At 71.7% G+C, this 112,923-nt stretch carries 107 protein-coding genes, 4 tRNA genes, 1 pseudogene and 1 riboswitch (2 of these 113 cut by a window edge); of the genes and pseudogenes, 28 read left to right on the top strand and 84 right to left on the bottom strand.

Going from position 1 to position 112,923, the window contains the following annotated elements:
• The 11 genes from NX794_RS17270 to NX794_RS17220 all read right to left on the bottom strand — a co-directional run.
• Nucleotides 1-3,549, bottom strand: the 5' portion of a protein-coding gene (locus NX794_RS17270; protein ID WP_258779448.1) for a DNA-directed RNA polymerase subunit beta'. Its footprint begins 351 nt before the window's first position; only the first 3,549 of its 3,900 coding nucleotides appear in the window; its start codon is at nt 3,547-3,549; the stop codon falls past the left edge of the window.
• A 102-nt stretch (nt 3,550-3,651) separates the two neighbouring features.
• On the bottom strand, nt 3,652-7,137 hold the full coding sequence (gene rpoB, locus NX794_RS17265; RefSeq protein WP_258779447.1) for a DNA-directed RNA polymerase subunit beta: 3,486 nt from the start codon (nt 7,135-7,137) through the stop codon (nt 3,652-3,654).
• Between the two features lie 564 nt (nt 7,138-7,701).
• Nucleotides 7,702-8,091: a 50S ribosomal protein L7/L12 gene (gene rplL / locus NX794_RS17260; protein ID WP_258779446.1), complete on the bottom strand. Its 390-nt coding sequence runs from the start codon at nt 8,089-8,091 to the stop codon at nt 7,702-7,704.
• Between the two features lie 116 nt (nt 8,092-8,207).
• Nucleotides 8,208-8,738 carry a 50S ribosomal protein L10 gene (gene rplJ, locus NX794_RS17255; RefSeq protein ID WP_258779445.1) on the bottom strand — a complete coding sequence of 177 codons (531 nt, stop codon included), beginning with the start codon at nt 8,736-8,738 and terminating at the stop codon, nt 8,208-8,210.
• Nucleotides 8,739-9,045: 307 nt separating this feature from the next.
• Nucleotides 9,046-9,954, bottom strand: a complete 909-nt coding sequence (locus tag NX794_RS17250) for an SCO4651 family lipoprotein (protein WP_258779444.1) — start codon at nt 9,952-9,954, stop codon at nt 9,046-9,048.
• A 161-nt stretch (nt 9,955-10,115) separates the two neighbouring features.
• Nucleotides 10,116-10,841, bottom strand: a complete 726-nt coding sequence (gene rplA / locus NX794_RS17245; protein ID WP_258779443.1) for a 50S ribosomal protein L1 — start codon at nt 10,839-10,841, stop codon at nt 10,116-10,118.
• A gap of 98 nt (nt 10,842-10,939) precedes the next feature.
• Nucleotides 10,940-11,374, bottom strand: a complete 435-nt coding sequence (gene rplK / locus NX794_RS17240) for a 50S ribosomal protein L11 (protein ID WP_055622551.1) — start codon at nt 11,372-11,374, stop codon at nt 10,940-10,942.
• Between the two features lie 133 nt (nt 11,375-11,507).
• Nucleotides 11,508-11,687 carry a hypothetical protein gene (locus NX794_RS17235; RefSeq protein ID WP_258779442.1) on the bottom strand — a complete coding sequence of 60 codons (180 nt, stop codon included), beginning with the start codon at nt 11,685-11,687 and terminating at the stop codon, nt 11,508-11,510.
• Nucleotides 11,688-11,971: 284 nt separating this feature from the next.
• The gene (nusG, locus tag NX794_RS17230) at nt 11,972-12,862 is read right to left on the bottom strand and encodes a transcription termination/antitermination protein NusG (protein WP_258779441.1); all 891 of its coding nucleotides are present in this window, start codon (nt 12,860-12,862) and stop codon (nt 11,972-11,974) included.
• A gap of 80 nt (nt 12,863-12,942) precedes the next feature.
• A complete protein-coding gene (gene secE, locus NX794_RS17225) occupies nt 12,943-13,224 on the bottom strand; it encodes a preprotein translocase subunit SecE (RefSeq protein WP_258779440.1) in 282 nt (93 codons plus the stop codon).
• 106 nt (nt 13,225-13,330) lie between these two features.
• A tRNA-Trp gene (locus NX794_RS17220) sits at nt 13,331-13,403 on the bottom strand.
• A 259-nt stretch (nt 13,404-13,662) separates the two neighbouring features.
• On the opposite strand from NX794_RS17220, the gene NX794_RS17215 reads away from it, so the two are divergent.
• Both NX794_RS17215 and NX794_RS17210 read left to right on the top strand, forming a co-directional pair.
• Nucleotides 13,663-14,889: a pyridoxal phosphate-dependent aminotransferase gene (locus NX794_RS17215; protein WP_258779439.1), complete on the top strand. Its 1,227-nt coding sequence runs from the start codon at nt 13,663-13,665 to the stop codon at nt 14,887-14,889.
• 125 nt (nt 14,890-15,014) lie between these two features.
• Complete coding sequence (locus tag NX794_RS17210; RefSeq protein ID WP_258779438.1) at nt 15,015-16,055, top strand: adenosine deaminase; 1,041 nt, start codon at nt 15,015-15,017, stop codon at nt 16,053-16,055.
• 19 nt (nt 16,056-16,074) lie between these two features.
• Here the strand turns inward: NX794_RS17210 and NX794_RS17205 are convergent, their stop codons facing one another.
• The 6 genes from NX794_RS17205 to NX794_RS17180 form a co-directional block, all read right to left on the bottom strand.
• Nucleotides 16,075-17,130 carry a UDP-N-acetylmuramate dehydrogenase gene (locus tag NX794_RS17205; RefSeq protein ID WP_258779437.1) on the bottom strand — a complete coding sequence of 352 codons (1,056 nt, stop codon included), beginning with the start codon at nt 17,128-17,130 and terminating at the stop codon, nt 16,075-16,077.
• A 127-nt stretch (nt 17,131-17,257) separates the two neighbouring features.
• A complete protein-coding gene (locus tag NX794_RS17200) occupies nt 17,258-17,686 on the bottom strand; it encodes a MaoC family dehydratase (RefSeq protein ID WP_258779436.1) in 429 nt (142 codons plus the stop codon).
• A 7-nt stretch (nt 17,687-17,693) separates the two neighbouring features.
• Complete coding sequence (locus NX794_RS17195; protein ID WP_258779435.1) at nt 17,694-18,146, bottom strand: MaoC family dehydratase N-terminal domain-containing protein; 453 nt, start codon at nt 18,144-18,146, stop codon at nt 17,694-17,696.
• Between the two features lie 138 nt (nt 18,147-18,284).
• Nucleotides 18,285-18,449, bottom strand: a complete 165-nt coding sequence (gene rpmG / locus NX794_RS17190) for a 50S ribosomal protein L33 (RefSeq protein WP_003948671.1) — start codon at nt 18,447-18,449, stop codon at nt 18,285-18,287.
• Between the two features lie 90 nt (nt 18,450-18,539).
• A tRNA-Met gene (locus tag NX794_RS17185) sits at nt 18,540-18,612 on the bottom strand.
• A 46-nt stretch (nt 18,613-18,658) separates the two neighbouring features.
• Nucleotides 18,659-18,731 (bottom strand) — tRNA-Thr (locus NX794_RS17180).
• Between the two features lie 309 nt (nt 18,732-19,040).
• On the opposite strand from NX794_RS17180, the gene NX794_RS17175 reads away from it, so the two are divergent.
• Nucleotides 19,041-20,306 (top strand): amidohydrolase family protein, encoded by a 1,266-nt coding sequence (locus NX794_RS17175; protein WP_258779434.1) that lies wholly within the window; start codon nt 19,041-19,043, stop codon nt 20,304-20,306.
• 104 nt (nt 20,307-20,410) lie between these two features.
• Entirely contained in the window at nt 20,411-21,067 is a 657-nt protein-coding gene (locus NX794_RS17170; RefSeq protein WP_258779433.1) for an SDR family oxidoreductase, read from the top strand.
• 36 nt (nt 21,068-21,103) lie between these two features.
• On the opposite strand, the gene NX794_RS17165 is transcribed toward NX794_RS17170, so the two are convergent.
• Together NX794_RS17165 and NX794_RS17160 are read right to left on the bottom strand one after the other, a co-directional pair.
• Nucleotides 21,104-21,316, bottom strand: a complete 213-nt coding sequence (locus tag NX794_RS17165) for a hypothetical protein (RefSeq protein WP_258779432.1) — start codon at nt 21,314-21,316, stop codon at nt 21,104-21,106.
• A gap of 41 nt (nt 21,317-21,357) precedes the next feature.
• Nucleotides 21,358-21,582, bottom strand: a complete 225-nt coding sequence (locus tag NX794_RS17160; RefSeq protein ID WP_258779431.1) for a hypothetical protein — start codon at nt 21,580-21,582, stop codon at nt 21,358-21,360.
• Nucleotides 21,583-21,907: 325 nt separating this feature from the next.
• Here NX794_RS17160 and NX794_RS17155 point away from each other — a divergent pair, with 325 nt between their 5' ends.
• Nucleotides 21,908-22,642 carry a dienelactone hydrolase family protein gene (locus tag NX794_RS17155; protein WP_258779430.1) on the top strand — a complete coding sequence of 245 codons (735 nt, stop codon included), beginning with the start codon at nt 21,908-21,910 and terminating at the stop codon, nt 22,640-22,642.
• A gap of 174 nt (nt 22,643-22,816) precedes the next feature.
• On the opposite strand, the gene NX794_RS17150 is transcribed toward NX794_RS17155, so the two are convergent.
• The 3 genes from NX794_RS17150 to NX794_RS17140 all read right to left on the bottom strand — a co-directional run bounded on the left by NX794_RS17150 (nt 22,817) and on the right by NX794_RS17140 (nt 24,910).
• Entirely contained in the window at nt 22,817-23,632 is an 816-nt protein-coding gene (locus NX794_RS17150) for a helix-turn-helix domain-containing protein (RefSeq protein ID WP_258779429.1), read from the bottom strand.
• A 10-nt stretch (nt 23,633-23,642) separates the two neighbouring features.
• Nucleotides 23,643-24,680, bottom strand: a complete 1,038-nt coding sequence (locus NX794_RS17145; protein WP_258779428.1) for an SDR family oxidoreductase — start codon at nt 24,678-24,680, stop codon at nt 23,643-23,645.
• Between the two features lie 148 nt (nt 24,681-24,828).
• A tRNA-Tyr gene (locus tag NX794_RS17140) sits at nt 24,829-24,910 on the bottom strand.
• 223 nt (nt 24,911-25,133) lie between these two features.
• Between NX794_RS17140 and NX794_RS17135 the strand changes: the two genes are divergently transcribed.
• The gene (locus NX794_RS17135; protein WP_258779427.1) at nt 25,134-25,622 is read left to right on the top strand and encodes a YajQ family cyclic di-GMP-binding protein; all 489 of its coding nucleotides are present in this window, start codon (nt 25,134-25,136) and stop codon (nt 25,620-25,622) included.
• A 74-nt stretch (nt 25,623-25,696) separates the two neighbouring features.
• On the opposite strand, the gene NX794_RS17130 is transcribed toward NX794_RS17135, so the two are convergent.
• From NX794_RS17130 to NX794_RS17070, 13 genes are all read right to left on the bottom strand, one after another.
• Nucleotides 25,697-25,963, bottom strand: coding sequence for a GlsB/YeaQ/YmgE family stress response membrane protein (locus NX794_RS17130; RefSeq protein ID WP_258779426.1), 267 nt, complete (start codon nt 25,961-25,963; stop codon nt 25,697-25,699).
• 140 nt (nt 25,964-26,103) lie between these two features.
• A complete protein-coding gene (locus NX794_RS17125; RefSeq protein WP_258779425.1) occupies nt 26,104-26,496 on the bottom strand; it encodes a YccF domain-containing protein in 393 nt (130 codons plus the stop codon).
• The gene (htpX, locus tag NX794_RS17120) at nt 26,493-27,356 is read right to left on the bottom strand and encodes a zinc metalloprotease HtpX (protein ID WP_258779424.1); all 864 of its coding nucleotides are present in this window, start codon (nt 27,354-27,356) and stop codon (nt 26,493-26,495) included. Before htpX ends, NX794_RS17125 begins: the two co-directional genes overlap by 4 nt.
• Before the next feature lie 201 nt (nt 27,357-27,557).
• A complete protein-coding gene (locus NX794_RS17115) occupies nt 27,558-29,075 on the bottom strand; it encodes an NADH-quinone oxidoreductase subunit N (RefSeq protein ID WP_258779423.1) in 1,518 nt (505 codons plus the stop codon).
• Nucleotides 29,072-30,646 (bottom strand): complex I subunit 4 family protein, encoded by a 1,575-nt coding sequence (locus NX794_RS17110; protein ID WP_258779422.1) that lies wholly within the window; start codon nt 30,644-30,646, stop codon nt 29,072-29,074. The genes NX794_RS17115 and NX794_RS17110 overlap by 4 nt, the downstream gene beginning before the upstream one ends.
• 6 nt (nt 30,647-30,652) lie before the next feature.
• Entirely contained in the window at nt 30,653-32,647 is a 1,995-nt protein-coding gene (locus NX794_RS17105) for an NADH-quinone oxidoreductase subunit 5 family protein (protein ID WP_258779421.1), read from the bottom strand.
• Nucleotides 32,644-33,027 carry an NADH-quinone oxidoreductase subunit NuoK gene (gene nuoK / locus NX794_RS17100; protein WP_258779420.1) on the bottom strand — a complete coding sequence of 128 codons (384 nt, stop codon included), beginning with the start codon at nt 33,025-33,027 and terminating at the stop codon, nt 32,644-32,646. Before nuoK (NX794_RS17100) ends, NX794_RS17105 begins: the two co-directional genes overlap by 4 nt.
• Nucleotides 33,027-33,728: an NADH-quinone oxidoreductase subunit J family protein gene (locus NX794_RS17095; protein WP_258779497.1), complete on the bottom strand. Its 702-nt coding sequence runs from the start codon at nt 33,726-33,728 to the stop codon at nt 33,027-33,029. The genes nuoK (NX794_RS17100) and NX794_RS17095 overlap by 1 nt, the downstream gene beginning before the upstream one ends.
• Before the next feature lie 14 nt (nt 33,729-33,742).
• Entirely contained in the window at nt 33,743-34,297 is a 555-nt protein-coding gene (locus NX794_RS17090; protein ID WP_258779419.1) for a NuoI/complex I 23 kDa subunit family protein, read from the bottom strand.
• Nucleotides 34,297-35,265, bottom strand: coding sequence for a complex I subunit 1/NuoH family protein (locus tag NX794_RS17085; protein ID WP_258779418.1), 969 nt, complete (start codon nt 35,263-35,265; stop codon nt 34,297-34,299). Before NX794_RS17085 ends, NX794_RS17090 begins: the two co-directional genes overlap by 1 nt.
• On the bottom strand, nt 35,262-36,530 hold the full coding sequence (locus NX794_RS17080; protein ID WP_258779417.1) for an NADH-quinone oxidoreductase subunit C: 1,269 nt from the start codon (nt 36,528-36,530) through the stop codon (nt 35,262-35,264). Before NX794_RS17080 ends, NX794_RS17085 begins: the two co-directional genes overlap by 4 nt.
• Nucleotides 36,527-37,156: an NADH-quinone oxidoreductase subunit B gene (locus tag NX794_RS17075; RefSeq protein WP_258779416.1), complete on the bottom strand. Its 630-nt coding sequence runs from the start codon at nt 37,154-37,156 to the stop codon at nt 36,527-36,529. The genes NX794_RS17080 and NX794_RS17075 overlap by 4 nt, the downstream gene beginning before the upstream one ends.
• Entirely contained in the window at nt 37,147-37,566 is a 420-nt protein-coding gene (locus NX794_RS17070; protein ID WP_258779415.1) for an NADH-quinone oxidoreductase subunit A, read from the bottom strand. The genes NX794_RS17075 and NX794_RS17070 overlap by 10 nt, the downstream gene beginning before the upstream one ends.
• A 263-nt stretch (nt 37,567-37,829) precedes the next feature.
• On the opposite strand from NX794_RS17070, the gene NX794_RS17065 reads away from it, so the two are divergent.
• The 5 genes from NX794_RS17065 to NX794_RS17045 all read left to right on the top strand — a co-directional run bounded on the left by NX794_RS17065 (nt 37,830) and on the right by NX794_RS17045 (nt 44,736).
• Nucleotides 37,830-39,071, top strand: a complete 1,242-nt coding sequence (locus NX794_RS17065) for a sensor histidine kinase (protein WP_258779414.1) — start codon at nt 37,830-37,832, stop codon at nt 39,069-39,071.
• Between the two features lie 157 nt (nt 39,072-39,228).
• Complete coding sequence (locus tag NX794_RS17060; RefSeq protein WP_258779413.1) at nt 39,229-40,566, top strand: sensor histidine kinase; 1,338 nt, start codon at nt 39,229-39,231, stop codon at nt 40,564-40,566.
• A gap of 159 nt (nt 40,567-40,725) precedes the next feature.
• Nucleotides 40,726-41,385 (top strand): LuxR C-terminal-related transcriptional regulator, encoded by a 660-nt coding sequence (locus tag NX794_RS17055; protein ID WP_309506001.1) that lies wholly within the window; start codon nt 40,726-40,728, stop codon nt 41,383-41,385.
• Nucleotides 41,386-41,750: 365 nt separating this feature from the next.
• The gene (locus tag NX794_RS17050) at nt 41,751-43,679 is read left to right on the top strand and encodes a 2-oxoacid:acceptor oxidoreductase subunit alpha (protein WP_258779412.1); all 1,929 of its coding nucleotides are present in this window, start codon (nt 41,751-41,753) and stop codon (nt 43,677-43,679) included.
• Nucleotides 43,672-44,736: a 2-oxoacid:ferredoxin oxidoreductase subunit beta gene (locus NX794_RS17045; protein ID WP_258779411.1), complete on the top strand. Its 1,065-nt coding sequence runs from the start codon at nt 43,672-43,674 to the stop codon at nt 44,734-44,736. The genes NX794_RS17050 and NX794_RS17045 overlap by 8 nt, the downstream gene beginning before the upstream one ends.
• A 13-nt stretch (nt 44,737-44,749) precedes the next feature.
• Here NX794_RS17045 and NX794_RS17040 read toward each other — a convergent pair whose 3' ends face one another.
• On the bottom strand, nt 44,750-45,160 hold the full coding sequence (locus NX794_RS17040) for a winged helix-turn-helix transcriptional regulator (protein WP_258779410.1): 411 nt from the start codon (nt 45,158-45,160) through the stop codon (nt 44,750-44,752).
• 103 nt (nt 45,161-45,263) lie between these two features.
• Here NX794_RS17040 and NX794_RS17035 point away from each other — a divergent pair, with 103 nt between their 5' ends.
• The 3 genes from NX794_RS17035 to NX794_RS17025 all read left to right on the top strand — a co-directional run bounded on the left by NX794_RS17035 (nt 45,264) and on the right by NX794_RS17025 (nt 47,816).
• On the top strand, nt 45,264-46,118 hold the full coding sequence (locus NX794_RS17035; protein WP_258779409.1) for an SDR family oxidoreductase: 855 nt from the start codon (nt 45,264-45,266) through the stop codon (nt 46,116-46,118).
• Between the two features lie 183 nt (nt 46,119-46,301).
• Nucleotides 46,302-47,288 (top strand): EamA family transporter RarD, encoded by a 987-nt coding sequence (gene rarD, locus NX794_RS17030; RefSeq protein ID WP_258779408.1) that lies wholly within the window; start codon nt 46,302-46,304, stop codon nt 47,286-47,288.
• 51 nt (nt 47,289-47,339) lie between these two features.
• Nucleotides 47,340-47,816, top strand: coding sequence for a VOC family protein (locus NX794_RS17025; RefSeq protein ID WP_258779407.1), 477 nt, complete (start codon nt 47,340-47,342; stop codon nt 47,814-47,816).
• A gap of 21 nt (nt 47,817-47,837) precedes the next feature.
• Here NX794_RS17025 and NX794_RS17020 read toward each other — a convergent pair whose 3' ends face one another.
• Both NX794_RS17020 and NX794_RS17015 read right to left on the bottom strand, forming a co-directional pair.
• Nucleotides 47,838-48,875 (bottom strand): hypothetical protein, encoded by a 1,038-nt coding sequence (locus NX794_RS17020; RefSeq protein WP_258779406.1) that lies wholly within the window; start codon nt 48,873-48,875, stop codon nt 47,838-47,840.
• 9 nt (nt 48,876-48,884) lie between these two features.
• Nucleotides 48,885-49,046: a hypothetical protein gene (locus NX794_RS17015; protein WP_258779405.1), complete on the bottom strand. Its 162-nt coding sequence runs from the start codon at nt 49,044-49,046 to the stop codon at nt 48,885-48,887.
• 50 nt (nt 49,047-49,096) lie between these two features.
• On the opposite strand from NX794_RS17015, the gene NX794_RS17010 reads away from it, so the two are divergent.
• The gene (locus tag NX794_RS17010) at nt 49,097-49,684 is read left to right on the top strand and encodes a flavodoxin family protein (RefSeq protein WP_258779404.1); all 588 of its coding nucleotides are present in this window, start codon (nt 49,097-49,099) and stop codon (nt 49,682-49,684) included.
• A 19-nt stretch (nt 49,685-49,703) separates the two neighbouring features.
• Here NX794_RS17010 and NX794_RS17005 read toward each other — a convergent pair whose 3' ends face one another.
• From NX794_RS17005 to NX794_RS16990, 4 genes are all read right to left on the bottom strand, one after another.
• Complete coding sequence (locus NX794_RS17005) at nt 49,704-50,585, bottom strand: ABC transporter permease (protein WP_258779403.1); 882 nt, start codon at nt 50,583-50,585, stop codon at nt 49,704-49,706.
• Nucleotides 50,572-51,558 carry an ABC transporter ATP-binding protein gene (locus NX794_RS17000; RefSeq protein WP_258779402.1) on the bottom strand — a complete coding sequence of 329 codons (987 nt, stop codon included), beginning with the start codon at nt 51,556-51,558 and terminating at the stop codon, nt 50,572-50,574. The genes NX794_RS17005 and NX794_RS17000 overlap by 14 nt, the downstream gene beginning before the upstream one ends.
• A gap of 79 nt (nt 51,559-51,637) precedes the next feature.
• The gene (locus NX794_RS16995; protein ID WP_258779401.1) at nt 51,638-52,846 is read right to left on the bottom strand and encodes a LolA family protein; all 1,209 of its coding nucleotides are present in this window, start codon (nt 52,844-52,846) and stop codon (nt 51,638-51,640) included.
• A 225-nt stretch (nt 52,847-53,071) separates the two neighbouring features.
• On the bottom strand, nt 53,072-54,082 hold the full coding sequence (locus NX794_RS16990; RefSeq protein WP_258779400.1) for a polyprenyl synthetase family protein: 1,011 nt from the start codon (nt 54,080-54,082) through the stop codon (nt 53,072-53,074).
• Between the two features lie 463 nt (nt 54,083-54,545).
• A riboswitch (cyclic di-AMP (ydaO/yuaA leader) is annotated at nt 54,546-54,717 on the top strand.
• A 3-nt stretch (nt 54,718-54,720) separates the two neighbouring features.
• Here NX794_RS16990 and NX794_RS16985 point away from each other — a divergent pair.
• Nucleotides 54,721-55,209 (top strand): transglycosylase SLT domain-containing protein, encoded by a 489-nt coding sequence (locus NX794_RS16985; RefSeq protein ID WP_258779399.1) that lies wholly within the window; start codon nt 54,721-54,723, stop codon nt 55,207-55,209.
• A 134-nt stretch (nt 55,210-55,343) separates the two neighbouring features.
• Here the strand turns inward: NX794_RS16985 and NX794_RS16980 are convergent, their stop codons facing one another.
• The 3 genes from NX794_RS16980 to NX794_RS16970 all read right to left on the bottom strand — a co-directional run bounded on the left by NX794_RS16980 (nt 55,344) and on the right by NX794_RS16970 (nt 58,764).
• Nucleotides 55,344-56,156: an HAD family hydrolase gene (locus NX794_RS16980; RefSeq protein WP_258779398.1), complete on the bottom strand. Its 813-nt coding sequence runs from the start codon at nt 56,154-56,156 to the stop codon at nt 55,344-55,346.
• 115 nt (nt 56,157-56,271) lie between these two features.
• Nucleotides 56,272-57,471, bottom strand: coding sequence for an NAD(P)-binding domain-containing protein (locus NX794_RS16975; protein WP_258779397.1), 1,200 nt, complete (start codon nt 57,469-57,471; stop codon nt 56,272-56,274).
• A gap of 48 nt (nt 57,472-57,519) precedes the next feature.
• Nucleotides 57,520-58,764, bottom strand: coding sequence for a carboxylate--amine ligase (locus NX794_RS16970; protein ID WP_428985920.1), 1,245 nt, complete (start codon nt 58,762-58,764; stop codon nt 57,520-57,522).
• A 301-nt stretch (nt 58,765-59,065) separates the two neighbouring features.
• Between NX794_RS16970 and fahA the strand changes: the two genes are divergently transcribed.
• Together fahA and NX794_RS16960 are read left to right on the top strand one after the other, a co-directional pair.
• Nucleotides 59,066-60,283: a fumarylacetoacetase gene (gene fahA, locus NX794_RS16965; protein WP_258779395.1), complete on the top strand. Its 1,218-nt coding sequence runs from the start codon at nt 59,066-59,068 to the stop codon at nt 60,281-60,283.
• A gap of 348 nt (nt 60,284-60,631) precedes the next feature.
• The gene (locus NX794_RS16960) at nt 60,632-61,570 is read left to right on the top strand and encodes a M56 family metallopeptidase (protein WP_258779394.1); all 939 of its coding nucleotides are present in this window, start codon (nt 60,632-60,634) and stop codon (nt 61,568-61,570) included.
• An 81-nt stretch (nt 61,571-61,651) separates the two neighbouring features.
• Here NX794_RS16960 and recQ read toward each other — a convergent pair whose 3' ends face one another.
• The 15 genes from recQ to NX794_RS16885 form a co-directional block, all read right to left on the bottom strand.
• Nucleotides 61,652-63,646: a DNA helicase RecQ gene (recQ, locus tag NX794_RS16955; RefSeq protein ID WP_258779393.1), complete on the bottom strand. Its 1,995-nt coding sequence runs from the start codon at nt 63,644-63,646 to the stop codon at nt 61,652-61,654.
• 193 nt (nt 63,647-63,839) lie between these two features.
• Nucleotides 63,840-65,489: an NADH-quinone oxidoreductase subunit NuoN gene (gene nuoN / locus NX794_RS16950; RefSeq protein WP_258779392.1), complete on the bottom strand. Its 1,650-nt coding sequence runs from the start codon at nt 65,487-65,489 to the stop codon at nt 63,840-63,842.
• Nucleotides 65,486-67,057: an NADH-quinone oxidoreductase subunit M gene (locus tag NX794_RS16945; protein ID WP_258779391.1), complete on the bottom strand. Its 1,572-nt coding sequence runs from the start codon at nt 67,055-67,057 to the stop codon at nt 65,486-65,488. The genes nuoN and NX794_RS16945 overlap by 4 nt, the downstream gene beginning before the upstream one ends.
• 5 nt (nt 67,058-67,062) lie before the next feature.
• Nucleotides 67,063-69,009 (bottom strand): NADH-quinone oxidoreductase subunit L, encoded by a 1,947-nt coding sequence (gene nuoL, locus NX794_RS16940; RefSeq protein ID WP_258779390.1) that lies wholly within the window; start codon nt 69,007-69,009, stop codon nt 67,063-67,065.
• A 15-nt stretch (nt 69,010-69,024) separates the two neighbouring features.
• Nucleotides 69,025-69,324 (bottom strand): NADH-quinone oxidoreductase subunit NuoK, encoded by a 300-nt coding sequence (gene nuoK / locus NX794_RS16935; RefSeq protein WP_121787439.1) that lies wholly within the window; start codon nt 69,322-69,324, stop codon nt 69,025-69,027.
• Nucleotides 69,321-70,166: an NADH-quinone oxidoreductase subunit J gene (locus tag NX794_RS16930; protein WP_258779389.1), complete on the bottom strand. Its 846-nt coding sequence runs from the start codon at nt 70,164-70,166 to the stop codon at nt 69,321-69,323. The genes nuoK (NX794_RS16935) and NX794_RS16930 overlap by 4 nt, the downstream gene beginning before the upstream one ends.
• Nucleotides 70,163-70,804, bottom strand: coding sequence for an NADH-quinone oxidoreductase subunit NuoI (gene nuoI, locus NX794_RS16925; protein WP_258779388.1), 642 nt, complete (start codon nt 70,802-70,804; stop codon nt 70,163-70,165). Before nuoI ends, NX794_RS16930 begins: the two co-directional genes overlap by 4 nt.
• On the bottom strand, nt 70,797-72,161 hold the full coding sequence (gene nuoH, locus NX794_RS16920) for an NADH-quinone oxidoreductase subunit NuoH (RefSeq protein WP_258779387.1): 1,365 nt from the start codon (nt 72,159-72,161) through the stop codon (nt 70,797-70,799). The genes nuoI and nuoH overlap by 8 nt, the downstream gene beginning before the upstream one ends.
• A complete protein-coding gene (locus NX794_RS16915) occupies nt 72,158-74,662 on the bottom strand; it encodes an NADH-quinone oxidoreductase subunit G (protein ID WP_258779386.1) in 2,505 nt (834 codons plus the stop codon). The genes nuoH and NX794_RS16915 overlap by 4 nt, the downstream gene beginning before the upstream one ends.
• Nucleotides 74,659-76,005, bottom strand: a complete 1,347-nt coding sequence (gene nuoF, locus NX794_RS16910) for an NADH-quinone oxidoreductase subunit NuoF (protein WP_428985919.1) — start codon at nt 76,003-76,005, stop codon at nt 74,659-74,661. The genes NX794_RS16915 and nuoF overlap by 4 nt, the downstream gene beginning before the upstream one ends.
• Complete coding sequence (gene nuoE, locus NX794_RS16905) at nt 76,005-76,874, bottom strand: NADH-quinone oxidoreductase subunit NuoE (protein WP_258779384.1); 870 nt, start codon at nt 76,872-76,874, stop codon at nt 76,005-76,007. Before nuoE ends, nuoF begins: the two co-directional genes overlap by 1 nt.
• The gene (locus tag NX794_RS16900) at nt 76,871-78,193 is read right to left on the bottom strand and encodes an NADH-quinone oxidoreductase subunit D (RefSeq protein WP_258779383.1); all 1,323 of its coding nucleotides are present in this window, start codon (nt 78,191-78,193) and stop codon (nt 76,871-76,873) included. The genes nuoE and NX794_RS16900 overlap by 4 nt, the downstream gene beginning before the upstream one ends.
• Nucleotides 78,190-78,975, bottom strand: coding sequence for an NADH-quinone oxidoreductase subunit C (locus tag NX794_RS16895; protein ID WP_258779382.1), 786 nt, complete (start codon nt 78,973-78,975; stop codon nt 78,190-78,192). Before NX794_RS16895 ends, NX794_RS16900 begins: the two co-directional genes overlap by 4 nt.
• Nucleotides 78,972-79,526: a NuoB/complex I 20 kDa subunit family protein gene (locus NX794_RS16890; protein WP_031077121.1), complete on the bottom strand. Its 555-nt coding sequence runs from the start codon at nt 79,524-79,526 to the stop codon at nt 78,972-78,974. The genes NX794_RS16895 and NX794_RS16890 overlap by 4 nt, the downstream gene beginning before the upstream one ends.
• 15 nt (nt 79,527-79,541) lie before the next feature.
• Nucleotides 79,542-79,901, bottom strand: coding sequence for an NADH-quinone oxidoreductase subunit A (locus NX794_RS16885; protein WP_003992243.1), 360 nt, complete (start codon nt 79,899-79,901; stop codon nt 79,542-79,544).
• A gap of 743 nt (nt 79,902-80,644) precedes the next feature.
• On the opposite strand from NX794_RS16885, the gene NX794_RS16880 reads away from it, so the two are divergent.
• Together NX794_RS16880 and NX794_RS36065 are read left to right on the top strand one after the other, a co-directional pair.
• Nucleotides 80,645-81,472, top strand: coding sequence for a C40 family peptidase (locus NX794_RS16880; protein ID WP_258779381.1), 828 nt, complete (start codon nt 80,645-80,647; stop codon nt 81,470-81,472).
• 93 nt (nt 81,473-81,565) lie between these two features.
• Nucleotides 81,566-81,796, top strand: a pseudogene (locus NX794_RS36065) (peptide deformylase); the annotation flags it as partial.
• 32 nt (nt 81,797-81,828) lie between these two features.
• Here NX794_RS36065 and NX794_RS16870 read toward each other — a convergent pair.
• Entirely contained in the window at nt 81,829-83,163 is a 1,335-nt protein-coding gene (locus tag NX794_RS16870; protein WP_258779380.1) for a geranylgeranyl reductase family protein, read from the bottom strand.
• Between the two features lie 47 nt (nt 83,164-83,210).
• Between NX794_RS16870 and NX794_RS16865 the strand changes: the two genes are divergently transcribed.
• Nucleotides 83,211-83,729 carry a GNAT family N-acetyltransferase gene (locus NX794_RS16865; RefSeq protein WP_258779379.1) on the top strand — a complete coding sequence of 173 codons (519 nt, stop codon included), beginning with the start codon at nt 83,211-83,213 and terminating at the stop codon, nt 83,727-83,729.
• 110 nt (nt 83,730-83,839) lie between these two features.
• Complete coding sequence (locus NX794_RS16860; protein ID WP_258779378.1) at nt 83,840-84,148, top strand: PASTA domain-containing protein; 309 nt, start codon at nt 83,840-83,842, stop codon at nt 84,146-84,148.
• A gap of 15 nt (nt 84,149-84,163) precedes the next feature.
• On the opposite strand, the gene NX794_RS16855 is transcribed toward NX794_RS16860, so the two are convergent.
• From NX794_RS16855 to NX794_RS16830, 6 genes are all read right to left on the bottom strand, one after another.
• Nucleotides 84,164-84,859 (bottom strand): demethylmenaquinone methyltransferase, encoded by a 696-nt coding sequence (locus NX794_RS16855; protein ID WP_258779377.1) that lies wholly within the window; start codon nt 84,857-84,859, stop codon nt 84,164-84,166.
• Nucleotides 84,860-84,905: 46 nt separating this feature from the next.
• Complete coding sequence (locus tag NX794_RS16850; RefSeq protein WP_258779376.1) at nt 84,906-85,511, bottom strand: imidazolonepropionase-like domain-containing protein; 606 nt, start codon at nt 85,509-85,511, stop codon at nt 84,906-84,908.
• Nucleotides 85,512-85,518: 7 nt separating this feature from the next.
• Complete coding sequence (mqnC, locus tag NX794_RS16845; protein WP_258779375.1) at nt 85,519-86,718, bottom strand: cyclic dehypoxanthinyl futalosine synthase; 1,200 nt, start codon at nt 86,716-86,718, stop codon at nt 85,519-85,521.
• A gap of 94 nt (nt 86,719-86,812) precedes the next feature.
• A complete protein-coding gene (locus NX794_RS16840) occupies nt 86,813-87,559 on the bottom strand; it encodes a prepilin peptidase (RefSeq protein WP_258779495.1) in 747 nt (248 codons plus the stop codon).
• Nucleotides 87,559-89,202, bottom strand: coding sequence for a serine/threonine-protein kinase (locus tag NX794_RS16835; RefSeq protein WP_258779374.1), 1,644 nt, complete (start codon nt 89,200-89,202; stop codon nt 87,559-87,561). The genes NX794_RS16840 and NX794_RS16835 overlap by 1 nt, the downstream gene beginning before the upstream one ends.
• 83 nt (nt 89,203-89,285) lie before the next feature.
• Complete coding sequence (locus tag NX794_RS16830; RefSeq protein WP_258779373.1) at nt 89,286-90,134, bottom strand: menaquinone biosynthetic enzyme MqnA/MqnD family protein; 849 nt, start codon at nt 90,132-90,134, stop codon at nt 89,286-89,288.
• A 285-nt stretch (nt 90,135-90,419) separates the two neighbouring features.
• Here NX794_RS16830 and NX794_RS16825 point away from each other — a divergent pair, with 285 nt between their 5' ends.
• Nucleotides 90,420-90,623 (top strand): cold-shock protein, encoded by a 204-nt coding sequence (locus NX794_RS16825; protein ID WP_073499902.1) that lies wholly within the window; start codon nt 90,420-90,422, stop codon nt 90,621-90,623.
• 91 nt (nt 90,624-90,714) lie between these two features.
• Here the strand turns inward: NX794_RS16825 and NX794_RS16820 are convergent, their stop codons facing one another.
• The 3 genes from NX794_RS16820 to NX794_RS16810 form a co-directional block, all read right to left on the bottom strand.
• Nucleotides 90,715-91,626: a LysR family transcriptional regulator gene (locus tag NX794_RS16820; protein WP_258779372.1), complete on the bottom strand. Its 912-nt coding sequence runs from the start codon at nt 91,624-91,626 to the stop codon at nt 90,715-90,717.
• A 211-nt stretch (nt 91,627-91,837) separates the two neighbouring features.
• Nucleotides 91,838-93,763 carry an AMP-dependent synthetase/ligase gene (locus NX794_RS16815; RefSeq protein WP_258779371.1) on the bottom strand — a complete coding sequence of 642 codons (1,926 nt, stop codon included), beginning with the start codon at nt 93,761-93,763 and terminating at the stop codon, nt 91,838-91,840.
• Between the two features lie 145 nt (nt 93,764-93,908).
• Nucleotides 93,909-95,195, bottom strand: coding sequence for an acetyl-CoA C-acetyltransferase (locus NX794_RS16810; protein WP_258779370.1), 1,287 nt, complete (start codon nt 95,193-95,195; stop codon nt 93,909-93,911).
• A 131-nt stretch (nt 95,196-95,326) separates the two neighbouring features.
• Between NX794_RS16810 and NX794_RS16805 the strand changes: the two genes are divergently transcribed.
• Nucleotides 95,327-96,631, top strand: a complete 1,305-nt coding sequence (locus tag NX794_RS16805) for a 3-oxoacyl-ACP reductase (protein ID WP_258779369.1) — start codon at nt 95,327-95,329, stop codon at nt 96,629-96,631.
• Entirely contained in the window at nt 96,631-97,482 is an 852-nt protein-coding gene (locus tag NX794_RS16800; RefSeq protein ID WP_258779368.1) for a MaoC family dehydratase, read from the top strand. The genes NX794_RS16805 and NX794_RS16800 overlap by 1 nt, the downstream gene beginning before the upstream one ends.
• 159 nt (nt 97,483-97,641) lie before the next feature.
• Here the strand turns inward: NX794_RS16800 and NX794_RS16795 are convergent, their stop codons facing one another.
• From NX794_RS16795 to NX794_RS16750, 10 genes are all read right to left on the bottom strand, one after another.
• Nucleotides 97,642-98,292: a TetR/AcrR family transcriptional regulator gene (locus tag NX794_RS16795; protein WP_258779367.1), complete on the bottom strand. Its 651-nt coding sequence runs from the start codon at nt 98,290-98,292 to the stop codon at nt 97,642-97,644.
• A gap of 48 nt (nt 98,293-98,340) precedes the next feature.
• A complete protein-coding gene (locus tag NX794_RS16790; RefSeq protein WP_258779366.1) occupies nt 98,341-98,643 on the bottom strand; it encodes a DUF4229 domain-containing protein in 303 nt (100 codons plus the stop codon).
• A 103-nt stretch (nt 98,644-98,746) separates the two neighbouring features.
• On the bottom strand, nt 98,747-99,271 hold the full coding sequence (locus tag NX794_RS16785; protein WP_258779365.1) for a GNAT family N-acetyltransferase: 525 nt from the start codon (nt 99,269-99,271) through the stop codon (nt 98,747-98,749).
• Between the two features lie 16 nt (nt 99,272-99,287).
• A complete protein-coding gene (locus NX794_RS16780) occupies nt 99,288-99,938 on the bottom strand; it encodes a UdgX family uracil-DNA binding protein (RefSeq protein WP_258779364.1) in 651 nt (216 codons plus the stop codon).
• A 71-nt stretch (nt 99,939-100,009) separates the two neighbouring features.
• A complete protein-coding gene (gene mqnE / locus NX794_RS16775) occupies nt 100,010-101,173 on the bottom strand; it encodes an aminofutalosine synthase MqnE (protein ID WP_258779363.1) in 1,164 nt (387 codons plus the stop codon).
• A 38-nt stretch (nt 101,174-101,211) separates the two neighbouring features.
• Entirely contained in the window at nt 101,212-101,667 is a 456-nt protein-coding gene (locus NX794_RS16770) for an Lrp/AsnC family transcriptional regulator (RefSeq protein ID WP_143628098.1), read from the bottom strand.
• Between the two features lie 69 nt (nt 101,668-101,736).
• The gene (locus NX794_RS16765) at nt 101,737-102,387 is read right to left on the bottom strand and encodes a UbiX family flavin prenyltransferase (protein WP_258779362.1); all 651 of its coding nucleotides are present in this window, start codon (nt 102,385-102,387) and stop codon (nt 101,737-101,739) included.
• Between the two features lie 55 nt (nt 102,388-102,442).
• Nucleotides 102,443-103,015 carry a Uma2 family endonuclease gene (locus NX794_RS16760; protein WP_258779361.1) on the bottom strand — a complete coding sequence of 191 codons (573 nt, stop codon included), beginning with the start codon at nt 103,013-103,015 and terminating at the stop codon, nt 102,443-102,445.
• Nucleotides 103,016-103,061: 46 nt separating this feature from the next.
• Nucleotides 103,062-103,967 (bottom strand): menaquinone biosynthesis prenyltransferase MqnP, encoded by a 906-nt coding sequence (gene mqnP / locus NX794_RS16755; protein WP_258779360.1) that lies wholly within the window; start codon nt 103,965-103,967, stop codon nt 103,062-103,064.
• Nucleotides 103,964-105,421 carry a menaquinone biosynthesis decarboxylase gene (locus NX794_RS16750; RefSeq protein ID WP_258779359.1) on the bottom strand — a complete coding sequence of 486 codons (1,458 nt, stop codon included), beginning with the start codon at nt 105,419-105,421 and terminating at the stop codon, nt 103,964-103,966. The genes mqnP and NX794_RS16750 overlap by 4 nt, the downstream gene beginning before the upstream one ends.
• 634 nt (nt 105,422-106,055) lie before the next feature.
• On the opposite strand from NX794_RS16750, the gene NX794_RS16745 reads away from it, so the two are divergent.
• Together NX794_RS16745 and NX794_RS16740 are read left to right on the top strand one after the other, a co-directional pair.
• Nucleotides 106,056-106,337, top strand: coding sequence for a PLD nuclease N-terminal domain-containing protein (locus NX794_RS16745; RefSeq protein WP_258779358.1), 282 nt, complete (start codon nt 106,056-106,058; stop codon nt 106,335-106,337).
• A gap of 3 nt (nt 106,338-106,340) precedes the next feature.
• A complete protein-coding gene (locus NX794_RS16740) occupies nt 106,341-107,222 on the top strand; it encodes a LysR family transcriptional regulator (RefSeq protein WP_258779357.1) in 882 nt (293 codons plus the stop codon).
• Here the strand turns inward: NX794_RS16740 and NX794_RS16735 are convergent.
• A complete protein-coding gene (locus NX794_RS16735) occupies nt 107,119-108,066 on the bottom strand; it encodes a DMT family transporter (protein WP_258779356.1) in 948 nt (315 codons plus the stop codon). The genes NX794_RS16740 and NX794_RS16735 overlap by 104 nt on opposite strands.
• 273 nt (nt 108,067-108,339) lie before the next feature.
• On the opposite strand from NX794_RS16735, the gene NX794_RS16730 reads away from it, so the two are divergent.
• On the top strand, nt 108,340-109,746 hold the full coding sequence (locus NX794_RS16730) for a condensation domain-containing protein (RefSeq protein WP_258779355.1): 1,407 nt from the start codon (nt 108,340-108,342) through the stop codon (nt 109,744-109,746).
• An 11-nt stretch (nt 109,747-109,757) separates the two neighbouring features.
• Here the strand turns inward: NX794_RS16730 and NX794_RS16725 are convergent, their stop codons facing one another.
• The 3 genes in view from NX794_RS16725 to resB are tightly spaced (at most 25 nt apart) and all read right to left on the bottom strand, a layout consistent with a single transcriptional unit that may run on beyond the window.
• Nucleotides 109,758-110,252, bottom strand: coding sequence for an SRPBCC family protein (locus NX794_RS16725; RefSeq protein ID WP_258779354.1), 495 nt, complete (start codon nt 110,250-110,252; stop codon nt 109,758-109,760).
• Between the two features lie 25 nt (nt 110,253-110,277).
• The gene (ccsB, locus tag NX794_RS16720; RefSeq protein ID WP_258779353.1) at nt 110,278-111,360 is read right to left on the bottom strand and encodes a c-type cytochrome biogenesis protein CcsB; all 1,083 of its coding nucleotides are present in this window, start codon (nt 111,358-111,360) and stop codon (nt 110,278-110,280) included.
• Nucleotides 111,357-112,923: the 3' portion of a cytochrome c biogenesis protein ResB gene (gene resB, locus NX794_RS16715; protein WP_258779352.1), read on the bottom strand. Its footprint extends 134 nt past the window's final position; 1,567 of the gene's 1,701 nt are visible here — the last part of the coding sequence; the start codon falls outside the window, past its right edge — the gene reads right to left on this strand; the stop codon is at nt 111,357-111,359. Before resB ends, ccsB begins: the two co-directional genes overlap by 4 nt.

The following is a 112,923-nucleotide window of genomic DNA, read 5'->3' as shown; positions in this document are numbered from 1 at the left end:
GGGGTGACCGCCCTCCTGGACCACCCGACGGTTCTCCTGCTCGAACTTCGAGCGCTCGACCAGCTCGCCGGGCAGCAGCTCGGCGTCGCCCGACTCGATGATCGTCACACGGCGCAGCATCTGCCGGATGATGATCTCGATGTGCTTGTCGTGGATCGACACACCCTGCGAGTTGTAGACCTTCTGGACCTCGCCGACCAGGTGGACCTGGACGGCACGCTGGCCCAGGATGCGCAGCACGTCGTGCGGGTTGGTGGCACCCACGGTGAGCTGCTGGCCCACCTCGACGTGCTCGCCCTCGCGGACCAGGACCTTGGCGCGCTTCGAGATCGGGAACGCCGTCTCGTCGCTGCCGTCGTCCGGGGTGACGACCAGCTTCTTGGTCTTCTCGGTCTCCTCGATCCGGACGCGGCCGGAGGCCTCGGAGATCGGGGCGACACCCTTCGGGGTACGGGCCTCGAAGAGCTCGACGACACGCGGCAGACCCTGGGTGATGTCGTCACCGGCCACACCACCGGTGTGGAAGGTACGCATCGTCAGCTGGGTGCCGGGCTCACCGATGGACTGGGCGGCGATGATGCCGACCGCCTCACCGATGTCGACCAGCTTGCCGGTGGCCAGCGAACGGCCGTAGCACATCGCGCAGGTGCCGACGTGCGACTCGCAGGTCAGGATCGAGCGGGTCTTGACCTCCTCGATGCCGTGGTGCACGAGCTGGTCGATGAGCACGTCGCCCAGGTCCACGTTGGCCGGCGCGATCACCTTGCCGTCGATGACGACGTCCTCGGCGAGCATGCGGGCGTAGACGCTGGTCTCGACGTCGTCCGCCTTGCGCAGCACACCGTCGGCGCCGCGGCTCGCGATCCGCAGCTTCAGACCGCGCTCGGTGCCGCAGTCCTCCTCGCGGATGATGACGTCCTGCGAGACGTCCACCAGACGACGGGTCAGGTAACCCGAGTCGGCGGTACGCAGGGCGGTGTCCGCCAGACCCTTACGGGCACCGTGCGTGGAGATGAAGTACTCCAGCACGGACAGGCCCTCACGGAAGGACGCCTTGATCGGACGCGGGATGGTCTCGTTCTTCGCGTTCGACACCAGACCACGCATACCGGCGATCTGCCGCATCTGCATCATGTTTCCTCGGGCACCCGAGTCAACCATCATGAAGATGGGGTTCGTCTTGGGGAAGTTCTCGTTCATCGCCTCGGCGACCTCGTTGGTCGCCTTGGTCCAGATCGCGATGAGCTCCTGCGTGCGCTCTTCCTTGGTGATCAGACCGCGCTCGTACTGCTTCTGGACCTTCTCGTCCTGCGCCTCGTACCCGCGGACGATCTCCTTCTTCGCCTCGGGGACGACGACGTCGGAGATGGCCACGGTGACACCGGAACGGGTCGCCCAGTAGAAGCCGGACGCCTTCAGGTTGTCGAGCGTCGCCGCCACGATGACCTTGGGGTAGCGCTCGGCCAGGTCGTTGACGATCTCGGAGAGCTGCTTCTTGCCCACCGAGTAGTCGACGAACGGGTAGTCCTCGGGCAGCAGCTCGTTGAAGAGCGCGCGGCCCAGGGTGGTGCGCAGGCGGAACGAGTCACCCTGCTGCCACTCGGGCTCACCCTCCTCGCGGGCCGGCGGCATCCAGCCGCGCGGCGGGATGGTGCCCACCGGGAAGCGGATGTCGATCTGCGACTGCAGCGCCAGCTCGCCGGCGTCGAACGCCATGATCGCCTCGGCCGTGGAGCCGAACGCGCGGCCCTCGCCCTTGGTGTCACGCAGCTCGCCGTCGGTGGTGAGGAAGAACAGACCGAGGACCATGTCCTGGGTCGGCATCGTCACCGGGCGGCCGTCGGCCGGCTTGAGGATGTTGTTCGAGGACAGCATCAGGATGCGGGCCTCGGCCTGCGCCTCCGCGGACAGCGGCAGGTGCACGGCCATCTGGTCACCGTCGAAGTCCGCGTTGAACGCGGTGCAGACGAGCGGGTGGATCTGGATGGCCTTGCCCTCGACCAGCTGCGGCTCGAAGGCCTGGATGCCGAGGCGGTGCAGGGTGGGCGCACGGTTCAGCAGCACCGGGTGCTCGGCGATGACCTCTTCGAGGACGTCGTACACCACGGTGCGGCCGCGCTCGACCATGCGCTTGGCCGACTTGATGTTCTGCGCGTGGTTCAGGTCGACCAGGCGCTTCATCACGAACGGCTTGAACAGCTCCAGGGCCATCGCCTTGGGCAGACCGCACTGGTGCAGCTTGAGCTGCGGGCCGACGACGATGACGGAACGCGCCGAGTAGTCGACTCGCTTGCCGAGCAGGTTCTGGCGGAAACGGCCCTGCTTGCCCTTCAGCATGTCGCTGAGGGACTTCAGCGGACGGTTGCCGGGGCCCGTGACCGGGCGGCCGCGGCGGCCGTTGTCGAAGAGGGCGTCGACCGCCTCCTGGAGCATGCGCTTCTCGTTGTTCACGATGATCTCGGGCGCGCCGAGGTCGAGAAGCCGCTTCAGGCGGTTGTTGCGGTTGATGACACGGCGGTACAGGTCGTTCAGGTCGGAGGTCGCGAAGCGGCCACCGTCCAGCTGCACCATCGGACGCAGGTCCGGCGGGATGACCGGGACGCAGTCCAGGACCATGCCCTTGGGGCTGTTGGACGTCTGCAGGAACGCGGAGACGACCTTGAGCCGCTTCAGGGCGCGGGTCTTCTTCTGGCCCTTGCCGGTGCGGATGATCTCGCGGAGGCGCTCGGCCTCCTCGTCGAGGTCGAAGGACTCCAGGCGCTTCTGCAGCGCCGCGGCACCCATCGAGCCGTCGAAGTACGTGCCGAAGCGGTCCCGCAGCTCGCGGTAGAGCAGCTCGTCGCCCTCCAGGTCCTGGACCTTGAGGTTCTTGAACCGGTTCCACACCTCGTCGAGACGGTCGATCTCGCGCTGCGCGCGGTCGCGCAGCTGCTTCATCTCGCGCTCGGCACCCTCGCGCACCTTGCGGCGCACGTCGGCCTTGGCGCCCTCGGCCTCCAGCTCGGCCAGGTCGGTCTCAAGCTTCTTGGCGCGGCCTTCGAGGTCGGCGTCGCGACGGTTCTCGATCTGCTGGCGCTCGACCGAGACGTGCGCCTCCAGGGAGGGCAGGTCGCGGGTACGGCGCTCCTCGTCGACGTACGTGATCATGTACGCCGCGAAGTAGATGACCTTCTCCAGGTCCTTCGGGGCGAGGTCCAGCAGGTAGCCCAGCCGGGACGGGACGCCCTTGAAGTACCAGATGTGGGTGACGGGGGCGGCCAGCTCGATGTGGCCCATCCGCTCACGGCGCACCTTGGCGCGCGTGACCTCGACGCCACAGCGCTCGCAGATGATGCCCTTGAAGCGGACGCGCTTGTACTTGCCGCAGTAGCACTCCCAGTCCCGGGTCGGACCGAAGATCTTCTCGCAGAAGAGCCCGTCCTTTTCCGGCTTGAGGGTGCGGTAGTTGATGGTCTCGGGCTTCTTGACCTCGCCGTGGCTCCACTGACGGATGTCGTCAGCGGTGGCCAGGCCGATCCGGAGCTCGTCGAAGAAGTTGACGTCGAGCACTATGCGTCAATCCCTCTCAGGGTCGAAAGTCTGTGGTCTGAAACGGGGGCCTGGGGGTCGGCGGGGGCCACGCGCGGTGGCGCGGCCCCTGCCGGACTCCCGTCAGACCTCTTCGACGCTGCTCGGCTCGCGCCGGGACAGGTCGATGCCGAGCTCCTCCGCAGCGCGGAAGACGTCCTCGTCGGTGTCGCGCATCTCGATGGACATACCGTCGCTGGACAGCACCTCCACGTTCAGGCAGAGCGACTGCATCTCCTTGATGAGCACCTTGAAGGACTCGGGGATGCCGGGCTCGGGGATGTTCTCGCCCTTGACGATGGCCTCGTAGACCTTCACGCGGCCGGTGACGTCGTCGGACTTGATGGTCAGCAGCTCCTGGAGGGCGTACGCGGCGCCGTAGGCCTCCAGGGCCCACACCTCCATCTCGCCGAAGCGCTGGCCGCCGAACTGCGCCTTACCACCCAGCGGCTGCTGGGTGATCATGGAGTACGGACCGGTCGAGCGGGCGTGCAGCTTGTCGTCGACCAGGTGGTGCAGCTTCAGGATGTACATGTAGCCGACCGAGATCGGGTCCGGGAACGGCTCACCGCTGCGGCCGTCGAACAGCCGCGCCTTGCCGGACGGGAGGACCAGGCGGTCGCCGTCGCGGTTCGGGATGGTGTGCTGCAGCAGACCCGCCAGCTCGTCCTCGCGGGCACCGTCGAAGACCGGGGTCGCGACGTTGGTGCGCGGGGCGACCTGGTCGGCGCCGATGGCCTGGAGGCGCTGGGCCCACTCGTCCGCGAGGCCGGAGACGTCCCAGCCGCGGCTGGCGAGCCAGCCGAGGTGGATCTCCAGGACCTGTCCCGGGTTCATTCGGGACGGCACACCCAGCGGGTTCAGGATGATGTCGACCGGGGTGCCGTCCTCCAGGAACGGCATGTCCTCGATCGGCAGGATCTTGGAGATGACACCCTTGTTGCCGTGCCGGCCGGCGAGCTTGTCACCGTCGGTGATCTTGCGCTTCTGCGCGACGTAGACGCGGACCAGCTGGTTCACGCCCGGCGGCAGCTCGTCGCCCTCCTCGCGGTCGAAGACGCGGACGCCGATGACCTTGCCGATCTCGCCGTGCGGGACCTTCAGCGAGGTGTCACGGACCTCACGGGCCTTCTCACCGAAGATGGCGCGCAGCAGGCGCTCCTCCGGGGTCAGCTCGGTCTCGCCCTTGGGCGTGACCTTGCCGACCAGGATGTCGCCGGCGACGACGTCGGCACCGATGCGGATGATGCCGCGCTCGTCGAGGTCGGCGAGGACCTCCTCGGAGACGTTCGGGATGTCCCGGGTGATCTCCTCGGGGCCGAGCTTGGTGTCACGGGCGTCGACCTCGTGCTCCTCGATGTGGATCGAGGAGAGGACGTCGTCCTGCACGAGGCGCTGCGACAGGATGATCGCGTCCTCGTAGTTGTGACCCTCCCACGGCATGAACGCCACGAGCAGGTTCTTGCCGAGGGCCATCTCGCCGTTCTGGGTGGCCGGGCCGTCGGCGAGGACCTGGCCCTCGACGAGGCGGTCGCCCTCGTTGACGATGACCTTCTGGTTGACCGAGGTGCCCTGGTTGGACCGGGAGAACTTGGCCAGGCGGTACGTGATGTACGTGCCGTCGTCGTTGGCGGTGGTGATGTAGTCCGCGGAGACCTCCTGGACCACACCGTCCTTCTCGGCCTTGACCACGTCGCCGGCGTCGGCCGCGGAGCGGTACTCCATGCCGGTGCCGACGAGCGGCGACTCGGACTTGATGAGCGGCACGGCCTGCCGCATCATGTTCGCGCCCATGAGGGCACGGTTGGCGTCGTCGTGCTCCAGGAAGGGGATCATGGCGGTCGCGACCGACACCATCTGGCGCGGCGAGACGTCCATGTAGTCCACGTCGTCCGGCGCGACGTAGTCGACCTCGCCGCCGCGGCGGCGGACCAGGACGCGGGCCTCCTCGAACCGCATGTCGTCGTTGAGCGGCGCGTTGGCCTGCGCGATGACGAAGCGGTCCTCCTCGTCGGCGGTCAGGTAGTCGACCTCGTCGGAGACCTGGCCGTCGATGACCTTGCGGTACGGCGTCTCGATGAAACCGAACGCGTTGACCCGGCCGTAGGAGGCGAGCGAGCCGATCAGACCGATGTTCGGGCCTTCGGGCGTCTCGATCGGGCACATGCGGCCGTAGTGCGAGGGGTGGACGTCACGGACCTCGAAGCCGGCCCGCTCACGGGAGAGACCACCCGGGCCGAGGGCGTTCAGACGACGCTTGTGCGTCAGCCCCGACAGCGGGTTGTTCTGGTCCATGAACTGGGACAGCTGGCTGGTGCCGAAGAACTCCTTGATGGAGGCGACGACCGGCCGGATGTTGATCAGCGTCTGCGGCGTGATCGCCTCGACGTCCTGGGTGGTCATGCGCTCGCGCACGACGCGCTCCATACGGGCGAGACCCGTACGGACCTGGTTCTGGATCAGCTCGCCGACGCTGCGGATGCGGCGGTTGCCGAAGTGGTCGATGTCGTCGGTCTCGACGATGATGTTGCGGCCCGACTCGCCGACCGTCTCGGTCTCACCGGCGTGCAGCTTCACCAGGTACTTGATGGTGGCGATGATGTCGTCGGTGGTGAGCACGCCGGCGTCCAGCGGCTCGTCCGCGCCGAGCTTCTTGTTCACCTTGTAGCGGCCGACCTTGGCGAGGTCGTAGCGCTTGGAGTTGAAGTAGAGGTTCTCCAGCAGCGTCTGCGCGGCCTCACGCGTGGGGGGCTCGCCCGGACGCAGCTTGCGGTAGATGTCGAGCAGCGCGTCGTCCTGGCCCTGGGTGTGGTCCTTCTCCAGGGTGGCGCGCATCGACTCGTACTCGCCGAACTCCTCAAGGATCTGCTCGGTGGTCCAGCCGAGCGCCTTCAGGAGGACGGTGACCGACTGCTTGCGCTTGCGGTCGATGCGCACACCGACCATGTCGCGCTTGTCGATTTCCATCTCCAGCCAGGCACCCCGGGACGGGATGATCTTGGCGGAGAAGATGTCCTTGTCGGACGTCTTGTCGATGGAGGAGTCGAAGTAGACACCGGGGGAACGGACCAGCTGCGACACCACGACACGCTCGGTGCCGTTGATGACGAAGGTGCCCTTGTTCGTCATGAGCGGGAAGTCGCCCATGAAGACCGTCTGGGACTTGATCTCACCGGTCTCGTTGTTGGTGAACTCGGCGGTGACGAAGAGCGGGGCGGCGTACGTGAAGTCGCGCTCCTTGCACTCGTCGATCGAGTTCTTCGGCGGCTCGAAGCGGTGGTCCCGGAACGTCAGCGACATCGACCCGGAGAAGTCCTCGATCGGGGAGATCTCCTCGAAGATCTCCTCCAGACCGGACTTGGTGGGGACGTCCTGACCGTTCTCCAGAGCCTCCTCGACCCGAGTCTGCCAAGCGGTGTTGCCGAGCAGCCAGTCAAAGCTCTCGGTCTGCAGCGCGAGCAGGTTCGGAACCTCAAGAGGCTCCTTGATCTTTGCAAAGGAGATGCGCAGCGGGGCGGTGCTGGCGCCGTTGTTCGTATTCGCGGTCGAGGCATTGCGCGAGGCGGCCAAGAGGGGGTCCTTCCGAGGGCTCGGACTCACTACGCGCGTGCCGGCCCCTCTCCCACACAGAGACGGAAACCCCAGGTCAGAGGAGTTTTGTCATCGGTGCTCGGGTGAGGGCAGACCCCTGGTGACGGGCAGGGGACAGCTAACAGGCAGCGCAAAGGGTCAGTGTAGCCACTTGGCACACTGATGTCCAGCTCGGGTTTTTCGCGACCCTCGTTGTGCTCACCGCTCTTGTCAACGCCCTCGGCATGCTGCCCTCAACGCACGTTGATACTGCCCTCTTCGTCGCCGATCCATGCCTCGGATTCGGATCCTTGTGACGACGCGTCCTGAGAATTGCGCGCTGCGTGCGGTTCGTCAAGGCCTCTCAGTCCAAACGAGTCCGGCCGGAGACACGACGAAGATCACCATACCCCCCGCCGTCGCGAGTGCAAGGCAACCGAGGTCGTCCTCCGAAGACGCCGAAGAGCGACCACCCGGTTGGATGATCGCTCTTCGGTGCGTCCGCGTTACAGCCCCGAGGAGCCGTTCTCAGCGCGCGTTCGAGCCCTGGGGGCCCGAGAGGTGTTACTTGACCTCGACGGAGGCGCCGGCGCCCTTGAGGGACTCGGCGGCCTTCTCCGCGGCTTCCTTGCTGACCTTCTCGAGGACCGGCTTCGGGGTGCCGTCGACGAGGTCCTTGGCCTCCTTCAGACCCAGCGAGGTCAGCTCACGCACGACCTTGATGACCTGGATCTTCTTGTCGCCGGCGCCGGTGAGGATGACGTCGAACTCGTCCTTCTCCTCCTCGGCCTCGGCGGCGGCGCCACCAGCGGCACCACCGGCGACGACGACCGGCGCGGCAGCGGCGGCGGTGACGTCGAACTTGTCCTCGAAGGCCTTCACGAACTCGGAGAGCTCGATGAGGGTCATCTCCTCGAACTGGGCAAGCAGCTCGTCCTGGGTGAGCTTCGCCATGATGGCGGTCCTTCCACTCAATCGGCAGGTGCCGGATGTACTGGATAAGGCGGGCGTACGTCGGCCCGCTGCGACCCTCGCCGCGTCAGGCGGCCAGGATCAGAAAGCGAGCCGAATTACTCGGCACCGCCCTGCTCGGCCTGCTTGGCGCGGAGCGCGTCCACGGTGCGGACGAGCTTCGACGGCAGCGCCTGGAAGACGGAGGCAGCCTGGGACTGCTTCGCCTTGAAGGCACCGGCCAGCTTGCTGAGCAGAACCTCGCGGGACTCGAGGTCCGCAAGCTTCTTGATCTCGTCGGCGGACAGCGCCTTGCCGTCAAGGACACCGCCCTTGATGACGAGATTCGGGTTGTCCTTGGCGAAGTCACGGAGACCCTTCGCCGACTCCACCGGGTCACCGGTGACGAAGGCGACAGCCGTCGGACCAGCGAAGAGCTGGTCGTCCAGCGTGATCCCGGCCTCGTTGGCCGCAATCTTGGTCAGCGTGTTCTTCACCACGGCGTACTGGGCGTTCTCACCGAGCGACCGGCGCAGCGTCTTGAGCTGCGCCACGGTGAGACCGCGGTACTCGGTCAGCACGGCGGCGTTGGAGCTGCGGAACTTGTCCGTCAGCTCGGCAACCGCGGCAGCCTTCTCGGGCGTCGCCATAGAGCCTCGGCCTCCTTCCGGGTGATTCTGACCGCGCGGACCCGAAGGAGGACTGGGCAAAACGAAACGCCCCGGCGCAGGCGCTCGGGGCGGACTCGACCGGCCGCACACGCGCTCGGCGCGTGCACTCCGGGAGTTCTTCCACTGACACCTGCGCGGGTCGCCCACTTTTCAGCGGATCCTTCGGCCACCGCGCCCTCGTACTAGCGCGCGGCAACGACCAGCGGTCTTTGGCTTCGATGGAAGAGTACGGGACCGGGGCGGCCCCGAGCAAATCGGGCCGTCCCGGTCCTTCGGGGGGAGGCAGTCAGGAGCTGATGCCGCCCGTGGTGCCCGCCACGGTGCCGCCGCCGGACTTGAGCAGATCGGTGAAGTCCCTGGTGTCGGAGGCCGGCGGCGCCTCGACTCCGACCTTGACGCCGTAGTCGCTGTAGTACGTGGTGTTGGTCATGGCGCCGTTGGCCGTGGCCGCCTTCTCGGTCTTCTTGACGAGCAGGTTCTCGTCGTCGATCCAGATGTCGACGGTGTCGGTGGTGACGCCGGCCTGGCTGAGCTGCTTCTTCAGGGCGTCCAGCTGTGCGGCGCTGAGGTTGCTGCTCCTGCCCGCGAGTCCGGCCACGTCCACCCGGCCCGAGTAGTGCGTGGTGCGGGTGCCGGAGACGGTCTCCTGGCCGACCTTCCTGACGTCGCCGGAGGCCAGCAGCATCCGCACCGCCTGGGTGGGGGTGGAGTTCTGGAGCTGGTCCTTCATGTACGCCCCGGAGGCGCCGCCGAGCTTGGCGAGGTCGTCGTAGGAGTACTTCAGCCAGTGCTTGCCGCCGGACTGCCGGGCGTAGGCGTCGCTCATGTGCGCGTAGTAGGCGTCCTGGAGATAGCGGGCCTCCATCGACGCGGAGCCGGCCTTGCGCATCGCCTCGGCCAGCTGGCCGCCCGTGTAGGTGACCGTGAGGGTGCCCTTGAGGCCGTCGCTCCAGGCGAGGGTGCCGTCGGCCTTCAGCGCCATGAGGTCGCCCAGGGTCGTGGTGGAGCGCACCTTGGCCGAATCGGCCTTGCCGGTGGACTTCTCCACGGAACGCAGCGCGGCGATGGGGCTGACGTGGATCGCGCCCCCGCCGGCCGCCTTGTCACCGCCCGAGGAGCCGCAGGCGGCCACACCCGTCAGTGCGGCGGCCACCGCGATCGACAGCCCGGTCCGGCGCACGGTCGTGTTCTTCATCCAGTCCCCCTGTTTCAAGTCCCGTCGCCCGCACCGTAGCCCAGGCCCCTGACAGTCATACGAAGATCGCATGAAGAAAGGACGGGCCCCGCACCCGAAAGGTTGCGGGACCCGTCCTTCGATACGCGTACCTGACGCGGCTACCGGAGTGAGCGGAAGGCTCAGACGGCGGCCGGGTCCTCCTCGGTGAGGAGGTTGCGGGTGCGGTTCGGGTCGACCGGGATGCCGGGGCCGATCGTGGTGGTGATGGCGGCCTTCTTGATGTACCGGCCCTTGGCGGCGGACGGCTTCAGACGGAGGATCTCCTCCAGCGCGGCGCCGTAGTTCTCCACCAGCTTGCTGTCGTCGAACGACGTCTTGCCGATGATGAAGTGCAGGTTCGAGTGCTTGTCGACGCGGAACTCGATCTTGCCGCCCTTGATCTCGGTGACGGCCTTGGCGGTGTCGGGGGTGACGGTGCCGGTCTTCGGGTTCGGCATCAGACCACGCGGGCCGAGCACGCGGCCGAGGCGGCCGACCTTGCCCATGAGGTCCGGGGTGGCGACGACGGCGTCGAAGTCCAGACGGCCCTTCGACACCTCGTCGATCAGCTCGTCGGCGCCGACGATGTCGGCGCCCGCGGCACGCGCGGCCTCGGCACGGTCACCGGTCGCGAAGACCAGGACCCGGGCGGTCTTGCCGGTGCCGTGCGGGAGGTTCACGGTGCCACGGACCATCTGGTCGGCCTTGCGCGGGTCGACACCCAGACGGAAGGCGACCTCGACGGTGCCGTCGAACTTGGACGTGGAGGTCTCCTTGGCGAGACGGACGGCCTCGAGCGGGGCGTACAGCTTCTCCCGGTCGACCTTGGCGTCCGCAGCGCGGAGAGCCTTGCTGCGCTTGCTCACAACTTGCTCCTGTGTGTTCTGAAAGGAGTCGTGGTGTACGGGCCGAGCAGGCCCTGCCACGTGCGGCCGACTGGGGCCGCATGACTGCTGGGGGAGGGTCAGCCCTCGACCGTGACGCCCATGGAACGCGCGGTGCCGGCGATGATCTTCGAGGCCGCGTCCAGGTCGTTGGCGTTGAGGTCGGGCAGCTTGGTCTGGGCGATCTCGCGGACCTGCGCCTCGGTGATCTTGGCAACCTTGGTCTTGTGCGGCTCGCCGGAGCCCTTCTCGATGCCCGCGGCCTTGAGGATCATCTTGGCGGCCGGCGGCGTCTTGGTGATGAAGGTGAAGGAACGGTCCTCGTAGACCGTGATCTCCACCGGGATGACCCAACCGCGCTGCGACTCGGTCGCGGCGTTGTAGGCCTTGCAGAACTCCATGATGTTCACGCCGTGCTGGCCCAGCGCGGGGCCGACCGGCGGGGCCGGGTTGGCGGCGCCGGCCTGGATCTGGAGCTTGATGAGCCCCGTGACCTTCTTCTTCTTGGGAGGCATGCTCTCTCCGGGTCCTTACTGAGAGGTTGATTGCCATCCGTGCCTCGGACCTGCGCCCATCGGGGCAAGATCACACAGATGGCATACCGCACCACGATAGCCGGTGCCCCCTCCAGACCGGAAATCGCCCTGGTCACCCGGTCTGCGCGGACCCCTCCGGACGCCGGTCGCGCAGCACCCGTACGGCCCCGGCGGACAGCGCGAGCAGGGTCGCGGCGCCCGGTACGGCGAGCAGCGCGGCGACGGTCCCCCGCCCGGTCTCCTCAGCGAGCGCGACCCGCCCCGGCTCCCCGGGCGCGTGCCGTACGGCCACCGTGTCGCCCTCGGCGTGGCCGTGCGCGCGCGTGCCCGGCGGCAGTTCGACGGTCAGCCGCTCCCCCGCGACCGGGAAGGTGACCCGGCACCCGCCCAGGACACAGGTCCCGGCATGGAAGGTGGCCTCGGCCGGCTCGGCGCCCCGCAGTCCGGCGCGCAGCCAGGCGGCGGGGACGAAGACGGCGTACGCCAGCAGCAGCGCGGCCCCGAGGGCGAGGAGGCGGACACGGCGAAGGCGCCCCGGACCGGTGTGTACCGGCGGGGCGCCCTCGAAGGCCGTGCTCAGTTCTTCTGGATCTGGTCGAAGGACAGCTCGACCGGGGTCTCGCGGCCGAAGATCTCCACCAGGCCCTTGACCTTCTTGGAGTCGGCGTTGATCTCGTTGATGGTCGCCTGGAGGGTGGCGAAGGGGCCGTCGGTGACGGTGACCGAGTCGCCGACCTCGAAGTCCAGCACCTGGACCTCGACCTTGCGCTGCGGGGCGGGCTTGCCCTCGGCCTCGGCGGCCTCGCGGGCGGCCTTCTCCTCGGCCTCCGGGGCGAGCATCTTGACGATCTCGTCCAGGGTCAGCGGGTACGGGTCGTAGGCGTTGCCGACGAAGCCGGTGACACCCGGGGTGTTGCGGACGACGCCCCAGGACTCGTTGGTCAGGTCCATGCGGACCAGGACGTAACCCGGCAGCTTGTTCTGCTTGATCGTCTTGCGGTCGCCGTTCTTGATCTGGACGACCTCTTCCTGCGGCACCTCGGCCTGGAAGATGTAGTCCTCGACGTTCAGCGAGACGGCGCGCTGCTCCAGGTTGGTCTTCACGCGGTTCTCGTAACCGGCGTAGGTGTGGATGACGTACCACTCGCCGGGCAGGGTGCGCAGTTCCTCGCGCAGGGCGGCGACGGGGTCGACCGGCTCGGCCGGCTCCTCCTCGGCGGCCTCGGCCGCGTCCTCGTCCTCTGCGCTCTCGTCGGCGTCGGCGCTCTCATCGGCGTCGGCGTCGGTGCTCTCGTCGTCCTCGACGTGCAGCGCGGCCTCCTCGGCCGGCTCGCCCGCCTCGGCCTCGGCAGCCTCGAACTCGTCCTGCTCGTCCGCGCCCTCGACGATGTCGAGCTCGTCGTCGGCCGTCTCGGCAGCCTGCCCGCGGGGCTCGATGGCGTCGTCGTTCAGGTTCGGGTCAGACACGATGGCTGCTTCTTCCTGGATACATAGGGGTGGAACATGCGAAAACGGGCGCCGGTACCACGGCGCCCTTCGCTCTCGGCTCAGCCGAAGACGTACTTGGCCGCGTGGTTGAGCCCATAGTCAATCACGGTCACCAGGGCGATCATGATGGCGACGAAGAAGATCACCACGGTCGTGTACGACGTCAGCTGATTGCGCGACGGCCAGACGACCTTGCGCAGCTCCGCGATGATCTGGCGGTAGAAGGTGGCCAGGCGCTTCAGCGGGCCCTTCTTGGCGCGCTTGCCGCCCTTGCGGGCCTTCTTCTCCGGCACCTCGTCCTGGGCATCAGGCGTGTCGATGGAGCCCACGGCGTCCGTCATAATCCTCACCTGATCCCGGGTCGTGGCCGTGCCGCGCCCGGTTTCTGAGCCGCACGGCGGTGCATTGCTGTACGTACATGCGCACACATCCTGGCGGTGTGTGTAGCAGGGCCGGAGGGACTTGAACCCCCAACCGCCGGTTTTGGAGACCGGTGCTCTACCAATTGAGCTACGACCCTTTGTGTGCCCCCCAACGTACCGCATCCGACCGGATGCTCGGTGTGCACCGGTCACGGCGGCTGCTGAAGGCCAACGAGGTGAGAGTGTACGTGGTCCGGGGCCCGGCGTCGAACAGAAAGAGCCCGTCCGGGGCGGCCCGGTCGAAGATCGTCCTGGCCGGGGACCGGATTCGGACCCGTGTTCACGCCTCGACCCGTTGCTGTTCAGTCTGTGAAACCCGTGTGCCGGGGGCGTTTCCGGTCTGGAACCATGGGCTCCATGAGCGCTGCAACCCCACCCACCGAGCGCCGGGTCTCCGCCCGAGTCGGCGCGATCTCCGAGTCCGCCACCCTCGCCGTGGACGCCAAGGCCAAGGCCCTGAAGGCCGCCGGGCGTCCGGTGATCGGCTTCGGCGCCGGTGAGCCCGACTTCCCGACCCCGGACTACATCGTCGAGGCGGCCGTCGAGGCCTGCAAGAACCCCAAGTACCACCGCTACACGCCGGCCGGCGGTCTGCCCGAGCTGAAGGCCGCGATCGCCGCCAAGACGCTGCGCGACTCCGGCTGGGAGCCGGACGTCTCGCAGATCCTCGTCACCAACGGCGGCAAGCAGGCCATCTACGAGGCGTTCGCCGCCATCCTCGACCCGGGCGACGAGGTCATCGTCCCGGCGCCGTACTGGACGACGTACCCGGAGTCGATCCGGCTGGCCGGCGGCGTCCCGGTGGAGGTCGTCGCCGACGAGACCACCGGCTACCGCGTCACCGTGGAGCAGCTGGAGGCCGCCCGCACGGAGAAGACGAAGGTCGTGCTCTTCGTCTCCCCCTCCAACCCGACCGGCGCGGTGTACTCCGAGGCCGAGACCGAGGCGATCGGCCGCTGGATCGCCGAGCACGGCCTGTGGGTGCTCACCGACGAGATCTACGAGCACCTGGTCTACGGCGACGCCGCCGCGGTGTCCCTGCCGGCTCTCCTGCCCGAGCTGCGCGACAAGTGCGTCGTGGTCAACGGGGTGGCGAAGACGTACGCCATGACCGGCTGGCGGGTGGGCTGGGTCATCGGCCCCAAGGACGTGGTCAAGGCGGCGACCAACCTCCAGTCGCACGCCACCTCGAACGTCTCCAACGTGGCCCAGGTGGCCGCCCTGGCCGCGGTCTCCGGTGACCTGAAGGCCGTCGCCGAGATGCGCGAGGCCTTCGACCGGCGCCGCCGGACCGTCGTACGGATGCTCAACGAGATCGACGGCGTCCTCTGCCCCGAGCCCGAGGGCGCCTTCTACGCCTACCCGTCGGTCAAGGCGCTGCTCGGCAAGGAGATCCGCGGCAAGCGCCCGCGGGACACGGTCGAGCTGGCCGCGCTGATCCTGGAGGAGGCCGAGGTCGCGGTCGTCCCGGGCGAGGCCTTCGGCACGCCGGGCTATCTGCGGCTGTCGTACGCGCTCGGTGACGAGGACCTCGTCGAGGGCGTCAGCCGGATCCAGAAGCTGCTGGCGGAGGCGCGGGACTGACGTCCTCCTCCGCCCCCGCACGGCCGCCCGCGCATGTCGTGGGCGGCCGTGTTCGTTTGTGCGAGCAAGACCACGAACGGGGAAACGGCTACCGGTCGGGCGGCCTCGTACGGCAGGATCCTGGGATGGAGCGTGTACGTGACCTCTCTGAGCTGCCGAAAGCCCATCTGCACCTGCACTTCACCGGTTCGATGCGACCGGGGACCGTCCTGGAGCTGGCCGACCAGCACGGCGTACGGCTGCCCGACGCCCTGACCGAGGCGCTGACCAGCGGTGAACCGCCCCGGCTGCGCGCCACCGACGAGCGCGGCTGGTTCCGTTTCCAGCGGCTGTACGACGCGGCGCGCTCCTGCCTGCGGGAGCCGGAGGACATCCGGCGCCTGGTCCGCGAGGCCGCCGAGGAGGACGTCAGGGACGGTTCGGGCTGGCTGGAGATCCAGGTGGACCCGACGTCGTACGCGCCCCGGCTGGGCGGCCTGATCCCGACGCTGGAGATCATCCTGGAGGCGGTGGAGACGACGTCCCGGGAGACCGGCCTCGGCATGCGGGTCCTGGTCGCCGCGAACCGCATGAAGCACCCGCTGGACGCGCGGACCCTGGCCCGGCTCGCGGTGCGGTACGCGGACCGGGGCGTGGTCGGCTTCGGGCTGTCCAACGACGAGCGGCGGGGCATGGCGCGGGACTTCGACCGGGCCTTCCACATCGCGCGCGAGGGCGGTCTGCTGTCGGCCCCGCACGGCGGCGAGCTGACCGGCGCGGCCTCGGTGCGGGACTGCCTGGACGACCTGCACGCCACCCGGATCGGGCACGGGGTGCGGGCGGCGGAGGACCCGCGGCTGCTGAAGCGGCTGGCCGACCGGCAGGTGACCTGCGAGGTCTGCCCGGCCTCCAACGTGGCGCTCGGCGTCTACGAGAAGCCCGAGGACGTCCCGCTGCGCACCCTGTTCGAGGCGGGCGTCCCGATGGCGCTCGGCGCCGACGACCCGCTGCTGTTCGGCTCCCGGCTGGCCGCCCAGTACGAGATCGCCCGCCACTCCCACGGCTTCTCGGACGCCGAACTGGCGGAACTGGCCCGCCAGTCGATCCGCGGCTCGGCCGCCCCGGAGGACGTCAGGAACCGGCTGCTGGCGGGCGTGGACGCCTGGCTGGCCGCTCCGCCGGCCTGAACCGCCCCGGCGCCTGCCCCTAGAGGTCCGCGCCGACGGTCACCGGCTCGTTGACGAGGGTGATGCCGAAGGCCTCGCGGACGCCGACGACGACCTCGCGGGCCAGGGCCAGCAGGTCCTCGGTGGTGGCGCCGCCGCGGTTGGTGAGCGCGAGGGTGTGCTTGGTGGAGATGCGGGCGGGTCCGGAGCCGTAGCCCTTGGTGAAGCCGGCCTTGTCGATCAGCCAGGCCGCGGAGGTCTTCCGGCGGCCCTCCCCCGCCGGGTGGCCGGGCGGCTCGGCGTCCGCGCCCAGCCGCTCGCGCACGCGCGCGTGGAACGCGGCGAACTCCTCCTCGGTGAGGATCGGGTTGGTGAAGAAGGAGCCCGCCGACCAGGTGTCGTGGTCCTCGGGGTCGAGGACCATGCCCTTGCCCGCGCGCAGCTTCAGCACGGTCTCCCGGGCGTCGGCCAGCGGCACCCGGTCCCCCGGCTCCACGCCGAGCGCGCGGGCCACCTCCGCGTACCTGACCGGCGCCGACATCCCGGCCGCGTCCTCCAGCTCGAAGCGCACGCGCAGCACCACATGGCGCTCGGGGTCGGCCTTGAAGCGGCTGTGCCGGTACGAGAAGTCGCAGTCCGCGTTGTCGAGGGTGACGGTCTCGCCGGTGCGCCGGTCGTAGGCGACCACCTCGGAGATGGTCGCGGAGACCTCCTGGCCGTAGGCGCCGACGTTCTGGATCGGTGTGGCGCCCGCGGAGCCGGGGATGCCGGCCAGGCACTCGATCCCGGCGAGCCCGGCCTCGACGGTACGGGCGACGGCGTCGCTCCACACCTCGCCGGCCGCCAGCTCCAGCGTCGTACCGCGCAGTTCGACACCGCGCGTGGCGATGCGCAGGGCGGTGCCGTCGAAGCCCTTGTCGCCGATGACCAGGTTCGACCCGCCGCCGACGACCAGCAGCGGGGTGCCGCTCTCGTCGGCCTCGCGGACGGCGGCGATCACCTCGGCATCGGTCGCCGCGGTGACGAGCCGGGCAGCGGGACCGCCCAGCCGGAAGGTGGTCAGCGGGGCGAGGGGGGCGTCGTGGAGTACCTGCACGGGGCCAAGCGTACGAGACGGGTCCGGCAGCGGCGGTACGCACCTGGGCGGGGGCCTGTCGCGGGACAGCGGGCGTACGGAGGAGGGCGCCCCCTTGTGGAGGACGCCCCCTGCCGGCGGTGCGCCGTCAGGCCAGGCGTACGACCGCCCGGGACATGCCCAGCACCTTCTGGCCGGCGCTCATGGCCGTGAGGTCGACGCGGACGGTGCGGTCGTCCAGCTTGGCCGCCACCTTGCCGCTCACCTCGATCAGGGCGCCCTGGTCGTCGTTCGGGACGACGACGGGCTTGGTGAAGCGGACGCCGTACTCCACGACCGCTCCCGGGTCGCCGAGCCAGTCGGTGACCACCCGGGCCGCCTCGGCCATGGTGAACATGCCGTGCGCGATGACGTCCGGCAGGCCGACCTCCTTGGCGAACTTCTCGTTCCAGTGGATCGGGTTGAAGTCGCCCGAGGCACCCGCGTAGCGCACCAGCGTGGCGCGGGTCACCGGGAAGGTCTGCGCCGGCAGCTCGGTGCCGACCTCGACGTCGTCGTACGCGATCTTGGCGGTCATCAGGTCCTCACGCCTCCTCGGCCGCGCGGGCCACGAGCTTGGTCCAGGCGGTCACGACGTGCTCGCCCGCCTCGTCGCGCACCTCACCGCGGATGTCCAGGATGTCGTTGCCCGCGAGGGACTTGATCGCCTCGATGGTGGACGTGACGGTGAGCCGGTCGCCGGCCCGCACCGGGCGGCTGTAGGCGAACTTCTGGTCGCCGTGCACCACGCGGCTGTAGTCCAGGCCGAGCTGCGGGTCCTCGACGACCTGGCCGGCGGCGCGGAAGGTGATGGAGAACACGAAGGTCGGCGGGGCGATCACATCGGAATGACCGAACGCCTTGGCGGCCTCCGGGTCCGTGTACACCGGGTTGGCCTCCCCGACCGCCTCGGCGAATTCGCGGATCTTCTCCCGGCCCACCTCGTAGGGGGCGGTGGGCGGGTAGGTCCGTCCCACGAAGGACTGGTCGAGCGCCATGGCCCGGCACCTCCTGATCTCTGCTGTGATGGCCCCAAAGTAGCCGGGCCGGGCCGACCACTCGGGCCGGCGGGCGCGGGCCGGTGAAAACGCCGTGAGGCCGCCCCCCGAAGGGGACGGCCTCACGGACGAGCCTTTTTATCGCGTTTCGCGGTGCGCGGTGTGCGCATTGCAACGCGGGCAGTGCTTCTTCATCTCCAGACGATCCGGGTTGTTACGCCGGTTCTTCTTGGTGATGTAGTTCCGCTCCTTGCACTCCACGCAGGCCAGCGTGATCTTCGGGCGGACGTCGGTGGCAGCCACGTGAGTGCTCCTAAGACGAACGGATGGACTTGTTCAACGCAAGAAAGAGTAGCCGATCGAAGGACCGACCCCGCAATCGGCTACTGTCAGTAGCGGTGACCGGACTTGAACCGGTGACACAGCGATTATGAGCCGCTTGCTCTACCGACTGAGCTACACCGCTGTGATGCGATCGGGCCCCGCCTTTCGACGGGAACCTCTCACACCAGAGCCCCAAAACGGAATCGAACCGTTGACCTTCTCCTTACCATGGAGACGCTCTGCCGACTGAGCTATTGGGGCGAGCGAGGAAGACATTACACGGTCCGCCGCCGTTCGCCCAAATCCGTATCCGTCCGCCCCGGACGCCCCCTTCCGGAGCCCTCCCCGGGGCCTCCCGAGCCCCGGCGGGCCCACGGGAAACGCCCCGACACCGGGCTCCCCCGCGCGCGGGAGCAGCGCGTGGCTCCAGGGGCGGGCCACGCCGGTACGACTATTGCGCTCCTGCACGGCCCGCGCGGCTCGCGACCCTAGGCTCGACCCGCGTGATCTTGAGGCACCGCCTCCGGTCGTCACGCACTTCCCGGCCCACGGCCCCGACCCTGGAGCGCGATGCCCGACAGCCAGCCGCAGCCCCACCCGCCGTCGGACTCCCCGGGGTCCTCCGGAGCGTCCGACCCGGGCCCCCTGCTGCTGTGCGGGGCGCGGCTCACCGACGGCCGGACCGTGGACGTACGGCTGGGCGGCGGGCGCATCGAGGCGGTGGGCACGGCCGGCAGCCTCACGCCGGGTCCGGCGCGCCCGGCCGGCACGCGCGTCGACCTCGGCGGCTACCTCCTCCTGCCGGCCCCGGTGGAACCGCACGCGCACGGCGACACCGCCCTGACCGCCGAGCGGCCGGGCCCGGTGTCGTACGCCCCCGACGACGTCCAGCGCCGGGCGACGGAGGCGGCCCTGCTGCAACTCGGGCACGGCGCGACGGCCACGCGCGCGCACGTGCGCGTGGGCGACGTCCAGGGGCTCGGCGCGCTGGGCGCGGTCCTGCACGCCCGGCGCTCGCTGCGGGGGCTCGCGGAACTGACGACGGTGGCGATGCCCCGGCTGCTGACCGGCGCGGCCGGGGCCGACGGGCTGGCGATGCTGCGCGACGCGGTGAAGATGGGCGCCTCGGTGGTCGGCGGCTGCCCGGACCTGGACCCCGATCCGACGGGCTACGTGGAAGCCGTCCTGGAGGTGGCGTCCGAACACGGCTGCCCGGTGGACCTGCACACGGACGCCGCCGACCCGGCCAGGTTGTCCCGGCTCGCGGCCATGGCGGGGGGCCTGCGCCCCGGCGTGACGATCGGACCGTGCGCCGGTCTCGCGCGCCTGCCCGCGGACGCCGCCGGCCGCGTGGCGGACCAGCTCGCGGCGGCCGGCGTCTCGGTCGTGTGCCTGCCCCAGGGCGGCTGCGGCAGCGCCGACCGGCAGGGCACGGCTCCGGTACGGCTGCTGCGCGCGGCCGGGGTGCGGGTGGCGGCCGGCAGCGGTGCCCTGCGCGACGTGGCCAACCCGGTGGGCCGCGGCGACCCGCTGGAGGCCGCCTACCTGCTGGCGTCCGCCCACGGCCTGCGCCCCGAGGACGCCTACGCCGCCGTGTCCACCGCCGCCCGCGCCGTCCTGGGCCTGCCGGACGTGCGCGTCGAGGCGGGGTTCCCGGCGGAACTCCTCGCCGTGCGCGGCGACCACCTGCCCGGCGCGCTCTCCCTCGCCTACAGCCGCATCGTGGTGCACCGCGGCCGGGTGGTGTCCCGCACCAGCGCGGTCCGCGAGTACTGCTCCTCGGCGGCAGCGGCGGAACTGGGGCTGCCCAGGCAGGGGCGGAAGGAGTTGTCGTAGCCGGGTTGTCGTGGCCGGGTTGTCGTGGCCGGCATGCGGCCTGCTCCGGTCACACCGGTCAACCCGTGCGGCGGATGCGTCTCTTCGGGCGTACGGTCGGAATCATGCGCATTGTCATCGCTGGTGGTCATGGTCAGATCGCGCTGCGGCTGGAGCGGCTGCTCTCCGCGCGCGGGGACGAGGTCGCGGGAATCATCCGGAAGGCCGAGCAGGGCGACGATCTGCGGGCGGCGGGCGCCGAACCGGTGCTGCTCGACCTGGAGTCGGCGTCGGTGGACGAGGTCGCGGCGCGTCTGGAGGGCGCGGACGCGGCGGTGTTCGCGGCCGGCGCGGGCCCGGGCAGCGGTACGGGCCGCAAGGACACGGTGGACCGGGGCGCGGCGGTGCTGTTCGCCGACGCGGCCGTGCGGGCCGGCGTACGCCGCTTCGTGATGGTGTCCTCGATGGGCGCGGACGCCGCGCACCAGGGGGACGAGGTCTTCGACGTGTACCTGCGCGCCAAGGGCGAGGCGGATGCCCACGTGTCCCGGCAGCGGGCGCTGGACTGGACGATCCTGCGCCCCGGCTCGCTGACGGACGACGCGGGCACCGGCCTGGTCCGGCTGGAGGCGCACACCGGCCGCGGCCCGGTTCCCCGGGACGACGTGGCGGCCGTGCTCGCGGAGCTGGTGGACACGTCGGCGACGGCGGGTCTGACCCTGGAGCTGGTCGGCGGTTCGACACCGGTGTCCGTCGCGGTGAAGTCGGTGGCCGGGAACTGAGGTCCGGTCACATCCGTCAGCCGGCCTGCCGCCGCGTCAGAACAGCGGCAGCTGCCCGGGGAAGTCCGGCACGGCGTACCCGTCCAACGACGGCTGTACGGCACCCAGTTGCGCCGCCTGGCGGGACCCGGTACAGGAGACCAGTTCGCCGTTCCCGCGCGCGCCGGGCGGGTCGTGGCGGGCGAAACGGCCTGCCACGACGGCGATTTCACGGCGGCAGACGGGACAGGTTCGGCGTCGGGAGGACATGCCGCCAGTCTGCCCGTACCCGGGCGCGGCCGGCACCGCCGTCACGAGCGCGTCTCCGCTTCCCACCGGTCCGGCCCCACCCCGCGCCAGTCGATGAGCGGCGAGTCCGCCACCTCCTCGGGCTCGATCTCCAGCCCGGCCCGGCGCAGGAACTCCACCAGGTCCCGCACGTCGTGCGCGAGCCCGAGGATCTCGCCGTCCACCCGCACCCGGCGCCCGCCGGTCGGGGACGGCAGGTGCACGATGATCGGTCGCTTCCCGGCCATGCCTCCAGCATCGTCCGGCCCACCGGCACCCGCACCTGGGCCGTACCACTCGTCCGACGGTTGTTTATCGCTCACGCGTTCGATTCTAGTGCGGTCGGCGGCGAAACACTGTGACCGTCCGCTCATAACCGGTGGGCTACGCTGTGCGGCTATGAATACCGGGACGGCCTCGCGCCACACATGGATCGGTGACCCGGGGCTCTTCTGAGCGCCGTACGGGCCGGTTCGTGCCCGCCGTTCAATCGAGGTTCTCGCGCTGCCGCGCGGGCTCCACCTCCGTCGTGTTGATCACAGGTTCTGCACCTCAACCACGACAGGAGGATTCATGCCCATCAAGTCTCTGCGGATTCCCACTGCGGCCGGCCAGGCCGACGCGTTCGCCGCCTTCCCCGACCACGGGGAGCGGCACCCAGGGGTGCTGATGTACGCGGACGGCTTCGGCATCCGGCCCGTGCTGCGGGAGATGGCCCGCGAGCTGGCCGGGCACGGCTACTACGTGCTCGTCCCCAACTCCTTCTACCGGCACGGCCCGGCGCCGCTGGTCGAGCTTCCCGAGTACATCGGAGAAGGGGTCCGGCCCGCGGTCTTCGCCCAGCTGATGCCCCTGATCGAGGCACACACCGCCGAGCGCGTCCTGCGCGACGCCGACGCCTACCTCAGGTTCCTCACCACCCAGCCCGAGGTCGGCGCCGGACCGGTCGCGGTGACCGGCTACTGCATAGGCGGCCTCTATGCGATGCGCACCGCCGCGGCCCACCCCGACCAGGTAGCGGCCGTTGCCGCGTTCCACGGCCCCGTGGGTGTCGATGGAGCAGATCTCTTCTCCCGACTCACCGCCCAGGTCCACCTCGGCCACGCCGAAGGCGACGTGACGCCTGAGACCCTCGGCGAGCTCAACCAGGCCCTGGATGCGGCCGGTGTCGGCTACACCTCCGAGGTCTACCCCGGCACCATCCATGGCTTCACCATGTCCGACACCGACGCTTTCAGCGCCCCCGGGCTGCAGCGCCACTGGGATCGCCTGCTCTCCCTTTTGGACCGCGCCCTGAGCAACACCTGAGGCTCCAACTCGTAAGGCAAGCCTGGAACGGAGCCGAGGCCGCAGTGGCCAACCATCTCTGAGAAGAAGGGCCAACCACCGTCGAGGACTCACCGCTCACCAACAGCCCTCCCGACGCCTCTGGCCACTCACCGCTGAAGGTCACAAGCCCCCGCCCGGTCGCCACGCGCCCTGTCAGAGACTGCCGAGCAGCAGCAGCCGCTCGGCGCTCACCGAGTCGGGGTCGGCGTGGTAGACGACGACCAGTTGGCGGGTCTGGGGGCGGGACAGCTTCTCGTAGCGCAGGTCGAGTGGGCCGACGACCGGGTGGTCGAAGCGGGTGCGGCCGGTGTCGCGGCGGCGGACCTCGCGGCGGGCCCACAGGGTGCTGAACCGGTCGCTGGCGACGGTGAGTTCGCCGATGGTCTCCAGCAGTTCCGGATCGGCGTCGTCGAGGTCCAGCATGGCGCGCAGCCCGGAGACGGCCTTGGCGGTCATGTCGTCCCACTGCGGGTACAGGCTGCGCATCTCGGGTTCGAGGAAGGCGGCGCGCAGCGGGTTGTGGCCCACGGCGAAGAAGGGGCACAGCAGCGTCGCGAGCCGGTTGGCGGCGACGACGCGTCCGCCGGGCCCCTGGGCGTAGGCGGGCGTCGCCGGCCAGCTGTCCAGGAGGGGCTGGAGGTCGCCCTGGTCGCCCCGCGCGCGTGCCCGCCGTCTGCGGGCGGGCGGCGCGGGGTGGGCGAGGCGGTGCAGATAGGCGACCGCGTCCTCGTCGAGCTGGAGCGCGGCGGCGATCCCGGCGAGGATCTGGTCGGAGGGGTTGAGATTGCGGCCCTGCTCCAGCCGCAGGTAGTACTCGGGGCTGATGCCGGCGAGCTGGGCCACCTCCTCCCGGCGCAGCCCGGGCACCCGCCGCCGCTCGCCCACGGGCAGCCCCGCCTGCTCGGGACTGATCCGCGCGCGCCGGGCTCGCAGGAACTCCCCCAGGGTGTCGGTCATGTCGTACGCCACGCGTCCGACGCTAGTCGCCAAGACCACCGAGGACACCGAGGCGGATCAGACTCTCCGCGCTGGCGGTGACCGCGTCCTCGTTCGAGCGCGGGGACCAGCCCAGTTCCTCGCGCGCCTTGGCGTTGGAGGCCCGGCGTACGACGCCCAGTTGGGGCACGGCCGCCCGCAGCGCAGGATCGAAGCGGGCCAGCAGGCGCAGCAGCCGGGGCGGCGCCGTGAAGCGGGGAGCCCTCGCCGCGCTCTCGCCCAGCCGGGCTCGCAGGGTACGGGCGATCCCGGGGAAGGAGATCGGCTCGCCGGCGAGCGCCAGGTACCGCTGCCCGGCCGCCCGGGGCGCGGCCATGGCCCGCAGGTGCAGGTCGGCCACGTCCCGCACGTCGACGGTGTTGGTCCATACGGGCGGCGCGGCGCGCATCCGGCCGGTCAGCATCGCGCGGACGATGTCGACGGACGCGGCGTAGTCCGGCCCGAGGACGGGTCCGAAGATGCCGACGGGGTTCACCACGGTCAGCTCCATGCCGCCGCCCTCGGCCGCGACGAAGTCCCAGGCGGCCCGTTCGGCGATCGCCTTGGACTTGACGTACGCGCTCACCCCGGGGCCCGCGGTGTCCGTCCAGTCCGCCTCGGTGAAGACGCGCGAGGTGTCGCCGTGTCCGTATCCCACCGCCGCGAAGGAGGAGGTCAGCACCGTGCGCCGGACGCCGGCGTCCCGGGCGGCGCGCAGGACGCGTAGCGCCCCGTCGCGGGCCGGGACGATCACCTCGTCCTCGTCGTCCGGCTGCGCGCCGGGGAACGGCGAGGCCATGTGCAGCACGTGGTCGGCGCCGGCGACGGCCCGGTCCCAGCCGCGGTCGGAGGTCAGATCCGCCTCCACCCAGGAGACGCGGTCCGCGTCCGGGGCCCCGGCCACGGCGAGCATCCGCTCGACGTCGGCCCGCCGCGCCGCCGCGCGCAGCGTGGTGGTGACGGTGTGTCCGGCGGACAGCAGCCGGGCGATCGTGTGGGACGCCAGGAAGCCGGTCCCACCGGTGACGAGTACGTGTGCCATGCCTCCAGACTCACCGGACGGCCTACCCGGTTCCAGGCCCCCCGGACACCAGTACCGCGAGGGACAGCCTGACGTCCGTCCCCCCGGCACGCACGACGACAAGGGCCCGTGATCCGCTTTCACGGATCACGGGCCCTTGTTTCCCGTGTGGCGGCGCCAGGATTCGAACCTGGGAAGGCTGAGCCGGCAGATTTACAGTCTGCTCCCTTTGGCCGCTCGGGCACACCGCCGGGGTCGCTGCCCGTCGAACTCCGCTCGCGGCGGTGTTCCCCGGCAACGACGTAAACAATACCCGATGCGCGGGGGTGCTCCGCCACCCGATTGATCTCCGCCCGTGGGCTCGCGGGGTGGCTAGGCTGGTGCGGATGCGGCCCGGCTGGACGCCGGGTCCGGCGGCCCCGCCGCACGCCGGCACGCACCCGAACAGCACCCCGATACAAGGAGCCACAGGACATGGCCGACTCCAGTTTCGACATCGTCTCGAAGGTCGAGCGGCAGGAGGTCGACAACGCCCTCAACCAGGCCGCCAAGGAGATCTCGCAGCGCTACGACTTCAAGGGCGTGGGCGCCTCGATCTCGTGGTCCGGGGAGAAGATCCTCATGGAGGCGAACTCCGAGGACCGGGTCAACGCCGTCCTCGACGTCTTCCAGTCCAAGCTGGTCAAGCGCGGTATCTCGCTGAAGGCGCTCGACGCGGGCGAGCCCCAGCTCTCCGGCAAGGAGTACAAGATCTTCGCGTCGATCGAGGAGGGCATCTCCCAGGACAACGCGAAGAAGGTGGCGAAGATCATCCGCGACGAGGGCCCCAAGGGCGTGAAGGCCCAGGTCCAGGGCGAGGAGCTGCGCGTCAGCTCCAAGAGCCGCGACGACCTGCAGACCATCATCGCCCTGCTCAAGGGCAAGGACTTCGACTTCGCGCTGCAGTTCGTCAACTACCGGTAGAGCGACCTCGACGTACGGAAAGGGTGGGCTCCCCCCGAGCGGGTGCCCACCCTTCCGCAGCGCCGATACCGCGTTCAGTCCCGCGAGTTGCCGAACAGGATGCGGTAGGCGATCAGCAGCACCAGGGAGCCTCCGATGGCCGCGGCCCAGGTGGCACCGTCGTAGAAGTGCTTGCTGATCGGGTGGTCCAGCCAGCGGGCCGATATCCAGCCGCCGAGGAACGCGCCCGCGACACCGATCAGGGTCGTGCCGATGAAGCCGCCCGGGTCGCGGCCCGGCAGCAGGACCTTGGCGATGGCTCCGGCCAGCAGTCCCAGGATGATCCAGCTGATGATGCCCATGCCGTGAACCTGCCCTCCCGCGCGGTGCTCGTACTGCCCGGTTCCTGAGAATTCGGTGAGGAACCGGGCTTCGCGCGTCCGTTCGTGCTCTGTCGGGAGAGAAGACGCCTACGGGCCGTACGTCGGTTGCGGCGATCGGTTCAGCGCGTGGCGAACGGCTGGTCCGAGGGGACGATCTCGCGGCCCAGGGGCAGCAGCGAGACCGGGATGAGCTTGAAGTTCGCGATGCCGAACGGGATGCCGATGATCGTCAGGCACAGCGCGATGCCGGTGGCGATGTGGGCGAGGGCCAGCCACCAGCCGGCCAGGATCAGCCACAGGACGTTGCCCAGGCAGGAGGCGCCGCCCGCGTCGCGGCGCTCGACCGTGGTGTACCCGAAGGGCCAGAGCGCGTAGAGCCCGATGCGGAAGGCGGCTATGCCGAAGGGGATGCCGATGATCGTGACGCAGAGGAGCGCGCCGGCGAGCAGGTAGGCGAGGAACAGCCAGAAGCCGCTCAGGATCAGCCAAATGACGTTGAGAATGGTCTTCACCGGGGGCGACCTGCCATCTTCTCTAGCCGGGAGATGCGCTCCGCCATCGGCGGGTGGGTGGAGAACATCTTGGACAGCCCCTGGCCGGGGCGGAACGGGTTGGCGATCATCATGTGGCTCGCCGTCTCGATCCGGGGCTCGGGGGGCAGCGGGAGCTGCTGGGTGCCGGTCTCCAGCTTGCGCAGCGCGCCGGCGAGGGCGAGCGGGTCGCCGGTGAGCTGGGCGCCGGACGCGTCCGCCTCGTACTCCCGGGAGCGGCTGATGGCGAGCTGGATGAGGGTGGCCGCGAGCGGGCCCAGGATGATGATCAGGAGCATGCCGAACAGGCCCGGGCCGTCGTCGTCGTCCGAGCGGCCGATCGGGATGAGCCAGGCGAAGTTCACCAGGAACATGATCACCGAGGCGAGGGCCCCGGCGACCGAGGAGATGAGGATGTCCCGGTTGTAGACGTGGCTCAGTTCGTGGCCGATGACGCCGCGCAGCTCGCGCTCGTCCAGCAGGCGCATGATGCCCTCGGTGCAGCACACCGCGGCGTTGCGCGGGTTGCGGCCGGTGGCGAAGGCGTTGGGTGCCTCGGTCGGGGAGATGTACAGCCGGGGCATGGGCTGGCGGGCCTGCGTGGACAGCTCGCGCACCATCCGGTAGAGCGCCGGGGCCTCGAACTCGCTGACCGGGCGGGCGCGCATGGCGCGCAGGGCCAGCTTGTCGCTGTTCCAGTACGCGTACGCGTTCGTCCCGAGGGCGACGAGGACCGCGACGATCAGTCCGGTGCGGCCGAAGAAGCTGCCGATGGCGATGATGAGTGCGGACAGCCCCCCGAGGAGTACGGCGGTCCTGAGCCCGTTGTGCCGGCGGTGCACGGTGCGCCCTCCAAATCCTGCTCTGGGGAACACTTCGGTCCAGTGGACCCTCCCGCCTGTGACAACGCCAGGCGGCGGCCATGAGTTCCCCGGGGTGTGCGGGGGCGCGTACCGGCCGTACGGGTGACGTGCGGATTCGGCCCTCCCGCGCGCGTGCCGGCACCGGTGTCCCCCGCGCGCGGGACGTGTCTTCCGGGCGTCTCAGAACAGGCCGGTCGTGGCGAACCGCAGCACCAGCTGGGGCGCCCCGGACAGGGCGACACCCGCGACTCCGGTCAGGGCGAGGGCGGCCGTGAGGGGGGCCGGGACGCGGTGGCCAGCGGGCTCGCCCTCGGGAGTGCGGAACAGCAGGGCCGTCCACCGGAGGTAGTAGACGAGGGCGATGACGACGTTGACGGCCATGACGACGGCGAGCCAGCCCAGGCCCGCGTCCACGGCCGCCGAGAACACGGTGACCTTGGCGAACAGGCCGATGACGCCGGGCGGGAGTCCGGCCAGACACAGCAGGAAGAAGGCCAGCAGGAGGGCAGTTACGGGGTTCGAGGCGTACAGGCCGCGGTAGTCGGTGATCCGGTTGCCGGTCCTGGTACGGCCCACCAGGGCGGCCACGGCGAAGGCGCCGAGGTTCACGGCGGCGTACATCAGGGCGTAGGCGACGGTGGAGCCGATCGCCCTGCCGGGGTCCTCGGCGTATCCGGCGGCGGCGATCGGTACGAGGAGGTAGCCGGCCTGGCCGACGGAGGACCAGGCGAGCAGCCGTACCGCGCTGTACGCGCGCGTGGCCCGCTGGCGCAGGGCGCCGGCATTGCCGACGGTCATGGTGAGGGCGGCCAGGACGGCGAGCGCGGGCCCCCAGACGTCGGCGTACGACGGGAACGCGACGACGGTGACGAGGATCAGGCCGGAGAAGCCGACCGCCTTGCCGACGACGGAGAGGTAGGCGGCGACGGGCAGGGGCGCGCCCGCATAGGTGTCGGGCACCCAGAGGTGGAAGGGCACGGCGGCCGTCTTGAAGGCGAAGCCGACCAGGGTGAGGACGACGCCGGTCTGGGCGAGGGTGTGCAACTGACCGTCGACGTGGGTGAGGCGCTGGGCTACCTCGGTGAGGTAGAGGGTGCCGGTGGTGGCGTAGACGAAGCTGACGCCCAGCAGGCTGACCGCGGTGGCGGTGACGGAGGACAGGAAGAACTTCAGGGCGGCCTCGGAGGACCGCTTGTCGCCGAGCCGGATGCCGACGAGGGCGAAGGCGGGCAGGGAGGCGACCTCCAGGGCGACGATCAGGGTGGCCAGGTCGCGGGCGGCGGGCAGCAGGGCGGCGCCGGCGGCGGAGGACAGCAGCAGGAACCAGAACTCGCCGGGCGGGACGCGCCGCCGGTCGTCGTGCAGGTCGTTGACCGAGAGCAGGGCCGCGAGCAGGGCGCCGCCGAGGACCAGGAACTGGACGACGAGCGTGAAGTGGTCGGCGGTGTAGCTGCACGCGCGCGTGCCGTCCTGCCGGCAGAAGGTGCCGCGGTCGCCGTCCAGCAGCGGGAGCAGCATGAGGGCGGCGGCGGCCAGGGCGGCGACCGAGACCCAGCCGAGGACGGCCTTGCGGGCCTCGGGCAGGAAGAGGTCGGCGACGAGGACGCCGAGCGCCACCACGGCGGCGATGGCCGGCGGGGCGATCGCGAGCCAGTCGACGGACTGGACCAGCGACTCGGCAAGCGGCTGGGCGCTCATCGGGTGCCTCCTGCGAGGAGCTGCTGCACGGCCGGGTCGGAGAGGCCGAGCAGGGCCTTGGGCCACAGCCCGGCGAGGACGGTGAGGGTGACGAGCGGGGTCCAGGCGGCGAACTCGTAGCCGCGCACATCGGCGAGGGCGGGGGTCTCCCGCTCGGCGCCGCCCATGCAGACCCGGCGGACCACGATCAGCATGTACGCGGCGGTCAGCAGGGTGCCGAGGGCGCCGACGGCCATGAAGGTGAGGTAGGCGGGCCTGCTGAGCCCGGCGGCGGGCCGGAACGCGCCGAACAGGGCCAGCATCTCGCCCCAGAACCCGGCGAGTCCGGGCAGGCCGAGGGAGGCGACGGCACCGAAGGCGAGCAGGCCGCCGAGGCGGGGGGCCCGGCCGTAGAGGGCGGCGCCGGTCTCCTCGGCGAGGGTGTCGAGGTCGGTGCTGCCGGTGCGGTCCTTGAGGGCGCCGACCAGGAAGAAGAGCAGCCCGGTGATGAGGCCGTGGGCGATGTTGGCGAACAGGGCGCCGTTGACGCCGGTCGGGGTCACGGTGGCGATGCCCAGCAGGACGAAGCCCATGTGGCCGACGGAGGAGTAGGCGATCAGCCGCTTCAGGTCGCCCTTGGCGCCGCGCTTGGCGAGGGCCAGGCAGGCCAGGGAGCCGTAGACGATCCCGACGACGGCGAACGCGGCGAGGTAGGGCGCGAAGGTGTGGACGCCGTGCGGCGCGACCGGCAGCAGGATCCGCACGAACCCGTACGTGCCCATCTTCAGCAGCACGCCGGCCAGCAGGACCGAGCCGACGGTCGGGGCGGCGGTGTGGGCGTCGGGCAGCCAGCTGTGCAGCGGCCACATCGGGGTCTTCACGGCGAGCCCGATCCCGATCGCCAGAACCGCGATGACCTGCACGGACGCGGTGAGCGACCGGCCGTTGTCAGTGGCGAGTGCCACCATGTCGAAGGTGCCCGCCTTGATTCCGATCAGGAGCAGGCCGAGCAGCATGACCACGGAGCCGAGCAGCGTGAACAGGATGAACTTCCACGCGGCCCGGGTCCGGCCCTCGCCGCCCCAGCGGGCGATGAGGAAGTACATCGGGATCAGCACGGTCTCGAAGGCGAGGAAGAACAGCAGCAGGTCGAGGACGGCGAAGCTCGCGAGGGTGCCGGACTCCAGCAGGAGCAGCAGGGCGACGAACGCCTTCGGGCCCGGTCCCGTGGGCGGCTTGAAGTACGAGTAGAGCGCGCACAGGAAGGTCAGCAGCGCGGTCAGGACGACGAGGGGGAGCGAGATGCCGTCGATGCCGAGGTGGATCCGCACGTCGAGCGCGGGGATCCAGCTGATGTCCGTCGTGGCCTGCATCGTCGACGGGTGGTCGTGGTCGAAGCCGAGCGCCAGGGCGATCGCGGCGATGAGGATCGCGCCGGTCACGGTGACGCCGTGGCGCAGCACGGCCTGCCCGGGCGACTTCCCCTTCAGTCCGGGCGGGGCGGGCAGGAGGGCGGCGGCGGCGCCGAGGAGCGGGCCGACGACGACGAACGCCAGAAGGAACTGCATCACGGACTCGTTGATATCGATCACGCCTGCTCACGCTCCGGTCGCGACGAGGACGACGGCGACCGCCAGGACGACGGTGCCGGCGAGCAGCGCGCTCACATAGGTCTGCACATTGCCGGTCTGCGCACGCCGTACGGCGGCTCCGAGGAGCCGGGGCAGCGCGGCGGCGGCGCTGACGTAGGTGTCGACGACCTCGCGGTCGAGGAACCGGACCAGGCCGGCCGCGGCCTGGACCGGGCGGACGAACAGCGCCGCGTAGAGCGCGTCCAGGTGGAAGCCGGCGGCCGCGTGCCGGTGCAGGCGGCCGAGCAGCAGCCGTCCGGGGTCGGCCGGGTCGGGGGCGCCGGCGATGTCGCCGTAGGCCGGGGTGTGGGTGGCGATGGCCTCGGCCTCGACCAGTCCGGCGTCGCCCTCGGGGTGCGCGGCGACGGCGCCGAGCGGACTGCGGGCGGCCAGCGGGGAGGTGCGCTGCCAGGCGCCGTAGGTGAGCAGGCCGCCGACCGCGGCGAGGCCGGTGCCGAGGATCGAGGTGAGGAGGGTCGGAGTCAGGGCGTGGCCGTCGAACCAGCCGGGCAGCGAGCGGTAGGCGAACCCGCCGAAGGCCAGGGAGGGGACGGCGAGCACCCACAGCACGACGGTCATCGTCAGGGGCTGGCGGCCGTGGTCGGGGGCCTCGGCGCCCTTGCCGCGGAAGGCCAGCAGCCACAGCCGGGTGGCGTAGGCCGCGGTGAGCAGGGCGGTGGCCAGTCCGGCGACGAGGACGATCCAGCCCGCCGCGCCGGGCACGTGCGGGGCACGGCCGTCCAGGGCGTGTTCGGCGGCGCCGAGGACGGACTCCTTGGAGAAGAAGCCGCTGAAGGGCGGGATCGCGGCGAGCGCGAGCAGCGCCACGGTCATCGTCCAGTAGGCGTCCGAGACGCGGTCGCGCAGGCCGCGCATCCGGGACATGGCGGCGAGCGAGTTGGTGCCTGCGGCGTGGATGACGACACCGGCCGCGAGGAAGAGCAGCGCCTTGAAGGCGCCGTGGGACAGGAGGTGGAAGACGGCGGCACCGCGGTCGCCGACGGCGAGGGCGCCGGTCATGTAGCCGAGCTGGCCGATCGTCGAGTAGGCGAGGACGCGCTTGATGTCGTCCTGGGCCAGGGCGGCGAGCGCGGACCCGGCCATGGTCACGGCGGCCATGACGGCGAGGACCACCATCGCGGCCCCGGAGGCCTCGAAGACCGGGAGGAGGCGGGCGACGAAGTAGACACCGGCGGCGACCATCGTCGCGGCGTGGATCAGCGCGGAGACGGGCGTCGGGCCGGCCATCGCGTCGGGGAGCCAGGTGTGCAGCGGGAACTGGGCCGACTTGCCCGCGACACCCGCGAGCAGCAGCAGCGCGATCACGGTCGGGTGGTCGAGGCCGCCGCTCGCGACGGTGCCGAGGACCCGGGTGACGCGGAAGGACCCGGCGTCGGTGCCGAGGGCGAACAGGCCGATCAGGAACGGCACGTCGCCGAGCTTGGTGACCAGGAAGGCCTTCAGGGAGGCGGCGCGGGCCTCGGGGGTCTCCCAGTAGTGACCGACGAGGAAGTAGGAGCAGATGCCCATGACTTCCCAGCCGACCAGCAGCACGACCAGGTCGCCCGAGTAGACGACGAGGAGCATCGCGGAGGTGAACAGGGAGACGAGAGCGGCGTAGGAGGGGTAGCGCGGGTCGTCGCGCAGGTAGCCGGTGGAGTAGATCTGCACGCAGGTCGCGACGAAGGCGACCAGGACGGCGACGAGCGCGGCGAATCCGTCGATGTCCAGGGCCAGTTCGACCGGTACCGAGCCGGTGGGCGTCAGTTCGGTGTGCGCCTCGATGACGGTCCCGCCGCCCTGGCGGGCGGCGACCAGGGCCGCGAGCACGAGCGCGGCCAGCGGCGGCAGCACGGCGAGCGGGCGGACGAAGCCGGGTGCGGTACGGCCGAGCAGCAGGCCGGCGACGGCGCCGAGGAACGGCAGGAGGGGGACGAGGACGGCGAGGGTGGTCGTGGTCACGCGGTGGCCTCAGCCTTCTCGGCCGCGGGGGTGTCGGGGTGCTCGCCGTCGGGACCGTCGGGTCCCTCGGCGGTGTCGCGGAGCCTGTCGATGTCGGAGGTGCCGCGGTTGCGGTACACGGCGAGGACGATGGCCAGGCCGATGCCGATCTCGGCGGCGGCGACGGCGATGGTGAAGAGGGTCAGCGCCTGGCCGGAGTGCAGGGTGTCCCGGGCGGTCCGGCTGAGCCAGACGTCGAAGGCGACGAGGTTGAGGTTGACGGCGTTGAGCATCAGCTCGACCGACATCAGGACCAGGATCGCGTTGCGGCGGGCGAGGACGCCGTAGAGACCGACGCAGAACAGGAGGGCGGAGAGGACGGCGGGGTAGGCGAGGTGCATCAGCGGGCGCCTTCCTGGTCGCCGGGGGGTGCCGCGGGGGTGGTGGCGGTTGCCGTGGGGGCGCCGGGGGTTGCCGTGGGGGTGGTGCGGGTTGCCGCTGGGGCGGTGGCGGTGACCGGGCCGGCGTTCGGATCGCTGGTCGGTCCGGTATTCGGCTCGGCGTCCGCCTTGGCCTTGCGGGAGAGGACGATCGCGCCGACCAGGGCCGCGAGGAGCAGGACGGAGAGGGCCTCGAAGGGCAGTACCCAGTGCCGGAAGAGGCTCTGGCCGGTGACGGCGGTGGTGCCGGCGGCCGGGCCGTCCAGGTCGATCCAGGTGGCGCGGAAGGCGTCGACGACCACCCAGACCAGGGCGCCGGCGGCGGCCACGGCGACGGCGAGGGCGGCCCAGCGGTTGCCGGAGTCGGCGTCCGGGGAGCGGCCGATCGGGGCCTTGGTGAGCATCAGTCCGAACAGCAGGAGGACGACGACGGAACCGACGTAGATCAGTACCTGGACCCAGGCGATGAACTCGGCGGTGAGCAGCAGGTACTCCACGGCGAGGCCGCCGAGGGCGACCACCAGCCACAGGGCGGCGTGCACGAGCTGCCGGGTGGTGACGGTGACCAGCGCGGCGCCGAAGGTGACCAGGCCGACGAGCAGGAAGGCGATCTCGACGCCGGTCGGGGACAGGAAGCCGTGCGGGGCCGCGGCGAGGCTCACGGCGGGGACGGGGCTCACGCGTCGCCCTCCCGGGGTTCGGCCTGGGCGGCGGCGGCCAGCTTCTCGGCGGTCTTGCGGGCGGCGGCGATCTCCTTGGGCTCCTCCGCGCCGGGGTCCAGGGCGGGCGGGGCCGGGACGGTCCACATCCACTCGCGGAGCTTGTCCCGCTCGTGGGTGAGGTCGCGGATGTCGGTCTCGGCGTACTCGAACTCCGGGGACCAGAACAGGGCGTCGAAGGGGCAGACCTCGATGCAGATACCGCAGTACATGCACAGGGAGAAGTCGATGGCGAACCGGTCGAGGACGTTGCGGCTGCGCTCGCGCCCGCCCGGGGCGGCCGGCGGGACGGTCTCCTTGTGGGAGTCGATGTAGATGCACCAGTCGGGGCACTCGCGGGCGCACAGCATGCAGACGGTGCAGTTCTCCTCGAACAGGCCGATCACCCCGCGGGTGCGGGGCGGCAGTTCGGGCAGGGCGTCCGGGTACTGCTCGGTGACCGTCTTCCGCGTCATCGTGCGCAGGGTGACGGCCAGGCCCTTGGCGAGGCCGGAGCCGGGGATCGGGGGCATTAGGAGATCACCACCTTGATGACGCCGGTGAGGGCGATCTGGGCGAGGGACAGGGGGACGAGGAGGGTCCAGGAGAACTTCTGGAGCTGGTCCTCGCGCAGCCGGGGGTAGGTGACGCGGAGCCAGATGACGAGGAACGCGAGGACCGCGGTCTTCAGCAGGGTCCACAGCCAGCCCAGGCCGTCGGCGCCCCACGGGCCGTGCCAGCCGCCCAGGAAGAGGACGGTGGTCAGGCCGCACAGGACGACGATCCCGGCGTACTCGGCGAGCAGGAACAGGGCGAAGCGCAGGCCGGTGTACTCGGTGTAGGCGCCGAAGATGATCTCCGAGTCGGCGACGGGCATGTCGAACGGCGGGCGCTGGAGTTCGGCGAGGCCGGCCACGAAGAAGACGAGGGCGCCGGTGATCTGCCAGGGCAGCCACCACCAGTGGAAGGCGGCCACGATGCCCGGCAGGGACACGGTGCCGGCGGCCATCGCGACGGAGGCCGCGGTGAGCAGCATCGGCAGTTCGTAGGCGAGCAGTTGGGCGGCGGTGCGCAGGCCGCCCAGGAGGGAGAACTTGTTGGCGCTGGCCCAGCCGGCCATGAGGGAGCCGAGGACGCCGACGCCCATCACCGCGAGCACGAAGAACACGCCGGCGTCGAGGACCTGGCCGACGGCGCCCTCGCCCGGGCCGATCGGGATGGCGAGCAGGACGAGGAGGTAGGGCAGCAGGGCCACGGCGGGGGCGAGCTGGAAGACGCGGCGGTCGGCGCCGGCCGGGACCACGTCCTCCTTCTGCGCGAACTTCACGCCGTCGGCGATGAGCTGGGCCCAGCCGTGGAAGCCGCCGGCGTACATCGGGCCGAGCCTGCCCTGCATGTGGGCCATCACCTTGTGCTCGGTCTGGCCGACGATCAGGGGGAAGGTGAGGAAGACGACGAAGACGACCAGGAGTCGCAGGGCGACGTCCAGAACGTCGTTCACTGCGGGCCTCCTGCGGGGGGTTCGGGGGTGGGGGGCTTGCCGTCCGGTTTCGGGGCCGGCTCGCGTTCGCGCTTCGGGTCCGGTGCGGGCTGCTCCTCCGTCGGCTCCGGTTCGTCGAAGGCCGGGCGGGCGTGGTGCCAGGGGGCGTCCGCGCTACGGGGGGCCGTGGTGCGGCGGCCGGGGCTGTCCAGGTCCGGCGGCTGGGCCGGTTCCGTGGGCTCGGCCGGTTCCCTGGGCTCCGGGGCGGGGTCGCGCTGCGAGGACGATCCTTCCGAGGCGCTGCGGGCGCGGCGCGGGCGGGCCGGGGCGGACGGCTGGGCAGATGGCGGGGCGGGGCCCGGTTCGTGCGCGACCGAGGCCTCGGCGGCCGGGCCCGGCGCGGCCGATGCCGTGGCCGCGTCGTCCTCGGTCGCCGCCTGCTTCCGGTTCGCCGCGGTCTCGGCCCCGGCATCGGGTGCCGTCTGGCTCGCCGAACCCTGACTGGCGCTGCGCGTCCGGCGTGGTCGGGCGGGAGCGGGAGCGGCGGGGGCCTCGGCAGGGGTGGCGGGGGTGGCGGGGGCCTCGGCAGGGGTGGCGGCCTCGCCGGTCTGGCTCGCCGAGCCGGCCGCCGCCGTACGGGTGCGCCGTACGGGACGTTCGCCGGTGGCGCCGGCCGGGCGGGCCGCGCCACGGGCCGGGCGGGCCGGGGCCGGTGGGAGCTGGCCCTTCAGGGGCCCCCACTCGTTGGGGTCGGGTACGCCCGGCGGGAGCATCTGGCGGCGCTTGGGCCCGCCGTGCTCGGACTCGCCGGGTTCCTTCGCGCCGGGCCAGGCCTTGGCGACGCGGGCGGCGAGGACGAAGTCCTTGCGCAGGGGGTGGCCCTCGAAGGTCTCCGGGAGGAGGAGGTGCTCCAGGCCCGGGTGGCCCTCGAAGACCACGCCGAACATCTCGTGGGTCTCGCGCTCGTGCCAGCCGGCGCCCGCGTAGACGTCGACGGCCGAGGGCAGCGCCGGCGCCTCGTGCGGGACCGTCGTCCGGACGAGCAGCCGGCGGACCGGGCCGAGCGCCACGACGTGCGCGGAGATCCGGAAGCCCGTGCCGGGTTCGTCTACGGCGCTCAGCCAGTCGAAGTAGGTGCACGACAGGGTCGTACGGGCCGTCTCCAGGGCGGTGAGCCAGGCGGACGGCGGGACGTCCACGGTCAGCACGTCGTACGACTCCTCGGCCACCGCGTCGGGGCCGAACAGTTCCTCGGCGGGGGCGGGCAGCCAGCCGGCCGTGCTCATCGCGCGTCCCCCTCGCCGGCCGGGGCGGGCGGCGGTACCAGGCCGCTCTGGAGGGCCGCCGCCGACGGACGGGCCTCGGCGGTGCCGTACCGCTCCCCCAGGGACTCGCGGGCGATCTTCTCCTGGAGCTTGAGGATGCCCTGGAGGAGGGCCTCGGGGCGGGGCGGGCAGCCGGGTACGTAGACGTCGACGGGGATGATCTGGTCGACGCCCTTGGTGACGGAGTAGGAGTCCCAGTAGGGGCCGCCGCAGTTGGAGCAGGCGCCGAAGGAGATGACGTACTTCGGTTCGGGCATCTGCTCGTACAGCCGCTTCACGGCCGGGGCCATCTTGTCCGTGACCGTGCCCGAGACCACCATCAGGTCGGCCTGGCGGGGGCCCGGCGCGAAGGGGATGACACCGAGCCGGATGAAGTCGTGGCGGGCCATCGACGCGGCGATGAACTCGATCGCGCAGCAGGCGAGGCCGAAGTTGAAGACCCAGAGCGAGTAGCGGCGGCCCCAGTTCAGGACGACCTTCATCGGCTCGGGTGCCAGCCGGGCCAGCGCGCCCAGCCGCTTCGGCTCCGGCAGGTGGACCGGCTCCCGCAAGTGGACCGGCTCGGACGGTGCGGGGTTCACGTCCATGCCAGGACGCCCTTCTTGTATGCGTACAGCAGGCCGACGGCGAGGAAGCCGAGGAAGACGAACATCTCCACGAGGGTCGTCGCGCCGTAGCCGGGGGCGGCGAAGACGGTCGCCCAGGGGAAGAGGAAGATCGAGTCGACGGCGAAGATCACGTAGAGGAAGGCGTAGACGTAGTAGCGGACCTGGGTGTGGGCCCAGCCCTCGCCGACGGGGTCGACGCCGCACTCGTAGGTCAGCAGCTTCTCGGGGGTCGGTACGACCGGGCGCAGCAGGCGGCCGGCGCCGAAGGCGACCGCGACGAACAGCACGCCGACGACGGCGAGCAGACCGACGACCGTATAGGACCGGAAGTAGCCGGCCGCGACGGTGTGCGCCGCGGCGAGCGGCGCGTCCCCCAACGTCTCCCGCACCGTCCGTTCCTCGCTCTCTGACCTCGTGGCGTCTCGTGACTTCTCGTGGCTTCCCGTGACTTCTCGTGACTCGGGTGAGTCCTGTGACGCGGTGTGCTTCGAGAGTCCGTACGCACGGGAGTCTAGGCCCTGATAAAGAAGCGGTAAGCAGCCCGTCACACCCTGGGACGCGGGTCCGGCGCCCGGGGTGGGGATTTCCCCCGGGGGCGGAGGGCGGCCCACCGCATGGCGCGCGGGGCGCGGCGCACGGCAGGCTGACTGTCATGACCGCTTCCCGCTCCGCCGCCGACCGCGGCGACGGCACCGTCCGTTCCGACGGCATCGTCCACCTCGACGGCACCGACTCTCAGCCGCGCGTCCGGCCGGCCCTCGACGCGCGTGTCCGGCCGGCCCTCGACGTGCGCACCTGGAAGGAGATCGCGCATCTCCTGCTGAATCTGCCGGTGGCGGTGTTCGGCTTCGTCTACGCGGTCACGGTGGTGTGCACCGGCGGGGCGCTCACCCTGACCGTGATCGGTCTGCCGGTGCTCGCGCTGTCCCTGCTGGGTGCCCGGCAGCTCGGCAAGCTGGAGCGGGCCCGGGCCCGGCGGCTGCTTGGGGTGCGGGTGGAGGAGCCGTCGCCGCTGCCGCTCGCCCGGAGTGAGGGGCTGGTGCCCCGGCTGTGGATGGCACTGAAGGACCCGGTGGGCTGGCGGACCCTGCTGTACGACGCGATCCGGCTGCCCTGGGGCATCTTCACCTTCTGCCTGACGCTGGCCTCGCTGTTCGTGCTGTGGCCGGTGCTGCCGTACCTCACCCGGGGGCTGACCAACGTGGACCGGGCGATGGTACGGGGGTTGCTGTCGCCCTCGGACGAGCTGGAGCGCCGGATCGCCGAACTGGAGTCCGACCGGGGTGTCGTGGTGGACACGGCCGCGGCGGACCTGCGGCGGATCGAGCGGGACCTGCACGACGGGGCGCAGGCGCGGCTGGTCAACCTGGCGATGGGGCTCGGTCTGGCCAAGGAGAAGCTGCTGGAGGACCCGGACACGGCGGCGGCGATGGTGGACGAGGCGCACGGCGAGGTGAAGCTGGCCCTCCAGGAGCTGCGCGACCTGGCCCGGGGCATCCACCCGGCCGTCCTGACCGACCGGGGCCTGGACGCGGCCCTGTCCTCGGTCGCCGCCCGCTGCACGGTGCCGGTGAAGGTGACGGTGGACCTGGCGTCCCGGCCCGCCGAGGCCATCGAGGGCATCGCCTACTTCACCGTCTCCGAACTCCTGCAGAACATCAGCAAGCACAGCGGCGCCCGGACCGCCTCGGTGGACGTGTGGCGCACCGAGAACCGGCTGCTCATCCAGGTCCAGGACGACGGCCGGGGCGGCGCCCGCCTCGACACCGGCAGCGGTATGCGCGGGCTCGCGGAGCGGCTGGGCGCGGTGGACGGCCTGTTCGTGGTCGACTCCCCGGCCGGCGGCCCGACCGTGGTCACGGCGGAGCTGCCCTGGCGGGACCGGACGGCGTGACCGCACCCCACCCGAGGTAGGGAAAACCCCCGCCCCGAGACGCCGACGGCCGTCATGGTCCCGGAGCCCGCCGCACAGGACTCTGGAGATACGGCCGGCACACCGGTCGGAGCACCGGCACACAACCCGCACACGACAAGGACAGGACGGCATCTCCATGGCCACGGACTACGCACAGGGGTATCGGCACGGGCAGCCCGCCCGGAACGGTCACCGGGTGCCCGCCGCGCTGCGGGCGCCGTTCGAGGGGCGCAGCTGGCGGGAGTTCGGGTACGTGCTGCTGAGCCTGCCGATCTCGATCGCGCTGTTCACCTGGACGGTCACGATGGCCTCGCTGGGCGCCGGGCTGCTGGTCACCTTCCTCGGCATCCCGGTGCTGGCGGCGGCCCTGCTCGGCTGCCGGGGCTTCGGTGTGCTGGAGCGGGCGCGGGCGCGGGGTCTGCTCGGCCTGGACGTGGCCGCCCCGGAGCCGCCGCGGACGCGCAAGCCGGGCGCCTTCGCGTGGATGGGCGCGGTCCTCAAGAGCGGCGCCTCCTGGCGGCACCTGCTGTACGCGCTCGTCCAGTTCCCCTGGGCGGTGTTCTCCTTCTCGGTGGCGGTGGCCTTCTGGACCTGCGGCTGGACCCTGCTGTCGTACCCGCTGTGGTTCTGGGTGTTCCCGGCGTACGCCGGCACCGGCGGCATCCAGCTCTACGGCGACGCGCACCACAGCGTCTATCTGGACAACCCCTTCGAGATCACCGTCACGGCGCTGGTCGGTCTGCTGTTCACGCTGGTCACGCCCTGGCTGGTGCGGGCCCTGACCACGGTGGACGGCCTGCTGGTGCGCGGCCTGCTCGGGCCGTCGCCGCTCTCGGCGCGGGTGGAGGAACTGGAGTCGGACCGGGGCGTCGTGGTGGACACGGCCGCCGCCGACCTGCGCCGTATCGAGCGGGACCTGCACGACGGGGCGCAGGCCCGGCTGGTGGGCCTGGCGATGGACCTGGGGCTGGCGAAGGAGAAGCTCAAGGAGGACCCGCGCGCGGCGGCGGCGATGGTGGACGAGGCGCACGGCGAGGTGAAGACGGCCCTGCGGGAGCTGCGCGACCTGGCCCGGGGCATCCACCCGGCCGTCCTGACCGACCGGGGCCTGGACGCGGCCCTGTCCTCGGTCGCCGCCCGCTGCACGGTGCCGGTACGGGTCGACGTCGACCTGCCCGCGCGGCCGGCCCCGGCCATCGAGGGCATCGCCTACTTCACCGTCTGCGAACTCCTGCAGAACATCAGCAAGCACAGCCGGGCCCGGTCGGCGTCGGTGGACGTGTGGCGCGCGGAGGACCGGCTGCTGCTCCAGGTGACCGATGACGGTGTGGGCGGCGCGGACGCCTCCGGCGGCTCGGGCCTGGCCGGGCTCGCCGGACGCCTGGACGCGGTGGACGGCGTGCTGCTCGTGGACTCCCCCGCCGGCGGCCCCACCCGGGTGATCGCGGAACTGCCCTGGCGGACGTCGCTCTGACCGCCCCCCGCACCGCCCGGCGCTCCAGCAGCGCTCCGGGCGGTGCCGCGCGTTTGCTGGGATGCTGGGCCTCGGTACGGACGCGTGCGGTGGACGCACGCCGTCGCCGGAGCGGGCTCATGGGGGGACGGAAGAAGCGTGGCGGACGTGGAGGACAGGGTGCGGGTGGTCATCGCCGAGGACTCGGTGCTGCTCAGAGAGGGCCTGACCCGGCTGCTGACCGACCGCGGGCACGAGGTGGTGGCCGGTGTCGGGGACGCGGAGGCGCTGGTGAAGACCATCGCCGACCTGGACGGGCAGGGGATGCTGCCCGACGTGGTGGTGGCGGACGTACGGATGCCGCCGACGCACACCGACGAGGGGGTGCGGGCCGCGGTGGCCCTGCGCAAGGCGCGCCCGGGGCTCGGGGTGCTGGTGCTGTCGCAGTACGTGGAGGAGCGTTACGCCACCGAACTGCTGGCCGGTTCCAGCCGGGGCGTGGGCTATCTGCTCAAGGACCGGGTCGCGGAGGTCCGGGAGTTCGTGGACGCGGTGGTGCGGGTGGCCCGGGGCGGTACGGCGCTCGATCCCGAGGTGGTCGCGCAGTTGCTCGGCCGCAGCCGCAAGCAGGCCGTGCTGACGGGGCTCACGCCGCGCGAGCGCGAGGTGCTCGGCCTGATGGCGGAGGGCCGTACGAACTCGGCGATCGCCCGGCAGCTGGTGGTCAGCGACGGGGCCGTGGAGAAGCACGTCAGCAACATCTTCCTCAAGCTCGGCCTGGCCCCGAGCGACGGCGACCACCGCCGGGTGCTGGCCGTACTGACGTATCTGAACTCGTAGCCACCGGGTGCCGGCCGTACTGACATATCCGAACTCGTGACCGTACCGGCGTACCCGGACTCGTAGCCGCCGGCGGCCGGCCGGGCACCCCCTGTGCCCCCTGTCCGCCCCCAGCCGTCCGCCGTTCGACGGGTACGGGGAGGGGCGCGAGGGGATGATCGGGGGGCGCACGGAGCGTGTGCGCGGGGGGTCCGGCAGCGAGGCGTTACATGATGGGGGGATCCAGCGCGAGAGGCCGTCCCGAGACGCCGTCCGTTCCCCGGATGGCCCCGGGAAGGCGACCCTGACCGACGTAGGGTTGATCCTGGGATGGTCCGCGGGACAGACCACGCCCCGGACAGCCGCCTCGAAGGAGGTCCAGTTCAGTGACCAGCCAGGTCAGCAGCCCAACGGAGCAGGCCGACGAAGCCGTCGTGGGAGAACAGCGCAAACCGGGCGGAGCGAAGGACGTGCGGCGCCTGGACCGGGTGATCATCCGGTTCGCGGGGGACTCGGGTGACGGTATGCAGCTCACCGGGGACCGTTTCACCTCGGAGACCGCGTCCTTCGGCAACGATCTGTCCACCCTTCCGAACTTCCCGGCCGAGATCCGGGCGCCCGCCGGGACCCTGCCGGGTGTCTCGTCCTTCCAGCTGCACTTCGCCGACCACGACATCCTGACCCCGGGTGACGCGCCCAACGTGCTGGTCGCGATGAACCCGGCGGCGTTGCGAGCCAACATCGGCGACCTGCCGCGCGGCGCGGAGATCATCGTCAACACCGACGAGTTCACCAAGCGGGCCCTGCAGAAGGTCGGCTACGACGCCGATCCCCTCCAGGACGGCAGCCTGGCGGGCTACAGCCTGCATCCGGTGCCGTTGACGACGCTGACGGTGGAGGCGCTGAAGGAGTTCGGCCTGTCGCGCAAGGAGGCCGAGCGGAGCAAGAACATGTTCGCGCTGGGTCTGCTGTCGTGGATGTACCACCGGCCGACGGAGGGCACGGAGCGGTTCCTGCGGTCGAAGTTCGCGAAGAAGCCGGCGATCGCGGAGGCGAACGTCGCGGCGTTCCGGGCGGGCTGGAACTTCGGGGAGACGACGGAGGACTTCGCCGTCTCCTACGAGGTCGCCCCGGCCGCGGCGGCGTTCCCGGTGGGCACCTACCGCAACATCTCCGGGAACCTGGCCCTGGCCTACGGTCTGATCGCCGCGTCCCGGCAGGCGGGCCTGCCGCTGTTCCTGGGCTCGTACCCGATCACGCCCGCCTCGGACATCCTGCACGAGCTGAGCCGGCACAAGAACTTCCGGGTGCGGACCTTCCAGGCGGAGGACGAGATCGCGGGGATCGGCGCGGCACTGGGCGCGGCGTTCGGCGGCTCCCTCGCCGTGACCACCACCTCCGGACCCGGGGTCGCGCTCAAGAGCGAGACGGTCGGTCTGGCGGTGTCGCTGGAACTGCCGCTGCTCATCGTGGACATCCAGCGCGGCGGCCCCTCCACCGGCCTGCCGACGAAGACCGAGCAGGCGGACCTGTTGCAGGCGATGTACGGCCGCAACGGCGAGGCCCCGGTCCCGATCGTCGCGCCGAAGACCCCGGCGGACTGCTTCGACGCCGCCCTGGAAGCCGCCCGTATCGCCCTCACCTACCGGACCCCGGTGTTCCTGCTCTCCGACGGGTACCTGGCGAACGGGTCGGAGCCGTGGCGCATCCCCGAGCCGGCGGAGCTGCCGGATCTGACGGTGTCCTTCGCGGCCGGCCCCAACCACACCCTGGCCGACGGCAGCGAGGTGTTCTGGCCCTACAAGCGCGACCCCGAGACGCTGGCCCGCCCCTGGGCGATCCCGGGCACGCCCGGCCTCGAACACCGCATCGGCGGCATCGAGAAGCAGGACGGCACCGGCAACATCTCCTACGACCCCGACAACCACGACTTCATGGTCCGCACCCGGCAGGCCAAGATCGACGGCATCACCGTCCCGGACGTCGAGGTGGACGACCCGGACGGGGCGCGCACCCTGGTGCTGGGCTGGGGCTCGACCTACGGCCCCATCACCGCGGCGGTACGGCGGCTGCGCCGCGCCGGGGAACGGGTGGCGCAGGCGCATCTGCGGCACCTGAACCCCTTCCCGGCCAACCTCGGCGACGTCCTCAAGGGGTACGAGCGGGTGGTGGTCCCGGAGATGAACCTGGGCCAGCTCGCCACCCTGATCCGGGCCCGGTACCTCGTCGACGCCCGCCCCCACAACCAGGTCAACGGCATGCCGTTCAAGGCGGAACAGCTCGCCGCGGCGCTGAAGGAGGCCATCGATGACTGACATCGCCGGCAACACCCTGCTGCACCTGGTCCCCAAGGCCACCGCCCAGCAGACGATGAAGGACTTCAAGACCGACCAGGAAGTCCGCTGGTGCCCCGGCTGCGGCGACTACGCCATCCTCGCCGCCGTCCAGTCCTTCATGCCCGAGTTGCGGCTCGCCCGCGAGAACACCGTCTTCGTCTCCGGCATCGGCTGCTCCTCCCGCTTCCCCTACTACATGAACACCTACGGGATGCACTCGATCCACGGCCGCGCCCCCGCCATCGCGACCGGCCTGGCCGCCTCCCGCCCCGATCTGAGCGTCTGGGTCGTCACCGGCGACGGCGACGCCCTCTCCATCGGCGGCAACCACCTCATCCACGCGCTGCGCCGCAACGTCAACCTCAAGATCCTGCTGTTCAACAACCGGATCTACGGCCTCACCAAGGGCCAGTACTCCCCCACCTCGGAGACCGGCAAGGTCACCAAGTCCACGCCGATGGGGTCCCTGGACGCCCCCTTCAACCCGGTGTCGCTGGCCATCGGGGCGGAGGCGTCGTTCGTGGCCCGGACCATCGACTCCGACCGCAAGCACCTCACCGAGACTCTCCGCGCCGCCGCCGCGCACCCGGGCACCGCTCTCATCGAGATCTACCAGAACTGCAACATCTTCAACGACGGCGCCTTCGACGCCCTCAAGGACCGCCGGCAGGCCGACGAGGCACTCATCCGCCTCGAACACGGCCGGCCGATCCGCTTCGGCACCGACGACGGCCGCGGTGTCGTCCGCGACCGGCACACCGGCGACCTCCAGGTCGTCGACGTGACCGCGGAGAACGCGGCGGACCTCGTCGTCCACGACGCGCACCACGCGTCCCCCACCACCGCGTTCGCCCTGTCCCGGCTCGCCGACCCCGACACCCTGCACCACACCCCCATCGGGGTCTTCCGCTCCGTCCAACGCCCCGTCTACGACGCCCAGATGAGCGACCAACTCGACACCGCCGTCCAACAGCACGGCAAGGGCGACCTCGCCGCGCTCCTCGCCGGCGCCGACACCTGGACCGTCGTCGGCTGACGGACGCGCCTGCTCAGGAGGCCCGGGACCGGAGTTCCCGGGCCTCGTCGTAGTCCCGGCGAGCCTGCTCCACCGCGTCCATGCGGTGGTGGGTCCAGCGGGCGAGGGCACGCACCTGCTCGGCCGCCTCGACGCCGAGAGCGGTGAGCGAGTAGTCGACGCGGGGCGGGATGACCGGCTTGGCGTCCCGGTGCACCAGGCCGTCGCGCTCCAGGGTCTGGAGGGTCTGGGCGAGCATCTTCTCGCTGACGCGGCCCACCTCGCTGATGGCCCGGCGCAGCTCGCTGAACCTGCGCGAGCCCTCCAGCAGCTCGATCAGGACGAGCACGCCCCAGCGGCTGGTGACGTGTTCGAGGACCAGCCGGTACGGGCACACGGCCTCGGCGTCGGCTCCGGTGCGGCCCCTCGTGTTGCTTACTGCCATGCCAGTACCTTACTTCAAAGTGGGTACTTTCGCTTGGTTAGCGCACGCCCTAGGGTGAGTGCCATACCCCCTACGTGATGTCCCCTGCGAGGAGCACCGAACCATGAGCATCGTCGTCACCGGAGCCACCGGACACCTCGGCCGCCTCGTCGTGGCCCAGCTGCTGGAGAAGATCCCGGCCGAGCAGATCACCGCGGTCGTGCGCGACGAGACGAAGGCCGCCGACCTCGCGGCCCGCGGTGTGCGGGTCGCCACCGCCGACTACAACGCGCCCGAGACCTTCGACGGCCTGTTCGCGGCCGGTGACAAGGTCCTGCTGATCTCGGGCAACGAGTTCGCCAAGGGCCGGGTCGCGCAGCACACGGTCGTCATCGAGGCGGCCAAGGCGGCGGGCGTGGCGCTGCTCGCGTACACCTCCGCGCCGAGCAGCCTGACGGCCGCGCTGGCCGACGACCACCGGGCCACCGAGAAGGTGCTGCTCGCCTCCGGTCTGCCGTACACGCTGCTGCGCAACGGCTGGTACCACGAGAACTACACCGAGAACCTGGCCCCGGTGCTGGAGCACGACGCGGTCGTGGCGGCGGCCGGCGAGGGCCGGGTGTCCTCCGCCGCCCGCGCCGACTACGCCGCCGCCGCGGTCGCGGTGCTGACCGGCGAGGGGCACGAGAACCGGACGTACGAGCTGGGCGGCGACGAGGCGTGGAGCTTCGCCGAGTACGCGGCCGAGCTGAGCCGGCAGACCGGCCGGGAGATCGTCTACAACGCCGTCACCGGCGAGGTCATGCGGGGCATCCTGACCGGCGCGGGGCTGCCCGAGCCGCTGGCCACGCTCTTCGTCGGCGTGGACGCCTCGATCGCCGAGGGCGAGCTGGTCGTCGCCACCGGCGACCTCTCCCGGCTGACCGGCCGTCCGACCACCCCGCTGGCGGAGGCGATCGCGGTCGCACTGAAGGGCTGATTTCCCGGGCTGAGTTCCCGGGCTGAAGTCACGGCCCCGGCGGCTGTCATGACCGTATGCCGATACGGGCATGACAGCCGGGACCGTCCGGCGCTACCTTCGTTCTCGCGCGGATGTGCGATGCCGCGTACGTGGGACACCGCGAACGCGGGGCGCCGCTCGCGGGGGACGAGAGGAGTGCCCGTGGCCGAGACGTCCAAGGGCGAGCACCGGACAGGCCTGCTGAACGGTTTCGCCGCCTACGGCATGTGGGGCCTGGTCCCCCTGTTCTGGCCGCTGCTCAAGCCCGCGGGGGCGCTGGAGATCCTCGCCCACCGCATGGTCTGGTCGCTGTTCTTCGTCGCCGGGGCGCTGCTCTTCGTACGGCGCTGGGCGTGGGCCGGCGAACTGCTGCGCCAGCCGCGCCGCCTCGGGCTGGTGGCCGTCGCGGCGGCCGTCATCACCGTCAACTGGGGCGTCTACATCTGGGCCGTGAACTCCGGCCATGTCGTCGAGGCCTCCCTCGGGTACTTCATCAACCCGCTGGTCACCATCGCGATGGGGGTACTGCTGCTCAAGGAGCGGCTGCGGCCCGTGCAGTGGGTGGCGGTCGGCACCGGCCTCGCCGCCGTGGTCGTCCTGACCATCGGCTACGGCCGCCCGCCGTGGATCTCGCTCGTCCTGGCCTTCTCCTTCGCCACCTACGGCCTCGTGAAGAAGAAGGTCGGCCTCGGCGGGGTCGAGTCGCTGGCCGCCGAGACCACGATCCAGTTCCTGCCCGCCCTCGGCTACCTGGCCTGGCTGATCGCGCACGGCGACGCGAGCTTCGCCGCCCACGGCACCGGGCACGCCGTCCTGCTCGCCTCCACGGGCCTCGTCACGGCGCTGCCGCTGGTCTGCTTCGGCGCGGCGGCGATCCGGGTGCCGCTGTCCACGCTCGGCCTGCTCCAGTACCTGGCGCCCGTCTTCCAGTTCCTGCTCGGCATCTTCTACTTCCACGAGGCCATGCCGCCCGAGCGCTGGGCCGGCTTCGCACTGGTCTGGATCGCGCTGATCCTGCTGACGGGCGACGCGCTGCGCACGGCACACCGGGGCGCCCGGGAGCTGGCCCTGGCTTGGGACACCGCCCGGGCCGCGCGGCGGACGGCACCTTCGCAGAGCGAGCCGGACCCGGAGGCGGCACGGCCGTAGCGGCGCGGAATCGGCTCGTCCGCCGGGTGGGCGCGGCTATAAGTGGTGGCCATGACCGAGACACCCGCGCCTCCGCCCGCCCCGCTGCACTGGAAGCTGGTCGTCGACGCCGGCGACCCGCACGCCCAGGCCGACTTCTGGGCCGCCGCGCTGCACTACACCGCCGAGGACAACAGCGCGCTGATCGAGCGGCTGCTGTCGCTGGGCGCCCTGCCCGGCGCGGCCACCGTCGAGTACCACGGCCGCCTGGCCTTCCGTGACCTGGTCGCCGTACGGCACCCCGAGGACCCGTACGACCCGGACAGCGGCACCGGCCTCGGCCGACGGCTGCTGTTCCAGCGCGTGCCGGAGCCGAAGACCACCAAGAACCGCCTCCACCTGGACCTGCATCCCGACGCCGGCCGGCGGGAGGCGGAAGTGGCCCGGCTGACGGCGCTGGGCGCGCGGGTGCTGGACGAGGTGACGGAACCCTCCGGGTCGTGGGTGGTGCTGGCGGACCCGGAGGGCAACGAATTGTGCGTGCACTGAGGTGCCGTCAGGCGCCCCCGCTCAGGCCCGGGCCGCTCGCTCGGTGAGGCGGGTCATGCGGGCGCGGGCGGACTGGAGTGGGCCCGGGTCGGTGGCGGCGGGGCCGGGCTCCGCGCCGAGTTCGGTCCACAGGTCGATGAGGTCGCGGCCCATGCGCAGTCCCTCCTCGGGGTCGCGTACCGCGCGCCAGGCGGTGGCCGCGCTGCGTACGTTGCCGTACGCGGCCTCCGGGTCGAGGGCCTGGCGGCGCAGCCGGGCGAGGTCCAGGGACAGCCGGAAGGCGCGGGCCGGGTCGTCCGCCAGGTAGGCGATGTAGGCGCGCAGTTCGCGCAGGTGCAGCACCTCGGGGTGGCGCGGGCCCAGCACGCCGGTCGCCTCGGTGGTCGTACGGTCGGCGAGTTCGGCCGCCGCCTCGATACGGCCCGCCCGCACGGCCTCGTTGATCCGGGTCATCGGCTCCGTGAGCAGCTCGGCGCCCTCGACCGTCTCGGTGACCGGCCCGTCCCCGAACATCGCTTCGGCCACGGCGTCGAAGCCCCGGGCGGGGGTGTGGGCGCGGGGCGGCTCCGGCTCGACGGGCACGAAGGCGGGGGTGGGGGCAGGCACCGGGAGGGGTTCCGGGGCCGCGGGTACGAAGGCGGGCGGGGCGACGGGTGCCGGGACGGCGTGGGCCGGGGGGAAGGCGGGTGTCGCCACGTCCATCACCGGCGGCGGGCCGAACTGCCCGGTGGGCATTCCGGCGGTCCCCACCGGTGTCTCGGGCGCGGGCACCCGGGCCGGTTCGCCGGTCGTCCGGCTGGAGCCGTCGGCCGAGACCTCCAGCGGGACGACGCAGCCGGCGTCCTCGTCGTGGATCGTGGCCCTTATCGGGGCGCCCAGGCTGATGGCCAGGCGCTTAAGGTGGTTCAGGACCGCCTGCTGGATCCGCTCGCCGGGGGCCGCCACGACCGGGGCGCCGCCCACCGACGCGCTCCCCGCGGCTGACACCCGCACGGCCACCACGGCCGGGTGTCCCACGGGCTCCTGCGCCCGCTTCTTCTCGAAGCTGAGTCGAGCCATCGTGCTTCCTCACTCCCCCGGCGTCGCGATCCGGTCGTACGCGTCCTGCTCACCAGTGTGTCGGGTCTCCGTCGCCTCCGGCGTCACCGCGACGTCACAGCCTCGCACCAGCGCCACCCCGAACCACCCCACGCCCCGGTCGGCATAGGCGCTGGCCCTAATTGCTTGCATGCGCATAAGATGCACACGACTTTATTCGGGCTAGACCGCCTGGGGGACCCATGACCCGCCGCTTCCTCTTCGTCCTCGGCAGCTCCCGCGCCGAAGGCAACACCGAACTGCTCGCCCGCCGGGCCGCCGAACAGCTTCCGGGTGACGTCGAACAGCGCTGGATCAGCCTCGCCGAGCACCCGCTGCCGGACTTCACGGACCTGCGCCATGACAGCGACTACGTCCGGCCGGCCCCGGACAGCACCGCCGGTCGGCTGCTGGACGCCACGCTCGCCGCCACGGACCTGGTGATCGCCTCACCGCTCTACTGGTACTCGGTGTCCGGCCTGACCAAGACCTACCTCGACCACTGGGCCGGCTGGCTGCGCACCCCCGGCATCGACTTCAAGGCCACGATGGCCGGCCGCACGCTCTGGGGTGTCGCCGCGCTGGCCGGCGAGGAGGCCTCCATCGCCGACCCCTACGTGGGAACCCTGCGCAACTCGGCCGCCTACCTGGGGATGCGGTTCGGCGGGGTGCTGCTGGGCAACGGCACCGACCGCGGCGACGTCCTGCGCGACAAGGAGGCGCTGACCCGCGCCAAGACGTTCTTCGCCGAGGACGCGCCCCTCGCCCGCTTCCCCTACGTGAGCGCCTGAGGGGTGCGGCGCGCGCGGCTCAGGCGCTGATGTCCTTCGCCGTGAAGCGCGCCCAGGCCGCCGAGCCGAACACCGCGGCGTACAGGGCCTGGAGGCCCAGGTTCCTGACCAGGTCGTCCCAGTAGACGGGGTCGCGCATCAGGTCGGCGAAGGACAGCCAGTAGTGCGGGAAGAGATACGGCTGGATCGCGTGCAACTGCGGGATCTGGTCGAGGATCTGGACGGTGATGAGCAGGCCGACAGTGGTCGCCATCGCCGCGATGCCGCTGTTGGTGAGCGTCGACACGAACAGGCCGAGGGCCGCAACGCCCACCAGTGAGGCGGCGACGACCAGGGCGATCAGCAGGGCCCGGCCGAGTCCCTCGGTGAAGCTGATCCGGGTGCCGGAGATGGTCGTCAGCTCGCCCAGCGGGAACAGCAGGGCGCCGACGATCAGCGCCGAGACGGCCACCACCAGGGTCGCGAGGACACAGAAGGCCATCACGGTCGCGTACTTGGTGAGCAGCAGCCGGGTGCGGCCGGCCGGGGCGACCAGCAGATAGCGCAGGGTGCCCGCGCCCGCCTCGCCGGCGATCGCGTCGCCCGCGACGACGCCGACCGCCATCGGCAGGAAGAACGGCAGCGTGGCGGCCAGTGCCGTGAACACCAGGAACAGGCCGTTGTTGGTGATCTGCGCGAGGAACGCCGGTCCCTCGCCGCCCCCGCCCGCCGTCGAACCGTCCCCGGTCTCGATCCGCACCGCGATCCCGACCAGCACCGGGACCGCCGCCAGCACCCCGAGCAGGGCGAGGGTGCGCCAGCGGCGCAGGGTGGTGCCCAGCTCGCTGCGCAGCAACCCGAACGTCCACAGGGGGCTCGGCCGCCGGTCGGCCGGTGCCGGCGCCGTCTCAGCCCGCGACATCGAAGCCCTCCCCGGTCAGTGCCACGAACGCGTCCTCCAGCGAGGCCCGTTCGACGGTCAGGCCCCGGACCCGGACACCCGCGGCGACCAGGGCCGCGGTCACCTCGGCGAGGTCCCGGGCCGGTGGCTCACCGGTGACCCGCTCGCCGTCGGCGGTGACGTCCCCGACGCCCTGCTCCTTGAGCACCCGGGCCGCCTCCGCCGGGTCGGGAGTGGTCACCACCAGCCGCCCGCGCGCCCCGGCCGCCAACTCGGCCACCTCCCCCTGGGTGACGAGCCTGCCCTGGGCCATGACGGCCGCGTGCGTGCACACCTGCTCGATCTCGTCGAGGAGGTGGGAGGAGAGGAAGACGGTCGTGCCGTCGGCGGCCAATTCCCTGACCAGGGCCCGGATCTCGCGCATGCCCTGCGGGTCGAGGCCGTTGGTCGGCTCGTCCAGGACGAGCAACCGGCGCGGCCGGAGCAGCGCTGCGGCCAGGCCCAGGCGCTGCTTCATGCCGAGCGAGTACGCCCGCGCCTTCTTGCCCGCCGCCGCCCCGAGACCGACCCGCTCCAGCGCGGCGGCGACGCGGGTGCGCCGGGTGCGGGGATCGGCGGTCGGATCGGCGGCGTCGTAGCGCAGCAGGTTGTCCCGGCCGGACAGGAAGCCGTACAGCGCCGGGCCCTCGATCAGGGCGCCGACCTGCGGCAGGACGGTGCGGGCCGCGCGGGGCATGGGCCGGCCCAGCACCCGGGCGGTGCCGGCGGTCGGCTCGATCAGGCCCATCAGCATGCGGATGGTGGTGGTCTTCCCGGAGCCGTTGGGGCCGAGGAAGCCGAAGACGCTGCCCGCCGGGACGGTCAGGTCGAGACCGTCCACGGCGAGTTGTCCGCCGCGGTAGCGCTTGGTGAGGCCGCGCGTGGCGATCACGCTCTCCCGGTCCGCGTCCGGTCCGCGCCCGGCCGCGCGCTCCGCGGTGGACGGTACGTCCATCGACTCCCCCTCGCCTCCTGATGCCCGGAAGGGTTGCTTCCCCGTGCCCGGAAGGGTTCTCTCCCCGCGCCCGGAAGGGTTACTTCCCCGCGTCCGCCGCCTTCACCAGGGCCTCCTTGGTCACCGCGCCGGCGTAGACCTTGCCGTCGTCGGTGATCAGGGCGTTGACCAGGCGGGTGGAGAACACCGTGCCCTTGCCGAACTTCCCGGAGACCTGGTCGCCCAGCGAGCCGAGGAAGCCGCCGAGGTCGCCGCCCTCGGAGCCGGTGGGCAGGCCGCCCTTGGCGCCGGTGTCGAAGGTGGCGACGGCCGTCCAGCCCTTGCCGAGGACCTTGGCCCCCTCGGCGCCCGCCAGGCGCTTGCCGAGATCCTGGCCGCCCTTCGGCGCGTGCTCGCGCGCCCCGGCGTCCTCGTCCTCGGTGACCTTGGCGCCCTTGGGCGGGGTGAAGTCGAAGGTGGCGGCGGCCGGGCGGTCGAAGGAGACCCGGGTGAAGCCGACGTCCAGGACGGCGGCGCCGCCGCTCTTCGGGGTGAGCGTGAACTTCAGCGGCATGCCGGTCTTCGCGTCCACGTCGATGGTGACCGCGCCGACCGTGGTGCCGGACTGCTTCGGCTTGACCAGCAGCTTGTAGGCGTCGCGGCCGGCGACCTGGGCGGTGCCGTCGACGGTGACGGAGGTGGTGTCGTCCACCGACTTCAGGATCTCGTCGGCGAAGCCCTTGGGCGTGGGCGACTCCGCCCGGTGGTCCGCGCCCTTGCCGGCGGCAGCCGTGGTGGAGTGGTAGACCTCGTCGCTCTTGCTGTCGTAGCCCCAGACGTCCTTGCCGTCGTGGACGAGGCTCCACTCGGCGCCCCGCTCCAGCAGGGAGAGCTTCTGCCGGTCGGGGCCGTCGGCGGCGACGCGCAGCGTGTGCGTGCCGCTCGCCAGCTCGGTCAGCCGGGCCTGCGGGTCGGCGGAGGAGCCGTCGCCGGAGCCCTGGCCGGCGCCGGAGACGAGGCTGTTCTCCAGGCCGCCGAGGTCGGGCAGGCCGAGGTCGGTGGTGATCTTCACGGTGCCGGACAGCTGCTGCACGTCCGACTTGGCGATCTTGTTGATGAGCTGCTGCGCGGTGATCTTCGGCAGGTCCGGGTCCCCGGAGTCGGCGAGCGCCGGGACCAGCCCGATCGTGACCGCCGCGACTCCCACCACCGCGACCGGAACGGCGTACCGCGCGGCCTTGCGGCGGCGCGAGGGCGCGTCCTCGTCCCGGGCGGCGGCCAGTGCGTCGTCGGATTCGTACGGTGCCATGTGTGCCTTACCTCCGTCGTCGGCGGCGGCTGCCTCACGCTGGTCCACCCTGAGCCGCCATTCTCACCCCAATCGGTGAGGAGTGGTGAAGTCCGTGCTCACCATCTGACCAAATCGGCCGTGCGGAAGCGTCAGACCACGGAGCCAACTCCGGGTACGCCTGCGGTATGACACGTGGGGGAGCGCGGCTCCCCCGACCCGTAGGGGTCGCGGGGGGCCGGTGACTCAGCCGGCTCGGTGGACCACCGCGTCGCACAGCTCCAGCAGGGCCGCCTTCGCGTCGCACTCCGGCAGCGGGGCGAGCACGGCCCGGGCCTCCTCCGCGTACCGGACGGTGTCCCGGCGGGCCTGCTCCAGGGCGGGGTGGGCGCGCAGCGCGGACAGCGCCTCGGCGTGCCGGACGTCGTCGCTGAGGTCGGAGTCCAGCAGCTCGCACAGCGCGAGGTCCTCGGGCAGCCCGAGGCGGGCGGCCCGCTCGCGCAGCCGGAGCACGGGCAGGGTGGGGATGCCCTCGCGCAGGTCGGTGCCGGGGGTCTTGCCGGACTCGTGGGAGTCGGAGGCGATGTCCAGGACGTCGTCGGCGAGCTGGAAGGCGACGCCGAGGCGTTCGCCGTACTGGGTGAGCACGTCGACGACCCGCTCGCCGGCGCCGGACATCATCGCGCCGAACCGGCAGGAGACGGCGACCAGCGAGCCGGTCTTGCCGCCGAGGACGTCCAGGTAGTGCTCGACCGGGTCGCGGCCGTCCGTCGGGCCCGCGGTCTCCAGGATCTGGCCGGTGACCAGCCGTTCGAAGGCGAGGGCCTGGACCCGGACCGCCTCGGGGCCGAGGTCGGCGAGGATGTGGGAGGCGCGGGCGAACAGGAAGTCGCCGGTGAGGACCGCGACGGAGTTGCCCCAGCGGGTGTTGGCGCTGTCCACGCCGCGCCGCACGGAGGCCTCGTCCATGACGTCGTCGTGGTACAGCGTGGCGAGGTGGGTCAGCTCCACGACCACGGCCGAGGGCACGACACCGGGCGCGTAGGGGTCGCCGAACTGCGCCGCGAGCATCACCAGCAGCGGCCGGAACCGCTTGCCGCCGGCCCGCACCAAGTGCTGGGCGGCACCCGTGATGAAGGGGACCTCGCTCTTGGTGGCTTCGAGCAGGCCTTCCTCGACAGCCGTCAATCCGGCCTGGACATCGGCTTCCAGAGCCTGGTCCCGCACGCTCAGCCCGAACGGCCCGACGACGGTCACGAGGGGTCTCCTGTCTGCTGGTGTCTGCTGGCGATTACACGGTTTGTCGATGTGTCGCTGCCCTCACTCAAGTCAGCGTATCCGGTCCTGTTTCGATCACCGATAGCGCCCACCGGTCCAGCCCGGGCAGTACCGGATCATGACCGGTATGGCCCCGATCGGACAGCAAGGACGGACATTTATTCACTTAACACCTGAAATCCCTCTTGTCTGATTTGCTGCGCTTTGCTATTTCGTGAATTGGGTCACGGGGACCCTTCGCCGGGGCCCCTCGCCCGGACCCCCCTCTCCCCTTGCCCGGTAAGCGAGTTGAGTATTGGCAACCGCAAAGGATCAAGTACCGCATTCGCCATCGATCAAGGTCAAATAGTGCGTTGTGTGAATCCGGTACTTGTTCCCGACATGTGCTCTCGCATACGTTCCGGGCCGTCGGGCGGATCGCCGAATCCTGCCACCGCCCGCGTAACCCATCGAACTCATTCGCTTGGCAGGAGCGGGGGAACCAGGTAAGTCGCCGGACCGGTCGGCACACGTCGACCGGACCGGCTAGGGGTGAAGCCGTGTCCCCGGACCCGGCCGGGCACCTCCCCGCCCGAACCCGACAGCTCACCTCGCAGGCGACGGAGAGGAACTTCCCCATGCCTGCTGCCGCCCAGCCCCGCCGTGTCCGCACCAGCCGCCTCGCCCGCAAGCTCGCCGTCGTGGGCACCGGCGCCGCCGTACTGGCCCTGCCGCTCATCGGCGCCACCAGCGCCTCCGCGGCCACCCCGGCCGCCGTCACGGCGTCCACCACCCCCGCCGGTTACCCGAACACCCTCGACGGCTGGATCCGCGAGTCCCTCGCGATCATGGCCCAGAAGGGCATCCCGGGCACCTACAACGGGATCTACCGCAACATCATCCGCGAGTCCTCGGGCAACCCGAACGCCATCAACCTGTGGGACTCCAACGCCGCCAAGGGCATCCCGTCCAAGGGCCTGCTCCAGGTGATCGACCCGACGTTCAACGCGTACCACGTGTCCGGAACGTCCTTCAACATCTACGACCCGGTCGCCAACATCACCGCCGCCTGCAACTACGCGGCCGCGCGGTACGGCTCGATCGACAACGTGTTCGGCGCGTACTGAGCCACGCACGGCGACACGGCCGGCCGGCACGTGGTGCCCGACGGGCCGGGGCGCACCGGGACCTGACGGACCGGCGCGCACCGGCCCCCGGGCGGACCGTCAGGTCTCCGGGCGTCCGGCCGCCAGGTGTCCGGTCACCGCTCCGGGAAGAGTCTTTCGAGGACGACGGCGATGCCGTCGTCCTCGTTCGACATCGTGACCTCGTCGGCCACCGCCTTGAGTTCGGGATGCGCGTCGGCCATCGCGACCCCGTGCCCGGCCCAGGCCAGCATGGGGATGTCGTTGGGCATGTCCCCGAAGGCCAGCGCCTGTGCGGCGGCGATCCCGAGCCACTCGGCGGCCAGCGCGAGGCCGGACGCCTTGGTCACCCCGCACGGCTGCAGCTCCACCGTGCCCGGCCCCGACATGGTGACGGTCGCCAGCGAGTCCACCGCCGCCCGCGCCACGGCCGCCAACTCGTCGTCGGACAGCGTGGCGTGGCGCAGCAGCACCTTGCTGATGGGCGCCCGCCACAGGTCGTCGCGCCGCTCGACCCGGACCGCGGGCAGGGTCGGGTGGGGCATCACGTACCCGGGCTCGATGAGGGTGAGGCCGTCCACACCGTCCTGGTCGACGGCCGCGTAGACCTGCCCCAGCTCCGCCTCGATCTTGCCGAGCGCGGTCTCGGCCAGCTCCCGGTCCAGCCGCTGCGACCACAGCAGCCGGTCCGATCCGGCGTCGTACACCTGGGCGCCCTGGCCGCACACCGCGAGGCCCGTGCAGCCCAGCTCGGCCAGCAGCGGCCGGACCCGCGGCGCCGGGCGGCCCGTGACCACCAGGTGCCGGGCGCCCGCCCGCGCCGCCCGCGCGAGCGCGGCCCGTGACCGGTCGGAGACGCTGTCGTCGCCGCGCAGCAGCGTTCCGTCCAGGTCGGTGGCGATCAGGGCGTAGGCGGGGGTGGCTCGCATGATCAGAGAATACGGACCCCGAGGGCGGCCGACTCAGCGCCTGCTCCCTGCACTTACCTGCTGGTCAGTCCCACGTCGGGCCCGCGGAACCAGTGCCGGCCGACCTCGTACCGCGTCACCCGTGGGCCGCGGCCAGGTGCCCGGCCAGGCGCGGGGAGGCGTACGCCGTGCCGCACACGAAGCGCATCACCGGGCCGTACGACGACGCCGCCGGCAGCCCCGTGAAGTAGAGGCCCGGTATCGAGGAGACGAAGCCGGGGCCGAGCCTCGGTGTGCCGCGGCTGACCACGAGGCCGGTACGCGGCCCGGGGCCGAGGAAGTCCAGGGCGGCGACGTCGACGCGGTAGCCGGTGGCGGCGATGACGTGGTCGGCGGTGAGGTGCTCGGTCCGGCCGGCGTGGGTGCGGACGGTGAGGACCGGGCCGCCGTCCCGCACCTCGGCGCCGGTCAGCCGCTCGACCTCTTGGACCTGGACGGCGCCCTCGAAGCGCTCGCGCAGCCACCAGGCGCCCAGCGGGCCCAGCACCCGGCGGACCAGGAGGTGCCGGGCCGGCTCGGGCAGGAAGCGGTAGGGGTGCGGGTGGTGGCTGAGCGCCCACAGCGACCAGGCCCGGCCGAACGGGGACTCGGGGCGCAGTCTCGGCTGCTTCCAGGGCGGCGCGCCGAAGGCGACCCGGCCGCGCCCGCGCGCCACCACCCGCACCCGGGCGCCCGCCTCCGCCGCGAGCGTCGCCGTCTCCAGCGCGGACTGGCCGGCGCCGATCACGATCAGCTCCTGACCGGCGAACCGGCCGAGGTCGTGGTGCTGGGCGCTGTGCGAGACCGGTCCGGCCGGGGCCGGCCCGTCGGCCGCCACCGCCAGCTCCGGTGGCAGGTGGGCGAGCCCGGACAGGCCGGTGGCGACGACGACCGCGCGCGCGGTGAACAGCTCGCCCGAGTCCAGCTTCAGGTCGAAGCCGCCCGCTGCGGCACGGTCGACGGAGACGACCCGCACCTGCTCAAGACCGGGCACCAGGCGCTGCCGGAACCACTCGCCGTAGCCGATGAAGGTGTCCACCGGGATGATGTCCTCGTCGGTCACCAGGCGGCGGACACCGGCCGCGTCGCAGTAGTCGGCGAGGGTGTGGCCGGGCTGGGGGCAGTCGAGGCTGGAGGCGGCGGGGGTCGACTTCAGGAGCATGCCCTCGGGCATGTGGTCGCGCCAGCTGACCATGGGGTCGCCGAAGACGCGGACGGGGATGCCGCGCGCCCGCAGATGGGCGGCGGTGGACAGGCCGAACGGCCCGGCCCCGATGACTGCGACGGGTTGGATCACGAAGTCCCTCCCCAGAGACACGGTGTGCCACCACAGGGGTGACCTGGCCTACTTCGTGGCTGTGCTGCCGCCGCGGCGGTGGGTCCGCCACAGCTGGTACAGGTGCTTCGCGCCCGGACGCGCGAAGCGGGCGAGCATCGTGAGGAACGGCAGCGGGTCGTCACCCGCGAACCAGGCCAGCTCCGTCCCGCTCGCCCGCGCCGGTGCGTGCGGCGTCGTGTAACCGCCGCGGCGGTAGGCGAGGAGGGCCGGGAGGTCGATGTTCTCCACGACATAGCGGTGGCCGGTGCGCTGTTCTCCCTCCGGGACGGGGCGGCCGGTCAGGTCGAGGTGCAGGGCCCGCACGACGTCCACCCCCGCCTCGCTCTCGAAGAGGCGGAACTGGGCGCCCACGCGCGGATTGAAGTCGAGCAGTTTGTACTGTCCGTCGCGCCGGTCGAAACGCAGGTCGAGATCGACGACGCCGGTGAAGCCGATCTCTTTGACGAAACGAGCGGCGAGGTCGGCGAGTTCCGGATTGTCCACGACGTACGCGTGCGCCGTCATGCCCGCGTGCGGCGGCCAGGAGCGCACCTTGACCCCGGTGAACAGGGCGAGCGGCTGGGAGTCCCGGTCGAAGCAGGCGTGCACGATCCAGTCCTCGGCCTGCTCGCGGGGCAGGTACTCCTGGAGGATCACGCCCGGCTCCGGGCCCCAGTCCCGGGCGAGCGCCAGCAGGCCGGCCCGGGTGGCGACCCTGGTGGTGCCGTGCACGGCCGGCCTGCTGCGCCGGACGAAGGCCTCCCGGTTCTTGGCCACCACCGGGAAGCGCGCGGTCTCCGCGAAGGCGACCACGTCGTCGTACGAGCGCGGGAACGCGGCCGAGGGGCTCGCGATGCCGTGCTCCACGCACAGTTCGTGCAGCCCCTGCTTGCTGGCGAGCCGGCGGGGCAGCGCGGGGTCGACCCGCGGGAAGAGGAAGGGCCCGGCCAGTTCGGCCTGGTGCTCGGCGATCAGGACGGCCGCTTCCTCGTCCGTCGGGATCAGCACGCTCGGGCGTCCGATCCGGCCGCCGATGCGCAGCAGGCCCTCGACCAGGCGGGCCGGGTCCTCGGCGCCGGTCGTCGGCCACACGAAGGCCTTCTTCAGATACCGCGACGCGGCGGCCGGCGTGTACGGGTCCTCGGTGACGGCGTACATCGGCACGCCCAGCCGGCCCAGGCTGCGGATGGCGCCGACGCCGCCGTGGTGCAGCGGGTAGTCGCCGAACTTGACGACCAGCCCCGGTACGTCGCGGTCGGCCTCGAACGGCACACCTGCGGTGTGTTCGGCCACGGGTCCCCCCACGTGTCCCCCACGGAACGGACCCTCCCCGCCCGTGCCCCAAGGACGCTAAGCCGGAATCGCCGCCCCCGACAAGGGCTTTTGGGACATTGCCAATCCTTTGGACACGGACCGGGCAACCCCGCGCCAACCCGTCGCGACCAGCGCGGCTCGCCCGGCGAAGGTCGCCCGGGAATCACTGCCCACGACACGCGTCCCGGCCGTAACGTGTGCGGCGACCACGTGGAACGCAGCGCCATGCATGGCCCGGATGAGAGCGAGGCAGTACCCCATGCCCCCCTTCGACGTCCCCGAGGGCGACCCCTTCGGCCCGCACAACCTTCCCTACGGCGTGTTCTCGCCCTCCGGCAGCACGGAGCGGAGGGTCGGCGTCCGGATCGGGGACCACGTCCTCGACGCGGGCGCCGCGGCCACCGCGCTCGGCTCGCCGTACGCCGCCCTGCTCGCGCGGCCCACCCTCAACCCGCTGCTGGCGGCCGGGCACACCACCTGGGCGGGGGTGCGGGCCGCGCTGACGGAATGGGTGACGGAACCCGCGCACCGGTCCCTGCTCGAACCGCTGTGCCACCCGCTGTCCTCGGTGACCCTGCACCTGCCCTTCGAGGTCGCCGACTACGTCGACTTCTACGCCTCGGAGAACCACGCCCGCAACGTCGGCCAGATCTTCCGCCCGGACGCCGAGGACTCCCTCACCCCCAACTGGAAGCATCTGCCCATCGGTTACCACGGCCGTTCGGGCACGGTCGTCGTCTCCGGCACGGACGTCGTCCGCCCGTCCGGGCAGCGCAAGGGTCCCGGTGACCCCGCCCCGGTCTTCGGCCCCTCGATCCGGCTGGACATCGAGGCGGAGGTCGGCTTCGTCGTGGGCACACCTTCCGCGCAGGGCAGCCCGGTCCCGCTCGGCGCCTACCGGGAGCATGTCTTCGGCCTGTGCCTCCTCAACGACTGGTCCGCCCGCGACCTCCAGGCCTGGGAGTACGTCCCGCTCGGCCCCTTCCTCGGCAAGTCCTTCGCGACCTCCGTCTCGGCCTGGATCACCCCGCTGGCGGCGCTGGAACACGCGCGCGTGACCCCGCCCGAGCGCACCCACCCGCTGCTGCCCTACCTGGACGACTCCGCCCCCGGCATCGAGCCGGGCGGCTACGACCTGCGCGTCTCGATCGCGGTCAACGGCCAGGTCGTCTCCGAGCCGCCCTTCTCCACCATGTACTGGACGGCCGCCCAGCAGCTGGCCCACATGACGGTCAACGGCGCCTCGCTGCGCACCGGCGACCTGTATGGCTCGGGCACCGTGAGCGGACCCGAGGCCGGCCAGCGCGGCTCACTGCTGGAGCTGACCTGGAACGGCCGCGAGCCGCTGGAACTCCCGGACGGCAAGCGGGCCTTCCTGGAGGACGGCGACGTGGTGACACTGACGGCATGGGCACCCGGCGAGGACGGTCACCGGGTGGGACTCGGCGAGGTCAGCGGGCGGGTTGTGTCGGGCTGAGGTCCGGAGGGGTCGGCGGCGGGGAGGCTCGGCGGCGGGTGGGGCTCGGCGGCGGAGCGGGGGGTCGGCAACAGGGCGCGGTGTCGGGGGCGGGGGTGGGGCCTGGGCGGCGGGGCTCGGTGTCGGCGGAGGGACGGAGGCGCCGGGGGCCGGCCGCCCCCCCGCCCGGGATCCACACCCGCACGAGTCCGGCTCGAAGGCGCGTGAACAGCTCGCCGCCGACACCTGACCCGACGGGCCCCCGCGCGTCATACTGACGGGACCGGCACCACCCGAGGCGCCCCGGCCCCTCACCCCCGCACCACCCGACACCCGCGCACCTCTCCGACCAGGAACCGGAGCCCCGGCATGACCGTCTGCCTGCTCCTGCTGAGCGTCGTCGTCCTCACGGCCGCCGTCCCGGCGCCGCGTGCGCTGACCCGGGCCGCCTGGCCCGAGCGGGAACCCGTGGTCGCGCTGTGGGTGTGGCAGTGCCTCGTCGCCACCGTGCTGCTGTGCTGTCTGACCGCGCTGGTCCTGGGCGCGGCGGCCGTCTTCCACACCGTGCGCGACCGGGTCTTCGCCCCCGCTCCGCCCGCCGTCACCGCTGCCTACGACCTGTCCGCCGCGCCGGTGTGGGCCACCGCCCTCACCGTGCTGCTGGCCTGCGGGGCGGCCTGGACGACGGCGATGCTCGGCCGGGAACTCGCCGAGGCCCGGCGCAGCCGCGGCCAGGCCCGCGCCCAGCTGCGCGAACGCGCCCCCGACCTGCCGGCCGGGCTGCCCGCGGCACGCGGTCCGATGCTGGTGCTGGAGGACGAGTACCCGGACGCCTGGTGGATGCCGGGGCACCCGCCGCAACTGGTCGTCACCACCGGCGCCCTGCACCGCCTCACCGACCCCCAGCTCGACGCCGTCCTCACCCACGAGCGCGGTCACGCCCGGGCCCGGCACGACTGGCTGCTGCACCTGTCCACGGCGCTCGCCACGGGCTTTCCACGGGTCCCCCTCTTCTCCCACTTCTGCGACCAGACGCACCGCCTGGTCGAGCTGGCTGCCGACGACACCGCCTCCCGGCGCTGCGGCCACCTCACCACGGCCCTCGCGCTGATCGAGCTGAACCAGCACCGGGGCGTGCTGTCCTGCGCCTCCAGCCGCCGCCTGCTCGGCGAGCGCGTGGACCGCCTGCTGGAGCCGCCGCCCCGGCTGCTGCGCCGGCACCGGGCCCTGACCACGACGGTGGCCACGCTGGTCCCGCTGCTCCCCCTGCTGATCACCTTCGCCCCGGGTCTGACGGCCCTGGGCTGACGGCGACCCGGCCGTGTGGCTGACGGCGTCTCAGCCCTGAGGCCTTCGGCGGCTCAGCCCGGGACGCGGCGCGGCTGCCGGCTATATCCAGTCGTCCGGCTCCGGCTCGGGCTCCGCGTCCGGCTCCGGCCAGGCGGCGTCGTCCGGCGCCTCGCCACCGGCAGCCCCCTTCGGAGCGTCCAGCGCGGACAGCACCTCCAGCACGCCCTCGCCGTACGTGGCCAGCTTCTTCTCGCCCACGCCGCTCACCGTGCCCAGGTCGCGCACGGAGGTGGGCCGGAGGGAAACGATCTCTCGGAGCGTGGCGTCATGGAAGATGACGTACGCGGGGACGCCCTGCTCCCGGGCCTGCTCGGCGCGCCAGGCGCGCAGGGCCTCGAAGGCGGGCAGCAGCTCCGCGGGCAGCTCGATCGCGGCGGCCTTGGCCTTGCGCTCGCCCCCGGAGCCACCGCCCGAACGGGACCGGGAGGCGGCTGGCTTCTTCGGCTCCTTGCGCAGCGGCACCTCGCGCTCCTGCCGCAGCACGGTGCCGCTCGCCTCGGTGAGCACCAGCGTGCCGTACTCCCCCTCGACCGCGAGCAGGCCCTGGGCGAGGAGCTGGCGGATGGCGCCCCGCCACTCGCCCTCGGAGAGGTCGGCGCCGATACCGAAGACCGACAACTGGTCGTGGTCGAACTGGATGACCTTGGCGGTGCGCTTGCCGAGCAGGATGTCGATGATCTGCACCGCGCCGAACTTCTGTCCGCGCTCGCGCTGCAGCCGCACCACCGTCGAGAGCACCTTCTGCGCGGCGACCGTGCCGTCCCAGGTTTCGGGTGGGGTGAGGCAGGTGTCGCAGTTGCCGCAGGCCGCCGCGTCGGGGTCCTGGCCGAAGTAGGCGAGGAGCTGGCCGCGCCGGCACCGGGCCGTCTCGCACAGGGCGAGCATGGAGTCCAGGTGGGCGGAGGCCCGGCGGCGGAACGCCTCGTCGCTCTCGCCGGACTGGATCAGCTTGCGCTGCTGTATGACGTCGTTGAGGCCGTAGGCCATCCAGGCCGTGGAGGGCAGGCCGTCGCGGCCGGCGCGGCCGGTCTCCTGGTAGTAGCCCTCGATGGACTTGGGCAGGTCCAGGTGGGCGACGAAGCGCACATCGGGCTTGTCGATGCCCATGCCGAAGGCGATGGTCGCCACGACGACCAGGCCGTCCTCGCGCAGGAACCGGGACTGGTGGGTGGCGCGGGTGCCCGCGTCCAGACCGGCGTGGTACGGGACGGCGTCGATGCCGTTGGCGGTGAGGAACTCCGCCGTGCGCTCGACCGAGTTGCGCGAGAGGCAGTAGACGATGCCGGCGTCGCCCGCGTGTTCCTCGCGCAGGAAGGCGAGGAGCTGCTTTCTGGGGTCGGCCTTGGGCACGATCCGGTACTGGATGTTGGGCCGGTCGAAGCTGGCGACGAAGTGGCGGGCCGTCGGCAGGTGCAGCCGCTGGGTGATCTCCTGGTGGGTGGCGTGGGTCGCCGTGGCGGTCAGGGCGATGCGCGGCACGTCCGGCCAGCGCTCGCCGAGCAGGCTCAGGGCGAGGTAGTCGGGGCGGAAGTCGTGGCCCCACTGGGAGACGCAGTGCGCCTCGTCGATGGCGAAGACGGAGATCTTGCCGCGGGAGAGGAGGTCGAGTGTGCCCTCCAGACGCAGCCGCTCCGGGGCCAGATAGAGCAGGTCCAGCTCGCCGGCGAGGAACTCGGCCTCGACCATGCGCCGCTCGTCGAAGTCCTGCGTGGAGTTGACGAAGCCGGCCCGCACACCGAGCGCGCGCAGGGCGTCCACCTGGTCCTGCATGAGGGCGATCAGCGGGGACACGACCACGCCGGTGCCGGGGCGGACCAGGGCCGGGATCTGGTAGCACAGCGACTTGCCGCCGCCGGTCGGCATGAGGACGACGGCGTCGCCGCCCGCCGCCACGTGCTCGATGATCTCGCCCTGCTCGCCCCGGAAGGCCTCGTATCCGAAGACCCGGTGCAGTGTGGCCAGCGCCTCGCTGTCGGCCGTGCCCGGCCCGTCGGTCATCGTCGGCATCTCCTTGATCCCACCCGTCACGCTCATCGCCCTGTCCCCTGTCGGTCCCCCGTGTGTCGCTCCTCGACCACTGCCTCCACGATAGGGGCCCGCACCGACAGCCTCGGAGTTATCCACAGGCTCACCCTCACGGGCGACGGAATCCGGTCGCGTACGGGCACACCACTGCCCGGCGCCCCCAGACAGGGACGCCGGGCAGTGCTGTGTACTCAAGGACGGCTCAGCGGACGAAGACTCCCGCCTGGTTCGCCAGGTCCAGGAAGTACTGGGGGGCCACGCCGAGGACCAGGGTGGCTGCCACGCCCACCGCGATCGCCGTCGTCGTCAGCGGGGAGGGGACGGCCACGGTGGGGCCCTCGGGCCTCGGCTCGCTGAAGAACATCAGGACGATCACGCGGATGTAGAAGAACGCGGCGATCGCCGAGGAGAGCACGCCGACCACGACCAGCGGCACCGCGCCGCCGTCCGCCGCCGCCTTGAAGACCGCGAACTTCCCGGCGAAGCCGGAGGTCAGCGGGATGCCGGCGAAGGCGAGCAGGAAGACCGCGAACACCGCCGCGACCAGCGGGGAGCGGCGGCCGAGGCCCGCCCACTTGGACAGGTGGGTCGCCTCGCCGCCCGCGTCGCGCACCAGTGCGACCACGGCGAACGCGCCGATCGTCACGAAGGAGTACCCGGCCAGGTAGAAGAGGACCGAGGACACGCCGTCCTTGGAGGTGGCGATGACACCCGCGAGGATGAATCCGGCGTGTGCGATGGACGAGTACGCCAGCAGCCGCTTGATGTCGGTCTGCGTGATCGCGACGATCGCGCCGCCCAGCATCGTGATGATCGCCACGGCCCACATGACCGGCCGCCAGTCCCAGCGCAGGCCCGGCAGCACGACGTAGAGCAGCCGCAGCAGGGCGCCGAACGCCGCGACCTTGGTCGCCGCCGCCATGAAGCCGGTCACCGGGGTCGGCGCGCCCTGGTACACGTCCGGGGTCCACATGTGGAACGGCACCGCGCCCACCTTGAACAGCAGGCCCATCACGAGCAGCGCGCTGCCGAGCAGCAGCAGCGCGTCGTTGCCCATCGTGCCGGCGAGCGCCGGGTCGACGTTGGTGACGGTGCCGTCGACGACCTGGGCGATGCGCGCGTAGGACACGGAGCCCGCGTAGCCGTACAGCAGGGCGATGCCGAACAGGGTGAACGCGGAGGCGAACGCGCCGAGCAGGAAGTACTTGACCGCGGCCTCCTGCGACATCAGCCGCTTGCGGCGGGCCACCGCGCACAGCAGGTACAGCGGCAGGGAGAAGACCTCCAGGGCCACGAACAGCGTCAGCAGGTCGTTGGCCGCCGGGAACACCAGCATGCCCGCGATCGCGAAGAGCAGCAGCGGGAACACCTCGGTGGTGGTGAACCCGGCCCGGATCGCGGCCTTCTCGCTGTCGCTGCCGGGCACGGAGGCGGCCTGCGCGGCGAAGGAGTCCACCCGGTTGCCGTGCGCCTCCGGGTCGAGCCGCCGTTCGGCGAAGGTGAACAGGCCGACCAGACCGGCCAGCAGAATGGTGCCCTGGAGGAACAGGGCGGGTCCGTCGACGGCGACGGCGCCCATGGCCGCGATGTGCGCCTTGGTGGTGCCGTACCCGTCGGCCGCCAGCGCGACGACCGCGGCGAACGCGGCACACAGCGCTACGGCGGAGACGAACACCTGCGCGTAGTAGCGGCCCTTGCGCGGCACGAAGGCCTCGATCAGCACCCCCACCAGGGCCGCGCCGACGACGATCAGGGTCGGCGAGAGCTGTCCGTACTCGATCTTCGGCGCGTCGATCTTGGAGATCGGGTCGGCCGCGGTTGTCCACAGGCTGTGGACGGCTGCTGCGCTCACTTGGCCGCCTCCACCTCGGGCTTGGGGTCCTTCTTCTGGACGTCGGACATGGTCTGCTTGACCGCCGGGTTGACGATGTCCGTCACCGGCTTCGGATAGACACCCAGGAAGATCAGCAGCACGATCAGCGGGGCGACCACCACCAGCTCACGCGCCCGCAGGTCGGGCATGGCCGAGACCTCGGGCTTCACCGGGCCCGTCATCGTGCGCTGGTAGAGCACGAGGGTGTAGAGCGCGGCGAGGACGATGCCGAAGGTGGCCACGACGCCGATCGCCGGATAGCGCGTGAAGGTGCCGACCAGCACCAGGAACTCGCTGACGAACGGCGCGAGACCGGGCAGCGACAGGGTGGCGAGGCCGCCGATCAGGAAGGTGCCGGCGAGCACCGGGGCGACCTTCTGCACCCCGCCGTAGTCGGCGATGAGCCGCGAGCCGCGCCGGGAGATCAGGAAGCCGGCGACCAGCATCAGCGCGGCCGTGGAGATGCCGTGGTTGACCATGTAGAGCGTGGCGCCGGACTGGCCCTGGCTGGTCATCGCGAAGATGCCCAGGACGATGAAGCCGAAGTGCGAGATCGACGCGTACGCCACCAGGCGCTTGATGTCGCGCTGGCCGACGGCGAGCAGCGCGCCGTAGACGATGCTGATCACGGCGAGGACGAGGATCACCGGCGTCGCCCACTTGCTGGCCTCCGGGAAGAGCTGGAGGCAGAAGCGGAGCATCGCGAAGGTGCCCACCTTGTCGACCACCGCGGTGATGAGCACGGCGACCGGGGCGGTGGACTCCTGCATGGCGTTGGGCAGCCAGGTGTGCAGCGGCCACAGCGGCGCCTTCACCGCGAAGGCGAAGAAGAAGCCGAGGAACAGCCAGCGTTCGGTGCTCGTCGCCATGTGCAGCGTGCCGTTGGCCCGGGCCTGGGCGATCTCGGCGAGGGAGAAGTTCCCGGCGACCACGTAGAGACCGATCACCGCGGCCAGCATGATCAGACCGCCGACCAGGTTGTAGAGGAGGAACTTCACCGCCGCGTACGACCGCTGCGTGGCCGCCGCCTCCTCGCCGTGCTCGTGGGCACGGTCCCCGAAGCCGCCGATGAGGAAGTACATCGGGATCAGCATGGCTTCGAAGAAGATGTAGAAGACGAAGACGTCCGTGGCCTCGAACGAGATGATCACCATCGCCTCGACCGCCAGGATCAGCGCGAAGAAGCCCTGGGTGGGCCGCCAGCGGCGGCTGCCGGTCTCCAGCGGGTCGGCGTCGTGCCAGCCGGCCAGCACGATGAACGGGATGAGCAGCGCGGTCAGCGCGATCAGCGCCACGGCGATGCCGTCCACGCCCAGTTCGTACCGCACCCCGAACGCCTTGATCCAGGCGTGGGACTCGGTGAGCTGGTAGCGGGCGCCGTCCGGGTCGAAGCGGACCAGGACGACGACCGCCAGGGCGAGCGTGGCGAGCGAGACCAGCAGCGCCAGCCACTTGGCGGCGGTGCGCCGCGCGGCCGGTACGGCGGCCGTGGCGACGGCCCCGAGGGCCGGGAGCGCCGCCGTCGCTGTCAGCAGAGGAAAGGACATCGGTATCAGACCGCCCTCATCAGCAGGGTCGCGGCGACCAGGAGGGCCGCACCGCCGAACATCGAGACCGCGTAGGAGCGGGCGAAGCCGTTCTGGAGCCGGCGCAGCCGTCCGGAGAGGCCGCCGAAGCCGGCCGCCGTGCCGTTGACGACGCCGTCGACCAGGGTGTGGTCGACGTACACCAGGGAGCGCGTGAGGTGCTCGCCGCCGCGCACCAGGACGACGTGGTTGAGGTCGTCCTGGTACAGGTCGCGGCGGGCCGCGCGGGTGAGCAGCGAACCGCGCGGGGCGACGGCCGGGACGGGCTTGCGGCCGTACTGCGCCCAGGCGATGGCGACACCGGCGACCAGGCAGACCATGGTCGCGCCGGTGACGGTGGCGGCGCTCAGCGGCGAGTCGCCCTCGCTGTGGCCGGTGACGGGCTCCAGCCAGTGCAGGAAGCGGTCGCCGACGCTGAAGAAGGCGCCGCCGAAGACCGAGCCGACGGCCAGCACGATCATCGGGATCGTCATGACCTTCGGGGACTCGTGCGGGTGCGGCTCGGCGTGCTCGCCCTGGTGCTCGGCGGCCGGTTCCGCGCTGGGCGCCTCCGGGGAGCGGGTCGGCCGGCTGCGCCAGCGTTCCTCGCCGAAGAACGTCATCAGCATCACGCGCGTCATGTAGAAGGCGGTGATGGCCGCGCCCAGCAGGGCCGCGCCGCCGAGGATCCAGCCCTCGGTGCCGCCCTTGGCGAAGGCTGCCTCGATGATCTTGTCCTTGGAGAAGAAGCCGGACAGGCCCGGGAAGCCGATGATCGCCAGATAGCCGAGGCCGAAGGTGACGAAGGTGACCGGCATGTAGGTGCGCAGGCCGCCGTACTTGCGCATATCGACCTCGTCGTTCATGCCGTGCATGACGCTGCCGGCGCCGAGGAACAGCCCGGCTTTGAAGAAACCGTGCGTCACCAGGTGCATGATCGCGAAGACGTAGCCGACGGGGCCGAGACCGGCCGCCAGCACCATGTAGCCGATCTGCGACATGGTCGAGCCGGCCAGCGCCTTCTTGATGTCGTCCTTGGCGCAACCGACGATCGCACCGAAGAGCAGCGTGACCGCGCCGACGACGGTGACGACGAGCTGGGCGTCGGGGGCGGCGTTGAAGACGGCGGCGGAGCGGACGATCAGGTAGACACCCGCGGTCACCATGGTCGCGGCGTGGATCAGGGCCGAGACCGGGGTCGGACCCTCCATCGCGTCCCCGAGCCAGGACTGGAGCGGCACCTGTGCCGACTTGCCGCAGGCGGCGAGCAGCAGCATGAGGGCGATCGCGGTCAGCTTGCCCTCGGAGGCGCTGCCGGCGTGGTCGAGGACCGGGCCGAAGGCGAAGGTCCCGAACGTCGTGAACAGCAGCATGATCGCGATGGACAGGCCCACGTCACCGACCCGGTTGACCAGGAAGGCCTTCTTGGCGGCCGTGGCGGCGCTGGGCTTGTGCTGCCAGAAGCCGATCAGCAGGTAGGAGGCGAGGCCGACGCCCTCCCAGCCGACGTACAGCAGCAGGTAGTTGTCGGCGAGGACGAGCAGCAGCATCGCCGCGAGGAACAGGTTCAGATAGCCGAAGAAGCGGCGCCGGCGCTCGTCGTGCGCCATGTACCCGACCGAGTACAGGTGGATCAGCGAGCCGACGCCCGTGATCAGCAGCACGAATGTCATCGAGAGCTGGTCCAGGCGGAAGGTGACGTCCGCCTGGAAGCTCTCGACCGGGACCCAGGTCCACAGGTGTTGGATCAGCGTGCGGTGTTCGGCGTTCCGGCCGAGCAGGCCGGCGAAGAGGACCAGGCCGATCACGAAGGAGGCGGTCGACAGCAGGGTGCCGATCCAGTGGCCGACGCGGTCCAGGCGCCGGCCGCCGACCAGCAGGACGGCCGCTCCGAGCAGGGGCGCCGCGATGAGCAGCGCGATCAGTTTCTCCACGATTCTTCCGACCCCTTACAGCTTCATCAGGCTGGCGTCGTCGACCGAGGCCGAGTGGCGGGTGCGGAACAGCGACACGATGATCGCGAGACCCACCACGACCTCCGCCGCGGCGACGACCATCGTGAAGAAGGCGATGATCTGGCCGTCGAGGTTGCCGTGCATCCGGGAGAAGACGACGAACGCGAGGTTGCAGGCGTTCAGCATCAGCTCGACGCACATGAAGACCACGATGGCGTTGCGGCGGATCAGGACGCCGGTCGCGCCGATCGTGAACAACAGGGCGGCGAGGTAGAGGTAGTTGACCGGGTTCACTTCGACGCCTCCTCGGTCCGCTTGAACGTCGCCGGCCGGATCTCGGTGCGCTCCAGGCGTTCCTCCGCGCGCTGCTCCAGCGCCCGCAGGTCGTTCAGCGCCTCGGTGGAGACGTCGCGGATCTGGCCGCGCTCGCGCAGTGTCTTGCTGACGGTCAGCTCCGAGGGCGTGCCGTCCGGCAGCAGGCCCGCGATGTCCACCGCGTTGTGCCGGGCGTAGACACCCGGGGCGGGCAGCGGCGGCACGTGCCGGCCTTCGCGGACGCGCTGTTCGGCCAGCTCGCGCTGGGTCTTCGCGCGCTCGGTGCGCTCGCGGTGGGTGAGCACCATGGCGCCGACGGCGGCCGTGATCAACAGGGCGCCGGTGATCTCGAAGGCGAACACGTACTTGGTGAAGATGAGGGAGGCGAGGCCCTCCACGTTGCCGTTCGCGTTCGCCTGGCCGGTGCCGTCGAACTCCTTCAGCGAGGCGTTGCCGATGCCGGCGAACAGCAGGATGCCGAAGCCGAGCCCGCTCAGCAGGGCCAGCCAGCGCTGGCCCTTGATGGTCTCCTTCAGCGAGTCCGCGGCCGTGACGCCGACCAGCATCACCACGAACAGGAACAGCATCATGATCGCGCCGGTGTAGACGACGATCTGCACGATGCCCAGGAAGTAGGCGCCGTTGGCGAGGTAGAACACCGCCAGGACGATCATGGTGCCGGCCAGGCTGAGCGCGCTGTGCACGGCCTTCCTCATGAAGACGGTGGACAGGGCGCCGACGACCGCGACGGTCCCGAGGACCCAGAACTGGAAGGCCTCACCGGTGGAGGTGGTGTAGGCGGCGAGCTGCTGCGCGCTCATCGGCCGACCACCTTCTCCGAGGCGGGCTCGTCCTCACCGACGGTGGACGCGGCCTCCTGCGGGACCTCGCCCCGGGAGACGGCGGCCTGCGGGACCGTGCCGGGTGCGGCGTGCGTCACCAGGCCCCGGTAGTAGTCCTGTTCGTCGGTCCCGGGGAAGATCGCGTGCGGTGTCTCGACCATGCCCTCCTCCAGGCCGGCCAGCAACTGCTCCTTGGTGTAGATGAGGTTGGCGCGGCTGGAGTCCGCCAGCTCGAACTCGTTGGTCATCGTCAGCGCGCGCGTGGGGCACGCCTCGATGCACAGCCCGCACAGGATGCAGCGGGCGTAGTTGATCTGGTAGACGCGGCCGTACCGCTCGCCCGGCGAGTAGCGCTCCTCGTCGGTGTTGTCGGCGCCCTCGACATAGATGGCGTCGGCGGGGCAGGCCCAGGCGCACAGCTCGCAGCCGACGCACTTCTCCAGGCCGTCCGGATGGCGGTTGAGCTGGTGCCGTCCGTGGAACCGCGGAGCCGTGGTCTTCTTCTGCTCCGGGTACTGCTCGGTCAGCCGCTTCTTGAACATGGCCTTGAAGGTCACGCCGAAGCCGGCCACGGGGTTCTGGAAACCGGGCTTGGTCTCCTTGGGTTCCTCAGTCATCGGACGCCTCCTTTCCATCCGTAGATCCGTCACTGACAGTGTCCACCCCGCCACTGACAATCAGCTCCCGCTCCCGGCGCGGGCGGCGCCTGGGCACCGGCGGCAACTCCTGTCCGGGCAGTGGCGGTACCGGGAATCCGCCCGCCATCGGGTCGAATCCGAGCTGCTCGGCGGCCGGCTGCTCGGCCTTGCGGCCCTTCTCGCGGAACAGGTCGGCGACGAAGGAGACCAGCAGCAGGGCCAGGACGCCGCCGCCGACGTAGAGCGCGATGTCGGCGAAGTCGTAGTTCTCGTTGCGCAGTGCCCGCACGCTCGCGACGAGCATCAGCCAGACCACCGAGACCGGGATGAGGACCTTCCAGCCGAGCTTCATCAGCTGGTCGTAGCGGACCCGCGGGAGCGTGCCGCGCAGCCAGATGAAGAAGAACAGCAGCAGCTGGACCTTGACGACGAACCAGAGCAGCGGCCACCAGCCGTGGTTGGCGCCCGCCCAGAAGCCGCTGACCGGCCAGGGGGCACGCCAGCCGCCGAGGAAGAGGGTGGTCGACACGGCCGAGACCGTCACCATGTTCACGTACTCGGCGAGCATGAACATCGCGAACTTGATGGACGAGTACTCGGTGTTGAAGCCGCCGACCAGGTCGCCCTCGGACTCCGGCATGTCGAACGGGGCGCGGTTGGTCTCCCCGATCATCGTGACGATGTAGATCAGGAAGGACACCGGCAGCAGCAGGATGTACCAGCGGTCGTGCTGCTGTTCCACGATCGTGGACGTCGACATCGATCCCGAGTAGAGGAACACCGACGCGAAGGCGGCGCCCATCGCGATCTCGTAGGAGATCATCTGCGCGCAGGAGCGCAGGCCGCCGAGGAGCGGGTAGGTGGAGCCGGAACTCCAGCCCGCGAGCACGATGCCGTAGATGCCGACGGAGGCGACCGCGAGGATGTAGAGCATCGCGATCGGCAGGTCGGTGAGCTGCATCGCGGTGCGGTGGCCGAAGACCGAGATCTCGCCCCCGGACGGTCCGAAGGGGATCACCGCGATCGCCATGAAGGCCGGGATGGCCGCGACGATCGGCGCGAGGACGTACACCGCCTTGTCCGCGCGTTTGACGACGACGTCCTCCTTGAGCATCAGCTTCACACCGTCGGCGAGCGACTGGAGCATGCCCCAGGGGCCGTGCCGGTTGGGTCCGATGCGCAACTGCATCCAGGCGACGACCTTGCGTTCCCAGACGATGGAGAACAGCACGGTCACCATCAGGAACGCGAAGCAGAAGACGGCCTTGACGACGACGAGCCACCAGGGGTCGCGGCCGAACATCGAGAGGTCTTCCGCGGCGAGGTACGGGCTCATGCCTCCACCTCCTTGGGGGCCCCCTCGGCGAACGCCGCCGGGCCGATACGGACGAGGGAACCGGGCTGTGCCCCGGTGTCGGAGGCGACGCCGGCGCCCGCGGAGTTCAGCGGGAGCCACACCACCCGGTCGGGCATCTCGGTGATCCGCAGCGGCAGTTCGACGCTGCCGGCGGGGCCGGTGACGGCGAGCGCCTCGCCGTCCTTGACGCCCGCCTCGGCGGCCGTCGCGGCCGACACGCGCGCGTGGGCGGTGTGCCGGGTGCCGGCGAGCGCCTCGTCGCCCTGCTGGAGCAGGCCCCGGTCGAGCAGCAGCCGGTGGCCCGCGAGCACGGCCTCTCCGGCGGCCGGGCGGGGCAGTACGCCCCCGGACTCGGCGGGCGCCGAGGCGCGCGCTCCGTCCCAGGGGCCGAGCCGGTCGATCTCCGCGCGCGTGGTGCGCAGATCGGGCAGCCCCAGGTGGACGTCCATGGCGTCGGCCAGCATCTGGAGGACGCGGGCGTCGGCGGGGGCGAGCCGGCGGGTCATCTGGTCGGGCTTGAGCGCGGCCTCGAAGAACCGCACCCGGCCCTCCCAGTTGAGGAAGGTGCCCGCCTTCTCGGCGACCGCGGCGACCGGCAGGACGACGTCGGCGCGCTCGGTGACCTCGCCGGGCCGCAGCTCCAGCGACACCAGGAAGCCGACGCTGTCGAGCGCCTCACGCGCGCGTGCCGGGTCGGGCAGGTCGGCGACCTCGACGCCGGCGACGACCAGCGCCGAGAGTTCGCCGGTGGCGGCGGACTCGACGATCTGGTGGGTGTCGCGGCCGTAGCGCGCGGGGAGTTCGGCGAGCCCCCAGACGGCGGCGACCTCCTCCCGCGCGCGCGGGTCGGTCGCCGGCCGGCCGCCCGGCAGCAGCGCGGGCAGCGCGCCCGCCTCGATCGCGCCGCGCTCTCCGGCCCGGCGCGGGATCCACACCAACCGCGCGCCGGTCGCGGTGGCCGCGCGTACGGCGGCCGTCAGGCCGCCGGCGACCGAGGCGAGCCGCTCGCCGACGACGATGACCGCGCCGTCCGCGCGCAGCGCCGAGGCGGCCAGGGTGCCGGACGCCTCCAGGCCGGTGCCGCTCGCGAGGGCGTCCAGCCACTCGGTCTCGGTGCCCGGCGCGGCCGGCAGCAGGGTGCCGCCCGCCTTCTCCAGGCCCCGGGTGGCGTGCGTGGCCAGCGCGAACACCTGCTGCTTGTGCTTGCGCCAGGCCTTGCGCAGCCGCAGGAAGACGCCGGGCGCCTCCTCCTCGGACTCGAAGCCGACGAGCAGCACCGCGGGCGCCTGCTCCAGCGCGGTGTACGTGACCCCGGTGCCGTCGAGGTCCCGGCCGCGGCCCGCCACGCGGGCGGCGAGGAAGTCGGCCTCCTCGGCGCTGTGCACGCGCGCGCGGAAGTCGATGTCGTTGCTGTCGAGCGCCACGCGCGCGAACTTGCTGTACGCGTAGGCGTCCTCGACGGTCAGCCGGCCGCCGACCAGGACCCCGGCCCGGGAGCGGGCGGCGGTCAGGCCGCGGGCCGCCGCTTCCAGGGCCTCCGGCCAGGACGCGGGCTCCAGGACGCCCCCGGCGTTGCGGACGAGGGGCGTCTCCAGGCGGTCGCGCTGCTGCGCGTAGCGGAACCCGAAGCGTCCCTTGTCGCAGATCCACTCCTCGTTGACCTCGGGCTCGTTGGCCGCGAGCCGCCGCATGACCTTGCCGCGCCGGTGGTCGGTGCGGGTGGCGCAGCCGCCCGCGCAGTGCTCGCAGACCGAGGGCGAGGAGATCAGGTCGAAGGGGCGGGAGCGGAACCGGTAGGCCGCGGAGGTCAGGGCGCCGACCGGGCAGATCTGGATGGTGTTGCCGGAGAAGTACGACTCGAAGGGGTCGCCCTCGCCGGTGCCGACCTGCTGGAGCGCGCCCCGCTCGACCAGCTCGATCATCGGGTCGCCGGCGACCTGGTTGGAGAAGCGGGTGCACCGGGCGCACAGCACGCACCGCTCGCGGTCGAGCAGGACCTGCGTGGAGATCGGTACGGGCTTCTCGTAGGTGCGCTTGCGGCCCTCGAAGCGGGACTCGGCGTTGCCGTGCGACATGGCCTGGTTCTGCAGCGGGCACTCGCCGCCCTTGTCGCAGACCGGGCAGTCCAGCGGGTGGTTGATGAGCAGCAGCTCCATCACGCCGTGCTGGGCCTTCTCGGCGACCGGCGAGGTGAGCTGCGTCTTCACCACCATGCCGTCGGTGCAGGTGATGGTGCAGGACGCCATCGGCTTGCGCTGGCCCTCGACCTCGACGATGCACTGGCGGCAGGCGCCGGCCGGGTCGAGGAGGGGGTGGTCGCAGAACCGCGGGATCTCGATGCCGAGCTGTTCGGCGGCCCGGATGACCAGGGTGCCCTTGGGCACGCTGATCTCGATGCCGTCGATCGTCAGCGTGACGAGGTCCTCCGGCGGGACCGCCGCCTGGCCCCCTCCCGAGGGGGCGCTGGTGGTCACGGTCATGCGTTCACCTCCGGGCGGTCCGCCCAGGCCGTCGACTTGGCCGGGTCGAAGGGGCAGCCCCGGCCCGTGATGTGCTCCTCGTACTCCTCGCGGAAGTACGTGAGCGAGGAGAAGATGGGGGACGCGGCGCCGTCGCCGAGGGCGCAGAACGACTTGCCGTTGATGTTGTCGGCGATGTCGTTCAGCTTGTCGAGGTCGGACATCACGCCCTTGCCGGCCTCGATGTCCCGCAGCAACTGCACCAGCCAGTACGTCCCTTCGCGGCAGGGTGTGCACTTGCCGCAGGACTCGTGGGCGTAGAACTCGGTCCAGCGGGTCACCGCCCGCACCACGCAGGTCGTCTCGTCGAAGCACTGCAGGGCCTTGGTGCCGAGCATGGAACCGGCGGCCCCGACCCCTTCGTAGTCGAGGGGGACGTCGAGGTGCTCGTCGGTGAACATCGGCGTCGAGGAGCCGCCCGGCGTCCAGAACTTCAGGCGGTGGCCGGACCGCATCCCGCCGCTCATGTCGAGGAGCTGGCGGAGCGTGATGCCGAGCGGGGCCTCGTACTGGCCGGGGCTCGCGACATGGCCGCTGAGCGAGTAGAGCGTGAAGCCCGGGGACTTCTCGCTGCCCATCGACCTGAACCAGTCTTTCCCGTTTTTCAGGATCGCGGGAACCGACGCGATCGACTCGACGTTATTCACCACAGTCGGGCAGGCGTAGAGCCCTTCGACGGCAGGGAAAGGGGGACGCAGTCGCGGTTGACCACGGCGGCCTTCGAGCGAGTCGAGCAGCGCGGTCTCCTCACCGCAGATGTACGCGCCGGCGCCGGCGTGCACGGTGAGATCGAGGTCGAGCCCGCTGCCCAGGATGTTCTCGCCGAGGTAGCCCGCCGCGTAGGCCTCGCGCACGGCCTCGTGCAACCGCCGCAGGACGGGGACGACCTCGCCCCGCAGATAGATGAAGGCATGCGACGACCTGATGGCGTAACACGCGATGACGATGCCCTCGATGAGGCTGTGCGGGTTCGCGAAGAGGAGCGGGATGTCCTTGCAGGTACCGGGCTCCGATTCGTCGGCGTTGACAACTAGATAGTGCGGTTTTCCATCACCCTGCGGAATGAACTGCCACTTCATTCCGGTCGGGAACCCCGCGCCGCCGCGCCCGCGCAGACCGGACTCCTTGACGTACGCGATCAGGTCGTCCGGTGACATGGCGAGTGCCGTGCGGAGCCCCTCGTACCCCTCGTGCCTCCGGTAGACGTCGAGCGACCAGGACCGGTCCTCGTCCCAGAAGGCCGACAGCACGGGTGCGAGCAGCTTCTCCGGGCTCGTGTCCTTGACCTCGGGTACCACGGTCATCACTCCCCCTCCTCGGCGGTCGGCCCTGCCGGGTGGGCCGGGTCGGAGGCCGATGTCTCCTGCGGCGCGTCGTGAGAGCTGAGGTGCTCGGACGGCGACGGTTCGGGCGTCCGGTCCTGCGGTTCGTCCTGCGGACCGCCGTCGCGCGGATGGACCACGCGCGCGGGTGCGGCCTCTCCCCTTGCCAGGCGAAGGCCCACCAGCGACGCGGGTCCCGCACTGCCGCCCTCCTCGACGGCCCCGGGCCGCTCGTCGGGGAAGCCGGCCAGAATCCGCGCGGTCTCCTTGAAGGTGCACAGCCGCGCCCCGCGCGTGGGCTCGACGGGCTGCCCCGCGCGCAGGTCGTCGACCAGGCGCTTGGCGCCGGCCGGGGTCTGGTTGTCGAAGAACTCCCAGTTGACCATCACGACCGGCGCGAAGTCGCAGGCCGCGTTGCACTCGATGTGCTCCAGGGTGACCTTGCCGTCGTCGGTGGTCTCGCCGTTGCCGACGCCGAGGTGCTCCTGGAGGGTCTCGAAGATCTCGTCGCCGCCCATCACCGCGCACAGCGTGTTGGTGCACACGCCGACCTGGTAGTCACCGGACGGCTTGCGCCGGTACATGGAGTAGAAGGTGGCGACGGCGGTGACCTCGGCCGTCGTCAGGTCCAGCATGTCCGCGCAGAACCGCATCCCGGTGCGCGTGACGTGGCCTTCTTCCGACTGCACGAGGTGGAGCAGGGGCAGCAGGGCGGACCGGGAGTCCGGGTAGCGCGCGATCACCTCGCGCGCGTCGGCCTCCAGCCGGGCCCGGACCTCGTCCGGGTAGGCGGGTGAGGGCAGTTCCGGCATGCCCAGGCTGACGCCCCGCTCCGAGGAACTGGTGGTCACCGGTCGACGCCTCCCATCACGGGGTCGATGGACGCGACGGCGACGATGACGTCGGCGACCTGGCCGCCCTCGCACATCGCCGCCACGGCCTGAAGGTTGGTGAAGGACGGGTCCCGGAAGTGGACCCGGTAGGGGCGGGTGCCGCCGTCGGAGACGGCGTGCACCCCGAGCTCGCCCTTGGGCGACTCGACGGCCGCGTAGGCCTGTCCGGGCGGCACCCGGAAGCCCTCGGTGACCAGCTTGAAGTGGTGGATCAGGGCCTCCATGGAGGTGCCCATGATCTTCTTGATGTGGTCGAGGGAGTTGCCGAGTCCGTCCGGGCCCAGGGCGAGCTGGGCGGGCCAGGCGATCTTCTTGTCGGCGACCATGACCGGGCCGGGCTGGAGCCGGTCCAGGCACTGCTCGATGATGCCGAGCGACTGGCGCATCTCCTCCAGGCGGACCAGGAAGCGGCCGTAGGAGTCGCAGCTGTCGGCGGTCGGGATCTCGAAGTCGTAGGTCTCGTAGCCGCAGTAGGGCTGGGCCTTGCGCAGGTCGTGCGGCAGGCCGGCGGAGCGCAGGATCGGGCCGGTGGCGCCGAGGGCCATGCAGCCGGCCAGGTCGAGGTAGCCGACGTCCTGCATGCGGGCCTTGAAGATGGGGTTCCCGGTGGCGAGCTTGTCGTACTCCGGGAGGTTCTTGTGCATCTTCTTCACGAAGGCGCGGATCTGGTCCACCGCGCCGGGCGGCAGGTCCTGGGCGAGGCCGCCGGGGCGGATGTACGCGTGGTTCATCCGCAGGCCGGTGATGAGTTCGTAGAGGTCGAGAATCATTTCACGATCACGGAAGCCGTAGATCATGATCGTGGTGGCGCCCAGCTCCATGCCGCCGGTGGCGATGCACACCAGGTGGGAGGAGAGCCGGTTCAGCTCCATCAGGAGCACCCGGATGACGCTGGCGCGGTCGGTGATCTGGTCCTCGATGCCGAGGAGCTTCTCGACGGCGAGGCAGTAGCCGGTCTCGTTGAAGAAGGACGTCAGGTAGTCCATGCGCGTGACGAAGGTGGTGCCCTGCGTCCACGTGCGGAATTCGAGGTTCTTCTCGATGCCGGTGTGCAGGTAGCCGATGCCGCAGCGGGCCTCGGTGACCGTCTCGCCCTCGATCTCCAGGATCAGGCGGAGCACCCCGTGGGTGGAGGGGTGCTGGGGACCCATGTTGACGACGATGCGCTCGTCGTCGGCGCGGGCCGCGGACTGGACGACCTCGTCCCAGTCGCCACCGGTGACCGTGTAGACGGTTCCCTCGGTGGTCTCGCGTGCCGATGCTGACTGCGTGCTCACGAGTACGACCTCCGCTGGTCCGGAGCCGGGATCTGGGCGCCCTTGTACTCGACGGCGATGCCGCCGAGGGGGTAGTCCTTGCGCTGCGGGTGGCCCTGCCAGTCGTCCGGCATCATGATCCGGGTCAGGGCCGGGTGACCGTCGAAGACGATCCCGAAGAAGTCGTAGGTCTCGCGCTCGTGCCAGTCGTTGGTCGGGTAGACCGGCACCAGGGACGGGACGCGCGGGTCGCCGTCGGGGGCGCTGACCTCCAGCCGGATCAGCCGGTTGTGGGTGATCGAGCGCAGGTGGTAGACGGCGTGCAGCTCGCGGCCCGTGTCGTGCGGGTAGTGGACGCCGCTGACGCCGGTGCACAGTTCGAAGCGCAGGGCGGGGTCGTCGCGCAGGGTGCGGGCGACGCGGAGCAGGTGCTCGCGCTCGATGTGGAAGGTCAGCTCGTCGCGGTCGACGACCGTCTTCTCGATGGCGTTCTCGGGCAGCAGGCCCTGTTCCTCCAGGGCGCCCTCCAGCTCGTCGGCGACCTCGTCGAACCAGCCGCCGTAGGGGCGGGTGGCCGGTCCGGGGAGCCGGACGGAGCGGACCAGGCCGCCGTAGCCGGAGGTGTCGCCGCCGTTGTTCGCGCCGAACATGCCGCGCTGGACGCGGATCTCCTCACCGCCCTGGCCGCGCTGGCCGGGGAGGTTGGACGCGGAGAGGTCCTTCTCGGGGTTCACCCCGTCCGCGGACCCGTTCGCGCCGTCCGCGGACCCGTTCGCGCCGTTGTGGCCGTGGGCGTCGCTCACCGCAGCAGCCCCTTCATCTCGATGGTGGGCAGGGCCTTGAGGGCCGCCTCCTCCGCCTCGCGGGCCGCTTCCCGCGCGTTCACGCCGAGCTTGCTGGACTGGATCTTCTGGTGGAGCTTGAGGATCGCGTCCATGAGCATCTCGGGGCGCGGCGGGCAGCCGGGCAGATAGATGTCGACCGGCACGATGTGGTCGACGCCCTGGACGATCGCGTAGTTGTTGAACATGCCGCCCGAGGAGGCGCAGACGCCCATGGAGATCACCCACTTGGGGCTGGGCATCTGGTCGTAGACCTGCCGGAGGACCGGCGCCATCTTCTGGCTGACCCGGCCGGCGACGATCATCAGGTCCGCCTGGCGCGGCGAGCCGCGGAAGACCTCCATGCCGAAGCGCGCCAGGTCGTAGCGGCCGGCGCCGGTGGTCATCATCTCGATGGCGCAGCAGGCGAGGCCGAAGGTGGCGGGGAAGACGGACGCCTTGCGCACCCAGCCCGCGGCCTGCTCGACGGTGGTCAGCAGGAATCCGCTCGGCAGTTTTTCTTCGAGTCCCATGTCGTTAAAGGCCCCTCAGTCCCATTCCAGGCCGCCGCGCCGCCATACGTACGCGTACGCGACGAAGACGGTGAGCACGAAGAGCAGCATCTCCACGAGCCCGAAGATCCCCAGGGCGTCGAAGGTGACGGCCCAGGGGTAGAGGAAGACGATCTCGATGTCGAAGACGATGAAGAGCATCGCCGTCAGGTAGTACTTGATGGGGAAGCGCCCGCCGCCGGCCGGCGTGGGGGTCGGCTCGATACCGCACTCGTAGGCTTCGAGCTTGGCGCGGTTGTACCGCTTCGGACCGATCAGCGTGGCCATGACCACGGAGAAGATCGCAAAGCCTGCCCCGAGGGCTCCCAGTACGAGGATGGGCGCATACGCGTTCACCGCTCCTCGCTCCTCTCAGTCGGCGCTGACTGCTGGCGGTTGCACTGGGCTCACTCGCGCCTCACCGGTCCCACGAACCCCGCCCGTCCCGGCGAAGATCGAGAACATGTGAAGCAGGTCACAAGCCCAACTGCCTCGCATCCTATGCCTGCCGCTCTGTGATCTGCGACACGGGGTATTCCACAAGCTTTGTGATCTCCACCACCTGACGAAGGATCATGAAGCCGGATGATGAGTGATCTTCATACGCGAAGCGTTCAGTTGATCACCAGAAGTGACATTCTCGCCCGTCGCCGCAGGCCAGAGGGGTCGCCTCAATATCAATAGAGTTCCGGCGCATGCAAATTGGCACTGGACACCGTCGCCTGGTAGGGGGGCCCGTTCACACGTCGGAGGGAGAAGCGGGGGCCGATGTGGACGGGGCCGGGGCGCGTGCGCGCGTTCACGAGCCCCGCGCGCACCGGACGCCTCCCCTCCGGAGACCGTTCCGTGACCTCCGCCACATCGATGAGAGGCGGATGAGAACCGGGCTTGGCCAACCAACCCAACCGGTGGTAGGCGTGGGGCAATTCGGACGTAATGATCAAAGACCGTGATCAAGGGCTTGATCACGGTCGTCCGCAATGTCCGTTACGGCGTCAATAAAGGGCGACACGCCCGGCATTCGGGGGGTCCACTGAACAACTGTGGCGCACCACACGTTTCTTGAAGATATGAAGGAGCCCCTGGTACCGGTTGTTCCCATGCCCCACACCGCTCACATACGCAGCCACCGGAAGCCCCGCCGCAGCGCGTCGTCCCTCGCGATGCGGGCCGGAGTTGCCGGTGGCGTCCTCAGCACCCTGGCAGTCGCCGGGGCGTCCGGATCGGCGAACGCTGCCGAGCCGGTGACGCAGACCCTCGAACTGCCCACCCTGACGGCCGACCTGGCCGCCCAGGCCGCGAAGTCCGCGGACGCCACCCAGCAGGCGGCCGCGAACTACCAGCTCCAGGCCGAGCGCGACTCGGCCGCCGCGAAGGCCGCGAAGCAGGCCAAGGCGGACCTCGCCGACGCGCGGCACAAGGCCGCCGCGGCCAAGAAGAAGGCCGAGGAGGCCGCGCGCAAGCAGGCCGCCGCCCGCGCGAACCGCAGCGCGGAGCGCACGACGCTGTCCGCCTCGGCGGACACCGGCAGCACCAGCGCCTCGACGACCTCCACCGGCAGCTCCACGGCGACCGGTTCGGCCGCCGCCGTCGTCAGCTTCGTGAAGGCGCAGATCGGCAAGGCGTACGTCTCCGGCGCCACCGGCCCGTCCGCCTACGACTGCTCGGGCCTCGTGCAGTCGGCCTTCAAGCAGGTCGGCGTCAGCCTGCCGCGCGTCTCGCAGGACCAGTCCACCGCCGGCACCCAGGTCTCGCTGGACAACCTCCAGCCGGGCGACATCCTGTACTGGGGCAGCGCGGGCAGCGCGTACCACGTAGCGGTGTACGTGGGCGACGGCATGTTCGTCGGCGCGCAGAACCCCTCCACCGGCGTCGCGGAGAAGCCCCTCTCCTACGACCCGCCCACCGGCGCCGTGCGGGTGCTCTGACCCCACCCCGCACCGCGCTACGCGCGTAAGGGCCGCAGCCGCTCGGTGGCTGCGGCCCTCGCGCGTTCCGGCGCTCCCCCGTGCCCGGCATCCCTGACATGCTCGGCCCGGGCCGCCGGGCAGCGAGCGGTACGGCGCATCGCCGAGGTCGTCGACGACATGTTCCGCACCCTGTACGTCGCCGACGGCGCCGGACTGGCGGCGGATCAGGTCGGGGCGGGTGTCCGTCTTTTCGGGTACGACTGCCTCGATGACGAAGGAGTCCGGCATGTCGGACACGTGGTCGACCCGGCGGGACGAGGTTCGCGCCCGCCGGGCCGCCAAGGCGGAGGCGTCGAGGTTCTCCTAGCGGCGGGTCACGCCTTCGGCGCCACCTTGCTCAAGCCGTTGATGATGCGGTCCATCGCGTCGCCGCCCGTCGGGTCGGTGAGGTTGGCCAGGAGTTTCAGGGTGAACTTCATCAGCATGGGGTGGCTGAGGCCGCGCTGGGCGGCGATCTGCATGACCTTCGGGTTGCCGATGAGCTTCACGAAGGCGCGGCCGAGGGTGTAGTAGCCGCCGTAGGTGTCCTTGAGGACGCGCGGGTAGCGCTGGAGGGCGATCTCGCGCTGGGCGGGGGTGGCCCGGGCGTGGGCCTGGACGATGACGTCAGCGGCGATCTGGCCGGATTCCATGGCGTAGGCGATGCCTTCGCCGTTGAAGGGGTTCACCAGGCCGCCGGCGTCGCCGACGAGCAGCAGCCCGCGGGTGTAGTGCGGCTGGCGGTTGAAGGCCATGGGCAGGGCGGCGCCGCGGATCGGACCGGTCATGTTCTCCGGGGTGTAGCCCCAGTCCTCGGGCATGGAGGCGCACCAGGTCTTGAGGATCTCGCGCCAGTCCAGCTCCTTGAAGGAGGCGGAGGTGTTGAGGACGCCGAGGCCGACGTTGGAGGTGCCGTCGCCCATGCCGAAGATCCAGCCGTAGCCGGGCAGCAGCCGGTCCTGGTCGCCGCGCCGGTCCCACAGCTCCAGCCAGGACTCCAGGTAGTCGTCCTCGTGGCGGGGGGAGGTGAAGTAGGTGCGCACGGCGACGCCCATGGGGCGGTCCTCGCGGCGGTGCAGGCCCATCGCGAGGGAGAGCCGGGTGGAGTTGCCGTCGGCGGCGACGACGAGCGGCGCCCGGAAGGTGACCTCGCGCTTCTCCTCGCCGAGTTTGGCGGTCACGCCGGTGATCCGGCCGGTGCGGTCGTCGAGGACCGGGCCGGTCACGTTGCACCGCTCGAAGAGGCGGGCGCCGGCCTTCTGGGCGTTGTGGGCGAGCTGCTCGTCGAAGTCGTCGCGTTTGCGGACCAGTCCGTAGTTCGGGTAGGACGCGAGATCCGGCCAGTCGAGCTGGAGGCGGGAGCCGCCGCCGATGATGCGCAGGCCCTTGTTGCGCAGCCAGCCGGCCTCCTCGGAGATGTCGATGCCCATGGCGACGAGCTGCTTGACCGCGCGCGGGGTGAGGCCGTCGCCGCACACCTTCTCGCGCGGGAACTCGGTCTTCTCCAGGAGCAGGACGTCGAGACCGGCCCTGGCGAGGTGGTACGCGGTCGTGGAGCCGGCAGGCCCCGCGCCGACGACGATCACATCGGCGGTGTTTTCGGAGAGGGGCTCGGTCACGGCGGGATCTCCCCAAGGTTCGGAATATGCGTGCCGACCGGCACTGGACATGGGCAGTCTATTCAGCGGAATTGATCAACCGGCTGAAGGGCTGCCCCGTGAACGGACCTCTCCCCGTCGTACGGCTGCGCGTTCCCACCCACGAGGACGCGGTCGCCTGGCACCGGGTCTTCGCCGACCCCGAGGTGATGGAGTTCCACGGCGGCCGGCCGGCGGCGCTGTCGGTGTACGAGGAACTCACTGCGCGCCAGCGGCGGCACGACGCCGAGCAGGGCTTCTGCCTGTGGACGGTGCTGGACGAGGACGGCGGGGTCGTCGGGTTCACCGGCGCCCAGCCCTGGCGGCCGGACTGGGGCCCGGTGGGCGAGGTGGAGATCGGCTGGCGGCTCGGCCGCGCGCACTGGGGCAAGGGGTACGTCACCGCCGCCGCGCGCGAGACGCTGACGCGGGTGCGGGCGGCCGGGGTCGCCGAGGTGGTGGCGATGGTGCGGCCGGGCAACGCGCGGTCGATCGCGGTGACCCGCAGACTCGGGATGCGGCCGGCGGAGACCTACCCGCACCCGACGCTGGACGAGGACGCGCTCTGCTTCCGACTCGCCATCGATGACAGAGAGTAGTTGTCTGTCACAGAAAGCCATCGACTCCTTCCCGGGCCGGACGCACGGGAGTTACCCTTCCAGTACCGCTGGGGGTGACATCTGTGCGTATAACACCCAAAACACCCGAGGTGCGCGTGCCTCGTCTGGTCGGTCTGATGGCCGTGGACGCGCGCGAAACGGCACGGGCCCGGGGCCTGTTCCTCAACGCGCCGGACCGCCCGGACTTCCCGCACACGGTCGTGGACTACGTCGTACGGCAGTACCCGCCGCCCGGCGCCGAGGTGCCGCCGGACTCGATGGTCTACGTGTGGTTCGACTTCGGGGAGGGCGAGGGCGGCGGAGGCGTGCGCGAGCCCCGCATCCCCCGGCCACCGGGCGGCGGGGTCCGGCGGGAACTGGGCGAGCCGGGCGACGCGTTCGAGATGATCAACCGCTGAGTGCGGCGGCCGGGCTCAGCTCTCCTTGAAGCCCCGGTGCAGGGCGACGACGCCGCCGGTGAGGTTGCGCCACGCGACCCTGCTCCAGCCGGCCGCGCGCAGCCGCTCGGCCAGCGCGGGCTGGTCGGGCCAGGCGCGGATGGACTCGGCGAGGTAGACGTAGGCGTCGGGGCTGGAGGAGACCGCGCGGGCCACCGGGGGCAGCGCGCGCATCAGGTACTCGGTGTAGACGGTGCGGAACGGCGCCCAGGTGGGGTGCGAGAACTCGCAGATCACCACGCGTCCGCCGGGCCGGGTGACCCGGTGCATCTCGCGCAGGGCCGCGTCGAAGTCCTGCACGTTGCGCAGGCCGAAGGAGATCGTGACGGCGTCGAAGGTGTCGTCCCGGAACGGCAGCCTGGTCGCGTCGCCGGCCGTGAAGGGCAGCCAGGTGTGCTTCTTCTTGCCGACCTGGAGCATGCCGAGGGAGAAGTCGCAGGGCACGACGTAGGCGCCGGCCTGCGCGAAGGGCAGCGAGGAGGTCGCCGTACCGGCCGCGAGGTCGAGGATCTTCTGGGCGGGGCGGGCGTCCACCGCCCGCGCCACCTCCTTGCGCCAGCGGCGGTCCTGGCCGAGCGAGAGCACGTCGTTGGTCAGGTCGTACCGTTCCGCCACGTCGTCGAACATCGAGGCGACTTCGTGCGGCTGCTTGTTCAGGGAAGCGCGGGTCACCGGATCATTGTCGCAGCCGGGCCGGCGGGGCCGGCACGCAGCCGGGTCAGCGGCGCCGGAACACCAGCCGGCCGGCCAGCACCGTCGCCACACAGGTGCCCGCTCCCCGTTCGGCGAGCCGCGCCTCGTCGGGCACGTCGAACACGGCGAACCGGGCGGCCGAGCCGGGCCGGGGGGCGGGCGCGAACACGACCGGCACTCCGGCGGCGAACGGGTCGAGGGACGGCACCCCGGCCGGGCGGTCGGCACGGTCCACGAGCACCAGGCCGGTGCGCTGGACGGCGTCCCGAACCACGCGGTGGCGCAGCGGCTCGCAGGCCGCCGCGACCGTGCCGTGGGCCAGCATCCGCTGGGCGCCGCGCCGGGCGCTCGCGCCCCGGCGGGTGTCGTCGAGGGCCGGCGCGTCGAGCGCGGCACCGGTCAGCGGCTCGGTGCCCAGCTCGTCGGCCTCGCGCGGGTCCGGGTGGTAGGCACCCTCCAGCAGCTCCGTGCCGTGCACGTTGACCAGGCCGGGCATGAGGATGCCCGGCCAGGCGCGCACCCGCGCCCGCGGGTAGGCGGCGGACAGCTCCGGCAGCGTCCCGGTGGCCGCGATCAGCTCACCCTCGACGGCGAGGGCGCGGCCCCGGGAGTCCGCGTGAATCGTCAGCAACGCGCGCTCAGTTGGATGCCAGCAGCTTCAGCTCGGGGTGGGCCGTGCCGCCCTCGATGGCCGTGGAGGAGATGTGGGAGACCACGCGGTCGTCGACCGGGTCGTTCGCCGGGTCGTCGTGCACGACCAGGTGCTCGTAGGTCGTGGCGCGCTGCGCCGGGACGCGGCCCGCCTTGCGGATCAGGTCGATGATCTCCAGCCGGTTGGAGCGGTGCTTGGCGCCGGCCGAGGAGACCACGTTCTCCTCCAGCATGATCGAGCCGAGGTCGTCCGCGCCGTAGTGCAGGGACAGCTGGCCGGTCTCCTTGCCGGTGGTCAGCCAGGAGCCCTGGATGTGCTGGACGTTGTCCAGGAACAGCCGGGCCACGGCGATCATCCGCAGGTACTCGAAGAGGGTCGCCTGGGTGCGGCCCTTCAGGTGGTTGTTCTCGGGCTGGTAGGTGTACGGGATGAAGGCGCGGAAGCCGCCCGTGCGGTCCTGCACGTCCCGGATCATCCGCAGGTGCTCGATGCGCTCGGCGTTGGTCTCGCCGGTGCCCATCAGCATGGTGGAGGTGGACTCCACGCCCAGCCGGTGCGCGGTCTCCATGATCTCCAGCCAGCGCTCGCCGCTCTCCTTCAGCGGGGCGATGGCCTTGCGCGGCCGCTCGGGCAGCAGCTCGGCGCCGGCACCCGCGAAGGAGTCCAGGCCGGCCTGGTGGATGCGGGTGATGGCCTCCTCGACCGACACCTTGGAGATCCGGGCCATGTGCTCGACCTCGGACGCGCCCAGCGAGTGGATCACCAGCTGCGGGAAGGCGTCCTTGATGGCCTTGAAGTGCGTCTCGTAGTACTCGACGCCGTAGTCCGGGTGGTGGCCGCCCTGGAACATGATCTGGGTGCCGCCCAGCTCGACCGTCTCCGCGCAGCGGCGCAGGATGTCGTCCAGGTCGCGGGTCCAGCCCTTGTCCTTGTCCTTGGGGGCCGCGTAGAAGGCGCAGAACCTGCACGCCGTGACGCACACGTTCGTGTAGTTGATGTTCCGCTCGATGATGTACGTCGCGATGTGCTCGGTACCGGCGTACCGGCGGCGGCGCACGGTGTCGGCGGCGGTACCGAGGGCGTGCAGCGGGGCGTCGCGGTAGAGGGCGACGGCCTCTTCGGGGGTGATCCGTCCGCCGGCCGCGGCACGGTCGAGGACGGACTGGAGGTCGGCCTTCTCGGTCACCGGTGGGGCCCTTTCGTCAAGGGGGCGGAGGGACCGGACCAGCGTACGCCAGCCGTTTCCACCCGCGGACCGCAGGCCGCGCACCCACCGGTCGTCAGGCCGCGTACGCGCCGATCAGCAGCCCGGCCAGGACACCGGCCAGCAGGAACGGGCCGAACGGTACGGCCGTCTTGCGCCCCGCCCGGCCCACCGCGACGAGCGCGCCGCCGTACAGCGCGCCGAGCAGGAACCCGGCGAAGGTGCCGAGCAGCACGGTGGGCCAGCCGTACCAGCCGAGGACGGCGCCCGCGCCGAGGGCGAGCTTGACGTCGCCGAAGCCCATGCCGGACGGGTTGACGAGGTACAGCACCGCGTAGCCGGCGCCGAGCGCGAGGGCGCCGTACAGCGCGGTCGGCCAGTGGCCGGCGTGCTCGGGCAGCAGCGCGGCCAGGCCCAGCAGGGCGAGCGCGGCGGCGGCGAGCGGCAGGGTCAGCGGGTCGGGCAGCCGCCGTACCCGCAGGTCGACGGCGGCGAGCAGGACGCCGACCGGCGCGAGCAGCAGCCACACCGCCAGCTCGGGCCGGGTGCCGGTGGCGGCGGCGAGGGCGGCGCAGACGAGGGCGGTGGCGGTCGCGAGGAGGGGGGCGGAGGGGCGGTACGGCGGGTCGCTGTCGGGCGGCTCCGCGCACCGGGCGCACCCCGCCCCGCCCAGCCAGCCGCGCAGCGGGTGCCGGCCGCCGGGGCAGCGGGTGCGCCAGGGCTCGTCCGGCGCCACGGCGAAGCGGTACGCGGCGCGGGGCAGCAGGACGCCGGCCGACGCGCCCCACAGCGCGGCGAGGAGCACCAGCACCCCGGTGCCAATCAACGGACCCTCGCCATCCGGGAGACGGGGTTGCCCTCGGCCGAACTGTCGGACGTGTAGCGCAGGTCGTCGCCGACCGGGGTCAACTCCACTTGATGAGGGGATGGGTTGCAGCCGGAGTGGTTGCCCTCGGCGCCGGTGGAGATGGCGAGGACCTGGGTCTTCGTCACCTTCTTCAGGGTGAGGACGTCGGTGCAGACGGCGCCGATCTGGTCGGTCCCCCGGAGCCTGCCCAGTTCCTCGCCGGTACGGGCCTGGTGGACGGTGAGCCGGAAGGTGCCCAGGGGCAGGGTGCCGTCGAGCGCGGTGGCCGGGCCCTCCCAGGTGCCGAGGTAGCGGGCGGGGACGGTGCCGGTGCCGCTGGGCGTGGGGCTGCCCGTGGCGGTGTGCCCGGACTGCTCGGCGCCCGCCTCGGAGTCCGGGCCGCTCCGGTCCGACCAGGGCCGCAGCAGGGCGCCGGCGCCCACGGACCCGGCGACCAGCGCACCGGCGACGGCCGGCGCGACCGTGCAGCTGACCCGCCGCCCCCGGCCGCCGCGCGCCGGCCCGGAGTCCGCCGCGACCCGGAACGAGACCCGCCCGGTCGCGTCCCGGGGCGGCGGTACGGCGGCGGCGCCCGGTGCCCCCTCCGTACCGGAAGGCCCCCTCACCGGCGCCGGTCCGAACACCCCCGCGCCGGAGGCGGCCGGGACGGCGCCCTCCACCGAGGACCGGGTGAAGGCCACCGGACCCGAGCGCGGCCCGGTGTCCGTGTCCAGGTTGAGGAGGCGTACGGCGCTCCGGCTGACCTGTTCGACCAGGGGGCCCGGGAGCCAGCCGGCGGCGATCAGGCGGGCGGGGCCCTCGGGGGCGAGGCGGCGGCCGGCCTCGGCCGGGGCGGGGCGGGACGCGGGGTCCTTGGCCAGGCAGGCCGCCGTCAGCTCGCGCAACGGGCCGTCGAGGGGGCCGAGTTCGGGCTCCTCGTGGACCACCTGGTAGAGCAGCGCGGCCGAGGTGCCGCCGCGGAAGGGGGGCTCGCCGGTCGCGGCGAAGGCGAGGACCGCGCCGAGGGAGAAGACGTCGGCCGCGCCGGTGACGCCCTTGCCGAGGATCTGCTCGGGCGCCATGTAGCCCGGGGAGCCGACCGACACCCCGGTGGAGGTCAGGGACGCGGTGTCCGCCAGGGCGCGGGCGATGCCGAAGTCGATGAGGAGGGGGCCGTCGAGGGTGAGCAGGACGTTGGACGGCTTGACGTCCCGGTGTACGAGACCCAGCTCGTGCACGGCCGCGAGCGCCTCGGCGAGGCCCGCGCCGAGCGCCCGTACGGTGTGCGCGGGCAGCGGGCCGCCGTCGGTGACGGCGGCGGTGAGGGAGGGGCCGGCCACGTACGCGGTGGCCACCCAGGGCACCGGGGCGTCCGGGTCCGCGTCCAGGACGGGCGCGGTCCAGGCGCCGCCGACCCGGCGCGCGGCCGCCACCTCACGCCGGAACCGGGCGCGGAACCGCTCGTCCAGCGCGAGGTGCGGGTGCACGATCTTCACGGCGACCGTGCGCCCGCCGGCGCTGCGGCCGAGGTAGACCCGGCCCATGCCGCCGGCTCCGAGCCGGCCGAGCAGCCGGTAGGGCCCGGCCTCGGCCGGTTCGCCGGCTTCCAGCGGCTGCATGGCGCACTCTCCCCCCGACGCCCGATGGCAGCAGGGTAGTGACTCGCCCCTATGGGCGCAGCAGGTCCACGGTCGCGTCCGCTCTACGGCCGCAGCAGGTCCACCGTCACGTCCGCCGGGAAGCCCGTGGTGGGTCCGACCCGGCGGGCGAACTCGGTGACGGCCGCGAGCTGCGGCGTGCCGAAGCTGAAGTCGAGGGTGGTGAAGTACTGCTGCAGGGTCGCCTCGTCGAAGGCCTCCCAGCGGGCCGCCTGCTCGGCGACCTTGCCGACCTCCTCCAGGGAGAGGTTGCGGGAGGCGAGGAACGCCTCGTGGACCTTGCGGGTGATGAGCGGCTCGCGCTCCAGGTAGTCCCGGCGGGCCGCCCACACCGCGAAGACGAACGGCAGCCCGGTCCACTCCTTCCAGAGCGAGCCGAGGTCGTGCACCTGGAGGCCGTAGCGCGGGCCGTCGAGCAGGTTGGCGCGCAGGGCCGCGTCGCCGATCAGTACGGCGGCCTCGGCCTCCTGCATCATCAGGCTGAGGTCGGGCGGGCAGGTGTAGTAGTCGGGACGCACCCCGTAGCGCTCGGCGAGCAGCAACTGGGCGAGGCGGACGGAGGTGCGGGAGGTGGAGCCGAGGGCGACCCGGGCGCCGTCCAGCCGGTCGAGGGGGAGCTGGGAGACGATCACGCAGGACATCACCGGGCCGTCGCAGCCGACGGCGATGTCCGGGAAGGCGACGAGGTCGTCGGCGTTGCGCAGGAACTCGACCAGGGTGATGGGGCCGATGTCGAGGTCGCCGCGCACGAGCTGCTCGCTGAGCTTCTCCGGGGTGTCCTTGGTCAGCTCGAAGTCGAGGAGCGTGCCGGTTCTCGCGAGCCCCCAGTAGAGGGGCAGGCAGTTCAGGAACTGGATGTGGCCGACGCGCGGCCGGGTGCGAGAATTGTCCACATCGGGACAGTAGCCCCCGTGCGGTACGGTGCCGGTACCGGCCCCGCCACCAGACGGAGTAGGGACGGTTCAAACCTCCGGGTGAAGTGATCTTGACCTCTATTGCTTTCGGCTGGCCGCGTGCTAGGCTCGCCGCAAGTTGCAGTTTGGTTTCCCTTGCAGTACAGAGCCTGCGGAGCATGTGACCGCGGGCTCTCGTCGTTTTCAGAGTTATGCATTGTGCAGCACCGTTTCGCACTAGCAGGTTCTGGAGCAGGGCAACCCTTTTGAGCCCAAGGAGGGCTTATGGCTACCGGAACCGTGAAGTGGTTCAACGCCGAAAAGGGCTTTGGCTTCATCGCCCAGGAGGGCGGCGGCCCCGACGTCTTCGTCCACTACTCCGCGATCAACGCCCAGGGATTCCGTTCCCTGGAGGAGAACCAGGCGGTCTCCTTCGACGTGACGCAGGGCCCGAAGGGTCCGCAGGCGGAGAACGTCACCCCCGTCTGATCACTGCCTGATCGCAGAACCTGAGTGCAGCACCCAAGGAGTCCCGTGCCTTCCGGCAACGGGACTCCTGCCTTTTTCGCCTTTTTCCCTCCTAATCGCCCGGCGCGAGGCCCGAGCGGGCCGACCGGTGCTCCGCGACCGTGTCCGCGAAGGCGCGGGCCGGGGGGCTGAGGGCGTCCCAGCGGCGGACCGCCCAGCCGACCGGGAGGGGGCGCAGGGCGGGGAGCGGAATGAGGCGCAGCGGGCCCGTGCCGGGGGCCGGCAGGCCGGGGACGGCCGGGACCACCGCCCGGCCGACGCCCAGCTCGGCCAGCAGGAGGGCGGTGTCCCAGTCGGCGACGCTCGGGTCGTGGCCGAGCCGTACGCCCAGCTCCGCGCAGGCCGCCTCCAGGTGGGCCGCGGACGTGGAGTTGGGCGGCAGCCGGATCGGGCGGACCTCGGCGAGGGCGGCGGGGTCGAGGCGGGGGCGGCCGGCGAGCGGGTCGTCGGCGCGGACCGCCAGCAGCCAGGGCAGCTCCGCGACCGTGCGCTGCTCGATGCCCCGCACCGGCGGCCCGACGGTGATCCAGGCCAGGTCCAGCGTGCCGTCCGCCAGCGCGTCGAAGGTGCCCCGGCCCGAACTGACCGTGCGGAAGTCCAGGTTGACCTGGGGGCGGCGGCGGCGGAACGTGACCACCGCGTCGGACATGAAGTGCCGGACGGTGGTGGCGCCGGTGGCGACCCGGACGTGTCCGCTGTGCCCGTCGAGCAGGTCGCGCAGCCGGCCCACGGCGAGGTCGAGGCCGTTGATGCCCTCGGCCGCCGCCTCTTCGAGTATCCGGCCGGCCTGGGTGGGGACCACTCCGCGCGGCTGCCGCTCCAGCAGGGCCACGCCCGTCTCCCGCTCCAGCCGCTTCACGTGCTGGCTGACGGCGGACTGGGTGCGGCCCAGGTCCCGGGCCACCGAACTGAGGCTGCCCGCGCGGCACACGGCCACGAACACACGGAGGTCGTCCAGGGTCACAACATCCAAGCTAACACTTGGGTTTGACGAGGAAACCCAAGGATTGACTGGCCGCCGGGGGCGTACGAGGATCGGTGGCGGGCCGCGACCGACCCAGGCGGCAACCCGCTCCGCGCCCCGCTGAGTCCGGACCGAGGCGGGATCCACGGGGAGCGGGTGCCGACCGTTCACCGGGTCGCGCGGCCCGCCCGGCGCCCGTACTCCGCCCGAATCAACGCTCGTACAGGGACTCGATCTCCTTCGAGAGGTCCCGCGCGATCCGGTCCCGGCGGAGTTTCATCGACGGGGTCAGGTGGCCCGTCTCCTCGGTGAAGTCGGCCGGCAGGACGGTGAAGCGGCGGATCGACTCCGGGCGGGAGACCAGCTTGTTCGCCTCGTCCAGGGCCCGTTGCAGGACCGCGCGCAACTCCTTGTCGTCCAGTAGGAGTTCCACCGGCACCGGGTGCTTGCCGAGCATCCGGCGCCAGTGCGTGAGGCCGTCCGGGTCGAGGGTGATCAGGGCCGCGACGTACGGGCGGCCGTCGCCGACCAGCATCACCTGGGAGATCAGCGGGTGCTGGCGCAGCCAGTTCTCCAGCGGGGCCGGGGCCACCGACTTGCCGCCCGCCGTGATCAGCAGTTCCTTCTTGCGGCCGGTGATGGTCAGATAGCCCTCGTCGTCCAGCTCGCCGATGTCGCCGGTCGGCAGCCAGCCGTCCCGGGTCGCCGGGACGACGCCGCCGGCCTGAGGGTCCCAGTAGCCGCGCAGCACGTGGTCGCCGGCGAGCAGGATCTCGCCGTCCGCCGCGATCCGCACCCGGGTGCCGGGCAGCGGCCAGCCGACGGTGCCCAGGCGGGGCTTGAGCGGCGGGGTGACCGTGGCGGCGCCGGTCGTCTCCGTGAGGCCGTAACCCTCGAAGATCTCGATGCCGGCGCCCGCGTAGAAGGCGGCCAGGCGGCGGCCGAGCGGGGAGCCGCCGCAGATGGCGTACCGGACCCGGCCGCCCATCGCGGCGCGGATGCGGCGGTAGACCAGGGGGTCGTAGCAGGCGCGGGACGTCTTCAGGGCCCGGGACGGGCCGGGGCCGGTACCGGTCTGGCGGGCCTCCAGCGCCTCGCCGTAGCGCCGGGCCACGGCCGTCGCCCGGTCGAACACCGCGCCCCGGCCGCCGACCTCGGCCTTGGCCCGCGCGGAGTTGAACACCTTCTCCAGCAGGTAGGGGATGGTCAGCAGGCAGGTCGGCCGGAACGCGGCCAGGTCCGGCAGCAGGTCCTCGGCGGCCAGGCTGGGGGCGTGGCCGAGGCGGACCCGGGCGCGGACGCAGGCGATGGCCACCATGCGACCGAAGACATGGGACATGGGCAGGAAGAGCAGCACCGAGGGCTCGTCGTCCCTGGCCTTGAACACCGGGTGGAGCAGCTCGATCGCGTTGTCCACCTCGGCGAAGAAGTTGCCGTGCGAGAGAGCGCAGCCCTTGGGGCGGCCGGTGGTGCCCGAGGTGTAGACGAGCGTGGCGAGGGTGTCGGGGCCCAGCATGCCCCGGCGTACGGCGACTTCGGCCTCCGGCACCCGCGCGCCTGCCTCGGCCAGGCGGTCCACATGGTCCTTGTCCATCACCCACAGGTGGCGCAGGTCGGGCAGGTGCGGAAGCTCGGGGCCGAGGGCGGCGGCCTGGCCGGCGGTCTCGGTGACGAGGGCGACGGCGCCGGAGTCGTACAGGATCCAGCGCGTCTGGAAGACCGAGGAGGTCGGGTACACCGGGACCGTGACCAGGCCGGCGGCCCAGGCGGCGAAGTCGAGCAGCGTCCACTCGTAGCGGGTGCGGGCCATGACGGCGATCCGGTCGCCGGGCTGGAGGCCCTCGGCGATCAGGCCCCGGGCCACGGCGAGCACCTCGGCGGCGAAGGCGGCGGCCGGTACGTCCGTCCAGTGGCCCTCGCGGTCCCGGCGGCTGAGGACGGTGGCGCCGGGGGCCGCCGCCGCGTTGTCGAACGGCAGGTCGGCGAGGGAGCCGTGGGTCACGGGTGGCGCGAAGGGCGGTACGGCGGCCTCGCGTACGGCGCCGTCCAGGCGGCGGGTGTGCGGCTCGACGAGGAGGGGGCGGCCGTCGTGGTCCGTGGCGGCGACGGGGACGTTCCGGTGCGGTGGGGTGGACACGGGCGGCTCCTCGGGACGTACGGGTCCGTGCCGGGCTTCGGCGGTACCGGGTGGCGTGCGGGTTCGGGGGGTGCCGGGTGCTCCTGCTGCCGACGCGGGGCCGCGCCCCGGACCCCGGCCACGCCCAACCCGCCACCCGGTCCGGTCAAGGGCGCTCCAGGATCGCCGTCACGCCCTGCCCGCCCGCCGCGCAGACGGAGATCAGGCCCCGGCCCGGACCCCGGCGCTCCGACAGGAGTTTCGCCAGGGTCGCCACGATGCGGGCGCCGGTCGCCGCGAAGGGGTGGCCCGTGGCCAGGGAGGAACCGGCGACGTTCAGGCGGGCGCGGTCCACCGGCGGCAGCCCCCGCTGCTCCCAGGCCGCCAGCGTGGCCAGCACCTGGGAGGCGAAGGCCTCGTGGACCTCGATCAGGTCGACGTCGGACAGCGACAGCCCGGTGCGCTCCAGCAGCCGCGGGACCGCGTGGGCCGGGGCCATCAGCAGGCCGTCCTTGCCGTCGGCCACGTCGCCGTGCGGGAAGTCGACGGCGGCCGTCTCGTACGCGGTCAGGTAGGCCTGCGGGGCCAGGCCGCGCGCCTCGGCCCACTCCTCGCTCGCCAGCAGCACGAGGGCCGCGCCGTCGGTGAGGGGGGTGGAGTTGCCGGCGGTCATGGTGGGATCGGGGTGGCCGAGGCCGAACACCGGGTTCAGGCGGGCGAGTTGGCCGGGGGTCGAGTCGGGGCGCAGGTTCTGGTCGCGGGCCAGGCCCCGGAAGGGGATCACCAGGTCGTCGAAGAAGCCCAGTTCGTAGGCGGCGGCCAGCCGCTGGTGGCTGGTGGCCGCCAGTTCGTCCTGCGCCGCGCGGCCGATGCCCCAGGCGCGGGCCGTCACCGCCGCGTGCTCGCCCATCGACAGGCCCGTGCGCGGCTCCGCGTTGCGGGGGATGTCGGGGACCAGGTGGGCGGGGCGGACGCGGGCCAGGGCCTTCAGGCGGGCGGCCGTCGAGCGGGCCCGGCGGGCTTCGAGGAGGATGCGGCGCAGGTGGTCGTTGACGCCGAGGGGCGCGTCGCTGGCCGTGTCCGCGCCGCCCGCGACCGCCGACTCCGTCTGCCCGAGGGCGATCTTGTTGGCGGCGGCGATGACGGCCTGCAGTCCGGTGCCGCAGGCCTGCTGGAGGTCGTAGGCGGGGGTGCGCGGGTCCAGGCGGGAGCCGAGGACGGTCTCGCGGGCGAGGTTGAAGTCCCGGCTGTGCTTGAGGACCGCCCCGGCGACGAACTCGCCCACCGCGCCCGCCCCTTGGAGGCCGAAGCGGTCGGACAGGCCGTTCAGGGCCGCCGTGAGCATCTCCTGGTCGGAGGCGGTGGCGTAGGGGCCGTCGGAGCGGGCGAACGGGAGGCGGGTGCCGCCGACGACCGCGACCCGGCGGGCCCGGGGTGGCTCCAGGGGACTCATCCGGCTCCGCTCCTCACCCGTCGCGGTGGCTTCACCCACGGCGGTGGCCCACCTCTGCTTACCTCCGGTAACCTTACTCCAGAGTAAGGAAATACCAGCCCCTCGGCACCGAACCCGCACGGGAGTCGCACATGGCCGACCGCTATCTGAGCCTCACCGGCACGGCGCCGGGCCGCTTCCTCACCCGCCGCCTGGGCCTGCCCCAGCCGGCCGAGCTGCGCCGCTGGTCGACCGAACACCCCGTACTGCCGGGCCCGTTGCTGCACCTCACGGCCGGCACCTCCGCCCTGGACCTCGCCCCCGTCCTCGACCGCACCGGCCTGCCCCGGGACGGAACCGGCACCCCGGCCGCCGTCGTCCTGGACGCCACCGGAGTCCGGGACGTCGACGCCCTCGCCGGGGTCCACGCCGCCCTGCACCCCGTCGTACGGTCCCTCGTCACCAGCGGCCGGGTGCTGGTGCTGGGCGCCCCGCTCGACCCGGCCGACCACCACCAGGCCGCCGCCCAGCAGGCGTTGGAGGGCTTCACCCGCTCCCTCGGCAAGGAGATCGGGCGGGGCAGGACCGTCAACCTGGTACGGCTCACGGACCCGGCGGCGGCCGAGTCCACCCTGCGCTTCCTGCTCTCCCCCAGGTCGGCCTACGTCAGCGGCCAGGTGATCGAGGTGGCCGGCGGCCCGGTCACCGCGCCGGCCGACTGGGAGCGCCCGCTCACCGGACGGACCGCGCTGGTCACGGGGGCCGCCCGGGGCATCGGAGAGGCCGTCGCCGGGGCGCTGGCGCGGGACGGCGCCCATGTCGTCGTCCTGGACGTGCCCGCCGCCGAGGCCGACGCCCGCCGGGTCGCCGAACGGCTCGGCGGCACCGCCCTCGCCCTCGACATCACCGCCGCCGACGCCGGTGAGCGGATCGCCGCCGCGCTCCCCGCCGACCTCGACGTCCTCGTCCACAACGCGGGCATCACCCGGGACCGGCGCCTGGCCAACATGCCCGCCGAGCGCTGGAGTCCGGTCCTGGAGGTCAACCTCGGCAGCGTGCTGCGCGGCACCGACGCGCTGCTCGCCAAGGGCGCCTTGCGCGAGGGCGGCCGGATCGTGGCCACCGCCTCCATCGCCGGGCTCGCGGGCAACGCGGGCCAGACCAACTACGGCGCGAGCAAGGCGGGCATCGTGGGTCTCGTACGGTCCCTCGCGCCGCGCGCGCTGGCCGAGCACGGGGTGACGGTGAACGCGGTGGCGCCCGGGTTCATCGAGACCCGGATGACGGCCGCCGTCCCGCTGGTCATCCGGGAGGCCGGGCGCCGGATGAACTCCCTGGCGCAGGGCGGGCTGCCCGTGGACGTCGCCGAGACCACGGCCTGGCTCGCGCATCCCGCCTCCGGCGCGGTCAACGGCCAGGTCGTCCGGGTGTGCGGCCAGTCGCTGCTGGGGGCCTGATGAACGCCGTCACGCTGACCTCCCCACCCGCGCTGGCCCCGCTGCTGGCCCGGGGCGCCCTGCACTCCCCCTTCAAACGGCCCGCGCCCGACGCCGACTTCCCGCGCACCCGGCTGGTGCTGCCGGGTCTGCGGGTCGACCTGGCGAAGCTGGCGGCGTACGAACGGGTGTGCGGCTTCGCCTGCGCCGGGGACGCGCTGCCGGTCACCTATCCGCACGTGCTCGGCTTCCCGCTGGCCATGCGGCTGATGAGCGGCCGGGACTTCCCGCTGCCACTGCTCGGCCTGGTGCACACGTCCATCGAGATCGTCCGCCGTGGCGTGACGCCCGCGACCAGCACGTACGAACTGGCCGTTGCTGTGAAGGAGTTGGTCCCGCACCGGCGCGGCACCGAGGCCGTCGTGCTGACCGAACTGCGGTCGGGGGACGCGGTGGTGTGGGAGTCCCGCAGTACCTATCTGGCCCGGCACCGCACGCTCGCCTCGGCGGGGGCCGGGGGTGGTACCGCCGCCGACGCGACGCTGCCGGTCGTCGAGGAGTGGCGGCTCGGCGGGGACGTGGGACGGCGGTACGGGGCGGTGTCCGGCGACCGCAACCCGATCCACCTGTACCCGCTCACCGCCCGGCTCTTCGGCTTCCCCCGCGCCATCGCCCATGGCATGTGGACGGTGGCCCGCTGCCTGGCCGCCCACGGCACTCCTCAGACGGCGGTGGTCCGGGCCCGCTTCCTGGCACCGGTGCTGCTGCCGGGGGCGGTGACGTACGGCGCGGACGGGACGGGGCGGTTCGAGTTGCGGGGTGGAGGTGGGGGCGAGCAGCTTCATGTCGCCGGGGAGGTGCGGGCGGGGTAGGGGCGGGGGGTGGAGGTGGGCTGCCGGGTGCGGGTGCGTGGGGGTTGCTCGCGCAGTTCCCCGCGCCCCTGAGGGAGCTGCAGTGAGCCGACCTCAGGGGCGCGGGGAACTGCGCGACCAGCCACGAACTACCCGCATCCGGCATTCCACACCACACCGCTACCCCTCCCCCGCCGGCGGCACCCACCCCCGCCCCTCCCTCAGGGCACCCAGCCCCGACCAGGCGAAGTTCATCAGCGTGGCCGCCGCCTGCCGGGCGGTGACGCCGGGGGTGGTGTTGGCCCACGCCGCGAGGGACTCGGCCGCCCCCACCAACGCCTCGGCGAGACCGGCGACCTCGCGCTCGGGGAGGTCGGGATCGCGGTGGGCCTCCCTCGCCGCGACCGCGATCAGCCGGGTCACGAACGCGACGATCTCCTCGCGCATCGCGGCGACCTCGGCCGCGAACGGCTCCCCGTGCGTGCGGGCCTGCGACCGGAGCACCGACCAGCCGTCGGGGTGCTCGGCGGTGTGCGCGAAGAACGCCCGCAGTCCCTCCCAGAGTTGCCGGTCGGCGGGCAGGTCCGGACGGACTCCCTCGCGCACCGCCCGGGTCAGCGCGGTGGCCTCCCGGCGGAGGCACGCGGTGAACAGGTCTTCCTTGGAGTTCAGGTACAGATACACCAACGGCTTGGACACGCCCGCCAGTTCGGCGATCTCGTCCATCGAGGCGGCCCGGTACCCCCGCCGGCCGAAGATCCGTACGGCGGCGTCGAGCATCTGCCGCTCCCGCACCGCACGCGGCATCCGCTTGGTCTTCACGGCACCCATGGCGGCAAGCCTAATCGGGCGCCCGCCCCCCGCGAGGCCCCCGCGAGGTCAGGAAGCCTGGCGCTGCACGTGCCCGGCGTCCTCGGTGTCCTCCTGGCTGCGGTTGGCCTCCAGGTTGGCCTTCATCCGCTCGACCCGGCCGGCGACCCGTACGGAGGCCCGGTCCCGCTCCTTGCGCAGCACCACCCAGCTGATCGGCGCGGACAGCACCAGGGCCAGCAGCAGGACCCAGAAGAAGTTGGCGTTGCCGGCGCCGTAGCCGCGCGGGAAGATCCCGGAGTAGACGGCTCCCCAGACGACCACGAGGCAGCCGGCGAAGATGCCGAGGCGCATCAGCGTGTAGCGGAGCATCTCAATCCACTCTTCCCTGTCATACGAACGGTCGGACAACCCATATCGGGCATCGTCCAGTGAAGCACGCCCGATCGGCGATCTTCGCAGGGGGTGGCGGGCCTCACGTCAGCGGCAGCAGCATGGTGATGTCGTCGCGGTCGTCGTCGGCGCCGCAGCGGATGGCGCCGGGCACCCGGCCGACCTCCTTGTAGCCGCAGGAGCCGTAGAAGCGCTCCAGGCCGAGGCCGCCCCGGCAGCCGAGCCGGATCGCCTCGATGCCGTCGAAGGAGCGGGCCGCGTCCTCGGCCGCCGTCATCAGGTCGCGACCGTACCCCTGGCCCTGGTGCCGGGGGTGGACCATCACCGTGTAGAGCCACACCCAGTGCCGTTGGAGCCGGTGCGTGTTGAAGGAGAAGAAGGCGGTCGCCGCCACCGCGCCCGCCTCGTCGTGCCCGACCAGCAGCCGGTGCCGGCCCTCGGCCATGGCCGCGAGGTGCCGCACCAGGTCGGGGCGTATCTCCTCGCGGCTCACGGGCGCCACGAAGCCGACGGCTCCGCCCGCGTTGCTGACGTCCGTCCACAGGTCGAGGACGCCGTCGCGCAGGGCGGGGGTGACCGCGGGGTCCAGGGTGAAGGTAAGGGGCATGCGGGGATGGTATCTATTACGCCAGGGTGCGTACAGCCACTTTAAGATCGGCCAGCAGACCTTGGTAGGCGTCCTCACGGTCGTCGGCCCGCAGCACGGCCGACGGATGCACGGTGGGGACGAGCCGCTCGGGGCGGCCGTGGATCTCCCGTTCCAGCACGGTGCCGCGCACCTCGCCGACCCGGAACGACGAGCCCAACAGCGCCTTGCCGGCCGTCGCGCCCAGCACCACGATCAGCTCGGGTTCCACGAGCGCCAGCTCCGCCGCCAGCCAGGGGCCGCAGGCCGTCATCTCGCGCAGGCTGGGGGACTTGTGGATACGGCGCTTGCGGGGCTCGGCCCGGGTGAACTTGAAATGCTTGACGGCGTTGGTGACGTACGTCTCGGCGGGGTCGATGCCGGCCTCCGCGAGGGCCTGGTCCAGCAGCTTTCCGGCCGGCCCGACGAACGGCCTGCCCTGCCGGTCCTCCTGGTCGCCGGGCTGCTCCCCGACGAGCATCACGCGGGCGTCGGTGTTCCCGGCACCGAAGACGGTCTGCGTGGCGTCCCTGTGCAGGGGGCAGCCGTGGCAGCCGGCGGCGGCTTCGCGGAGACCCGGGAGACCGGCGCCCTCGGGGACGAACGGCTCCGCGGTGTACTGGTCCTCGGGTGCCTTGGTGCCGGGCATGGCCGCCGGGTACCCCTCGGTGGTGCGGGGGAACCGAGGGGTGGGTTCGGTCTCCGGCCGGGATCCCGTCCTCAGACCCGCATCGGCTGCGGAGCGTCACGTCGCGCCGGGTCCGGGCCCTCGTACTCGCGGATGATCTCGTAGCGCGTGTTGCGTTCCACCGGGCGGAAGCCCGCGTCGCGGATCAGGTCGAGCAGGTCCTCGCGGGTCAGCTTGTTCGGCGTGCCGTAGTTGTCCGCGTCGTGGGTGATCTTGTACTCCACGACCGAGCCGTCCATGTCGTCGGCGCCGTGCTGGAGGGCGAGCTGGGCGGTCTGCACGCCGTGCATGACCCAGAAGACCTTCACGTGCGGGACGTTGTCGAACAGCAGCCGGGAGACGGCGAAGGTCTTCAGCGCCTCGGCGCCGGTGGCCATCTGGGTGCGCGCCTGGAGGCGGTTGCGGACCTTGCCGTCCTGCATGTCCACGAAGTCGTGCTGGTAGCGCAGCGGGATGAAGACCTGGAAGCCGCCGGTCTCGTCCTGGAGTTCCCGCAGCCGCAGCACGTGGTCGACCCGGTGCCGGGGCTCCTCGATGTGGCCGTAGAGCATGGTGCACGGGGTCTTCAGACCCTTCTCGTGCGCCAGCCGGTGGATGCGGGACCAGTCCTCCCAGTGGGTGCGGTGGTCCACGATGTGCTGCCGGACCTCCCAGTCGAAGATCTCCGCGCCGCCGCCGGTCAGCGACTCCAGGCCCGCGTCGATCAGCTCGTCCAGGATCTCGGAGGCCGACAGTCCGCTGATCGTCTCGAAGTGGTGGATCTCCGTCGCCGTGAACGCCTTCAGGGAGACGTCCGGCAGGGCGGCCTTCAGCTCGCGCAGGGAGCGCGGGTAGTACCGCCAGGGCAGGTTCGGGTGCAGGCCGTTGACGATGTGCAGCTCGGTGAGGTTCTCCGACTCCATCGCCTTGGCGAGCTTGACGGCCTCCTCGATGCGCATCGTGTACGCGTCCTTCTCGCCCGGCTTGCGCTGGAACGAGCAGTAGGCGCAGGAGGCCGTGCACACGTTGGTCATGTTGAGGTGCCGGTTGACGTTGAAGTGGACCACGTCACCGTTCTTGCGGGTCCGCACCTCGTGCGCGAGGCCACCGAGCCAGGCCAGGTCGTCCGACGCGTACAGCGCGATGCCGTCCTCGCGGGTCAGCCGCTCACCGGAACGGACCTTCTCCTCCAGCTCGCGCTTGAGCCCGACGTCCATGCCCACACCTTTCTCCGACAGCTCGGCCAACGGTATCCCTAGACCTCTTCGGGCAACTCGCCGACCCGGTTCTCCCACTTCGTGGACAGCACGATCGTGGTACGGGTGCGCGAGACGCCCTTGGTGCCGCTCAGCCGGCGGATCGTCTTCTCCAGCCCGTCCACGTCCGTGGAGCGCACCTTGAGCATGAAGGAGTCGTCGCCGGCGATGAACCAGCAGTCCTCGATCTCCGGCAGGTCCCGCAGCCGCTGCGCGACGTCCTCGTGGTCGGCGGCGTCGGACAGCGAGATGCCGATCAGGGCGATGACCCCGAGGCCGAGCGAGGCCGAGTCGACCGTGGCGCGGTACCCGGTGATGACACCGGCCGCCTCCAGCCGGTTGATGCGGTCGGTGACACTGGGTCCCGACAGGCCGACGAGGCGTCCCAGCTCGGCGTAGGAGGCCCGGCCGTTCTCTCTCAGGGCCTGGATGAGCTGCCTGTCCACCGCGTCCATGCGATCGAAGCCTTCCGGTGAAGAGTTCCGAGGTGAAGTGAAGCGAAGTGATGAGAGGTGCTGAGGGTTCTACTGGTCGGGCCGGCCGACGCCCAGGTCGCCCCGCCACCGCCGGTACAGCTGGTGCCCGACGCCGGCCGCGTCCAGCACCCGTCCGGCGACGAAGTCCACCAGGTCCTGGATGTGCGTGGCGCCCGCGTAGAAGGCGGGCGAGGCCGGTACGACCGTGGCGCCGGCGTCGTCCAGCGTGACGAGGTGCCGCAGGGTCTGGCCGTTCAGCGGGGTCTCGCGCACCGCGACGACGAGGGTGCGGCGTTCCTTCAGGGTGACGCTCGCCGTCCGCTGGAGGAGGTCCTTGGACAGGCCGAGGGCGACCCCGGCCACGCAGGCGGTTGAGGCGGGCACGATCAGCATGCCCTTGGCCGGGTACGACCCGGAGGACGGCCCGGCCGCGAGGTCGCCGGCGGGCCAGTACCGGACGCCGCTGACGTCCACGTCGAAGGTGCCGGGCTTGCCGTCGGCGCCCCGGGCCAGCCACTCCCGCAGGTCCTCCTGCCAGTGGGCGTCCCGGAAGGCGATCCCGGTCTCGTCCAGCAGGGTCAGCCGCGAGGCCCGGCTGACCACCAGGTCCACCGCCTCGCCGGCCGCCAGCAGGCCTCGCAGCACGGCAGCCGCGTACGGCGTCCCGGAAGCTCCGGACACCCCCACGATCCAAGGCACGCGCTGCGATTCTCCTGCGTTCACACCTTGAGCGTACCGGTGGGTCGGGGATCGCTCAGGAGGGGTTGCCCGCCTCGGGGTCCACGGGCAGCCGGCTGGTGTCCAGCGTGAGGCTCGCGAGCTTCGTCTCCACGGTCAGCTCGCCCCCATACGCAAGCGTGTCCCGGCCCAGGTATCCGTCCGGTCCGGGGTTCCACAGCGTGTGGAGGTGCCCGGTGCGCGGATCGAAAATCAGGTAGTTCGGGATGCCGCGAGCCGCGTACTGCTTGTTCTTGACCTCGTAGTCGTTGCGGACGCTGCTCGGAGAGACCACCTCGATCGCCAGTTCCACGAGATCGGGCGGATAGCAGGTGAGGTTGCGGTTCTTCTCGGCCGCCGGAATGACGGCGAGGTCCGGACAGAACTCGAAGTCGTCGCTGAAGGGGATCGCCACATCGCTGATGAAGCCCCACTCCGGACCGAGCTGTGCTTCGAGCTGAGCCCACAACCTCATGATCGTCTCGTTGTGGAACGGCCTGAGTGGACTCATCACGATGCTGCCCTCGACAATCTCCGTCACATAGCCGGGGAACATGTCCTCCAGCTTGCTGAGCTGCGAGTGCAGGCGGTCGATGCCCGAGACGGTCACGCTGGCCTCCCTGGGGTCCTGCCCTCGATGGTAGGCCGCACGGTAGTCAGACGGTCAGACCCCGGACCAGGAGGTCGAGCAGCGCGCACACGAACAGGGCAATGCCGATGAACCCGTTGACGCTGAAGAACGCCCGGTTCAGGCGGGACAGGTCGTGCGGGCGGACGATGCGGTGCTCGTAGACGAAGGCGCCCGCGACGACCAGCAGGCCCAGCCAGAAGAACGCGCCGGCGTGGGTGGCGAGGGCGTACCAGACGAACAGGGCCGTGGTGACGGTGTGGCAGGCCCGCGCGCCCCAGATCGCCGCCGGGATGCCGAAGCGGGCCGGCACCGACCGGACGCCGATCTCGCGGTCGGTGTCCACGTCCTGGCAGGCGTAGATCAGGTCGAAGCCGCCGATCCAGACGCCGACGGCGAGCCCGAGGATCACCGCGTCCCAGGACCAGGTGCCGGAGACGGCGAGCCAGCCGCCGATCGGGCCCATGGCCTGGGCGAGACCGAGGATGGCCTGCGGGAAGTTCGTGAACCGCTTGCCGTAGGGGTAGACCACCATCGGGACCACGGCCACCGGCGCGAGGGCCAGGCACAGCGGGTTGAGCAGGGCCGCCGCGCCGAGGAAGACCACCAGGGCGACGACGGCGCCGGTCCAGGCGTGCCGGACGGACATCGCACCGGTCACCAGCTCGCGGTGCGCGGTGCGCGGGTTCCGGGCGTCGATCTCGCGGTCGATGATCCGGTTGACGGCCATCGCGAACGTGCGCAGGCCGACCATGCAGACGGTGACCAGCAGCAGCCGGCCCCAGTGGATGTTCTCGTCCCACTGGAACATCGCGGTGAGCGCGGCGATGTAGGCGAAGGGCAGCGCGAAGATGGAGTGCTCGATCATCACCAGGCGCAGGAACGCCTTCGTGCGGCCCGGCTGCCGTGGGATCGCGGCGGAGGCGCTGGTCACAGGCCGTACTCCTTCCAGCGGCGGTCCACCAGGGCCGCCGTATCCGGGTCCGAGAGGACCATCTCGGGCCATCCGCCGTCGCGGGTGTAGCCCTCCTCCGGCCATTTCCGGGTGGCGTCGATGCCCGCCTTGCCGCCCCAGAACTGCTGGTAGGAGGCATGGTCCAGGTGGTCGACGGGGCCTTCTACGACGGTGAGGTCGCGGGCGTAGTCGGTGTTGCCGAGGGCCCGCCAGGCGACCTCGTGGAGGTCGTGGACGTCGCAGTCGGCGTCCACCACCACGATCAGTTTCGTCAGGGACATCATGTGCGCCCCCCACACCGCGTGCATCACCTTCTGCGCGTGCTTCGGGTACTTCTTGTCGATCGAGACGATCGCGCAGTTGTGGAAGCCGCCGGCCTCGGGGAGGTGGTAGTCCACGATGTCCGGGACGATGATCTTGAGCAGCGGCAGGAAGAACCGCTCCGTGGCGCGGCCGAGCGGGCCGTCCTCGGTGGGCGGGCGGCCGACGACGATCGACTGGAGCAGCGGCCGCTTTCGCATGGTGACGCAGTCGATGGTCAGTGCCGGGAAGGGCTCCTGCGGGGTGTAGAAGCCGGTGTGGTCGCCGAAGGGGCCCTCGGGCAGCATCTCGCCGGGCTCCAGCCAGCCCTCCAGGACGACCTCGGCGTTCGCCGGGACCTGGAGCGGGACCGTCTTGCAGTCGACCATCTCGATCCGCTTGCCCGCGAGGAACCCGGCGAACAGGTACTCGTCGATGTCGCCGGGCAGCGGCGCGGTGGAGGCGTAGGTGACGGCGGGCGGGCAGCCGAAGGCGATCGCGACCGGCAGCCGCTCGCCCCGGCGGGCGGCCACCTGGTAGTGGTTGCGGCTGTCCTTGTGGATCTGCCAGTGCATGCCGATGGTGCGCCGGTCGTGCCGCTGGAGCCGGTACAGGCCCAGGTTGCGGATGCCGGTCTCCGGGTCCTTGGTGTGGGTCAGGCCCAGGTTGAAGAAGGAGCCGCCGTCCTGGGGCCAGGTGAACAGCGCCGGGAGCCGGTCGAGGTCGACGTCGTCGCCGCGCAGGACCACTTCCTGCACGGGGGCGTTGTCGGGCTTGACCTTCCGCGGCGGCACGTGGGCCATCGCGCCGAGCTTGCCGAAGGCCTCGCGCACGCCGACGAAGCCGTGCGGCAGCTCGGGGCGGAGCAGGCCGCCGATCTTCTCGGAGATCTCGCCGTACGACGTCAGGCCCAGCGCCTTCAGCAGCCGGCGGTCGGTGCCGAAGACGTTCATCGCCAGTGGCATCGCGGAGCCCCTGACGTTCTCGAAGAGCAGCGCCGGGCCGCCCGCCTTCTGCACCCGGTCGACGATCTCCCCGACTTCCAGGTGGGGGTCGACCTCGGCCTTGATGCGCTTGAGGTCACCCTCGCGCTCCAGCGCCCGCAGCAGGGAGCGAAGATCGTCGTAAGCCATGTGCCCCAGTATCGGCCACCGGCTACCCGGGACCGGTCACCGGGGCGGGTTCCGCGGGGGCGGGGGCCGCCGGACCGCGGCGCCGGGGCGGCGGGACGCGCCCGCTGCGGGCCGCCGACGGGGCCGAGGACGACAGGAACGGCACGGCAGAGAGCGGGACAGGCCACCCGGCCGGGCCCGCGCGACCCGGGAGCGGTCGCCGGGGCGAGGCAGACGCCGGCCGCCGACCGGCGGGGGCGGGGGCCGCCGGGCCGAGGGCGCCGGGGCGGCAGGACGCGCCCGCTGCGAGCCGCCGACGGGGCCGAGGACGACAGGAACGGCACGGCAGAGGACGGGACAGGCCACCCGGCCGGACCCGCGCGACCCGGGAGCGGCCACCGGAGCGAGGCAGACGCCAGCCGCCGACCGGCGGGGGCGGGGGCCGCCGGGCCGCGGCGCCGTGTCGCACCGGCCGCCGACCGCGAGGCCGTGCCCCGGCGCCGTGTGGCACCGGCCGGGACGGCGAGCCGGCGCGGTGCGGCCTCGGCGGGCCGCTCGGGAGGGCGAGGAGCGGGACGGGCGACGCCGTCCTGCGCACCCGCTACCCTGGCCCGGTCACCGGGGCCGTCTCACACTGTCGGGAGAGCGCACGACCATGCTCAGGTATCTGCCCGTCCTGCTGGTCCTGGCGCTGTGGATCTACGCGTTCGTGGACTGTCTGAACACCCCGGAGGACGACGTCCGCCATCTGCCCAAGGTGGTGTGGGTGATCATCGTGCTGCTCTTCGGCGAGGTGCTGGTCGGTCCGGTCGCCTGGCTGGTCACCGGCAAGGTGCGCCACGGCGCGGGGCGGCGGAGCGCGGGCGGCGGCTGGGTGGCGCCGGACGACAACCCGGAGTTCCTGAAGTCCCTGGAGAAGCCGAAGAGCGACGACTGAGCCGTGGAACTCCGGCTGCTCGTCACCTTCGAGAAGGTCGCCACCGTCCTCAGCTTCACCCGGGCCGCGACCGAGCTGTCGTACGCCCAGTCCAGTGTGACCGGTCAGGTCCGCGCCCTGGAGTCGTCCCTCGGGGTGGAGCTGTTCGACCGGCTCGGCAGCCGCATCCGGCTCACCGACGCGGGTGCGCGGCTGCTGCCGTACGCCCGGCAGATCATCGAGCTGTCCGAGGAGGCCCGCGCGGCCGTCACCGAGCCGGCCGAGCCGTCGGGCACGCTGACCGTCGGCACCATGGAGTCGCTGACCTCCTACCGGCTGCCGCCGCTGCTGGAGTACTTCCACCACCGCCACCCGAAGGTGCGGATCGCGCTGCGCACCACCATCGGCGACGAGACCCGGCAGGCGCTGCGCCAGGGCACCTACGACGTCGGGTTCCTGATGGAGGAGCGGACCGCGCACCCGGGCCTGGAGACGGCCGTGCTGGCGGTGGAGCCGCTGGCGCTGGTCGCGGCGCCCGGGCACCCGCTGACCGGGCGGCCGGTGACGACGGCCGACCTGACCGGCCGCGCCCTGCTGGCGACCGAGCCGGGGTGCGCCTACCGGGACCTGTTCGAGCGGGAGCTGGCGGCGCTGGAACCGGTGGAGTTCATGGAGTTCGGCACGATCGAGGCGACCAAGCGCGCGGCGGCGGCCGGCCTCGGGGTGGCGTTGCTGCCCGAGGTGACGGTCGCCGCCGAACTCGCGGAGGGCTCCCTGGTACGGCTCGCCTGGGAGCCGCCGTTCACGCTTCGGACGCAGCTGGCGTGGCGGTCCGGGAAGCGGCTTCCGGCGCACGTGCGGCTGTTCGTGGAGCAGGCGCGGCAGCTGGTGTCCGGGCCAGGGTGACCTTGAGGCTGGCGGCCACGATCAGCGGGACGCCGAGGGCCTGGACGAGCCCGATGTGGTGGCCGTAGACCGCCCAGTCCATGACCATGGCGACGGCCGGATAGACGAAGGCGAGGACGGCGATCTTTGCGGTGGGCAGCTTGGCGTAGGCGGCGTACATCAGGACGTACATCACGCCGGTGTGGATGAGGCCGAGCCCGGCCAGCCAGCCCCAGTCCCAGCCGGTGCCGCGCATCGCGCCGAAGTCGGCGAAGGGCAGCAGCAGCGGGATGCCGACCAGGACCTGCACGAGGGCGATCAGGTGCGGACGGACACCGGTGATGCGCTTGGTGACCAGGGTGGACAGGCCGTAGAGCAGGGCGGCGAGCAGGGCCTGCCCGATGCCGGTGAGGTAGGAGCCGCCGCCGGTGAAGTCGGCCGGGGTGACGCCGGAGACCAGGACCAGGCCCGCGAAGGCGACCCCGATCCAGCCGGCCTTGGCGGCGGTCAGGCGCTCGCGGAACAGCAGGGCGCCGAGCAGCACCACGTAGAACGGCTGGGTGTGGTAGACGACCGTCGCCACCGAGATGGACGTGTTGCGGTACGACTCGAAGAGCAGCACCCAGTTGAAGACGATGAACACCCCGCCGAGCACGGCGAGCCCGAGGGTGCGCGGGGTGAAGCCGTGGCCGCGCAGCCAGCCGCGGGCGACGACGTAGGTGCCCAGCGCCAGGGCGCCGAACAGGACACGGAAGAAGACGACGTTGAAGGGCGAGGCGCCCGACTCGACGACGAAGAGCCCGAGGGTGCCGGAGAGCACCATCGCGATCGTCAGCTGGGCCGTGCCCTTGTTCTCTGGGGTCATGCCCATGACGCTACGAGCGGATGAAGGCGCAGGTCCACGCGCTGCTGGGGCGTCCTGCCGATACCCCCATCGGCGCCGCCGATAGCGGCAGGTGGCGGGTCGCGGTACGACTATCACCCGAAGTCGACTGGTCACCGTCCGTTATTCAGTCCCGCGTTCGGCTCGCCATCCGTTCCGTTGAAATGAGCGCGACGGGCATGTCCCGGGCGCGTCCGACGGCATTGCCTTAGAGGGGGGTCCGCTTTCCGGGGCCCCTTCTGCGATGGGAGACGCGTGCGAATCACTGACATCCAGCGCTGCGAGGTCCGGCCGGGACGGCTCGTCGAGTGGACGCTGAGCCCGGCGACCGTGGCGGTGGCGACCGCCCTGCCGGAGGACTCCCGGCGGCCGGCCTACATCCAGGAGTCGCACATCAGGACGGCCCGGTCCGTGCGCGAGGACGGGCTGTTCGTGCCGACCTGGCTCGGCACCGCCTTCGACGTGCCCGGCCCGGTCGACCTCGACGTGCTCGGGGAGGCGCTGCGGGCCTGGACCGTGCGGCACGAGACGCTGCGCAGCGGCTTCCGCTGGGCCGGCGAGGAGCTGCGCCGGTTCACCCTCGACGCCGACGACGTCTCCCTGACCCGGACCGAGGCGGGCGACTTCGCCGACGCCGACGCGCTGGTCCGCCATCTCCAGGACCGTTTCGACACCGTCGCGGACGCGCTGCGCTGGCCCAACCTGATCTACACGGCGGTCGTCCGGGAGGACGGCGCGAGCGTGTACCTGGCCTTCGACCACAGCAACGTCGACGCCTACTCGCTGAACCGGATCCCCGCCGAGGTCAACGAGCTGTACGCGGCGGCCCTCGCCGGCACCGCGCCCGAGCGGCCCGCGCCGACGGCGAGCTACGTCGACTTCTGCGAGATCGAGCGGGCGGACGCGGACGGCATCGACGGCCGGCACGCGGTCGTCGGCCGCTGGCGCGAGTTCATCCAGCGCTGCGACGGGATGCTGCCGGGCTTCCCGGTCGACCTCGGCCTGGAGCCGGGCGGCCCGCTGCCCCGGCAGCAGATGCTGAGCGAGCCGCTGGCGGACACGGCGGAGGCGGCGGCGTTCGAGGCGTACTGCCGGCCCTACGGCGGCAGCCTGGTCGGGCTGCTGGCCGCGACCGCGCTGATCGTGCAGGAGCTGGGCGGGCAGTCGGTGTACCGGACGGTGGTGCCGTTCCACACCCGGGTGAAGTCCCGCTGGAGCGACTCGGTCGGCTGGTACGTGGGCGGCGCCCCGATCGAGGTGCCGGTCGGCCCCTCCTCCGGCTTCCCGGAGACCCTGCGGGCGGTGCGGGCCGAGCTGCAGGCGAACCGGCCGCTGTCCCGGCTGCCGCTGGCCCGGGTGCTGAGCCTGCTCGGCGCGGACTTCCGGCCGACCTCCCCCGACCTGTACTCGATCGTCTCCTACGTGGACACCCGGGCCATCCCGGGCGCCGAGCGCTGGCGGGAGCTGCGGGCGCACGGCCTGCTGCGGGTGTCGTACGGCGACCAGGTCTGCGTGTGGGTGAACCGGCTGCCGGAGGGGCTGTGGCTGGCGAGCCGCTACCCGGACACGGACGTGGCCGCGAAGAACCTGCGGCTGTACGTGGAGCGGCTGCGGGACCACATCGCCTCGGTGGCCCACGGCAGCCTGCCGGCGGTCTGCTGAGCCGCGGGCTGCTAGGTGAACTGACCGGGCAGGGGGCTGGCGCCCTCCTCCGCCGGGGGTTCCGGGACGGCCAGGGCGTCGATCAGCCGTGCGAACCGGGTGTGCCAGCCGGACTGGGACTCCCCCTCGCCCTGGAACTCGTGGGTGAAGCGCAGCGCGCACCCCCGGCTCCCGTCCCGCTCCAGGTGGAACCGCAGCCGGCCGCCCGGCTCCAGGGTGTACTCGGCGACCCGGTCCACGTCCCACGCGGTGACCCGCCCGCTGCCCAGCTCACCGAGGGTGACCGCGCCGTCGAGGCGGGGCTCCAGCGCGTCGACGGCGGTGCACCAGCCCCCGAGCCCCTCGGGGGTGGCCACCGCCGACCAGACGTCCTCCATGGAGCGCGGCAGGCGCACCAGGAAGTGGAGGATGTGCGTGTCCCCGTGGGTCTGGCTGATGCCGTGTTCGACGGGTTTGCCGGGTCCCGCGGGATCACCGGGTCCGGCGGGTTCGATGGAACCGCTCATGACATCAGTGTCGCCGACCCGGCGGTCACACGCCCGCGTAGGAGTGCTTGCCGCTGACGAAGATGTTGACGCCGTAGTAGTTGAACAGCCAGCAGCCGAAGGCGATCATCGCCAGGTAGGCGGCCTTGCGGCCCTTCCAGCCGGCGGTGGCGCGGGCGTGCAGGTAGCCGGCGTAGGCGACCCAGGTGATGAAGGACCAGGTCTCCTTCGGGTCCCAGTTCCAGTACCGGCCCCAGGCGTCGCCCGCCCAGATCGCGCCCGCGATGATCGTGAACGTCCACAGCGGGAAGACGGCCGCGTTGACCCGGTAGGCGAACTTGTCCAGGGAGGCGGAGGCGGGCAGCCGCTCCAGCACCGAGGTCGCGAAGGCGCCGGGCTCGCCGCCGGTCTGGAGCTTGTTCTCGTACGAGTCCTTGAACAGGTACAGGATCGTGGCGACCGCGCCGACGTAGAACACCGCGCCGCAGAAGATCGCGGTGGAGACGTGGATGTACAGCCAGTACGAGTGCAGGGCCGGCACCAGCTGGTCGCTCGCGGTGTAGAGGACGGTGACGGCGAGGCCGAGGTCCAGCAGGACCGTGGTGATCAGGAACAGGCCGAGCCAGCGCACGTTCTTCCGCAGGGCCAGCAGCGCCAGGTAGACGGCGACCGCGACCGTGGAGAAGGTGATGTTGAACTCGTACATGTTGCCCCACGGGGCGCGCTGCACGGAGGCCGCGCGGGTGGCGACGCCGGCCAGCTCCACGAGGAAGGCGAGCGCGGTGAGCGACACCGCGATCCGGCCGTAGAGGTCGCCCTGCACGTCCCCGCCGTGCGCGCCGGGCCCGTCCGGTACGTCCCGCTGGCCCGACGCCGCCCGCACCACGACCTTGGGCCGCTCCAGTACGGCCGTGCCGCCCGCCTGCTGGACGGTGACCGCGGGCGCCTTCCGGGCCGTCCCGGCCTGCTCGGTGAGCGCGGCGGCCGTACGGGCGACCTTGCTGCGGCTGCCGAACAGCCACTCGGCGATGTAGGCGAAGAAGGCCAGGGTGTAGACGGCCATCGACGAGTAGATCAGCGTGTTGCTGACACTCGCGAGGTGTTCGTTGGTTGCGGCGGCGAGAGTCACTTCTCAGCCCCTTCGGCAGGTACGGCGGAGGTTTCGGTGGAGTCGTCGTCGGGTTCCGGTGCCCCCGGCGCCCGGTCGTAGAGGGTGTCGGCGAGCCGGCCCAGTTCCTCGGGCACCTTGGCGGACTCGCTGCGGCCGAGCCCGGCCATCTCGACGACCGTCACGCCGTCGGCGCCGCGCACCGCCCGCACCCACACGCGGCGGCGCTGGATGAACAGGGAGCCGGCCAGACCGGCGATCGCGGCGAAGGCACCGCCGAGCGCCCAGCCGCCGCCCGGCTCCTGCACGATCTCGAAGCCGGCCCATTCCTTGACGTCCTTCTCGAACGTGATGGACCCGGCGCCGTTCGGCAGCTTCATCGTCTGGCCCGGCCGCAGCAGCTTCTTCAGCAGCTGGCCCTTGGCGTCCTTGAACGCCGTCATGTGCTTCTTGTCGAGCTGGTACACGCTCTGCGGGATGCCCGAGTTCACGCCCAGGTCGCCGTGGTAGGCGTTCACCGCGAGCAGCGGGTTCGCCAGCGCCGGGAACTGGGAGAGCATCGTGCCGCTCTTCGCGTCGAAGGTGGGCACGAAGAGCGCCTGGAAGGCGAGCTGCTCCGCCTTGCCCTGCGGGCTGCGGTAGCCGTCCATCACCTTCACCACGCCGTTGGAGGTGACGTTGCCGTCGAGCGGCAGCAGCGGCACGGCGTCGTGGAAGACCTCCTTGCCCTTGCCGTCCCGGACGGTGACGACGGGGGCGTAGCCGTGGCTGACCAGGTAGACCTTGGAGTCGTCGATCTTCAACGGCTCGTTGACCTTGACGGTGGTCGACTTCTCCTTGCCGTACGCGCCCTCGCGGTAGGCGATCCGGGCCTCGTAGGTGCGCGGCGTGCCCTTGTTCGGGCCGCTGGTCTCGTAGGTGCCCGTGAACTGCTTGAGGTCGAAGCTGAACGGCACCAGGTCGTCGTTGCCGAACAGGCTGCCGGACTTGAAGTCGTCGTACATCAGCAGCGTGTTGGAGAAGCCGTCGCCCTCCACCACCAGCTTGGTGCCGTCCGACTTGTACAGCTGGCCGGAGGCGAAGGCGACCAGCAGCACGATCAGCGCGATGTGGAAGACGAGGTTGCCCACCTCGCGCAGATAGCCCTTCTCGGCGGCGACGGCGTCACCGGCGACGTGGGCGCGGAAGCGGCGCTTCTTCAGCAGGTCGAGCGCGGCCTCGCGGACCCGCTCGGGGTCGGCCTCGGTGCGCCAGGTCGTGTACGCGGGCAGCCGGGTCAGCCGTTTGGGCGCGCCCGGCGGACGGCCGCGCAGCTGGCCGACGAACTGCCAGGTGCGCGGGACGATGCAGCCGATGAGGGAGACGAACAGCAGGATGTAGATCGCGGAGAACCACACCGAGCTGTAGACGTGGAAGAGGCCGAGCTTGTCGTAGAGCGGCCCGAGCGTCCTGTGGGCGGTGCGGAAGTCCTCGACCTTGCTCGCGTCGGCGGCGGTCTGCGGGATCAGCGAGCCCGGGATCGCGGCCAGTGAGAGCAGCAGGAGCAGCAGCAGCGCGACCCGCATGGAGGTCAGCTGCCGCCAG

Origin of the sequence: Streptomyces pyxinicus (assembly GCF_024753135.1) — a bacterium.
In the GTDB taxonomy this organism is placed as follows: domain Bacteria; phylum Actinomycetota; class Actinomycetes; order Streptomycetales; family Streptomycetaceae; genus Streptomyces; species Streptomyces pyxinicus.
This window is presented reverse-complemented; position numbering and strand designations above follow the sequence as displayed.

Excerpts from the sequence above, each read along its gene's own strand:
- rplL (WP_258779446.1), bottom strand. The coding sequence starts at position 8,091 with ATGGCGAAGCTCACCCAGGACGAGCTGCTTGCCCAGTTCGAGGAGATG.
- rplJ (WP_258779445.1), bottom strand. The coding sequence starts at position 8,738 with ATGGCGACGCCCGAGAAGGCTGCCGCGGTTGCCGAGCTGACGGACAAG.
- NX794_RS17250 (WP_258779444.1), bottom strand. The coding sequence starts at position 9,954 with ATGAAGAACACGACCGTGCGCCGGACCGGGCTGTCGATCGCGGTGGCC.
- rplK (WP_055622551.1), bottom strand. The coding sequence starts at position 11,374 with ATGCCTCCCAAGAAGAAGAAGGTCACGGGGCTCATCAAGCTCCAGATC.
- secE (WP_258779440.1), bottom strand. The coding sequence starts at position 13,224 with ATGACGGACGCCGTGGGCTCCATCGACACGCCTGATGCCCAGGACGAG.
- NX794_RS17215 (WP_258779439.1), top strand. The coding sequence starts at position 13,663 with ATGAGCGCTGCAACCCCACCCACCGAGCGCCGGGTCTCCGCCCGAGTC.
- NX794_RS17210 (WP_258779438.1), top strand. The coding sequence starts at position 15,015 with ATGGAGCGTGTACGTGACCTCTCTGAGCTGCCGAAAGCCCATCTGCAC.
- NX794_RS17200 (WP_258779436.1), bottom strand. The coding sequence starts at position 17,686 with ATGACCGCCAAGATCGCGTACGACGACGTCGAGGTCGGCACCGAGCTG.
- NX794_RS17195 (WP_258779435.1), bottom strand. The coding sequence starts at position 18,146 with ATGGCGCTCGACCAGTCCTTCGTGGGACGGACCTACCCGCCCACCGCC.
- NX794_RS17175 (WP_258779434.1), top strand. The coding sequence starts at position 19,041 with ATGCCCGACAGCCAGCCGCAGCCCCACCCGCCGTCGGACTCCCCGGGG.
- NX794_RS17170 (WP_258779433.1), top strand. The coding sequence starts at position 20,411 with ATGCGCATTGTCATCGCTGGTGGTCATGGTCAGATCGCGCTGCGGCTG.
- NX794_RS17165 (WP_258779432.1), bottom strand. The coding sequence starts at position 21,316 with ATGTCCTCCCGACGCCGAACCTGTCCCGTCTGCCGCCGTGAAATCGCC.
- NX794_RS17160 (WP_258779431.1), bottom strand. The coding sequence starts at position 21,582 with ATGGCCGGGAAGCGACCGATCATCGTGCACCTGCCGTCCCCGACCGGC.
- NX794_RS17155 (WP_258779430.1), top strand. The coding sequence starts at position 21,908 with ATGCCCATCAAGTCTCTGCGGATTCCCACTGCGGCCGGCCAGGCCGAC.
- NX794_RS17145 (WP_258779428.1), bottom strand. The coding sequence starts at position 24,680 with ATGGCACACGTACTCGTCACCGGTGGGACCGGCTTCCTGGCGTCCCAC.
- NX794_RS17135 (WP_258779427.1), top strand. The coding sequence starts at position 25,134 with ATGGCCGACTCCAGTTTCGACATCGTCTCGAAGGTCGAGCGGCAGGAG.
- NX794_RS17130 (WP_258779426.1), bottom strand. The coding sequence starts at position 25,963 with ATGGGCATCATCAGCTGGATCATCCTGGGACTGCTGGCCGGAGCCATC.
- NX794_RS17115 (WP_258779423.1), bottom strand. The coding sequence starts at position 29,075 with ATGAGCGCCCAGCCGCTTGCCGAGTCGCTGGTCCAGTCCGTCGACTGG.
- nuoK (WP_258779420.1), bottom strand. The coding sequence starts at position 33,027 with ATGCACCTCGCCTACCCCGCCGTCCTCTCCGCCCTCCTGTTCTGCGTC.
- NX794_RS17090 (WP_258779419.1), bottom strand. The coding sequence starts at position 34,297 with ATGCCCCCGATCCCCGGCTCCGGCCTCGCCAAGGGCCTGGCCGTCACC.
- NX794_RS17080 (WP_258779417.1), bottom strand. The coding sequence starts at position 36,530 with ATGAGCACGGCCGGCTGGCTGCCCGCCCCCGCCGAGGAACTGTTCGGC.
- NX794_RS17075 (WP_258779416.1), bottom strand. The coding sequence starts at position 37,156 with ATGGACGTGAACCCCGCACCGTCCGAGCCGGTCCACTTGCGGGAGCCG.
- NX794_RS17065 (WP_258779414.1), top strand. The coding sequence starts at position 37,830 with ATGACCGCTTCCCGCTCCGCCGCCGACCGCGGCGACGGCACCGTCCGT.
- NX794_RS17060 (WP_258779413.1), top strand. The coding sequence starts at position 39,229 with ATGGCCACGGACTACGCACAGGGGTATCGGCACGGGCAGCCCGCCCGG.
- NX794_RS17045 (WP_258779411.1), top strand. The coding sequence starts at position 43,672 with ATGACTGACATCGCCGGCAACACCCTGCTGCACCTGGTCCCCAAGGCC.
- NX794_RS17040 (WP_258779410.1), bottom strand. The coding sequence starts at position 45,160 with ATGGCAGTAAGCAACACGAGGGGCCGCACCGGAGCCGACGCCGAGGCC.
- NX794_RS17035 (WP_258779409.1), top strand. The coding sequence starts at position 45,264 with ATGAGCATCGTCGTCACCGGAGCCACCGGACACCTCGGCCGCCTCGTC.
- NX794_RS17025 (WP_258779407.1), top strand. The coding sequence starts at position 47,340 with ATGACCGAGACACCCGCGCCTCCGCCCGCCCCGCTGCACTGGAAGCTG.
- NX794_RS17020 (WP_258779406.1), bottom strand. The coding sequence starts at position 48,875 with ATGGCTCGACTCAGCTTCGAGAAGAAGCGGGCGCAGGAGCCCGTGGGA.
- NX794_RS17015 (WP_258779405.1), bottom strand. The coding sequence starts at position 49,046 with ATGCAAGCAATTAGGGCCAGCGCCTATGCCGACCGGGGCGTGGGGTGG.
- NX794_RS17010 (WP_258779404.1), top strand. The coding sequence starts at position 49,097 with ATGACCCGCCGCTTCCTCTTCGTCCTCGGCAGCTCCCGCGCCGAAGGC.
- NX794_RS17005 (WP_258779403.1), bottom strand. The coding sequence starts at position 50,585 with ATGTCGCGGGCTGAGACGGCGCCGGCACCGGCCGACCGGCGGCCGAGC.
- NX794_RS17000 (WP_258779402.1), bottom strand. The coding sequence starts at position 51,558 with ATGGACGTACCGTCCACCGCGGAGCGCGCGGCCGGGCGCGGACCGGAC.
- NX794_RS16995 (WP_258779401.1), bottom strand. The coding sequence starts at position 52,846 with ATGGCACCGTACGAATCCGACGACGCACTGGCCGCCGCCCGGGACGAG.
- NX794_RS16985 (WP_258779399.1), top strand. The coding sequence starts at position 54,721 with ATGCCTGCTGCCGCCCAGCCCCGCCGTGTCCGCACCAGCCGCCTCGCC.
- NX794_RS16980 (WP_258779398.1), bottom strand. The coding sequence starts at position 56,156 with ATGCGAGCCACCCCCGCCTACGCCCTGATCGCCACCGACCTGGACGGA.
- fahA (WP_258779395.1), top strand. The coding sequence starts at position 59,066 with ATGCCCCCCTTCGACGTCCCCGAGGGCGACCCCTTCGGCCCGCACAAC.
- NX794_RS16960 (WP_258779394.1), top strand. The coding sequence starts at position 60,632 with ATGACCGTCTGCCTGCTCCTGCTGAGCGTCGTCGTCCTCACGGCCGCC.
- recQ (WP_258779393.1), bottom strand. The coding sequence starts at position 63,646 with ATGAGCGTGACGGGTGGGATCAAGGAGATGCCGACGATGACCGACGGG.
- NX794_RS16945 (WP_258779391.1), bottom strand. The coding sequence starts at position 67,057 with ATGTCCTTTCCTCTGCTGACAGCGACGGCGGCGCTCCCGGCCCTCGGG.
- NX794_RS16930 (WP_258779389.1), bottom strand. The coding sequence starts at position 70,166 with ATGAGCGCGCAGCAGCTCGCCGCCTACACCACCTCCACCGGTGAGGCC.
- nuoI (WP_258779388.1), bottom strand. The coding sequence starts at position 70,804 with ATGACTGAGGAACCCAAGGAGACCAAGCCCGGTTTCCAGAACCCCGTG.
- nuoH (WP_258779387.1), bottom strand. The coding sequence starts at position 72,161 with ATGAGCCCGTACCTCGCCGCGGAAGACCTCTCGATGTTCGGCCGCGAC.
- NX794_RS16915 (WP_258779386.1), bottom strand. The coding sequence starts at position 74,662 with ATGACCGTGACCACCAGCGCCCCCTCGGGAGGGGGCCAGGCGGCGGTC.
- nuoF (WP_428985919.1), bottom strand. The coding sequence starts at position 76,005 with ATGACCGTGGTACCCGAGGTCAAGGACACGAGCCCGGAGAAGCTGCTC.
- NX794_RS16890 (WP_031077121.1), bottom strand. The coding sequence starts at position 79,526 with ATGGGACTCGAAGAAAAACTGCCGAGCGGATTCCTGCTGACCACCGTC.
- NX794_RS16880 (WP_258779381.1), top strand. The coding sequence starts at position 80,645 with ATGCCCCACACCGCTCACATACGCAGCCACCGGAAGCCCCGCCGCAGC.
- NX794_RS16870 (WP_258779380.1), bottom strand. The coding sequence starts at position 83,163 with ATGTCCAGTGCCGGTCGGCACGCATATTCCGAACCTTGGGGAGATCCC.
- NX794_RS16835 (WP_258779374.1), bottom strand. The coding sequence starts at position 89,202 with ATGCAGCCGCTGGAAGCCGGCGAACCGGCCGAGGCCGGGCCCTACCGG.
- NX794_RS16825 (WP_073499902.1), top strand. The coding sequence starts at position 90,420 with ATGGCTACCGGAACCGTGAAGTGGTTCAACGCCGAAAAGGGCTTTGGC.
- NX794_RS16810 (WP_258779370.1), bottom strand. The coding sequence starts at position 95,195 with ATGAGTCCCCTGGAGCCACCCCGGGCCCGCCGGGTCGCGGTCGTCGGC.
- NX794_RS16805 (WP_258779369.1), top strand. The coding sequence starts at position 95,327 with ATGGCCGACCGCTATCTGAGCCTCACCGGCACGGCGCCGGGCCGCTTC.
- NX794_RS16800 (WP_258779368.1), top strand. The coding sequence starts at position 96,631 with ATGAACGCCGTCACGCTGACCTCCCCACCCGCGCTGGCCCCGCTGCTG.
- NX794_RS16795 (WP_258779367.1), bottom strand. The coding sequence starts at position 98,292 with ATGGGTGCCGTGAAGACCAAGCGGATGCCGCGTGCGGTGCGGGAGCGG.
- NX794_RS16790 (WP_258779366.1), bottom strand. The coding sequence starts at position 98,643 with ATGCTCCGCTACACGCTGATGCGCCTCGGCATCTTCGCCGGCTGCCTC.
- NX794_RS16785 (WP_258779365.1), bottom strand. The coding sequence starts at position 99,271 with ATGCCCCTTACCTTCACCCTGGACCCCGCGGTCACCCCCGCCCTGCGC.
- NX794_RS16780 (WP_258779364.1), bottom strand. The coding sequence starts at position 99,938 with ATGCCCGGCACCAAGGCACCCGAGGACCAGTACACCGCGGAGCCGTTC.
- mqnE (WP_258779363.1), bottom strand. The coding sequence starts at position 101,173 with ATGGACGTCGGGCTCAAGCGCGAGCTGGAGGAGAAGGTCCGTTCCGGT.
- NX794_RS16770 (WP_143628098.1), bottom strand. The coding sequence starts at position 101,667 with ATGGACGCGGTGGACAGGCAGCTCATCCAGGCCCTGAGAGAGAACGGC.
- NX794_RS16750 (WP_258779359.1), bottom strand. The coding sequence starts at position 105,421 with ATGGCTTACGACGATCTTCGCTCCCTGCTGCGGGCGCTGGAGCGCGAG.
- NX794_RS16745 (WP_258779358.1), top strand. The coding sequence starts at position 106,056 with ATGCTCAGGTATCTGCCCGTCCTGCTGGTCCTGGCGCTGTGGATCTAC.
- NX794_RS16735 (WP_258779356.1), bottom strand. The coding sequence starts at position 108,066 with ATGACCCCAGAGAACAAGGGCACGGCCCAGCTGACGATCGCGATGGTG.
- NX794_RS16725 (WP_258779354.1), bottom strand. The coding sequence starts at position 110,252 with ATGAGCGGTTCCATCGAACCCGCCGGACCCGGTGATCCCGCGGGACCC.